Source organism: Bacteroidota bacterium, from assembly GCA_036522515.1.
In the GTDB taxonomy this organism is placed as follows: domain Bacteria; phylum Bacteroidota; class Ignavibacteria; order UBA10030; family SZUA-254; genus VBOC01.
Genome location: DATDFQ010000001.1, coordinates 1 through 82,829 on the forward strand (window position 1 = coordinate 1; position 82,829 = coordinate 82,829).

At 56.0% G+C, this 82,829-nt stretch carries 64 protein-coding genes and 2 tRNA genes; 45 read left to right on the forward strand and 21 right to left on the reverse strand.

All coding sequences use genetic code 11. The features are described from left to right. From VI215_00005 to VI215_00015, 3 genes are all read left to right on the forward strand, one after another. Positions 1-657 (forward strand): hypothetical protein (locus tag VI215_00005; protein HEY6190687.1); only part of this gene is annotated, 657 nt, incomplete at its 5' end. 24 nt (positions 658-681) lie between these two features. Beyond that, positions 682-1,491 (forward strand): ATPase domain-containing protein, encoded by an 810-nt coding sequence (locus VI215_00010; protein HEY6190688.1) that lies wholly within the window; start codon positions 682-684, stop codon positions 1,489-1,491. After that, positions 1,488-2,510, forward strand: a complete 1,023-nt coding sequence (locus tag VI215_00015) for an ATP-binding protein (protein HEY6190689.1) — start codon at positions 1,488-1,490, stop codon at positions 2,508-2,510. Before VI215_00010 ends, VI215_00015 begins: the two co-directional genes overlap by 4 nt. A gap of 31 nt (positions 2,511-2,541) precedes the next feature. Here the strand turns inward: VI215_00015 and VI215_00020 are convergent, their stop codons facing one another. The 11 genes from VI215_00020 to VI215_00070 form a co-directional block, all read right to left on the reverse strand. Further along, positions 2,542-3,012 (reverse strand): methylglyoxal synthase, encoded by a 471-nt coding sequence (locus VI215_00020; GenBank protein ID HEY6190690.1) that lies wholly within the window; start codon positions 3,010-3,012, stop codon positions 2,542-2,544. 185 nt (positions 3,013-3,197) lie between these two features. Beyond that, positions 3,198-4,340 carry a HEAT repeat domain-containing protein gene (locus tag VI215_00025; GenBank protein HEY6190691.1) on the reverse strand — a complete coding sequence of 381 codons (1,143 nt, stop codon included), beginning with the start codon at positions 4,338-4,340 and terminating at the stop codon, positions 3,198-3,200. Positions 4,341-4,343: 3 nt separating this feature from the next. Continuing rightward, a complete protein-coding gene (locus VI215_00030; GenBank protein ID HEY6190692.1) occupies positions 4,344-5,933 on the reverse strand; it encodes a HEAT repeat domain-containing protein in 1,590 nt (529 codons plus the stop codon). Positions 5,934-5,949: 16 nt separating this feature from the next. After that, a complete protein-coding gene (locus VI215_00035; protein ID HEY6190693.1) occupies positions 5,950-6,780 on the reverse strand; it encodes a zf-HC2 domain-containing protein in 831 nt (276 codons plus the stop codon). 2 nt (positions 6,781-6,782) lie between these two features. Continuing rightward, positions 6,783-7,367: a sigma-70 family RNA polymerase sigma factor gene (locus VI215_00040; GenBank protein ID HEY6190694.1), complete on the reverse strand. Its 585-nt coding sequence runs from the start codon at positions 7,365-7,367 to the stop codon at positions 6,783-6,785. A 376-nt stretch (positions 7,368-7,743) separates the two neighbouring features. Further along, positions 7,744-10,389: a DUF5916 domain-containing protein gene (locus VI215_00045; GenBank protein ID HEY6190695.1), complete on the reverse strand. Its 2,646-nt coding sequence runs from the start codon at positions 10,387-10,389 to the stop codon at positions 7,744-7,746. Positions 10,390-10,538: 149 nt separating this feature from the next. Then, positions 10,539-11,771 (reverse strand): ammonium transporter, encoded by a 1,233-nt coding sequence (locus tag VI215_00050; GenBank protein ID HEY6190696.1) that lies wholly within the window; start codon positions 11,769-11,771, stop codon positions 10,539-10,541. Between the two features lie 67 nt (positions 11,772-11,838). Next, on the reverse strand, positions 11,839-14,976 hold the full coding sequence (locus tag VI215_00055) for an SdrD B-like domain-containing protein (GenBank protein HEY6190697.1): 3,138 nt from the start codon (positions 14,974-14,976) through the stop codon (positions 11,839-11,841). Between the two features lie 36 nt (positions 14,977-15,012). Further along, the gene (locus VI215_00060; protein ID HEY6190698.1) at positions 15,013-16,050 is read right to left on the reverse strand and encodes a hypothetical protein; all 1,038 of its coding nucleotides are present in this window, start codon (positions 16,048-16,050) and stop codon (positions 15,013-15,015) included. 29 nt (positions 16,051-16,079) lie between these two features. Beyond that, positions 16,080-17,771 carry a hypothetical protein gene (locus tag VI215_00065; GenBank protein HEY6190699.1) on the reverse strand — a complete coding sequence of 564 codons (1,692 nt, stop codon included), beginning with the start codon at positions 17,769-17,771 and terminating at the stop codon, positions 16,080-16,082. Positions 17,772-17,847: 76 nt separating this feature from the next. Beyond that, positions 17,848-23,442 (reverse strand): T9SS type A sorting domain-containing protein, encoded by a 5,595-nt coding sequence (locus VI215_00070; protein HEY6190700.1) that lies wholly within the window; start codon positions 23,440-23,442, stop codon positions 17,848-17,850. A gap of 896 nt (positions 23,443-24,338) precedes the next feature. Between VI215_00070 and VI215_00075 the strand changes: the two genes are divergently transcribed. After that, entirely contained in the window at positions 24,339-24,815 is a 477-nt protein-coding gene (locus VI215_00075) for a hypothetical protein (GenBank protein HEY6190701.1), read from the forward strand. A 342-nt stretch (positions 24,816-25,157) separates the two neighbouring features. On the opposite strand, the gene VI215_00080 is transcribed toward VI215_00075, so the two are convergent. From VI215_00080 to VI215_00090, 3 genes are read right to left on the reverse strand one after another with little or no spacing between them, the layout of a single operon-like run. Then, on the reverse strand, positions 25,158-25,592 hold the full coding sequence (locus VI215_00080) for an arsenate reductase ArsC (GenBank protein ID HEY6190702.1): 435 nt from the start codon (positions 25,590-25,592) through the stop codon (positions 25,158-25,160). Further along, positions 25,593-26,360, reverse strand: coding sequence for an arsenite methyltransferase (arsM, locus tag VI215_00085; GenBank protein HEY6190703.1), 768 nt, complete (start codon positions 26,358-26,360; stop codon positions 25,593-25,595). A gap of 26 nt (positions 26,361-26,386) precedes the next feature. Continuing rightward, complete coding sequence (locus VI215_00090) at positions 26,387-26,731, reverse strand: metalloregulator ArsR/SmtB family transcription factor (protein ID HEY6190704.1); 345 nt, start codon at positions 26,729-26,731, stop codon at positions 26,387-26,389. 181 nt (positions 26,732-26,912) lie between these two features. Between VI215_00090 and VI215_00095 the strand changes: the two genes are divergently transcribed. From VI215_00095 to VI215_00130, 8 genes are all read left to right on the forward strand, one after another. Further along, positions 26,913-27,674, forward strand: coding sequence for a carboxypeptidase regulatory-like domain-containing protein (locus tag VI215_00095; GenBank protein ID HEY6190705.1), 762 nt, complete (start codon positions 26,913-26,915; stop codon positions 27,672-27,674). 202 nt (positions 27,675-27,876) lie between these two features. Continuing rightward, positions 27,877-28,188 carry a DUF883 domain-containing protein gene (locus VI215_00100; protein HEY6190706.1) on the forward strand — a complete coding sequence of 104 codons (312 nt, stop codon included), beginning with the start codon at positions 27,877-27,879 and terminating at the stop codon, positions 28,186-28,188. Between the two features lie 52 nt (positions 28,189-28,240). Then, entirely contained in the window at positions 28,241-28,789 is a 549-nt protein-coding gene (locus tag VI215_00105; GenBank protein HEY6190707.1) for an outer membrane beta-barrel protein, read from the forward strand. A gap of 59 nt (positions 28,790-28,848) precedes the next feature. Beyond that, positions 28,849-30,243, forward strand: a complete 1,395-nt coding sequence (locus tag VI215_00110) for a DUF6600 domain-containing protein (protein HEY6190708.1) — start codon at positions 28,849-28,851, stop codon at positions 30,241-30,243. Between the two features lie 259 nt (positions 30,244-30,502). Beyond that, positions 30,503-32,410 (forward strand): ATP-binding cassette domain-containing protein, encoded by a 1,908-nt coding sequence (locus tag VI215_00115; GenBank protein HEY6190709.1) that lies wholly within the window; start codon positions 30,503-30,505, stop codon positions 32,408-32,410. A 752-nt stretch (positions 32,411-33,162) separates the two neighbouring features. Beyond that, the gene (locus VI215_00120; GenBank protein HEY6190710.1) at positions 33,163-33,540 is read left to right on the forward strand and encodes a hypothetical protein; all 378 of its coding nucleotides are present in this window, start codon (positions 33,163-33,165) and stop codon (positions 33,538-33,540) included. 214 nt (positions 33,541-33,754) lie between these two features. Further along, positions 33,755-35,968, forward strand: a complete 2,214-nt coding sequence (locus VI215_00125; protein HEY6190711.1) for a protein kinase — start codon at positions 33,755-33,757, stop codon at positions 35,966-35,968. A gap of 135 nt (positions 35,969-36,103) precedes the next feature. Further along, positions 36,104-37,807 (forward strand): T9SS type A sorting domain-containing protein, encoded by a 1,704-nt coding sequence (locus VI215_00130; GenBank protein ID HEY6190712.1) that lies wholly within the window; start codon positions 36,104-36,106, stop codon positions 37,805-37,807. Between the two features lie 58 nt (positions 37,808-37,865). On the opposite strand, the gene VI215_00135 is transcribed toward VI215_00130, so the two are convergent. The 5 genes from VI215_00135 to VI215_00155 form a co-directional block, all read right to left on the reverse strand. Continuing rightward, positions 37,866-38,507 carry a 2OG-Fe(II) oxygenase family protein gene (locus VI215_00135; GenBank protein ID HEY6190713.1) on the reverse strand — a complete coding sequence of 214 codons (642 nt, stop codon included), beginning with the start codon at positions 38,505-38,507 and terminating at the stop codon, positions 37,866-37,868. A 61-nt stretch (positions 38,508-38,568) separates the two neighbouring features. After that, positions 38,569-38,640, reverse strand: a tRNA-Glu gene (locus VI215_00140). 229 nt (positions 38,641-38,869) lie between these two features. Beyond that, positions 38,870-41,911, reverse strand: coding sequence for an efflux RND transporter permease subunit (locus VI215_00145; protein ID HEY6190714.1), 3,042 nt, complete (start codon positions 41,909-41,911; stop codon positions 38,870-38,872). After that, entirely contained in the window at positions 41,908-42,909 is a 1,002-nt protein-coding gene (locus tag VI215_00150; protein ID HEY6190715.1) for an efflux RND transporter periplasmic adaptor subunit, read from the reverse strand. Before VI215_00150 ends, VI215_00145 begins: the two co-directional genes overlap by 4 nt. A 45-nt stretch (positions 42,910-42,954) precedes the next feature. Next, positions 42,955-44,199 (reverse strand): TolC family protein, encoded by a 1,245-nt coding sequence (locus VI215_00155; protein HEY6190716.1) that lies wholly within the window; start codon positions 44,197-44,199, stop codon positions 42,955-42,957. A gap of 373 nt (positions 44,200-44,572) precedes the next feature. Between VI215_00155 and VI215_00160 the strand changes: the two genes are divergently transcribed. From VI215_00160 to VI215_00310, 31 genes are all read left to right on the forward strand, one after another. Further along, a complete protein-coding gene (locus VI215_00160) occupies positions 44,573-45,538 on the forward strand; it encodes a YncE family protein (protein HEY6190717.1) in 966 nt (321 codons plus the stop codon). 48 nt (positions 45,539-45,586) lie between these two features. Then, positions 45,587-47,716, forward strand: a complete 2,130-nt coding sequence (locus VI215_00165) for a protein kinase (GenBank protein HEY6190718.1) — start codon at positions 45,587-45,589, stop codon at positions 47,714-47,716. A 17-nt stretch (positions 47,717-47,733) separates the two neighbouring features. Then, positions 47,734-48,222, forward strand: coding sequence for a PepSY domain-containing protein (locus VI215_00170; GenBank protein HEY6190719.1), 489 nt, complete (start codon positions 47,734-47,736; stop codon positions 48,220-48,222). A 35-nt stretch (positions 48,223-48,257) separates the two neighbouring features. Next, entirely contained in the window at positions 48,258-48,569 is a 312-nt protein-coding gene (locus VI215_00175) for a hypothetical protein (protein HEY6190720.1), read from the forward strand. A gap of 204 nt (positions 48,570-48,773) precedes the next feature. Next, positions 48,774-49,481: an SOS response-associated peptidase gene (locus VI215_00180; GenBank protein ID HEY6190721.1), complete on the forward strand. Its 708-nt coding sequence runs from the start codon at positions 48,774-48,776 to the stop codon at positions 49,479-49,481. 181 nt (positions 49,482-49,662) lie between these two features. Then, positions 49,663-50,748, forward strand: coding sequence for a DUF4032 domain-containing protein (locus tag VI215_00185; protein HEY6190722.1), 1,086 nt, complete (start codon positions 49,663-49,665; stop codon positions 50,746-50,748). A 580-nt stretch (positions 50,749-51,328) separates the two neighbouring features. Then, positions 51,329-56,047 carry a cohesin domain-containing protein gene (locus VI215_00190; protein ID HEY6190723.1) on the forward strand — a complete coding sequence of 1,573 codons (4,719 nt, stop codon included), beginning with the start codon at positions 51,329-51,331 and terminating at the stop codon, positions 56,045-56,047. Between the two features lie 43 nt (positions 56,048-56,090). After that, a complete protein-coding gene (locus VI215_00195) occupies positions 56,091-57,533 on the forward strand; it encodes a TonB family protein (protein HEY6190724.1) in 1,443 nt (480 codons plus the stop codon). Positions 57,534-57,589: 56 nt separating this feature from the next. Continuing rightward, a complete protein-coding gene (locus tag VI215_00200) occupies positions 57,590-58,330 on the forward strand; it encodes a hypothetical protein (protein ID HEY6190725.1) in 741 nt (246 codons plus the stop codon). Positions 58,331-58,352: 22 nt separating this feature from the next. Beyond that, positions 58,353-58,967: a YdeI/OmpD-associated family protein gene (locus VI215_00205; protein ID HEY6190726.1), complete on the forward strand. Its 615-nt coding sequence runs from the start codon at positions 58,353-58,355 to the stop codon at positions 58,965-58,967. 69 nt (positions 58,968-59,036) lie between these two features. After that, entirely contained in the window at positions 59,037-59,618 is a 582-nt protein-coding gene (locus VI215_00210; protein HEY6190727.1) for a metalloregulator ArsR/SmtB family transcription factor, read from the forward strand. A 133-nt stretch (positions 59,619-59,751) separates the two neighbouring features. Next, positions 59,752-60,633 carry an SPFH domain-containing protein gene (locus VI215_00215; GenBank protein ID HEY6190728.1) on the forward strand — a complete coding sequence of 294 codons (882 nt, stop codon included), beginning with the start codon at positions 59,752-59,754 and terminating at the stop codon, positions 60,631-60,633. Positions 60,634-60,920: 287 nt separating this feature from the next. After that, on the forward strand, positions 60,921-63,035 hold the full coding sequence (locus VI215_00220) for a prolyl oligopeptidase family serine peptidase (protein HEY6190729.1): 2,115 nt from the start codon (positions 60,921-60,923) through the stop codon (positions 63,033-63,035). Between the two features lie 101 nt (positions 63,036-63,136). Further along, positions 63,137-63,412 (forward strand): DUF4242 domain-containing protein, encoded by a 276-nt coding sequence (locus VI215_00225; protein HEY6190730.1) that lies wholly within the window; start codon positions 63,137-63,139, stop codon positions 63,410-63,412. A gap of 21 nt (positions 63,413-63,433) precedes the next feature. Beyond that, positions 63,434-65,749: a T9SS type A sorting domain-containing protein gene (locus tag VI215_00230; protein HEY6190731.1), complete on the forward strand. Its 2,316-nt coding sequence runs from the start codon at positions 63,434-63,436 to the stop codon at positions 65,747-65,749. A 75-nt stretch (positions 65,750-65,824) separates the two neighbouring features. After that, a complete protein-coding gene (locus VI215_00235; protein ID HEY6190732.1) occupies positions 65,825-66,226 on the forward strand; it encodes a hypothetical protein in 402 nt (133 codons plus the stop codon). Between the two features lie 34 nt (positions 66,227-66,260). Further along, a complete protein-coding gene (locus tag VI215_00240) occupies positions 66,261-66,626 on the forward strand; it encodes a hypothetical protein (GenBank protein HEY6190733.1) in 366 nt (121 codons plus the stop codon). 39 nt (positions 66,627-66,665) lie between these two features. Further along, positions 66,666-67,154: a 3'-5' exonuclease gene (locus tag VI215_00245; protein HEY6190734.1), complete on the forward strand. Its 489-nt coding sequence runs from the start codon at positions 66,666-66,668 to the stop codon at positions 67,152-67,154. A gap of 42 nt (positions 67,155-67,196) precedes the next feature. Beyond that, a complete protein-coding gene (locus VI215_00250) occupies positions 67,197-67,823 on the forward strand; it encodes a porin family protein (protein ID HEY6190735.1) in 627 nt (208 codons plus the stop codon). Between the two features lie 31 nt (positions 67,824-67,854). Then, positions 67,855-68,850 (forward strand): matrixin family metalloprotease, encoded by a 996-nt coding sequence (locus VI215_00255; protein ID HEY6190736.1) that lies wholly within the window; start codon positions 67,855-67,857, stop codon positions 68,848-68,850. A 42-nt stretch (positions 68,851-68,892) separates the two neighbouring features. Further along, positions 68,893-69,330 (forward strand): methyltransferase, encoded by a 438-nt coding sequence (locus VI215_00260; protein ID HEY6190737.1) that lies wholly within the window; start codon positions 68,893-68,895, stop codon positions 69,328-69,330. Between the two features lie 24 nt (positions 69,331-69,354). Continuing rightward, positions 69,355-69,603: a (4Fe-4S)-binding protein gene (locus tag VI215_00265; protein ID HEY6190738.1), complete on the forward strand. Its 249-nt coding sequence runs from the start codon at positions 69,355-69,357 to the stop codon at positions 69,601-69,603. 251 nt (positions 69,604-69,854) lie between these two features. Beyond that, positions 69,855-71,750, forward strand: a complete 1,896-nt coding sequence (locus VI215_00270) for an alpha/beta fold hydrolase (protein ID HEY6190739.1) — start codon at positions 69,855-69,857, stop codon at positions 71,748-71,750. A gap of 503 nt (positions 71,751-72,253) precedes the next feature. After that, positions 72,254-72,739, forward strand: coding sequence for an isoprenylcysteine carboxylmethyltransferase family protein (locus tag VI215_00275; GenBank protein ID HEY6190740.1), 486 nt, complete (start codon positions 72,254-72,256; stop codon positions 72,737-72,739). 32 nt (positions 72,740-72,771) lie between these two features. Beyond that, positions 72,772-73,743: an ornithine cyclodeaminase family protein gene (locus VI215_00280; GenBank protein HEY6190741.1), complete on the forward strand. Its 972-nt coding sequence runs from the start codon at positions 72,772-72,774 to the stop codon at positions 73,741-73,743. 74 nt (positions 73,744-73,817) lie between these two features. Then, positions 73,818-74,714: a pyridoxal-phosphate dependent enzyme gene (locus VI215_00285; protein HEY6190742.1), complete on the forward strand. Its 897-nt coding sequence runs from the start codon at positions 73,818-73,820 to the stop codon at positions 74,712-74,714. Between the two features lie 540 nt (positions 74,715-75,254). Beyond that, positions 75,255-75,608 (forward strand): hypothetical protein, encoded by a 354-nt coding sequence (locus tag VI215_00290; protein ID HEY6190743.1) that lies wholly within the window; start codon positions 75,255-75,257, stop codon positions 75,606-75,608. A 291-nt stretch (positions 75,609-75,899) separates the two neighbouring features. Further along, the gene (locus VI215_00295) at positions 75,900-77,555 is read left to right on the forward strand and encodes a metallophosphoesterase (GenBank protein HEY6190744.1); all 1,656 of its coding nucleotides are present in this window, start codon (positions 75,900-75,902) and stop codon (positions 77,553-77,555) included. Positions 77,556-77,568: 13 nt separating this feature from the next. Next, positions 77,569-77,802: a hypothetical protein gene (locus tag VI215_00300; protein ID HEY6190745.1), complete on the forward strand. Its 234-nt coding sequence runs from the start codon at positions 77,569-77,571 to the stop codon at positions 77,800-77,802. Between the two features lie 222 nt (positions 77,803-78,024). Continuing rightward, entirely contained in the window at positions 78,025-78,672 is a 648-nt protein-coding gene (locus VI215_00305) for a hypothetical protein (protein ID HEY6190746.1), read from the forward strand. Positions 78,673-79,130: 458 nt separating this feature from the next. After that, complete coding sequence (locus VI215_00310; GenBank protein HEY6190747.1) at positions 79,131-79,637, forward strand: hypothetical protein; 507 nt, start codon at positions 79,131-79,133, stop codon at positions 79,635-79,637. 154 nt (positions 79,638-79,791) lie between these two features. On the opposite strand, the gene VI215_00315 is transcribed toward VI215_00310, so the two are convergent. Continuing rightward, complete coding sequence (locus VI215_00315; protein ID HEY6190748.1) at positions 79,792-80,892, reverse strand: LamG domain-containing protein; 1,101 nt, start codon at positions 80,890-80,892, stop codon at positions 79,792-79,794. Between the two features lie 344 nt (positions 80,893-81,236). Between VI215_00315 and VI215_00320 the strand changes: the two genes are divergently transcribed. After that, positions 81,237-81,863, forward strand: a complete 627-nt coding sequence (locus VI215_00320) for a hypothetical protein (GenBank protein HEY6190749.1) — start codon at positions 81,237-81,239, stop codon at positions 81,861-81,863. Between the two features lie 90 nt (positions 81,864-81,953). Further along, on the forward strand, positions 81,954-82,568 hold the full coding sequence (locus VI215_00325) for a TMEM175 family protein (protein HEY6190750.1): 615 nt from the start codon (positions 81,954-81,956) through the stop codon (positions 82,566-82,568). Between the two features lie 86 nt (positions 82,569-82,654). Here the strand turns inward: VI215_00325 and VI215_00330 are convergent. Beyond that, positions 82,655-82,727: transfer RNA gene (locus VI215_00330), tRNA-Gln, on the reverse strand. Positions 82,728-82,829 lie beyond the last annotated feature (102 nt).

The window sequence follows — 82,829 nt, forward strand, 5'->3', positions numbered from 1 at the left end:
GGAGTTCTGGTCACCAAGGGAGTTCTCACCATCAAGACGATTCTGGCGAATGGGTCCGGCGAGCCTGATTCGGGATCCGGCATCCATTCCAGGCCCGAGAGCTATTCCAGGGTCGTCTCACTGATCGATCCGAAGGATTCCGTTCTGCTGTTGAAAAGACCGGGAGACACGCTCCGGGAAAAGGAAATAATAGGCCGAATCGACCGCGCAAGGTTTTTCAATGAACAAAAGGACCTTCTCGAACAAAAATTGAGCGCGGCCCGGGAACGCTCGCATGACCTCTCCGTCGACTTTCAACGCCGGATAAGCGACGCAGAGCAAGCGGTAAAAGTAGATTCTGCGGAATACGGCCAGAGCGAAGAGCTTCTCCGAAACGGCTTCATCTCGCAAGAGCTGTTCAGGGTGTCGCAGTTGAAATGGCTCAGAAACAAGAGGGTCGCCTCCGAGCTGGTTTCATCGAAGGATGCCGAGGCCGCAAAGTCCCGTCTTGAGATGGCGACTCTGTCTCTGGCCATCAAAGAAACCGGGGCAAAAGCGACGGCGGCCGAGCGGGAATCAGAGATACGCTCCCCGGTGCACGGCCTCCTGGCCGATATCCGCCGCCTCCCGCGCGACCGGAAAACGGAGGTCGTGTTTATCATCAAGCGCCTTCCTTGAGAGCGCTCACCGGATCCGCATTCGATGCCGTACCGCTGTTCCGGTTGCCAGCACGCCTTTCCCCTCTTTCACCTCTCCTGCCCCGACTGCGGAGCATGGAACTCGTTCCAAAACCAATCATCAAGAGTCTCGCCGGAGGATCCTCACCCTGTCGCGCTCGCAGACATGGCGTCGGCTCCATCCCCGCGCATCACGTCGAACATCGGACCGCTTGACTTACTTCTCGGGGGCGGTTTCGTTCCCGGCAGTTCAATTCTTCTGATCGGAACACCCGGCGCGGGAAAATCGACGCTTGTATTGCAGTTGCTCAGAAAGTCGAAAGTAAAGTCGCTGTACGTGAGCGGGGAGGAGTCTGTTCAGCAGCTAAAGCTCCGGGCAGACCGGTTAAAGATCAATTCACCGGGAATCTTCCTCCTCTTCGAAACGAACGTCTCGAAGATCATCCCGCACGTAGAAACATGCCGTCCCGCAATTCTCGTTATTGATTCGATACAGACTCTCTACAGCGATGCTTCGGAGTCCATTCCGGGAGGCCCGGCGCAGATCCGGAAGTGCTCATACCTGCTCCGACGTTCGGCGCAAGAGAAGGGGTTCATCCTCATATTGGTCGGGCAGGTCACGAAAGGCGGGAGAGCCGCAGGACCCAAACTTCTCGAGCATGCCGTTGACGTGGTCCTCTATCTTGAGGAGCCGGAAGGGAATGGGGCGGAACGCGAGCTCTATTTATCAAAGAACCGCTTCGGCTCGACCATCCCCCGATGCAGGCTCAGGATGGGGGAACGCGGGTTGGAATTCCTCGGGAGACGTCCGCCCGGTCGCGATGAAGGGCGATGACCCCGGTTGGTCCCGTCGAAGATCTACGGCACGACACGATATTCATCGGCAGGCACGACGAACTGTTCGAGCTTGTCAGAAATCTCCAGCGGGGGAGGCATACATTGCTGCTGGGAGAGAAGGGAATCGGCAAAAGCCGGCTGATAATGGAGGCGAAGTGGATTCTGAGCGGACGGGTGAGGCGAATCGAATTTTCGCCTTACCTCCTCGCTCGCAGCCGGGGAAAGCTCGCGCTTCACATCGATCCCGGACAATACAAAGAGCTCTTCATCGAACATTCGAGCCCGCTCGGCGAGTGCCTGAAGGAACTGGCGGAGAAACTCTATTATAGAGGAGACCTGCGGATCGAGACGGGCGAAGAGCGCTCCGATTGGGGTGTGGTCAAGAAACGACTGTCGGCTATTGGATCGGTCAGGCTCCAGGCGGCGGTGTTCGAGGCGATTTCCCGGTCACCGAAGCCGTACCTGATCTTCTTCGATACGCTCGATAGAATCTCACCGGGGCAACAGGCATTTCTGGAAGCGCTTCTGAATATCGCGGTGGTTTGCGCCGCCTCAGTCGAAATGAAGGAGCACTACGTCTTCAAAAAAATCTGGGCGGCGTTCTCAAAAATCAGGCTTGAACCACTTCCGGAGCCCGTCTGCATTCAACTCATTGATTATTATTGCGAGCACTATCCGCTGCGGGTTGTCGACCGCGAGTTGTACCGAAGGGAAATACTCAAGGCGTCGAACGGGAATCCGTTTCATATCAAGAACATGCTCTGGCACGGCTCGCGCGAGAAGTACGTGGACAACGAGGAAATCCGGAAGCTCCGGCAGGTGGACGAGGGGCATTACTTCAACATGGGGCCGGTCTATATCTTCGGAGTGGCGATGTTCACGCTCTTCAAGATTTTCTCGATCGGTCCCGAGAGCCGAGAATTCTACATTTACTTCTCCGCCTTGGGCTTTATCGCATACCTTGTGTTTAGAGTCTTCCGGGCATTCTTCCTGTTCCGTCCGCAGAAGTACCAGTGACCTCCAGTGTTCCGGCCCGCCGGAACACGTGCTACAAGTTTATGCCTCTGCGGATATAGTGAGAGAAATCCGTAAGGGTGGGGGCGTAGTCGGCTACAAAGAGGGGAGACGATATCAGAAAATCCGCCGTCGAACGGTTACACGCGGTCGGAACATTGTAGAGGACCGCGATTCTGAGCAATGCCTTCACGTCCACATCATGGGGCTGGGGTTCCATCGGATCCCACAAGAAAATGATCACATCAATCTCTCCTTCGGTGATCAACGCTCCGAGCTGCTGATCACCCCCCAACGGTCCTGACTTGAGCTTGCGGATATTGATTTTCCTACCCGGGCTCCCCTCCATGTCCTTTTTCAGGACCTCTTCGACCAGTTTTCCCGTGGTGCCTGTACAAATCAGCCTGTGCTCCAGTAACGCCGATCGATTCCACTCGATCCACTCGATGAGGTCTTTCTTCCGGTTGTCGTGCGCGACGAGAGCGATGCGTTTTGTGCTTTCCATGGGAGTATCATGAAGAAATGATGGTTCTTACAGCTACTCAAAGATAAGAAAAGGAATGAAACTTTACCGTCAATTTGCGCTGACCATTGTACTTAATTTAGGGGGGAGGAGAGTTGCAGGTTTGATGTTGATGTGAGGCGGGGTTAAAGCAGCCCCGGAATCCAGAAGGATCCGGGGCTGCAGTCTTAGTGCCGGACGATATCGATCAGGGCTTCGACAGCCCGCTTATCCTCCGACTGACCGAGCCAGAAGATCGCTTCTTTCCGGATTTTCGGATTCGGGTGGGTGGTGGCGATCTTGATCACATCCTCGACTGCCCCGCCGTTGGAGCACTGGGTGAGAGCGAAGAGCGCATTCTTTTGAAGTTCAGTATCCTTGCTTGAGTAGACGATGTCCTTCAGAGTGGATATTGCCTTCTCCGACGCCCGCTGACCCAGCCAGAAGGCCGCCTTCTTCCCGACTTCCCGTTCTGGACTCTCCTTGGCGAGTTTAATCAGGCCTTCCAGTCCGCGGTTTCCCTCCATCTGGCTGATCCCGAAGACCGCCTGCTCCTTGACCTTTTCGGATGCATCAGTTTCAGCCGCGTGCATGAGAGCTCCGAGCGCCTCATCGGTATTCAATTGTCCGAGCCAGAAGGCGCTTTCCTCCCTCACGCTGCCTGTCTCCTTGCTTGTAAGAAGATCCCGCAGGAACGTAAAGACCGCCGGCGACGGTTCGTGAAGCCCGATCGCCCTCACGAGCTCCTTTTTTACCTCGGTCCACTGGGAGGCCGAGAATCTTGCCTTCAGGAATTCGATACTCTCCCCGTCCGCGGCGCCGCCAAGCCAGAGAAGAGGTGCGTCTTCGAAGTCGACGCGGAGCGAGAGGCTGCTGATCTTAATTTTGTCCGGCTCGATGGATGGCTTTCCCGAAAAGCGGAGCAGGATGCCCACTTCCTTTGCGACCTTTCTGCCTGACCCCCGGCCGTCATCGTCGTTAGTCACCACGTCATTGTCGTTGTCGTCACCGGTTATTCCGTCGGCGCGGATGTCGAGCTGTCTTGCGCCTGTGACGAGCTCGCTAAGCGAGGGCCTGTTCCGTCGCGGGTCGGAATAGAACGATCCGATATAGGAGTGCTCGGACATCTGCCGCTGGATGGAGTAGCCGACCCAATATCCGCTTTCGAATCCCCGCTTTTTCGCCTCGGCCTGGGCCCAGGCAAACTTACCCGGGAGCGGTGCCGCGGTATCGGGATCCCGCACGACCTTTTGAGCGGATGTGCCCGTGATCCCGATTGCGATCAAAAGTCCAAAAACGAAGTGCCGGGAGAAAAGTGTACCCTGTTTCATCGGTCACTCCTTTCCCTTGGGCTTCATCTCGAGGATTTCAAGAAGTGCGGCCCGGGCCTTTTCGCTCCCGATCTGACCGAGCGCGTTCACCGCCGCGCTCCGGATATGTTTGTTCCCTCCGCTCTTTGCGACGCCCGCGAGGATGGGCACGGCGTCGTCGCTCCCCGTATTGCCGAGTGCGTTCACCGCCGCGCCCTGCAGTTCAGGATCGTTCTCATCGGCAGCGACACTGCCGAGCACTTTTATCGCGCCCGGCCCCTCCGCGTTGTTGCCGATCTGGTAGAGCGCCTGCTTCCGGACTTCGGGGAGCTTTGAACTTTTCACGATCTGCAGCATAAGCTCGGCGTCGTGGCCGTCGCTCAGATTTCCGAGGGCATACACCGCCGTCTTGCCGGTTTTCTCATCCGTACTGTTGACCGCGGTCTGCATGAGAAATTTCTTCGCTTCTTCTCCGCCCATGTTTCCGAGACTGTAGAGTGCCGCCTCGGTCACCTTCGGATTCGCGCTTTTTCCCGCGATCTCTTCGAGGGCGGTGAGGGCGCCGGCGCCTCCGATATTCCCGAGCGCGTACGCCGCATCCTTACCAAGGTCATGGTCGGGATCTGTGAGGCAGGCGTCTTTCAGGGCTGCGACTGCAACCGAGTTTCCCTGGTTCCCCAGCGCGTACATTGCGGCTTTCCGAACTTCCATCTGGGTCGCTTCCTTGATGACTCTCCGGAGCCCGTTCGAGGCCGCCGTGGTCGAAATATTGCCCAGCGCGTTTGCCGCCGCCTTCGCGAGGGCGGGATCACGGTCTGTCCGTGCAATTTCTTCCAGGAATGACGCGGCAGAATCCCCTTCGACGTTTCCGATCGTATAGAGGGCCGCGGTTCGCAATTCGGGATCGGCGTCCGAGTGGACGACTTTCTCGAGCGCCGAAACCGAGCCCGGGCCCCCGCTGTTCCCGATGGCGTAAACCGCATCCTTCCTGACCTTGATGCTGGGATCTTTCAACGCGATCTCGCTCAGCTTCTGCCTGCTCTCCGCCGTTTCGAAATTGCCGAGAATGTAGACGATCTTGCTCCGGATGTTCTCGCTCGGCATCCCGGCATACAGAGAAACGATTGTGGAATACGCTTCTTTGCTCCCCATGTTTCCCAGTGCGTAGAGGGCCGCCAGCTTCACGTCCTCATCGCCCGAATCGTCCATCCCCTTGACGATCTTCTCGTACTCCGGTTTCCCTTCGCGCGAGAGCTGGTATGCGAGGTTGACCATGTTCGATTTCGCGTCCTTCACCCATTTGCTCTTGGGGTAGGAGGAGATAAAGTCGCGATAACAGCCGAAGACCGCTTCCCTGGATTCTCCCAGCTTGTCGCGCGTGTAGCAGTGCCAGTAGCGGGCCGCGTCGATCAGGTTGCTCTTCGGATACTTCTTGACGAAGTCGGAGAGGGCGCTCTGCGCATCCCCCCATTTCTCATCGAGGATGCGGCTGTAGGCGGCTTCGTAGGCTTTCGAAGAGCCGTCCTGCGCCCGTGCCATCCCGGAGAGTCCGAGTGCGATGAGCACCGCCAGAATGATTGTGGTCTTGATTGAATTGCTGATCCGTTTTTGCATTATGAATCCTCCGGTGTTACAGTGTGGTTTTCTTGGGTTGTTCGCCGGGCGACCTGCGCGCCATCGAGCGCATTTCTTCGAGATTAATCTTAAGCAATATGGATTTCTGATCGATGCCTTTTTGCACCATCTCGATGGCCGGGACCCCCGGTTTCACCTCGATGTTCGCAAGCTGCACGAGAATCACTTCGAGATCCATGATGAGCTGCCGGACCTGTTGCTGGCTCGGTTTGTTCAACGAGACGGTCAGCACGTCCGCCTGTTCGATCAATTCCCGGGAGACTTCCTGGTTGTGCTTCAGGTCGATCGTGGCGCGGTGCTCCGCGTCGAGATTCGCGAGGCCGATGAGGAGATTCTTCGACCGCTGAAGGTAGGCGACGGCCTGGGAGGTGGCGCTGTCTTCGCTTTCGGGCAGGGGCGCGAGGGCGGGCGGGCTGCTCCGCTGTACGATTTCCGGCTGGTGAGTCCCGAAGTATGTTTTTCCCAGGTAGAACCCCACTGCGAGAAGAATTGTCGCGGCGATTCCGTATGCCCAGGCCGGCATGGCCGCCGGCCGGGTTGCAGCCTTCCTCCCCGGAAGGGGAGCCCGGTCGCCTGTAGCACGTGCGCCGGTTTCCCGGGTGCCGAGTTGCGCGTTGATCCGGTTCCAGAGCCCGGCTTCGAACGCTTCGCGGGGCTCGGGGATCCTGCGCCCGTCCATGATCGCGAGTGTTTCCTTGAGCGCCTGATATTCCCTGGAACAGGAGGCGCAGGTGGCGATATGTCCGGTGAGTTCCTTCTGGAGTTCCGGAGAAAGCTCGCCGTAGAGCCCCTCCGTGAATAATTCTCTTGCGTGATCACATGTCATGGTCAATCTCCTTCCAATCCCAATTCAGGCCTGTAGAAAGCGAGCTCGCGCCGGAGGCGTTGCAGCGCGCGGAAGAGGTGCGACTTGACGGTCCCTTCCGCGATCTGCATCGTGTCGGCGATCTCCCTCAAGGGGAGGTCGTGGTAGTGCCGGAGCACGAACACGGACCGTTCCTGGGGCGAGAGCCGGCCGAGCGCGCGTTCGATGTGCTCGTGAATCATGCCTGACTCCGTTTCTCTGTCCGGCATGATGGCAGTGGCGCTGCGGCCCGGTTCCTGTTGCAGATCGTCATCGATATCTTCCCTGTATTCAAGGCGCTTTCCTGAGCGTGCATCCCGGTGGTCGAGACAAATGTTCACCGTGATACGGTAGATCCATGTGCTCCATTTGGCCTCCCGACGGAAGCCCGGAAGCGCCCGGTATGCCCGGACAAAGACTTCCTGCGACAGGTCTTCCGCATCGTGGCGGTTGCCGGTCAGATCGTATGCAAGCCGGTACACTGTGCGATTCGAGCGCTCCACGAGTTGCCGGAACGCGTCCCCGTCTCCCTGCTGTGCACGATCGATGAGCAACTGTTCATCGGTCAATGGAGCTCCTTCTTTACTGTATAAGACGGAAAGTACGAGGAAAAGGTTTACGGAACAACAAAACAAGCTGATTTGGGCTATCACGGTTTCGCGATATTTCTCTCCACCTCGTCATGCTGACATGCTCCTGGTCAGCATCTTTCAACTCTTTTATAAAGATCCCGACCTAAAACATGCCGGGATAACGAGAGAGGGTGAAACTGCGACACTACCGGGCGGTTTGGTAGGTGTAGACTTCAGGCTGCGCCCAAAAAAAACGCGACCTAAAGGTCGCGCCTACCGTTATCTCTGCCGGTTTCTCCTGGTAGCCGCAGCCTTCAGGCTGCGCTGAATGGCACGCGACCTGAAGGTCGCGCCTACCGGGAGATCTGAAATACTACATATTCCACCAGTACGAAAGCTTGACGAGGAAAATGTTGTCGGGCGTCGCATCGAAGAGGTGCCCGATCGATCTGTTAAACTGGAATTCGCCGTCATCGTCCATTCCGCTCCGGCTCTGCGTCCAGACAAAATAGACCGTCGAGCCGGGGAGGTACTCCCACCGCAGGATCGCGCTTCCGCGCAGCGACTTCAGGTTGAAATCGGGGTTTGAAAACGTGAAGGGGGAGGAGCCGGCCGGTGTCACGGAATACTCGTTCGTTGCATCGTCCAGTCCAATCGTCGATCCATTCTCACCGTAATAGTTGAAATCGTATGTTTTCGGCTGCGCCAGTTCCTTGAAACGGTTGAATTGCGCCGCGGAAATAAGGGGCTGAACATACACCTGGAGGCTCATCTGGGGAGTAAAGGTCCAGTTCAGCCGCATCCCCGCCGAGAGGGTGTTCTGATTCATTTCTCCAAACACATACCGTCTCCCGAACGTGGACCGGGCGGCCGGGTCGACGAAGGTCCCCACATACTGGGCGCCTTCGAAGTCGTGCTCGAACGACGGGCTGAACGAGAAGGAAATATTCGTCGAGGGCCTCCACTGGACACTGGGCGAAAAAGCCCAATCCCTGGTATGGACCGCCTGGTACGTGAACCAATCGAAGCTGAAAACCAAACTCTTGCGTTGATCAGTGGAGGGATAGAGATCAAACTGGTACCCCGGCGGTGTCAGCATCGCCGGTCCGCCGCGAGTCCTGCGGGTGCTGATCGTCTGCGGGTTATAGGCGGTGTTCCAATTGAGCGAGTAAAAGTTAGGAAACTCAATGTACCCGAAGTGGAACAGGCCTCTCCAGGTGGAATTCATATCGAAGTCGTAATTTTGAAAGAGCGAGCCGCCGAGTTCTATAAACCGGTAGAATGACCGGGGCTCCGTCCAGCGGTAGCTCATCACGAGATGACCATTGATGACATCCGAGCGCGACATGAAACCGAGATCGTTCGGTTCGTACTTCGGGTTGATGACACCGAGAGAGGCGTTGAGATAGAAGTTGCCTTTTTGCTTGTTCAGCCTGAAGCGGGCTGAGTAGCCGGTCATGGAGGTCGCATTACTGTCGACCGCTACATCATCCGCGTCGGGGCGCTGGAAGTAATGCTGGGAATTCCGTTGCAGGGAGAGCATGCGCGCCCTGTTGCCGTCGACCCGCGACACCGAAGCCCATGCGCCAAGGACCCAGGTTTTGTCCTGATCGATCGTCCACCACCCGTCGAGACCGCCGACGAATCCGTCTTTGTTGATCTGATCCCTGAGCCGGTCGTCCTGAAACTGCCGCGACGCAAGCGAGGAGAAAAAGCCGAGCGCTTCGCGCCCCTTCTCGAATTCTTTCTGCGCCCGCACGACGCCGTAGTAGGTGAGGGGTTCCACTTCCGCCCGTGACCGGACGCTGCCGGTTTGAATGTCCGCGAACTCGCGGGATGTGACTGCCTGGATCGCGCCGATATTCCAGCTCTCGAGTACTTTTCCGGTGATCTTCGCCGCGCCCAGGATGTCGGTTCCGGAAGGAACGTCCGCGAAATCGGCGTTCGGCGTGCTCCCCTGGGGGGCTCTGCCGATGCGCCGGCTGTAGAGGAACGTGACGCCGGGCCAGTTGAATCCCCAGTTGTTGTTCGTCCCTCCGGAGCCGAAATTGAAGATGGTCGATCCCTCGATGAAGAACGGGCGCTTTTCCTGGAAGAACGTTTCCACATCGCTCAGGTTGACCACCGCCGGATCGACCTCGACCTGTCCGAAATCGGGATAAACGGTTCCGTCGAGCGTCAGGTTCGGGCCAAGGCCCATCTTGAGGTCTCCCCCAAACTTCGGAGTGTACCGGGAACCGCTGTTGAACGGATCGTTCGGGAGGTGGCTCGAGTATTCGGCTCGCGTCGTAAGGTAGGGAAGAAACTCCGCCTGCCGCGCGGCGTTGATATTCTCGATCCCGACGAGATCGGGAAACCGGGAGACGAAGCCGCTGCCGTTCTTCGGCGTGAAGACCACATAGGCGCGCTCGTTGCGGCGCGCGACGTCCCTCCGGAAGTTGATCCCCCATGTGTACTGGTCTTTCTGCTGAAACCGGAGCTGCGAAAAAGGAATCCGCATCTCCGCGGTCCAACCATGGTCGTCGCGATGCACTTTTCCCTCCCACACCCCGTTCCACGAGTCGTCGTTCCATTCGTCGTTGTAGAGGGTGCCGTCGTAGAGGGTGCCGGCCGCGTCGAGGGCGAAATAGAATCCGCTGATCTGGTCATGATAGGGATCGAGATAGCAGAAGAACATGTCGGAATCCCAGTTTCCGTCGCGGCGGCTGAGCCGCACGACCATCGAATCAGGGGCGGTATCGACGCAACGCGCTCCGATGTAGAGGGCTGCGTCGTCGTATGCCACATGGACGGTCGTGGTTTGTGAAGCGGGAGCTCCTTCCACGGGATCGAGCTGCCGGAAGGTTGAAATACCGTCGTCCTTGCTCCAGACCGGCTCGCTCAGCATCCCGTCGATGACGACCGGTTCGGTAATATGTATGGCATGAACGGTGAGTTTGGGGGTTGCGGCCGAATCGGGCACCTCTGCCCGGATGAGGCCCGGGAGGGCGAACAGAAGCGCGCAGAGCAACAATTTCATAGGGAACTCCTTGACGACCTGATGGAGCCGGTAAGTTCGGTTGGCTTCGCAGCGCCGTTCGCCCGGGGGTGAGCCGGCAGCCGTTTACTTGTATACTGTCTTAGACGGGAATGGTTACAGAAAGGTTGACAGGCGGGAGGGGGGAAAGTTCAGCCTTCTATCTCTTCCTCCAGATATGCCGTTTCAGAATGCAACGATGCATCGAGACCCGCCTCTTCGTCCGCTTCTTTGACCTTGACAGGCGTAATCCGGTCGATGATCCAGAGCATGCCGTAGGTGAATCCGAATGCCCAGACGGAAGAAAAGAGAGCTGCAATGAGCTGTTTGAAGAAGAACGTGCTATTGCCGGAAAAGAGGCCGTCGGTTCCGGCGGATGGGTTGAATGCGAGCGATGCGAATGCGCCCAGAAGTATGATTCCGAGAAATCCCCCGACGCCGTGGACACCCCAGACGTCGAGTGCGTCATCGAGGGCAAGCTTATTCTTGAGCGCGACGGCAAAATAACAGACCACCCCCGCAACGATCCCGATGATGACCGCAGTTGTGGGCGAAACGTATCCGGCAGCCGGCGTGATGGTTGCCAGACCAGCCACGGCCCCTGTGAGGAGCCCGAGAAACTTCGGTTTCTTGGAGATCAGCCAGTCGACCGCCATCCAGGTGACAGCCGCAAACGATGCGGCGATGTCTGTGTTCAGGAATGCGCTGGCGGTGACGGAGTCGACGCGGAACTCGCTTCCCGCGTTGAACCCGTACCAGCCGAACCAGAGGAGACCCGTCCCGAGGGCGACAAGAGGAATGCTGTGCGGCCCGCGATCCTGGACCCTTCGCTTCCCGACGTAGAGGACGGATGCAAGAGCTGCCATCCCGGCGATGTTATGAACCACGATGCCGCCGGCAAAATCGAGGACGCCCCATTTCTGGAGGAAGCCGCCGCCCCAGACCATGTGTACGAACGGAAAATAAACGAAGACAAGCCAACCCGTGAGAAACCACATATACGCCTTGAACGTCACCCTGTTGGTGAACGCTCCGGTGATGAGCGCGGGAGTGATGATCGCAAACATCATCTGGTAGGCGACAAACACGATCAGGGGAATGCTGTCATTGATAGGGGACGGGGTGGAAAGGTCCACTCCCCTGAGGAATGCCATGTCGAGGTTCCCGATCACCCCGCCCACATCCCCGCTGAAACAGAGCGAGTAACCGAAGGCGTACCAGAGGACGGTGGTCCAGCCCATCGAGACAAAACTCTGGATCATGATCGCGAGGACGTTTTTCCGTCCGACGAGGCCGCCGTAGAAAAACGCAAGGCCGGGGGTCATCAACATCACGAGGCTGCAGCAGAGGAGCATGAAGCCCGTGTTACCCGTATCGATGTGCATGGCTCTTCCTTCTCGCTGGTGGAGTTGGAGTGTATTGAATTTCAGCGAGACTTACAAGCCGGTCACATCACTTCAAAAGCATCATCTTTCCGGTCTGGCTCAGCGAACTGGGAGCAACGGACCCGTCTTCGTCATTCAGAGGGGTGACGTCCAGACGGTAGAAATAGACGCCGGAGGGCAGGTTGTGGGCGTCGAACTCGACATCTTGTTCTCCCTCGTCGAGGTTCGCATGGTCGATGAGTGTTGCGATTTGTTGCCCGAGGACGTTGAAGACGCGCAGGGTCACCACGCCGCTTCCCGGCAGGTCGAAACTGATCGTCGTCGTCGGATTGAACGGGTTGGGATAATTCTGGTGCAGCGAGAACGCCGGAGGCAAATCGACCTGGTGGAATCCGGGTGGATTCATCGCGGTCGGAATCGAGCCGGGAAGGGCCCGGAGGAAAGCCACCTCCTGCAGCGGTCTCACCGCGGCGTAGACCAGCGTTCTGGCAAAGGAAAGCGAATCGACCGCCCCCTCGAACGAAGAGTTTACTCTTGCGATGACGGTGTCCATGCCGACGAATGATTGAGTCAAAATACCCCGCCAGAACGTCAGCATCGAGTCGGCCCGGGAGGCGAGTTGCCGCACCGTAAGGCCGCTCAACGGGCTGACGCCGTCATCGAAGATCAATTCCCCGAAGCCGTGTGCGGTGATGCCAAGCACGCTCGCCGCGATGTTGATCTTCAGCGCAGCGACATCCGCGAAGAGCCGGTTATTCTGCTTTGTGGGAGGGAGTGTTTTCAACTCTTTCACCAACGGTTTGTGAACCAGGTCGTTGTATCCGTGTGTGTTATCGGAGTGAATTCCGGTCCTTCCGTAGAACGACTTCTTGAGGTCCTTCGCAAGACGTAACCGGACCCAGCCGTAGTGGCGGGGATTGTCAGGCCGGGGGATGCCCACCACCAGCCCCCCTGTGTCGGGCGTGCCGAATCCGTTGTCCAAAAACACTTCGTCGTACATGTTGGCGGGGTTCGGCTTCGGATACCGCGGCTCATTCATCGTGAAGATCGCTTTGGGAAGCGTCGGCACGGTGGAATTCGGGTTCTTCCAGACATAGCTCGCGCTCTGCCGCTTGACCTTCTTCCCCCAACCGCAAAATGTTATCGAATCGCCCACGTTGATATCATGGTCGAACGTGATGTCGATCTGTTTTCCCGAGAATCCGCTGGTTGTGATCATCCGGGGTGCAGGGGAGATGACAATCGGGTAACCCGGGTCGTCGATGTAGAGGGGCACACGAAAATAGACCCGAAGGAACGAAGCCGGAGTGCCGGTCTGGTTGGTGATAATGGCGCAAAACTGAACCTTGTCGGGTCTTCTTCTGATCGGTCCGATCTTTCCTCTGGCATACTGTGCCTGCGCCATCGCCGCATATCCGAATGTCCTGAAGCCTATGGTATCGGATGAGGAGCTGTTTCCGAAGCGCAACCCCGTTATATCAGCGCCGCTCGTGATGACCTCCGCATAGGACCCGTTGACGGGCGGGATCTGATATCCCAGGGGGATATGCTCGGAGAGCGTATAGTCGCCGGCGAGCATGTTGGTGATCGACCAGGCTCCGCCGGTGAGCGTGAAGGTATGATAACTGCGGGCGGGTGAGACCGCATCGATCTGGAGTCCGACCATACCCGGTTCACCCGGTTCCTGCGTTCCGTTATGGTTGAGGTCGTAGTAGGAAATTCCGGAGATGGATCCCAGGCGGAAGTTACCGAAGTCGCGGTTGACCAGGTTCGTTCCTCCGGCGGTGATATTCGCGGCGTAGCCGGCGGGCGACGCAGGAAGAGTTTGAATCCATCCCGATGCGGATGATTCGACGACCGCATACGCGCCGGTCGGGAGACTATCGAAAGCGTAATGGCCGTTCAGATCGGTACGCATGCTGTCGACCTGGCTGCCGTTCTTGAGAAGACGCATCCGCCATCCGGCGATCCCCTGCTCCCCCGCGTTCTTCACCGAGTCTCCGTTGAAATCGTCGAACTTCACTCCGGAGATGGAACTTGCCTGAAAATTGCCAAAATCCTTTCCGGTCACGAATGTTCCCGACAGGATGTTGATCGAGTACATCGCCGGCGACACGGGAAACGTCTGAACCCACCCCGGCTGCACCGTCTCTCCTATGACCCACGTCCCTGTCTCGGAGGGAAGGAATGTGAGCGTGTAATTTCCGGAAGCGTTCGTCAGAGTCGATTTTGTGCCGCCGCCCCCCACCTTTGCCGCCGTGATCTCCCAGCCCGGGATACCGGACTCGGACCCGTCTTTTGTTCCGTTCCCGTTCAGATCGTTGAATTTCATGCCGAGGATGGCGGGCCCGCTGTAATTTCCAAAATTGACGTTCGGAACCTGCTGGCCCGCTGCAAGATGAACCGGATTGGGCGGCGTCAATGTGGGCGACCACCCGCTCTGGACGGTTTCTCCGATGGTATAGTCGCCGGGCGTGAGATTGTCGAATTCGTAATATCCCACCGGCCAGGGAGTGGTTCCGGTTACGGCCGAAAAAGGCCCGTTGGGGCCGGCAAGATTAATTGTCCAGCCGCTCAAAGGCGGTTCCGCCGGCTGATCCCAACTCCCATTCCCGTTCAGGTCGTTAAATTTGTAACCTGAAATCTGTCCGAATTCTCCCCCGCCGTTGATGTGGGACGCCCCGGTGAGATCTGTGATGTCGCGATAGTTGTCGGACGGATTGATTTCGCTGACGCCCGTCCGGATCAGGGCGGGCAAATTCACCCATGTAAGCCCGGCCGAAAGGACGGGCACATTCACGCCGGTGATCCGGTAGGTTGAGATCCTGGTCCCCGGTCCCGGGGTGGCAATGTCGGCGGCGCCGGCGAACGATCCGTTTCCTCCGAGTGAGATCATCAGCTTGCCGCCCGAAATCACCTGATCGAAGAAGAATCCCGAACCGATCTGTTCCGTCGAAACCACGCGGGAAAACGCAGGCGAGGTGAACGCCCCGGAATTGAATGAGAGGATAAACTGGCTGTTCCCGATTCGGAAGGGAGTCGCGCCCGTGCGCCTCACATAGAGATCGAATTGATAGGTGGTGCCGTTCAGCACCGGATTTCGCACGGTCAGCTCGTACTGCGGAACCGGTTGTCCGAAGAGAAACGCGGTCCCCGTGGCCGATAAAAGGAAGATCGTGCAGAAGAACCGAAGGATGAATTTCATAGACTTGCTCTTTTTCAATTGTTGGATGAGCGGGGGTTACGGCCGCTGCCGTACCTTCAAACGGTTGCCGAGAACGATTGTGTCGTCATTGGAGTTGGTGACGTTGTCGCCGTTAGTGTCGGTCGGCAGGTGTCCGGTCAGGGTCCTGTTGTTCCAGGTCAGGTTGCGGTCGAGAAAGTCGACGACCCCGTCCTGGTTGACGTCGCCGCCCCAGGAGACGAACGAGCTTCCGACCTGCCTGAGTGCGTTGACCCCGAACGCCGTTCCGGCGCCGGTTGAAAAATCGTAGCTCGAGATGCTCGTCGTCCCTTTGACCAGAGCCATCGGGGACGCGCTCCACACTTCGAGATGGTTGCGATGCCGGATTACGAGGTAATAACTCCCCGATGCGGCGTTCCGGAACACCGGCAACCCTGATCCCGACCCTGAGAGGGCCGCTGCCGACGAATCGAGAAGCCCGAAGGGTGAGATGGACGAAGCCAGGTATGCAGTCACCGTATCCTGGACCTGTGATGTGCCGTTCCAAAACCCTTCCATGAGGTAGCGGAGGTCTATCTTCACGGCCCCGATAATCTGAAAATCCCGTTTGGTGCTGTAGACGAAGGAGTAACGGCCGGCGTGTTTCATATCCGTCAGCGAACCGGCCGCGATGTCGAACAGGAAGAGCTGTGCCCGGGGTTCGATGGAAGCGGCGTAGGCCGAGTCCCATGTAAGCGTCACCGGTCCGGCGGAGGAGGCCTCGACGCTCATATTCCAAACGGGATCGGCGGGCCCCTGGAAATCCACCGCATACTCGGTCCCGAGAACTGCCGGGTAATTGCCCCCCGAATGAGGAAAGTACACCTCGAGATAGATTCCCGAGGGGGATCTCGGAGGCCGGGGGACGTCGTAGGCGTTGTCATAGCCCGGTGTGGCGTCGCTCCGAATCCCGAGGATGGCGAGCGAATCGGTGATCGTGCCGTTCGCGCCCTTGATCAGGAAATTCCAATTGTCATAGTTTATCTGGGCTACTGCGTGCGACAGGAAACAGACCGCAAGACAGAACAGCCCCGGGATGAGTGATCGTACTCTCATGAATGGTATTCGAGGTTTATGGAGAATCATTATCGTAGATACATCAACTTGTTCGTTGCGGTGAAGGTCCTGCCGGTGGCCTGCCCGGTGGTTTCGAGGCGGTAGAAGTAGACTCCGCTGGAGAGCTTGAGAACCGTGCCGTCGATCGTCACCTCGTGGGCTCCTGCTTCCCTCAAGCCCTGGTCGAGCAAGCCGATTTCCCTTCCGAGGGCATCGGCGAGGAGGAGCCGGACCTCGGATTTCTCCGCAAGGGAATAGCTGATCGTGGAGGACGGATTGAACGGGTTGGGGTAATTCTGCAGAAGGCACGTTCCGGCCGGTTGCAATTCCAATGGCGAGGTGCGTACGACGAGTTCACGGTGGGCCGGGTCCCGGAGTGTCACGGTCAGCGTGGCTCCTCCGTGGGAAGCCCCGAGCTCACGTCCTGAGAGGCAATCCGTGACTGACAAACAAATATCCGGATCGCCGGGGCCAATCTCGACCCGAACAGGATAGCTTGGAGACTGTATGCGAATGGTGAACGATGCCGGTTCGCCGGCGGGGTATTCTTCGCGGAAGCGCTGTGAGGTAAACCGCGCATCAAAGGCCCCTTCGTCCGGCACTGGCGGCAGTTCGTATTTCGAACTTTCGCCCGGCGGACGTCCGGCGGGAGAGAGCATCATCTGCTGACGTCCATTATCCGGGTTCGTGATGGTTATCAGCGTGACTGGTTCAGGCTGGAATCGCGACGTTTGTTTCCCGATGTTCTGTGTGCCGGGCCCCAGATGGATTGTCCCGTTCCCCGAGACCTTTACCCAATATCCTCCGCCGGATTTCAGCGAATCGACGGGCTGATACCCCCCGTCGTACGAGAAGAACCGTGAAGTGATGGACCCTCCCCCGGGGGCGGGGATGGTCGCGTCGACCGTTCCGATCATGTTCCATCCGTCGGAGACCGGAATATCGAGCGAGGCGATCCCCAGGCCGGGAACAGAGACGGTCTCCTGGTGGTGAAATCTGATCCAGTAGCCGCTTCCTTTGTGCAGTTCGGTCTGTATCGAATAGGCTCCGTTATATCCGAACGCCCGCGAGGCCGCGGTGGGGAAGAGGAATTGGACCGAAGAATCCGCCGCGATCCGCGAAAGGGAAAGGAGATTCCAGCCTCCCTTCAGGTTGTAGACCGTCGCACCCTGCTCGGCCTCGACGACGAACAACCTCGGAGCCGAGTATTGGAACGAATAGCTGTTATGGTTTCGCATATTAGTGATGACGCCCGTCGCCGAATCCTTCATCAATAGGACGTACGCCGGCGGAAGTTTGTTGATCCGGGATGTGTCCCAGGAAAGCGTGAGCGTGCCCGGAGTGATATTTGTTTCGACATCGAACACCCATCTCGCTCCCAGGGGACTCGTATAGTCGAACGCATATCTCGAACCCCAGATCGGCGGCCAGTTGCCGCCGGAGTGGGGGAAAAAGACTTCGAGGTACGTTCCGATCTCCGGAGGATGCGGTACGTCGTAGAGCGAATCATACGACGGCGTGGCGTCGGATTTCACGCCGAGCGTCGCGAGAGAATCGCTGAAAACGCCAATAGCGGCCCTGATGACCGCCGACCAGGCTGTCGTTGTGACAGAATCGAGAATACCATCGCCACGGGCGGCACCGGGAGGGTGTTCGCGCGAGGGAGCCGGGCCTGTCGAGCCAATCAGAAGTAGAACAAGAAAAATTTTAGTCCGCCACATTGCCATCTCTCCACCATCGATCTCCAAATCGAAATTCCCCCCGGCACAAGAGGCAGGGGGGATTTCGTCACAAACGTTACTTGATCAACATCATCTTCTTGCTGCCGGTGAAGAGTACGCCATTGGCCGAGGTGGCCGTGATCCGGTAGAAATACATTCCGCTTGCAAGCCGGGACGCGTCGAACACCACCTCATGATATCCGGCGGAAAGAGTCTGGTTCACCAATTCTGCCACCTTCTCTCCAAGAAAGTCGTACACTGCGACCTGCACCCTTGCATCGCCCGGCAGCGCATAACTGATCTTGGTGGTGGGGTTGAACGGGTTCGGGAAGTTCTGTGTCAGGTCGAACTTCTGTGGAACGGCCTGTCGTGAACTGTTCACCGAGAATTCGTGCGTTGTCCCCTGTTGCGCGTACGTGTACGAACCGACCTTCTTCATGTCGATTCCTGCATGGCCTGCCCCGTCGAACAGTTCGATCCGCACGTCCGCTGCAAGTCCGGAGATGGAATTGCGATCCCACGTCAGGGTAACTGTCCCTTCGGCGGAGCTCCTCACCACAAACGTCCAGGCCGCTTTGCCCGGAGTGCGGTAATCGCGCGCGTAGGAATCGAATCCTGCCGGATATCCCTCTCCGCGGGCCGGGAAGCTCACCTCGACGAAGTCCTTCGAAGGCGCCCTCGGCGGCCGGGGGGCATCGTACACCGGGTTGAACGCATCACCTGCATCCTCGCGGACTCCGAAGGAGGCGATCCTGTCGCCGAAACGATCGCCGTTGACGGTCATCGAGGCGGCGAGATCGACGCTCCAGTGGACAGGGGTCGCCGCTTCGGCAATCACGTCTACTTTCGGCGTCGGCACGCCGACGGCCGGTGTGTACTGGATTGTTTTCCCGCTCAGAAGCATGGGAATCCAGTAGCCGTTCCATACCGCCATCGCCGAATTCTCCACGAAATAGCTCGTCCCGCTGTAGCCGTAGAGGACGTTCGAGAGCCATCCCGCCGTTGCCGCCTGCGCCATTGTTTTCACCAGGAATCCGTCGGTGAACTTCAAGCTGTCCTTCGGTTCCGCGACGGGGAAGGGATTGCCCACAATGTTGAATCCCGCCGCAAGTCCGAGACTGGCGGAACTCACCGGAGTCCCGACCGCGTCGATCACCTGCGCGCTGTTGGATCCGAGCCAGTATCCCTGTCCCATGTTCAGCGTCGAGGGGATTGAATAACCCGAGAGCGGGCTGTACTGGAACGTGAAGAAGGGCGTCGCGCCGTAGTCGTCTCCGAATACCGCGGCCGGAGTCATCGTTCCCTGCTGCATGGCGGGGCTGACGAGGTTCCATCCTGCCAGCGCGCTGAAGGAGATGCTGTTGGTCGCGAGGATCGTAAACGAATGGTCGCTGACATCCGTCTGTTCATTCAGAACGGAGTCGCGCGCGATAACTTTGATGCTCGCCACGCTCGCCGCCGACGGAGGCGTCCACAGTTTTGAGAAGACATTCCCGTTCGTCGAATCGATCAGCGTGTACGGGGCCCCGCCGGTGAGTGAATAATAGATATAGTGCCGCAGAACCCCGGTTCCGTCCGATGACGTCCAGGTGATGTTATAGGGCGTCCCCACGACGAGGAATTCCCCGCCGTTCGGCGCCGTAACAGCCACATTCGGTTTTGTGCTGTCGCCGATCAGGAGGCGGAAATCGGTCGGTATGACTGATGCCGGTGTCGTGAACACATAGAACGGCGTCGATCTCAGGTTCACGTAGTTGGTGGTCGATAGATCATACAGCGTCGGCTTGAACCCGCTGGGAAGCGCAGGATCAACGGGCAGCTCCATCGTGATCACATGTGTTGTCAGATCCGAAAGTGCCTTCAGATTCCACGCTTTTGCCGCCGCGGCGAGACTTGCCTCATCCTTCTTGACATCGACCGAGTAGTTCGGCAGTGGATTTCCCGGATCGAGCGGGAAGTAAAGGTAGACATAGTTGGTCGGTGGAGGCGGAGGGGCCACCGTGTCACGCGAATCGACACCGTCAAGGGCAGCCGGATCCACGCCTGCGAAGACGGAATTCGAGGTCGGGCTTCCGTATGCTCCGGCCGAAATTCCTCCACCATGAGCGCCATGGTTGCTTTGACCGATCCAGGGGAAATAGTTCACGTTTTCGCTCGCGCCATTACCCAGATTGCCGGGCGGGATGGTGTTTTTCACCGTCGCGACCGATGGTGCAGGCGAGGTTGGGACTTCAATCGTCCCGGTGGGATCGCTCGGACCGAAGATGCTGCCCCAGTAGTTATTCGTCGCATTTACCGTGGTGCTAGGGGAGGTGTTGTCGTTCTGGACGCCGATCGCATTCCCCGAAATTTGGTTGCCGTGCGCGACAAGCTGGTCGGAGATCGTGCCTACAGGCACGAGGATCCCGGCATCCACCATGTTCGTAATCGTATTGTTCAGTACCTGGATGTTCTGGTTTATCCCGGTGCCGAAGAAGCTCGCGAGGCGAACCCCCCTGTACCCTGCGTCAAGGCTGTTGTTCTGGATGGTGACGCCGTTGTTGCCGAGTGCAAGGAAGATACAGGAGCTCTGGTGGAAGCCGGACGGACCCGAGCTGCTGGAGCTGTTCCCGCTGACGTTCACGGTCACATCATTGACCAGGACGAGGAAGCTGCCGTCGTTATGGCTCGTGTTGTTTGTGATCGTCAGGTTCGTGCACTTGTCGATGTTGACTGCGGCATAATCGCCTCCGTCTCCAAGGTCATGCCCCGAGAAGCTATTGTTCGTGATGGTGAGATTGTTGCTCGGTGCCGATGCCATCCAGATACCTGCATCCTTTGCAAAGAGGTCGCCCGGATCGTCAAAGAAGGCGTTCTTGTCAATGGTCATGTTGCTCGACACGTTTGCATCCGGCCCCTGGACGTGTGCGCCTTCGTAGAGGTTCTGGAATCTGTTGTTCGTGATGTGGACCCCGGAGGTGGGTGTCCCGGCAGCGGCGTTGATACCCCAGGTTTGGGCGCCTGCCGTCCCGGCCCCCTGGATCGTGAAGCCGTCAATCGTCACGTTATTCGCACTGATAGAGAAGGCCGAGTTGGAGGGACCGCCGGTCTGTGCAACGACGATCGATTCAGATCCCGTTCTCCCGCGTGCATCGACGCCGGCCCGAACACCGTTCAGGGTCACGGTTTTGTTGGCTGCGACCGCCTCATTGTACGTCCCTGCGGCGACGCTCACCGTACTGCCGGAAACGAGGTTGACACCCTCCTGGATGCGGCCGGTCGCTCCGGTTTGCGGGCTCGCCGCACTCACGTTGAGGTATGAAAAATCGCCCTGGAACCCGGAGGTGACCGGTTGGGTGTCGGTGCCCGCGTTGAGCCACGGGGTGTAATCGAGACTTCCGGACATGAGTCCGAGGATGGTGCTCTCCGTCGCGCTTCCCCACCAATTTGCCGAAGCATCCTGCTGAACGCCGGTCGAGTTGTATGCGGCGTACGTATTCCCGCCGAGACTATTGGAGTTGACCGTCGCACTCAGGGTCGCTCCCGCGTCCTTATAGAAGTAGACGCCGTATCCCCAGCCCGTCACCATGTTCTGCGTCGCAGTCACGTTCAGGGTCGTCGTGCCGAGCGCGTCAAGTTCCAAACCGGTGCTCCCGGTACCCTGGCCGGTTACCGAATTCTGAGAGATCGTCGTTGTGGTCGTCGTCGTAAGGCTCGAAGTAGCGCGAACCTGACCCTTTATCGGGGCGGGCTCCTGGTCGAACGGCTGCGGGTTCACTCGAGGTTTTCCCCCCGGGTCGGCAACGATGCCCCAGAAGGCGGAAGTTCCCACACCGGCAACCGTCGCCGCAACGGTATTTCCGGTGATCGACCCGCCGACATCGATGTAGTAGATCCCGACCGTCGATTCATTGATGATGTTGTTTGTCGCAGAGATTGTACCGGAAGGTTGGTACAGCAGCAGGCCGCATGCGACATCCGTGTTGGGTGTGTAGGCAACTGCGCTCACCGTGTTCCCGGTGATTGAGCCCGTTGCACCGAATCCGATCTGAATCCCATTCTGGGCGTTGAAGTTGATCGCCCCAGCTCCGGTGACGGTGTTCCCCGAAACGTTCGCCGTCAGATTGGTGCCGTTCAGAGCCATGCCGTTCTTCTGGAAACCGCTGATCGTGTTGTTGCTGACATTGAGCGTGCGGAGCGTGGCGGTGGTCACGTTGGCATATATGGAGACACCGTGCTGATCGCCGTTGATCGGAGTTTCGCGGATATCCTTGATATCGCAACCGTCGATGGTTCCACCCGCATTATAGTACGCCACGCCGATAAACCGGTAATTGCCGTTTCCACGCCCCGCTCCGTCCACTCTGAGGCTCTTTATCGAGACGCCGTTCGCGTCGTGGACATAGAGGATCGGATAGTTGTTGGCGCTCGTCGCGAAGAACTTGACGAGAGTCACGGGTGATTTGACGATTGTCGAGGTCGAGGAGGCGCCCCGAAGCGTCAATTGTGAAGTGAGTTCGAGTTGTTCCTCGTACGTCCCCGCAAGCACCTGCACGGTGTCGCCCGCAACCGCCTTGTTGATCGCATACCGTTGAATCGCGCTGTAGATTCCCTTGATATTGGTGAAGGGGGGAGAATCCCAGCTGCGTGCGTCGACTCCCGGAGCCCACGCGATTGCCGCCTTGTCGAACGTATTGTTCGCGGCGATCGCCCGCCAATCCGGATTTTGATACCCGAGCGCGGCGGCATACGTTCCCCAGGCGATCACGTGCCTGCGGTCCGCAGCGCTGAATGTGTTGCCGGTAATCGTGGCCGCTCCGACCGGGTACGCATCCCATGGATCGACCCCCGGTCCGACAAATGCGATGCCGTCCACATAGTTCGTAAAGGTATTGCCGGTAATCACGCGTCCGCTGACGGGCCCGCTCCAGCCGGCGCCGCTCGAGAAGCGTATCCCGTCGGCATCCGGTCCGCCCCCCTCGAGAAGGTTCCCTTCGAAGCGATAGGCGACAAGATGCGATGTGTTCGTCCCGGAATTGTAATGATTATCGTCGACGTAGAGAGCCGCCGTCGCGTCGAGTCCGTGCAGCTTGCAATACTTGATGATGCAATTATCTCCGACGACCTCGATGGTCTTGTTGTTGTCGACCGCCCATCCCGTGACGTCCAGGCCTGTGATCGTGACATTGTCGGCTGCGACAAAAATGGCGTCGGCGCCGAAAGTCGGAAGATTTCGCTTTGCCGAGACGAAGGCCGCGACGCTGGAGTAGCTGGTGATGGGCGCCCCGCCCGCAGTCACACCCTGAATCGTGACCGATTTGTTGACGAAAATATTAAAGTCGTTGCCTCCCGCGCCGCCCGTCACCGGATCGCGGCCGTTTGCCTCGTCTATATTGTATGTTCCCGGAAACACTTTGATCAGGTCGCCGTTGCTCGCGGCGTCGATCGCGGCCTGGATGGTCGGTTGGTCGCCCGGTACGTTAATCGTGACGGAGGTTGCGGATGCGGCGGATCGTGTAGCGGGACTTTTCACCGGAGCGCTTCCTGTTAAGACGCGATCACCGAGGATTCCTCTGTACGGAGCCACCTCATCGGTCCGGATCTTTGCTGTTTGTTGTTGCGTCCGGATTGTGCCGGTGCAGAACATCATGGCGCAGCCGAGCGTCATCACGCAAATCATGAACTTACTCATGGTGCAACCTCCTCGAAAGAGATGAGAAATTCCTGCAGTGGGGCAGGCCTGGTGAAAGTGAAATTTGCTGAAGATGTGGGACCTCCGAACGGAGTGTCGAACGAACACTCGCTACGAATTCCTGATCAGGCGAACGACCTGGCCGGTCTGATGTGCCGGGAAACTGTCTCTGTTGACTGGAAGAGAAGGGCGATGACCTACCGTGGCCCTGAAATCCTGCTTCTCCGGTATAAAATGAACAGCAGGATCAGGAAGAAGAAGAATCACTTCTTCAAGAACATTCGCGCCGTAGAAAGTAGGAATTGCAGGACTTGATTGTCCCGCAGCGTTTGAATGGAGTGCCGAGAAATGTGCTCCCCCCTAAGCTATCTAGTCCTAACGGCGGTCGTCGATACAATCTTCCGCCGTTCCACCCGTGCTGAATCTAGATCAAATGCAAACCAGACGCAAGTTAAATCGGTCTCACAAACATTAGATTCTTCTTATTTTTGGAATCACGTGTGTGTCATCCCGGGGCAACGTCTGAATTTCACCGAACCTGTCATCCTGAGGGAGCGTAGCGACAATTGTCATTCTGAGCTGAACGGAGTGAAGCGAAGAATCTCCTCTCCCGAAAGAATGAGATCCTTCGCGGAGTTTACACTGAGCGAAGCGAATGTGCTCAGGATGACAATTTAAGACACTACCCATCTCCGGAGGTCTTCTCAGGGTACGGTGGCGGGATTGCCCCGGCCCTTCAATGGGAGCATTCCAGAATTCCGGCGAGAAGGTAATCCGGGAAAAACGAGTAGGTCTAGCGGGTTTTTTCTTGACTTTTGTCCATCCAGTCATTACTTTGGGACATTCCCGCTTCGTCTTCTGAAGACCTCATAAACAATGAACAGGAGGACCTGTTTATGAAAACATCGGCATTTCTCGCTCTATTACTCTCGCTCCTCATCTCGCTCACGGAGGGATGTTCCCCCGACTCGCCCACGGAAGCCGCCGTGCCGTTTGATCCCGGCACATGGTCGGGCGATTTTACCTATAAGGCGAATTACGGTTCGGAGGGAAGCGTGACACAGACGGGCGTCGTCACGTTCAAGTTTTCGGCTTCGGAGTACTCGTATGAAGCGACCGTGACTTCACTGGTCAATAGGACCACGACACGATATTGGGCCCCCGGTACGCTACTCAGGGACAGGGGGAATTTTACAAAGTTCGATCAGAAAGCGAATATGGTCGACTTTTCAAGCCTCCGGACGACCGACGTTCCCCAGCGAAGCCTTTATTTCCACGGCACGTATTCCTATTCCGCTTTCGGAAACTCGTTGTCCTTCTCGAAGAGTGAGGACGGCGCTTCGTTAACTGTTACGATTTCGAAGCAGGAGTAGTCGAAACCGATCCCACCCTCCCGGGTGAGTGATCCTCCTTTTTCCCCCCTTTTACCTCAAATTACGCCGGTACATGTCCCCCACGGTCAAGGGGGGTTCATTACTACCCTCGGAGGTAGGTATAGACCTACCCCCCTCGTAGTAATCAACCCCATTGACGGAGAACAAGAGATAGCGTAGATTGCTCCACGAGTTTCTGAGAGGGCGAAGAGAGCATAGGCGCACCAACAGCGAGGCGAAGACATCCCCCTCGTTCGCTTTTGATACGGACTTTTGATTTCGGATGGGGATCAAAAGTCGAGGGCCCGTATCGAGTGGGCGGGGGGGATTGTTTTTACGGCGTCATCGGCGTGAGGGACCAGCGGCGATTGAGTTCCTGTAGAACTGTTGGAAGGCATCCTTGATTTCATCCCGGACACGCCGGAATTCCGCAAGAATGTGCTCCCCGGTCCCTCCCGATGCCATAGGATCGTCAAACCCGAGGTGAAGCCGGTGCGCCACATGGCCGGTGAAAAGAGGGCAGGTTTCCCTCGCGTGGTCGCAAACCGTGATGACATAGTCGAACGGCTCGTCCAGGAACACCTCGACGCTCTTCGGGCGGGCGCGACTGATGTCGATCCCCTCCTCGTTCATCACTCTGACGGCAAGCGGGTGGACCTGCCGGGCCGGAGCAGTGCCCGCCGACTCGACTTCGAGGGCGGGGTCGAACGATTTGAGAAATCCCTCCGCCATCTGGCTGCGGATGGAGTTTCCGGTGCAGAGGATCAGGATCTTCACCTACTTCGTCCCCGAGACCGTGATGGAAAACATCCCGGCGCCGCTTGAGAGCGTGTAGTCGTATTTCTTCTCCGAAGCCACTTCCACGTCCCGGAAACCGGTCCGCCGGATAATTTCAAGATACTCCCTGCGCCCGAGCGCTCCGCTGATGCATCCGGCCCATAAGGCCGCATCGTGCCTCTCGGCATCGGAGATCGCTCCGTCGATGACAATGTCGGAGATGGTAAACCTCCCGCCGCTTTTCATCACGCGATGAATTTCTTTGAACGCGGCCGCTTTGTCTGGCACGAGATTAATGACGCAATTACTGATGACTCTGTCCACGCTCTCGTTTTCGACCGGGAGCGACTCGATCTCTCCTAGCCTGAACTCGACATTCGTCGCATTCACTTTCGCCTTGTTCTCGTTCGCGCGGCGGATCATCGCCTCGGTCATGTCGACCCCGATCACCTTGCCCGTCGATCCCACATAGCTCGAGGCGACGAAGCAGTCGATCCCGGCGCCCGAGCCGAGGTCCAGCACCGTCATTCCCTGCTTGAAGGATGCAAACGCGGTCGGAGTCCCGCAGCCGAGACCCAGGTCCGCCCCTTCGGGTATCGCCGCCCGTGCCGCATCGCCATACTTCAGAGCCATGTTCACAAGCCCCTCCGGTTCGCAGCCGCCGCTTCCGCAGCAGGAGGTTGCCGCGTCTCCCTGCGCCTGTTCCCCGCGGGCGATCTCCGCGTACTTCTGCTTGACCGCATCCTTGATTTCTGTGCTTGTATTCATCGAAGTTCCCTTCCTGAGAGTTATTGTTAACAGCAGATTCCCATCTGTTCTTTGACTTTGTCGAGCGTTCGCCGGTCGCGCCCGAGAATTTCTTCATCGATGAACCACCGCGAGAGGGAGGAGAGCAATTCCCTGTTCGGGGAGGTGAGCGATCTCGTGTTCACGCGGTAGTAGTTCCACTTGCCCCGTTTCTCATCCTGCAAAAGCCCTGCGTCCCTCAGCGTGATCAGATGGTGGGAGAGCTTCGATTGGGCCATCTGATAGACGGACATCAATTCGCAAACGCACGCTTCCCGGTCCATCAGCAACAGCAGCAATCGGACCCGAATTTCCTCGGAGACGGCTTTGATCGATGTAAGGGTGTCGTTCATATTGACGCATCAAAATATATTGATATAATACGAAATATCTCCGTCAATGGCAACTGTCAGCCAAATATGCTTATTTTGACAGTGCGCCGGAGAACTTCCATTGCATCCGGTACCGCCACCGGCGGAGTGAGACCGAATCGGCGAATCGGATTGTTACACTATTATAGAGAAGGGGAGAATCATGCGCTTGAAACCCGGAATACCCACGTTCATCGCGGCATCTTTCTGGCTTTTCTCCGGTTGCGGGGGAGAAAAGCCCGCGCCGCCGAGACCGGCGGCCGCACCGCAGGAACAGGTTCAGACGCCCGCATCCGTCTCCTGCAAGATACTCCTCGAGGGTACTCCCCCGAAGATGGAGAGCGTCAAAATGAATGCCGACAGAAAGTGCATCACGATGCACAAGGAGCCTGTCTATTTCCAGAATGTGCTGACAAACGGGAAAGGGATGCTCCGAAACGCCTTTGTGTATGTGAAAGAGGGGCTGGGTTCTCAAACCTACCCGGTGCCGAAGGAGCCCGTCACGATCGACCAGGAGGGATGCATGTATCATCCGCACGTCATGGGAATCCGGGTGGGTCAGCCTTTGCAGGTTGTAAATCTGGACCCGGTCCTGCATAATATCCACGCGCTTCCGAAGGTCAACGCTGGATTCAATTTCGCGCAACCGCGCGAAGGAATGAAAAAGGAGGAGGTTTTTTCCCAACCGGAGATCATGGTGAGAGTGAAATGCGATGTCCATTCGTGGATGAGCGCATATGTTGGGGTCCTTGACCACCCTTTTTTCGCCGTTTCCGACTCAAACGGAGCGTGTACGCTGAAAAACCTCCCCCCGGGGCAATATACCCTGGCGGCGTGGCATGAAACGTTCGGAACGCTGGAACAGAAAATAGTTGTTGCCGCCGGTGAATCGAAGAATGTAACATTTCAGTTTGCGGCAAAGTAAAAACCCTCCATGGAAAGGTTAAAAGTTTTTAAACATCCTGCTCCGGGAGCAAAAAACGGTCGGGATCGCCGGCCTTTTTTCATTATAAATGAATGAATTTTTATTAACTGGACATTTTCTGATACCTTCTTTACCTTGCCGCAAGATGATGAATACGAAGGGGTGAGGCGAACCGATACAGCAACAAAGCCGGAAGGGAACTATGATGAGATCGCAGGAACACACCCACACGCCTGTCCTTGAAGAGGCCTCGGACCATGTCGGTCAGCATTTCCGCGAAACTGCGGATCATTTGCGTGAGACCGTGGCTCGAGCCCGTCAGGAGCTGCAGGAAGGCCTCGAGAACATCGAGAAAAAGTTCACCGAGGCGCGCGATACCGTCGTCCATAAGACGAAACAGGTTGCGCGCACAACTGACAGGTATGTCAACAAGAACCCCTGGAAAGCCGTAGGGATATCCGCCGGTGTGGCGTTTCTGGCAGGTATCATAATCGCCCGGCGGCGACCCCACTAATTCTAAGATTTAGTTGGATGTTGTATATGTCCAATCTTGGAAAGGGCGTGGTATGTCAAAACACATTTTTCTGATCCTCGGATTGGCAACGTTGATCGTTGTCAGCGCAAACGCACAGAGTGTAAGCCTCGGTCCCCAAATCGGATATCAAAGGAGCCGGGACGCGGATGACGGCAAAATGATGGTGGGAGCGGCGCTTCGAATGAGATTGAGCCCCGGACTGGGGCTCGAGGGATCGCTCGGGTACCGCGACCAAAGCTATTCCAATGGGGCGGTAACGGTCAGGGAATGGCCTGTCATGGTAACCGGTTTGGTTTATGTGTTTCCCGTCGTCTACGGCGCGATGGGCGCAGGCTGGTATAACACCTCGTTCGATTATGATGAGGGGAGATTTCCCCCGAGGGCGGTCGTCGACGAGACGAAGCAGAGCGTAGGATGGCACTTTGGCGGCGGGTTGGAACTGCCGACAGGGGCCGGATCGAAGTTGACTGCCGACCTGCGGTATGTCTTCCTGGACTACAATTTCACCGCCGTTCCCGGCAGTTCCGGCGTGAACAGCAACTTTTATATTTTCTCCGTCGGTTATCTGTTTGACCTCTGATGACCCGGTCGCGTGAAAGGCATTTGATGCAGGCTCGGATGAATATGATGGGGGATGCCATGAAAACTATCCCGAAAATACTCCTCGTGCTGGCGCTCGTGAGCACCAGCGCATGCGTCGTCACACAGCGGGCGGCGCCCGAGAGAATCTACCCGCAGGAAACGACGGTCAGCTTCCAGCTTTTTTATGATCAGATGTCGCCCTACGGCTCGTGGGTCGAATACAGGAACTATGGCTACGTCTGGATCCCGGACGCCGACAGGGATTTCAGCCCCTATTGTTCCAACGGCCATTGGGTCTACACTGATTACGGGTGGACATGGGCCTCCGATTATCCCTGGGGTTGGGCGGCGTTTCATTACGGCCGGTGGGGATATGACGACGACTTCGGGTGGTTCTGGATCCCGGGTAACGAATGGGGGCCGGCATGGGTGACGTGGAGGCGCGCGCCGGGGTATTACGGATGGGCGCCGATGGGGCCGGGCATTTCGGTCGATATCTCCTTCGGACGGGAATATCGTGTCCCCGCCGATCACTGGACGTTTGTCGGGGAGAGGGATTTTTGCCGGTCCGATCTCGACCGCCATTACATCGATCGATCGACGAATATCACGATCATTAATAACACGACGGTTATCAACACTACGAACGTCGACCGGAGCAGGCGGACGACCTATGTGTCGGGTCCCGATAGGACAGAGGTTGAGCGGGTAACAAGCCAGGCGGTGAGACCCATCGCGGTCAGGGAAAACGACAGGCCGGGTCAGTCGGTCAGCGGCGACCAGATGAGGATTTACCGGCCCCAGGTCCAGCAGGGGGATACTCATGACCGGAGAGTCGCACCGTCCAAACTGAGGGATCTGCGAGATATCAGGCGGAACCCTGACCGCGACCGGGGGAACCGGCGGCGGGAGGAAAATCAGCCCGCGGATAACACCGGGAGGGGTGATGTATCACAACCGCAGACCGGTACCCCGCCTGCGCCCAGGGAAGGCGGAGACCCGCGTAGAGAGGTGGCACCGCCTCAGAAGGATCGGAGCGATGAGCGTGCACCGGAACGGCAGAATCTAACGCCGCCCGATCCGCCCAAGGACGAACATCAACCTCCGCAGGTGAATCCGCCCGAGAAAAAGAAAATCGATCAGCAGGAACCCGAGATCCAGAAAGAGAGACCGACCGACAGCAAGGGAAGGGAACAACCATGGATCGGGTCTCCCCCTGAAAAGAGAAATAACGCAGATCGTCCTTCCGGACGCGGGAACCCCCCGGATGTCAAGCCGCAGCCGGGCCAACCCCCGACACCGCCGAACGCCAGAGGCGGGAGGGGAAGGATGTCACAGCCCGGGAAGAACTACCAGCCCAAAAAGAACGTGAAGAAACCTCCGGAGGATCAGAAGAAACCGGACGAACCCCGGAAGGATGAAAAAAAGGAGAAGGAGCCACCCCCGTACTAGGGGTGGCCCTTCGCGGTAGTGACTGAGTTTCGTTGCCATCTCGGTACGCGACCTGAAGGTCGCGCCTACCGGCACCTCGGGTTTGGTAGCCGCAGCCTTTAGGCTGCGTCTTTTTGGTTCGGCAGTTTAGCTTCACCCACCACGGCCCTCCGCCCCAAGGATTCGCATCTCCCTCTTTTTTAGTACATTCCAACACGCCCACCCCCTGGGCTTCTAGCTCCAGGGTCCTCTACCACACTGGAATCCGCCAGTTCGGCCTGTGTCAAAAGCCATCAGCCCGGTCATCGTAACCGGACACGAACTCTCCGCCCGTTTCGGGGAGCAGGTTGTGTTGCAGGGCGCGTCGTTGACGATCCACGAGGGAAACCGAATCGGATTGATCGGAAACAACGGCTCCGGCAAATCGACGCTCCTGAAAATCCTGGCCGGCATCATGGAACCGGATTCCGGGACGGTGTCCCGGCGCAGGGACATTGTCATCGGATATCTCGCCCAGGACTTCCAGCTCGATCCCGCGTTATCGGTCTACGAGAATATCGTGGAGGGGGCGCACGACGTCATCGCGATACTCCGTGAATACGAATCGCTTCCGTTCACCTCCGCCCGCCGGCATATACTCGAGGGGCAGATCCATCACCGGGAAGGTTGGAATCTTGAAAACAGGATCGAGGCGGCGATGCACTCGCTGAACGTTCCGGAAAAGGGCCGCGACATCGCCACCCTTTCCGGCGGTGAGAAGCGGAGGGTTGCGTTGTGCAAGGCGATCATCTCACGGCCCGACCTCCTTCTTCTCGACGAGCCGACCAACCACCTCGACACGCAATCGATCGAGTGGATGGAGGATTTCCTTTCGAACTATCCGGGGGCATGCCTCTTTGTCACCCATGACAGGTATTTCCTCGATTCGATCGCGACGCGGATCGTCGAACTCGCGCAGGGCCGGTGCCATTCGCACGCGGGCAATTACACGGACTTCCTGTTGAACAAGGCGGAACGAGAAGCGCAATTGGAGACGGAGGAACGGAAAAGGAACAGGTTCCTCCTGCGCGAGCTCGAATGGGTCCGCAAGGGACCACGGGCGAGAAGAACAAAATCGAAAAGCAGGCTCAGCAAGTATTTTGAAGAAGTCGATAAGAAGGGGTACGCGCCGGAAGCTGATGTCGAACTGGTGATACCTCCGGCGGCTGTGCTCGGATCAAAAATCCTGAACCTGAAGAATGTCGGGATGACGCTGGGAGGGAGGCAACTGTTCAAGGGAGTAGACTTCAAGTTCGACGGAAAGAGGAAACTCGGGATCATCGGCCGTAACGGTCTCGGCAAGACGACCCTCCTGAAGATCATCCTGTCGGAACTCCGCCCCACGGAAGGGCGTGTCGAGGCGGGCGATCGAACCCTGTTCAACTATGTGGACCAGTCGCGGGTCGCGCTGAACGATGAACATACCGTCCTCGAGGAGATTGCCGAGGGTAATGAGTGGATCATGTTCGGAGAGGAGCGCCTGACCGTGTGGAAGTATCTCCGTCGGTTCCTCTTTGTCGACGACCGGATGCAGACGAAGGTGGGAAAGCTGTCGGGCGGGGAACGGAGCCGGCTGTTGCTCGCGAAGATCCTGAAAAACGGCGGGAATTTCCTCATCCTGGACGAGCCGACGAACGACCTGGATCTCTCGACCCTGAGGATCCTGGAGGAAGCGCTCTCCGCGTTCGACGGATGCGTGATAGCTGTCAGCCATGACAGGTATTTCCTCAATCGCGTGTGCAACGGAATCCTTGCGTTCGAAGGGGATGGCAACGTCCATTTCAGCGAGGGCGACTACGACTACTACATCGAAAAGCGGAACGCCCGGCTCGCCGAGGCAGCGGCGCGCGCCCGCCCTCCGGGACAGCGCGACCCGGATCCGATGTCGCGCCCCGATGCTCAGGTTCCCAAATCGAAGAAGAAACTGAAGTGGAAGGAGGAGAGAGAACTCGAAACCATCGAGCCCGAAATCCTCCTGGCGGAGGCGGATGTCAGACGGATAGAATCGATCTTTTCAAGCCCCAACTTCTACGAAACGCATGGGGGAGAAACGGAGAGGTTGACGGCAGAGCTTGCCGCCGCGAAGCTGAAAGTCGAGCGCCTCTATGCCCGGTGGCATGAACTCGACCTGTTGCGCCAGGGGAGTTAGGGAAAGCCGGTCCCTCCCCACGATGTTCCTTCAAGCCGGCGGCCGGTAAATAATACCCCGGTAAAGGTAAAAAGTTCTCGCCGGGGGAATCAGTCCCGGTAACGACAGGGGATAACCTCCGAATATTCCTCAATTAGAACGCCTTTTCGCTCTTAGAAGCTTACTTCCCCAACGGTATAGGAGTTGCTGCCTTTTACCCGATCGGGGACGTATGACTATCAGTGTTGATCAAATAAATCAGATTCGGGGCCCACGGAGCGGGATCAAGACCTTTCTGCTCATGGTGGTGATGTTCTGTTACCTGGGCTCCTCGTACGCCATGGCGCAGGGTCGACAACCCCGGCCCATGATGTCTATCGAACGTTTCAGTTTCTGTAAATGCTATATTCCCGGAATAGCCGACCCCCCGTCGCACCGGGCCCCAAAACGTCATCTGCCCCTGACGCAAAGATTTCAGGATTGGTTCGTCCTCTCTCTGGTGGGACACAACCATCCTGATCTGGCCGAGCGGTCGGATCCCCATTCCAGCCCGATAGGGCTCCACGTTCAACTCTCGGCCACAGCTCTCGACGCAGGCCGGGCACCCCCGTCTATTTCCTGACTTTCTCCGTTGGCTCGGTGAAGAGCGTTTGACGAATCGGCAATCCGATCGTCTTTGCTCGGCACATTGTTCCAACGCGATTCGAAAACTTAAAACACGTTCGCAGCAAGTAACTTTTTCCATTCACTAAAGCAGAAAGGGAGTTCTTGGTATGGGACAACAGCAGCTTCTACTCATTATCCTCGGTGTGATCATCGTCGGCATCGCGATTGCCGTGGGTATCTCGCAGTTCGGTGCACACAGCACGCAGGCCAACAAGGACGGCGTCACCTCCAGTCTGGTGAACGTTTCGGCCAACGCGTATCAGTACAAGATCCGCCCCACGACGATGGGCGGCGGCGGGGGCACATATACCGGCTACACGATTCCGTCGAAGATGTCAAAGGACGATAACGGAACCTTCGCAACCGGAACGGTGAACGCCCAGACGATACAGATCGTGGGCACCTCCACTATCAACACCGCGTGGATTGCCACCTGCACGGCAGACGACTCTGGAAAAACCACGATCGTGTATGCCGGCTGGTAAGTAACTTGAACCTCTTCGGGGACTGAATCGAAAGATCAACGGGCCCCGGGGCTTTTGCATCGTACTTCGCCGGGATTGAGGAGAAGAAGGGAAGCTCCTCGATTCCGGCGAAGCTATTTTTACACTTGACTATCGCATTTATGTTTAGAATATTAACCCCAAACGGGGGAGGCAATGCCGGAACTTCTCATACCCGGGGGTGTCTGACGATCCTGTGACCGGTCGAACAATCTCACATTATACGCTCCTCGAGCAGGTCGGCAAGGGAGGCATGGGAGAGGTCTATAAGGCCAGGGATGAACGGCTCGACCGCATCGTGGCCATCAAGTTCCTGACCGAAGAGCTTTCCGTCGACGGCGACGAACGGCAACGCTTCTCGCTGGAGGCCCGCGCCGCTTCTGCGCTGAACCATTCCAACATCTGTACGATCCATGAGATCGACGAGGCGGATGGAAGAATGTTCATCGTGATGGAATTCATCGAGGGACAAAGCCTTCGCCGGAGAATCGAGGCAGGGGTTCTGCCGATCGCCGAGGCGGTGGGGATCGCGTTACAGGTTACGGAAGGACTGCGCGCCGCCCACGGAAAAGGGATCGTCCACCGGGACATCAAGCCTGAGAACATCCTCATCACCGCCGGCGGGATCGCGAAGATTGCCGACTTTGGACTCGCCCGGACGCAGGATCACCCCGTGGCTCCGGAGACAGAGAATGTCCCCGGCACCATCGCGTACATGGCCCCGGAACAACTCCTCGGAAATCCTTCGGGACCTTTGGCCGATATCTGGTCCCTGGGCGTTGTGCTCTACGAGATGGTCGCGGGCCGGCGGCCGTTTCAGGGCGACTATGAGCAGGCGATCATGTACTCGATTGTGAACGAAAGGCACCCTCCGGCGTCTGCGAGACGCCCGGATATTCCTTCCTCACTCGAGGAGATCATCGAGAGGTGTCTCAGGAAGGATCCTGCCGAGCGCTTCCAGGAGACGGGTGCTCTTCTTGACGCGTTGCGGCGGATAAAAGAAAGCCCTGCAAACCCGCCGCCAGCGGCCTCGAAGTCGATCGCCATACTTCCATTCTCCGATCTCAGCCCGGAACAGGATAACAAGTACTTCAGCGACGGATTGACGGAGGAAATCATCGCAAATCTTTCGAGGCTCCGGAATGTGAAGATCATTTCCCGCACTTCCGTGATGCAGTTCGAGCGCACGGGGAAAACGATGAAGCAGGTCGGCGCCGAGCTGGGCGTACAATATGTTCTCGAAGGGAGCGTGAGGAAAAGCGGTTCCGATCTCCGGATCACCGCACAGCTGGTAGACACCGGTCAGGATGCCTACCTTTGGTCCGAAAAATACAGCGGGACGATGGGACAGATCTTCGATTTCCAGGAGGATGTCGCCGTCCGGATCGTGAAAGCCCTCAGGATGCGGTTGACGCCGATCGAGCGAAAGAACCTGAAGCGCAGGTCGACTCAGAATACCGAGGCGTACCAGCTCTACCTCAGAGGACGATTCTTCTGGAACAAGCGGACCAAGGAGTCCATTTTTACGGCAATCCGGTATTTTGAGGAGGCGATTCAAATCGACGAGACGTACGCGCTGGCATGGGCCGGGATTGCCGACTCCTACAATCTCCTGAGCGAGTATGAGAGTATTCCGCGGCACGAGCTGTATCCGAAGGCGAGGGCTGCCGCGGACAGGGCGCTGGAGCTCGACAAGGGTCTGGCTGAAGCGCACACCTCTCTCGCGCTTTTGATCATGTTGAATGAGCTCGACTGGGCAAACTCCGAAAAGGAATATAAGACTGCAATCCGGCTCAACCCCAATTACCCGACATCGCATCACTGGTATGCCGAGTGGCTGATCTTTAATGGCCGGACCGGGGAAGCCCTGCGTGAAATCGCGAAGGCGGCGGAGTTGGATCCTCTCTCAGCGGCGATCCTGAAAGATCAGGGGTTAACACTCTACTATGCCCGTGATTACGACGCGGCGATCGAATACGCAAAAAAGTCCCTGGAGTTGGACCCGAATTTTAACACCGCGCACCGCCTTCTTTCACTCGCGTACCAGGGGAAGAAAATGTTCGCGGAAGCCATTTCGGAGAACCGGCTCTGGGGAGAACTCCCGGATAACAGGAATGAGGCGTGGATCGCACTTGCTCAGTTGTACGCTGCATCCGGAAACCGGGCCGAGGCGTTGAAACTGATCGAGGGTTTGAATGAGGAGAACCTTACGGTCGGAAACCTGTTCCGTGGAATCGGCCTCGTCTATGCTTCTCTGGGTGAGGCCGACCTCGCGTTCACCTGGCTGGAGAAAAGCTTCGAACACAAGGCAGAGTCGCTCGCCAGTCTTAAAGTCGATCCCAAAGTGGACGGGCTTCGCAACGACCCCAGGTTCGCTTCTCTGATGAGAAAGGTGGGTCTCGAACCCTGAGCCGAAAAAGCACCATCACTCTGTTGAATCCGTAAGGCTGTTTTGGACGGATCTCGGGTCAAGGGTAGGGTATCCCCCCATTGACACTCCACACGTTAGTTCCTACCTTGAGAAACACCCGAAGGGAATTCTTCCGTGAGTCGACCTGCCTCCATATGTATTCTGCTCCTCGCGTGCGTCGTCGCCGCATTCTCTCAGACGCAGCTCTGGGATCTTGCCCTTGGCGACAGAGATAATCCCAACGACGGGTATCGGCTCGACAACGCCGGAAACGCATTCATAGCGACGCCGCATCTTACGAGAAAAATATCTCCCGGGGGATCGGAACTCTGGCAAAGGAACTTCGGCGGGTCGCTGGTCGTCGACGCTCTGGGAAATGTCTGTGTTCAGGACGGTGCGCAGGTGCGAAAGTATAGCCCGGCCGGAGATTCACTCTGGACATACGATCTCGGCGCATGGGAGTGTGGGGAGGTATTTCAGTATTATCACCTTTCGCTTGATTTTGCCGGCAGGCTCTACATCTTCAACCAATGCACGAAGGAACTCACGAAGTTATCCTCCGATGGCGTACGGCAGTGGACGGTGGTTCTTCCATTGTTCCGGATGCTCACCGATCGATTCGGGCACGCAGGCAGAATCCAGTTTGACCGCAATGGAAATGGCTACATTCCGTTCGAAGATCGCTTCACCGCCGCCTCCGGAGGGCCGGACCTGGTCGGGATGATGAAGGTGCGACCCGACGGATCGATTTCCTGGAGGACGACTTGGCCGAGTGATATCCGGTCCAACCAGGAGAACTTCACGACCGTGCGGTTCAAAGAATACAGCTGGGGGGTTACAAATGCGGTGGTCGATTCAAGCGGGAATTCCTATTTGGCGGGCACAGAGTTCCTCGAGGTCGACCGAAATTCTTCGATGGGTGAGTATCAGTCGGTCATCGGCCGATGGCGAATCACGCGGTTGAACACATTCGGCGAAGAGAACACGCGCATCATCAAAGGCCCCGGCAAGGTTGTCACCAGGACGCGGGTGGGGCGGGAGATAAGCACCACGGCGTTCAACGAGACCGCGGTCCATAATATCGCGCTGCGCGGCGATCAACTCCTTGTCTACGGGGCCATCGACGAGCGAAAGAGATCACGCGGCAGCATCGTCGGACTGCTCGTCCCCACAGTGGCGCAATTTAACGGTACCAGCACACACCCTGTATGGAAAACCAAACTTCCTCCGAACAGGTTTGGGGCTCCGTGGGAACTGTTGCTCACCCATCCTTCAAAAGCGTTCTTCATTCCGTCGCAACTCAACACGATCCCGCCAGCCGCTCATCTGATCCGCATCGATACCGGCGGCGTGGCGCAAATCGCCTCGGAGGAATGGACCCCCGCCCAAACTCTGTTCGATTGGAGAACAGCATCCCTCGACGCCTCGGGCAATCTGTTCGTCCTGGGGCTCGGCGAAGGGGGACTGCATCTGGTAAAGTATTCAAATACGACATTCTCTCCGCTTGCCGGAATGGAAGGATATCCATCGCGGCTTCCGGAGCCGGGTCTTTCAGGCTTCACTCTTTCGGGCAACTATCCCAATCCCTTCAACCCCGCTACAACGATTGAGTTTGCGCTCGAGCGGGATGCGCTTATCACGGCCAGGGTTTATAATACGCTCGGCCAGGAAGTAGCGGTCCTCGCTAACAAAGAGGAGTTTACGGAAGGCATCAATGATCTTGAATTTGACGCATCGAACCTCCCTTCCGGAGTGTACTACTGCAGGATTGTTGTGGAGGGCCTGGATGGAATGGGGATGCTTTACTCGAACGTGAAGAAGATGATGTTGGTAAAGTAAGCGTCGGGAATCGTTCTGCTACTATAGCCGGCTCAGGCTCCGGGCAGGACGGTCCCTATCACGGGTTCGACGCGTTGAATGCGATTGAGATCCGTTCTCCTTCTCCCCCAAACGGTTCCACCCGGTGTTCCAGCCAGGCGGGAAACATGATGAGAAGACCCGTGGCGGGAGTAAATGGAACGCCGACACCCGTGCCTACCCACGGCAGATCGATCCCCGGAGTTTCATACATCGCCACCGCCGGCCCACGGGGGTCGCGAAAATAAATTTGCCCGCCTTTCATCTCCGGGGGAACGCTCACATAGTACGTTGCGGAGAGGAACGAGCCCGGGTGGCAATGGAGAACATTGGAGTCGCCCGCACGGTTCACGTTGATCCAACCCTCCAACCGGAAGGAATCCTTCTTCCTCTTATCCTGTTCCCGGAAGTGATTGAGAAATCCCTGCACATGTTGCTCCATGTATGCCCGGAAGTCATCCACAACAGGATCCTGCAGTTTGAAAAGGTCGTGCGCATAATGCCAGCCCCCGGCGTTCGTCCGTGTGGTGGCATTCCGGTCGTCGGCCATGAGTTTCCGGGTGAGGAGTATGAGAGATTCGTTGAGATGTTGCGGGCCCTCGTCGCAACGATAGATCCAGGTCGAGAAGAGCGGCACGACGCCGACTTTGATTCGCGGTTTTTCGGCGGGCGGTTTGATCATTGAATGGTTCTCAGCCATTGTTCCCTCCAGTTGTGGTTGACAGCCTATGTTGGAAAGAATGTAGCGCTAACGGGAATCGAACCCGTATTTGAGCCTTGAGAGGGCTCCGTCCTAACCGTTAGACGATAGCGCCGGGATTTGGAGCAGGAAAGCAGTATAAACTTACTGTTTTTTTCCCTCCCATGCAATTAAGCATCCTTCCCGGTACTGGCTGATTTTTCTCGCCTTCTCGTCCCGCGACCTGAAGGTCGCGGCTACCGATGCCTCGGGCTTGGTAGCCGCAGCCTTTAGGCTGCGGGTTTTCGGCTCGGCAGTAAAATCACCCACTACCTCCTTCCCCCGGGGAGACCGGCCTAACAGGACTACCGGTTGCTTCGCCGGAACGACAACATCATCGGAAGCGCGAAAAGGGTGAGGATCGTCGACATCGCAAAACCACCGATCACTGCGATGGCGAGGGGGCGCTGCATCTGAGCGCCGGCCCCGACTCCGAGCGCAAGGGGGAGGAGTGTCAGGATTGTCGCAAGGGCAGTCATGATGATCGGGCGAAGCCGCATTGTTCCAGCCGCAAGCAGTGCATCTACTTCCCCGGCTCCCCCATCGCGATATTTTCTCGCAAAGTGGACGTAGAAGATGCAGTTTTCGGCGACCGCCCCCACGATCAAAATCATGCCGACAAAGCTCGACACGTTGAAGGTGGAATTCGTAAGCCAGAGCGCGAAAAAGACGCCGGAGAGCGAGAGGAGCGTGAGCAAATAGATAACGCCGGTGATGAAAAACGATTCGAACTCGATCAGGAGTACGATCCACACCAATAGCGATGCCGCAATCAGGACCATCAGCAATCCGCGGAATGATTCCTGCTGAGTCTGATAGAGACCTCCATAACTGAGCGTCACCCCCTGCGGTATGGTGAGATGCTTCCTCAGGCGGCTCTGAATATCCCCGATGGTCCCGCCCAGGTCCCGCCCGGAAATCCTCGAAGTCACGGCAACCATCGGTTTCAGATTCTCCCTCTCGATCTCCGTCTGTCCGGGATCAGTCCTGATCGACGCCAGCGAACTCAGCTGAAATATTCCCCCGTTCGTAGAATGAACACGGAGTGATCCAATCTTCTCCGGATCTTCCCGGTACTCATTGGGTAGGCGGACCCTGACGCCGATCAGTTTTTCGCCATGCTGAAGTTCTGTTGCGACGCTTCCCCGGATGTCGTTCTCAAGCTGCTGGACCAGATCTTCGACGGTGAGCCCGGCTCTGCCGATCGCTCGCCCGTCGGGGACGACGATGAGCGCGGGACCGCTGACGGTGATCCCGTCGAACACATCGACCACTCCGGGTACGTCGGTAATAATCGTGGCAATCTCCTTTGCGGTCTTTTCGATGAGCAGCTTGTCCGCTCCGAACACCTTGATTTCGATGGGCGAAGGGACGTTCGTCAGGTCGCCGACCAGGTCCTGAATTGCCTCGCCGAATTCAATTCTGAGGGCAGGTTGGGATGCCTCGATCTTGGAGCGAAGTTCATCCATGATCTCATCTGCTGACCGGTCTCGCTTCTCCTTAAGCTTGATCATTAAATCGCCGGTATTCGGCTCCGTAATAAAAAAACCTAGCTCTGTCCCGGTGCGACGAGAATAGGATTCAACTTCAGGCGTCTGCATGATCAGCTTCTCGACCTCCAGCATGATGCGATGTGTCTCGTCGAGTGAGCTTCCGGGTGGAGACCAGTAATCAAGGACGAAAGCGCCCTCATCCATTTCCGGCATGAAGCTGCTGCCGAGCGTTGTATAGAGATACCCGCCCCCGGCCAGGAGAACGATCATCAACGGAACGATCAGAATCCGGCGCCGAATTAAGGAACCCAGCATGCGTTGGTAGAGCGGGTGTGAATGTGCTTTCAAATTGCCCCTCGCAACATCCCCCGGAGTGCCTCCAGACATCTTGAACCTGGATGCGAGGAGCGGTGCCACCAGCAACGACACGACGAACGAGACGACCAGCGCGAAGATCATCGTGAGAGAGAGGGGCTTGAAAAACGAGCCGGCCACGCCCGAAAGGAATGCGAAAGGGATATGAATAACGATCGTGCTGGCGCTCGAACCGACGATCGCCGGAAACATTTCGGAGACCGACGACTGGGCCGCGCTGAGGAAGCTCTCCCGCTTCTCTTCGAAATGCCGGAAGATGTTCTCGACAATGACGATCGTATCGTCGATGATAAGGCCGATTGCTGCCGCGATCCCTCCGAGCGTCATGATATTGAACGATTCGTTCAGCGTATGAAGCAGGAGGGCGGTGATGGAAACCGTAATGGGGATGATGATCGCGGCGATAAAAATCACCCGCCAGTTTTTCAGGAAGACCAGCAGAATGAGGATTGCAAGCACCACACCCATCCCGATACTGTCCCGGACGGTCGCGAACGACTCCTGGATGATGTCGGACTGGTCGTAGAAGTTGCTGATCGTGACGTCGGAGGGTATTTGAGAGCGGAGGTCGGCGAGCATGCTCTTCACATCGTTTGAGATCTGCACCGTATTTCCGTCGGGCTGCTTGACGATGTTGATCAGGACAGCTTCCTTCCCGTCGCTCGTCACGCGGATGTATTCGTCCTTTTCCGATGGTGCGACCGAGGCGAGCTCGCCCAAGAGGATCGGCGTGCTCCCGCGCGTGCCGACCACAATATCTCGCACCGCCTCAATCGAAACTTGACGGTTATCCACCAGAGTGAGGTAAAGGCGGTGACTCGCATCCACGAGCCCGACCGACTCAAGCAGATTCGTCTTGCGGAGCGCCTCCGAGACTTGAGTGATATCGAGATTGTATGCCAGGAGTTTCGCCGGGTCTGCGGTGACGAGGAACTCACGGGTTCTCCCGCCCACGATACGGGTCTGCGAAACTCCGTAGATGCGGCTCAACGCAGGGCGAATCGTGTACAGTGCGATATCCCGCAATTCCACAAGGCTCCGTTTGCCGGATGTGAGAGCATAGCCGACGATTGGCAAAAAGGTCGCGTTCATTCTCTCGACAAGGATCGCGGCGCTAGCGGGCAGCTGGCTTCGCACTGAGGAGATTCTGGCCTGAAGTAACTGCTGCGAAAGGAGGATATCCGTGCCCCAGTTGAAATTGACGAAGATCTCCGAGGAGCCCCTCGTTGTCTTGGAGCGGACACTACTCACACCCGCAACTGAGTTCGCAGCCTCTTCGAGCGGCTTAGTCAACGTGACCATGATGCGTTCAGCCGGCTGATCTCCGTCGTCGACGATGATGGCAATTCTGGGGAAGGTGATGTCCGGAAAAATGGAGATCGGGAGGTTTAGCGCGGCGAGGACACCCGCGGCTGCAACTGCCGCGACAATGAAAAGAATCGCCCGCGGATGCCGGTGAGAAAAGCCGGTAATATTCAACGGCGGATCCGCACTCTCGTTGAGTCGGGCAGGCCGTACTGCCCCTCGATGATGACGAGGCTTCCGGCGGAAAGATGAGAAGACGAGACTTCAACGGTCGAATCCGTCGCGAGTCCCGTTTTTACTTCAATGGTATGGGCAAGCGAATCGGTGCCGACGATCATCAGGCTTGTCGTGTTATTCTCGTCGTTTTTCAGGAGCGCGGGTTTCGGGACGAGAAGAATATTCTTGTGTTCGCCGACGGAGATCGCCGCCTGCCCGAAGAGCGATCCCTCGAGATCGGGATTCGAAGCCGCAAAGGTGACCTGAACCGGTATCGATTGATCCCCCGGATTCACTTCCGGCTGGATCCTGTGAACGACCCCGGAATAGATCTTTCCCGGACGCGTTGTGAATGACATCGTCACTTGCTGGCCGAGCCGAACTCTGCTCGCAGAGGAGGGTGTCACCTGCGCGAGAAAAAGGAGGGACGCGGGATCGACGATGGTCGCGATGAGTTCGCCCTCCGCGACGACCTCCTGCTCGTTCTTGGCTTTGTCGCTGAAGATACCACCGGTGGGCGCGGTAATGTCGATCGTGTTCACGGTCTTCATCGCGAGGTCGAGCGACTTCTGTGCCTCCTCGCGCTGGGATTCCGTCGTTGCGGTCCGGAGCAACTGTTGAGCGCCGCTGATCGAAGCCTGCGATTCCTTGGTTCGGACTTGAGCGACGATCTCCCCCCGCTTCACCTCGTCGCCGTTATACAGCGTGCAACGGGTGATCAGCCCCGCGATGGGAGATCGGATCTGCGCCTCTACCCGGTACTGCGTGGCTCCGGAAACGGTGATGGTTTCGTCGATCCGTCCGCTCTTGACCACTGCAGTCCTGACATCGACCAGAGCTTCGGGAGTAGAATCGGTTTCCTCCCGTTTTGCGCAATCGGGGAGTAGTCCAATCAACAAAACAAAACTGAGCGCGACAAGCACCCGGATTCCACGAAGGATAGGTTCTTTTTTCATTGGGGGTCTTACCGCGGGAATGTTGTCATTATCTCTCGAAGAACGTTATTTTCCGCTCAGCCTGTAGAGTTCCGCAAGAGAAGCCCGGTACGTGAACAGGGTGGAGCTATAATTCAGTTTTGCCTCCACCCAGAGCCGGTGGGCGTCGAGCACCTCGAGATTGAGCCCCGATCCGCCCGCGAAACGCGACTTCGCGGAGAGGTAATTTTTCTCGGCCTCTTCGATGTTGGCCCGATAACGTGTAAGGTTCAGCCGGGCGAGGTTCAGATCGGACGTTGCATTGCGCCATTCGACCTCGAGCGTGCGTTGCTGAAGGAGAAGCTGCGCGTCAAGCTGTTCGAGGGCCAGTTCCCTTTGCTCGATCCGGTTATCAATGCCGCCCCATGAGAAAATCGGCACTTCGAGCGAGAGGAATACAGAATAGCCGAAGTCGTGATGCAGTTCGTTCAGATGAATCCCGAGGGCGCCCACGTCGCCGGCCAGTGTGAGCGTTGGAAGCCGTTCTCCCTTCGCGATCGTGATGCCATAGTCCGCCGACTTGCGCTCACGGTCAAGAAGTTGCAGTTCCGGATTTTCCTCCGCCACCAGGACCGGAGTCCCCGAGGTGTCGCCGTCGAGCGGAAGAACCTCGATCTCCCGGTCGGGGGCACGGCCGAGGAGGTTCGAGAGCAGCCGTTTCGATTTTTGCACAGCCTGGACGGCGCCGTCGGATGCGATCATCGAATTGTTCAAATCGACCTGGGTTTTTAACCGGTCGCTCTCCGTCGCGTTGCCGCCGAGCCGAAGCTGGTTCACGAATGTGAGATAGTCCTGGAGCCGTGCGACCGTTTCGCCGCGGATCAGAGCTTCTTCTTCGGCGCGGAGAGTCTCATAGTATTGAATCCTGACGTTGAACGCCAGCTCGGCGCTGCTTTTGTGAAGGCCCGCCTGGGATTTTGTGATTTCATTCGTCGATTGATCGATCTGAGCGCTGCGCACGCCTCCGTCGAAGAGGGGAAGGCCTGTTGCCAGTTGAACGCCGTACTCTCCGCCGTTGGTGACGGCCTCGTTGTATCCTGTCTCGGGAGTATAGAGGTAATGCGAACGGAATGCGAGCGCAGGGTATCGGGCGGATGTTACTTCACGAAGCCGGGATTCATCCTGCCTGATGCCGATCTCGGCGATTTTGATCGCCGGGTTGTTCTTCTGGGCGATTTCCAACGCGTCCTTGAGTGAAATCGAGTCTGTCTGGGTGAACACCCGTGGGGAATGTGCAGCGATGAGGGAGAGACAAAGAATCAGCTGCTTCATCGAAAGAAGTCTGTTGAAAGAGACTCTTGAATTGTCATCCTGAGGGAGCATAGCGACCGAAGGATCTCAGTCCATGATAAAGGAGATCCCTCGCGGAGTTTATCCCGCGCAGGCGGGACTCAGGATGACAATGGATTTGAAATCGCCGTTGTAGTATATGAAAAATCGCCTAGAAAAACCATTTATAAGCGGTTCCGCTTAATTGACATTCGGCGTGATTAGGTTTATATTATTCACGAAGAATCAGCCACGCCCGGCGTATTCACGCCACACTAACACCAGCGAACAGGGAATCAACGTGAAAAAAAACTCTCTCATAATCATTCTCTTTCTCCTTATCCTGCCCGTGTTTGGAATTTCTCAGGAAGCGTCCTTGGGTGCCGGCTACAAGCTCCTGGAAAAACTGAAGCTCGGAGGAGAAGGGGGCTGGGATTATCTCACCTACGATACCGCCGCTCATCGCCTCTATATCTCGCGCAGTACGCATGTCCAGGTAGTCGATGCCGATAAGAAAGAGGTCGTCGGGGATATTCCGAATACGACCGGAGTGCACGGAATTGCGCTCGTGCCGGCCTTGAACCGGGGATTCACAAGCAATGGGAGGGACTCCTCTGTTACCGTCTTCGATCTCACAACCCTGAAAACGATCAAGACGATCAAGATCGATGCCCGAAATCCGGATGCGATCATGTATGATCCCGTCTCCGGCCGGGTGTTTACGTTCAACGGAGGGAGCCATAACGCGACCGCGATCGATGCCCAATCGGACTCCGTGGTGGGGACGATTCCCCTCGGTGACAAACCGGAGTTCGCAGTCTCGGATGGGAAGGGTATGGTGTATGTCAATCTCGAAGACAGCAGTATGATCGTCGCCATCGACGCGCGCACGTTGAAAGTCGCAAACAGGTGGTCCATCGCGCCGGGCGAGCACCCGAGCGGTCTCGCGATAGACCGGGAGCATCGGCGGCTCTTCAGCGGATGCGACAACAAGATGATGGTCGTCTTTGATCCCGATAACGGAAAGGTTGTCACGACCGTACCGATCGGCGAGGGTGTCGATGCGACCGCATTTGATCCCGCGACTGGTCTGGCGTTCTCCTCGAACGGAGAGGGAACACTGACTGTGGTTCACGAAGATGCGCCGGATAAGTTTACCGTCATCGAAAACGATTCGACTCAACGCGGCGCCCGCACGATGGCGCTCGATCCGGCGTCGCACCGGGTGTACCTGTCAACCGCGGAGTTCGGACCTCCTCCGGCTCCCACCGCCGACAGGCCCCATCCGCGCCCGAGCGTGGTTCCGGGGTCATTTACGATCGTCATCATGGGAAGGAAATAGCTTGTCGAACAGGATTGGGCAGGGACTGATCACCAATAAGGTACGCGGATGATCGGCGAGTCGATTTCTCACTATACTATTCTGGAAAAGTTGGGCGAGGGGGGGATGGGTGTGGTTTACAAGGCCCAGGATCTCAAACTCGACCGCTTCGTGGCCATCAAGTTTCTGCCGGCCCATCTCTCGGCTTCGCCGGAGAACAAATCGAGGTTTATGCAGGAGGCAAAGGCCGCCGCGGCGCTCAACCATCCGAACATTCTGGGCGTCTACGAGATCGACGAACAAAACGGCGCACTCTTCTTCGCCATGGAATATGTCGAAGGCAAGACACTGAAGTCCCATATCTCGGACCAGAGGTCCGGCACCGGGATTCCCACCAAACAAGCTCTCAACTGGATGATGCAAATCGGTGAGGGGCTCAAGGCCGCTCACGATAGAAATATTGTCCATCGCGATATCAAGCCCGAGAACATCATGATCACTCCCGAAGGGAAAGTGAAGATCATGGATTTCGGGATCGCGAAACTCAAGAGCAGCTCCGGGTTGACGAAGACAGGGACATCTCTCGGGACGCTCTCCTATATGTCGCCCGAACAGGCGCACGGGGTTGCCACGGATTCCCGGTGCGACATCTGGTCGCTCGGTGTGGTTTTCTATGAGATGTTGACCGGGGAGAAGCCGTTCCGCGCGGAACATGACGCCGGCCTCTTGTACCTGATCGTAAACGAGCAGCCTCCTCCACCGAGTTCGTTGGACAAAAAGATACACCGGCAGATCGACGCCGTCGTGATGAGGATGCTGGAAAAGGACCGCACCCATCGATACTCGGATATGCGTGAATTCCTCCGGTCGCTCGAAGAAGTCAAAACGGCAATTGAAAACACGGCGGCAACGTCGATCTCGAAAGCCATCGCTGTCCTTCCTTTCGGCAATATCAGTCCGGATAAAGAGGGCGACTATTTCAGCGACGGGCTTACCGAGGAGTTGATCGCCAATCTGGCAAGGCTAAAAGATATCCGTGTCGTTCCCAGGGCCACATCCATGCAGTACAAAGGGACAACCAAGGACTTGAAATCAATCGGGCGTGAACTTGGAACCCGCTACGTCTTATCGGGAAGCGTAAGAAAATTTCAGGACAATCTGCGGATCACGGTGGAACTTATCGACATCGAGGCAGACGCCCAGCTCTGGGCAGAGACGTACAAAGGAATACTTGCGGATGTCTTCGACATCCAGGAGCAGGTGTCGAAGCAGATCGTCGATGCTCTGATGGTCAAGCTTTCCCCGACCGAGAAAGTCGTCCTTACGAAACGGGCCACCCTCAACCCGCAGGCGTTCGACTGTAACTTGAGGGCACGCGATTCGCTGTATCGTTATACCAGACACGGAGTTCAGATCGCGATCCAGCTTTTCCAGAAGGCGATCGAACACGATCCGCGTTATGCCGATGCCTACGCCGGGTTGGGAGAAGCCTATGCCACCCTCTATCAGCAATTCGAACGCAAGGATACCTGGCTTGAAAAGGCGCTGGAGGCAGGCTTGAAGGCGCTCATGTACGATCCCACACTGTCTGAAGCGTATGCCGCGCTCGGCCTCGCCTATCTTCACAAGAAATCCCACGAGGAGGCCGCCACGGCGAGCAAGAAAGCAATCGAGCTTGATCCGAACAATTTTCTCGGCTACTGGATCCTTGGGCGCATCTATCACACGACCGACCGGGACAGAGAAGCGGTGGACCTGTTCTTAAAGGTCATCACCCTTAATCCCGATTTTTATTCCGGATACGGTGATCTACGGATGGCCTATGAATCGCTGGGTGAGAAGGCGAAGGGTCTTGAGTTGCATAAGTCTGAAATTCAGGTCTACCCCCGATATCTCGCGAAGCATCCTGACGATGCGCGGGCGCACATGTTTTATGCCCTCTCGCTGATAAAGGATGGAAAAATGGAGGATGCAAGGGCCGAGGGAGCCAGGGCGATCGAATTGAGCCCGGATGATTCGCTCATGCTCTATAATGCGTCTTGTTTCTACGCGTCACTGGGTGATAAGGTGCTGGCAGTCGAAACACTCAGAAAAGCCATCGCCGCCGGTTATGAATTCTACGAATGGATCAAACGTGATTCCGATCTTGAGCCCATCCGCAACGAGCCGGGCTATCTCGAGATCATGAGGGGCAAATAAAAGGAAGGGACACGAACTTGAAACTCGCAATCACGATCCTCGCAGTATGTCTCGTCGTTTCAACCGGCTTCGCTTCGAAGAAGGCGCATCCCCGGATCAGCAAGGGGCAGGCGGCGAAAATTGTCCAAAAGGAGTTCAAGGGAGCGCTCATCGAGAGCTCTGAGCTGGAGAATGAGGAAGGAAAGCTCATCTGGTCATTCGATCTCAAAATCGGCGGAGCGACTAAAGAAGTGTGGATTGACGCAAAGAACGGAAAAGTGATCAAGACAGAAGATGAGTCGCTGGCCGCGGTGGAGGAAGAACGCGCCACCGACGAGGCGGAGAAAGCCGCGCTGAAGAAAGTACCCGGGAGCGTCGTCAAAAGCACCCTGAAAGAGAAGAAAGGCAAAATGATCTGCTCGGTCGAAATCCTCACCAAGGCCGGAAAGACCGTTGAAGTGGATGTAGACCGGAAAACGAACAAGATTGTACAGATTGAAACCGAGGAAGCGGCAAAAAAAGAGTAGATTGTATCCGCACTCTATATAGAGAGAGGATTGTAATGGCTGAAGTGGAAAAAAGAGACCGCAACGCCTCGTTTCTGGGGCTCTCGTTCACTATTATCGGCCTCATCTTTCTTCTCCGGAACCTTGAGGTCATTCACCTCGGGCACAGATGGTGGGCTCTCTTTTTTCTGATCCCTATCGCGTACCTGTTGTCGGATCTGATGCAGGGCAGGCAAAGCCGGCGCAACGTGGTCGGCCTCGTGACGATCGTATCGATGATGGTGATCTTTCTCATCGGCGTGAGCTGGTCGCTGGTGTGGCCTATTTTTATCATCATCGGAGGATTGTCGTTCCTCCTTGCGCGGTAGCCGCAGCCTTCAGGCTGCGTGATTCCGTGTCGGTGGCCGAACCCTTTAGAGGAATCGGTAGCCGCAGCCTTTAGGCTGCGGGTTTGCTCTTGGGTTCCATGACCTCCGTATCCACCCAGACCGTGGAGGCGATGCTCTCTTCGACTCGGTAGCCGCAGCCTTTAGGCTGCGGGTTTTGTTTCTCTTGCCTCCATCGAACGATGTATGTGCGGGCGCTATACCATAACGGCGGACAAGGTCGAATTCATCCTGAAGCGGTTTCAGGCCGAGCTGGCTCCGGGCTTCGGCGACTACAGTCCGAGATACAACGCCGCTCCGGCCCAACTTGTGCCGGGCATCGTGTCGAAGGAGGATGGGAAGCGCTATCTGACGCATCTCTACTGGGGCTTGACTCCGCCGTGGGCTGAAAAGGAGGGGAGCAAGTACTCGACCCAGATCAACATCCGCAACGACACGATTGAAAAAAACAAGTTCTTCCGTTCCCTTCTCCTCTCCCAACGCTGCATCTTTGTCGCCGACGGTTTCTACGAATGGCAGGCCCCCAAAGGGTATGAGAAAAAGCCCCTGCCGAAGGGAGTCAGAAAAACCCCCTACCGAATTGTGTTCAAAAATGGCGATCTGTTTCCTCTCGCCGGGCTCTGGCGGACAATGAAAGACGGCAACCGGTCCGTCCTCACCGGAGCAATCATCACCACCGACCCGAACAAGTTGATGAAACCGATCCACAACAGGATGCCGGTGATTCTGAACGACGCCGGGTTGAAGCACTGGCTCGACCCGGAATACAAGGACTTCGATCAGCTTAAACTCTATATGAGTCCGTTCCCCGACACGAAGATGAAAGCCTATCCTGTCTCCACTGCCGTCAATAACGCAAAGTTCGACTCCGCGGCCGTCATCGAGCCGGCCTGAGGAGGTTCAACTGTCCGTTCCGCAGATTGAGGAGGCTGGTACTACTGAGGCAGGGGAGCCGGAGAACGGCCGAACGAACCTCGCCATCACCTTCGACAAGGAGTATGTCTCTCTCCTCCAAAAGCTACCCTGGTATAAGCCTCTCGCGGAGTGGACAGAGCGGGACGCCCGTTCGCTGAAGGTGAAGAGTGGCCTCTCACGCCACCTTGTCCGGTTCATCAAGGTCCGGGGGAAGGCCTTCGCCATCAAGGAGACATCCGCCGAAACTGCCGTGCGGGAGTACAATACCTACGTACAGCTCCGGCAGATGAGCGTTCCCACGCTTCAGGCCGTGGGGAAGGTCGTGCGTGAAGACCGGAGGATGCTTACCGAGACAAAGGCCGCGATGCAGGCCGAATCCGATTCTACCGGCTACGTCGTCACCCGGTTACTTGAGTATGCCATCCCGGATTACTATCTTTTCAGGCGGGCATTCACCACCGTGTCGCGGAGGCGTATCTGGGACGCGATTGTGAGGCTGTTCGTCCAGCTCCATTGCAAGGGGGTGTACTGGGGCGACGCTTCGTTGTCGAACATGATGATACTCTTCGTGAACGAACGATTCCCCGAGATCGGTATCCGGACGGTCCTCAAGGCGGTCCTCGCCGATGCGGAGACGGTCGAGATCTATCCCCAGGTCTCGGAACGGCTGCGCCTGTCGGACGTTGAGTACTTCCTTGAGACGATGGCGTGGACGGAGGCGGATGCGATCGCGAGCGGTCTTACCCGGGAGCGGCTGATGACCGAAACCGACCGAAAGTATATCATGAACCGGTATCTCGATCTCTTTGAGATCGAGCGGGAGGAGCAGTCGTTCGCATTGATCACGAAGATCGACGTCGATGCGATGCTGGGGCCGTTCGGCGCGAAGGGTCAGTCGAAGGCGCTGCTCCAGCACATCTACGAGCATAAATGGTATTTGAGCGAGCGCAGCGGCAAGGAGGTGGCGATCGGGGATGCAGCGCGTGACTGGTATGTCGACGTGTTCAAACCTGTGATCCATCTCTTTGAAGAATTTTCGATTCTCGATGATTTTCCGGACCGCACCGCCGCATCACTCTATCTCGATATCATGCTCCATAAATATTATCTGAGTGAGAAATTCGGAAAGGATGTCGGATTGGTCGCGGCGTTCGAAAGCTATTCGCGCCAGTTCAAGGGAAAACACGCCACCATGGAGAAAATGATTGGCCTTGCCCATTCAATGAAAAGACTGCTTGAGAGGTAAAGTCGGGGGGGGAGCAGAGGTGCTGTCCTAATTTCACCCCGCTCGTCATCCCGGCATGCTTTAGGCCGGGATCTTCATTGGGTGACCTTTGTAACGATGCCGAACAGAATCATTTCGGAATGACGGGAAATTGGGTATTCTGCGATCCGGGCAAACTAGGACAGCACCGGAGGAGATCTTGACTATCCAAACATTTATTTCTAAATTGGTCTTGGAGAATCGAGTTAATCTTGTGGGCTGGGAGTAAATTTCTACGCCGCCCCAATCCTGCCCGGGGCAATCATACCGCTTTCCGTTCTTCCAGTGTCACCAAAACAAGCCGCTACGTGGCTCTCAAAATGAGCGCCCGCGAGTGTCTTTAGGGGGAGCAATGAAAGCAGACCTTCTTTTCCCGCATATCTTGATACCGCCAAAACGAATCTTAGAATCAGGGCTCATCGCGCTCGCATTGTCTTTCGGCTATTGTGCCGGTGTCGCACAATCTCCGCGTGTCTGGATTCAGACAACAGTTGAGGATTTCTCGGCGGGGAGGGTCGAGAACGATACCGTAACCAATTCCTCCGGCGGTGAGGTAAGACTGATGCCGTTCTTAGTTAAGACCATCCCCGATACGAGAGATTACTCATTCCTTCCTGATCGGGTGTACAACAGTCGCGGTGAGTATCTTCAGTACTGGATCCACAATGTCTGGCAAGATACCGGGAGCGGTCTTCTCATCCAGCGCTATGACTCGGAAGGGAATGCCGTCGGCCCTGTCCTCCGAGCCAACGATGGCGAGGGCCCCGCAGCCGGGTCGGTTGGTTACATGTCGAACGGATACTTCTATGCCGCATGGTGGGCCGGGAATTTCAACACGTACGGACAACTATTTGATAGCAACGGGGTGAAGGTCGGTACCAACCAGATCGTTTCGGTCGGAGGGATCGATCCCGTCATTCTCACGGAGCCGGGCGATTCGGCGTTCCGGGTGTTCGTGCGGAAGCCGGACTATTCAGGCGGGGCGGTGGCTGACTCAACCATAATATTCTATTCGAAAGTGGACCTCCACGGGATGCTCATCGATACCGGGCGAAGGATCCACCCACACAATCTGAAAGCCTTTGAACGTCCCTTGCTGGCTTCTGCGTCATCTGACAGCGAGTTTATTCTGGTTTTCGCGGCGACGGAAGCCTTTTGGGGCGGAGCCGACGATCTCTATCTCCAGCGTTTATCGATCGCAGGAGATCAAACCGGAGAAATCCAGGAACTCGGTGACGTCTCCACGCTCGATTTCGCCCTGGCGCAGATTGCACGGGACGAAGCCGGACGGCAGGTGATCATCTGGAGCGATAACCGGCCTCAAGCCGTTCAACCCCCGGGGTCCTGGAATCTTTACGGCCAGCTCTTGGATCGGGAGGCGCGGAAAATGGGAAGGAACTTTTCCATCAATTCCATCAAGCCGGGCGAGACCGGTACCAGGTATGCGTGCATGCATTATCACAATGGTGTGTTCAGTGTCTGGTGGGGTGCCGACAGCCTCCCGGTGGGCCCGGTCATTCCCTACCGCAATGAATGGGGATTTAATTATGATCTGACCGGGGTGTATACCTCGAGCGTACATGATGCCGGACCGCTGATCGCTACCTACGATTCCCTGAGTTTCATGGCAACAACTCCATCGGGAACTTCTCTCAAATTTCAGCTGAGGTCAGGAACTACGCCGGCAGAATTCGATACGGCGGTCTGGAGGGGGCCCGACGGAACGGCAGGCAGCTATTACACGGTCAGCGGAGAAGCGATCAGCACGACTCACCATGGGCAACGGTACCTGCAATGGAGGGCTCATTTTTCCACTACGCTATTCGGTGAATCTCCGACGCTCTTTGGGTTGGCGCTGGCTTACAGTCTTTCGAGCTCTCCTCCTCCGGAACCGCCTGCGCTTGTCGACGCATCGCCGGGACATGGGATCGTCACCTTGCAGTGGCAGCACTCTCCTTCCCCCGCAATCTACCGCTACAAAATCTATCGCGGGATGTCGCCCGGTTCATTTGATTCGATTTGGACCAAAACTCTGTCCGACACAAGCCTGAGCTATCAGGATTCGGAGGTTGTGAATCGATCGACCTATTATTATGCGGTCACCGCTGAGGACAGCAATTATCAGGAAAGTGATTATTCCGCGGGAGTGAGCGCAGTACCCTATGGCATCACGATATACGTTTCTGCAAGCGCGCTTGCTCAGGGATCCGGGACCATTGAACAACCGTATCCAGAAATCAGCCGGGGGATGAATCGTGCGCTGCGGTTCGATACGGTATCTGTCTTGCCGGGTATCTACCATGAGACGGTCCGGATTCGACCAGACGTGTTTCTCGCGGGCAGCGGACCGGCTCGGACCTCCATCGAAGGGGGAAGTGATTCCGGCGTGGTCATCTGCAGACGAGGGTCAGGGGTCTCGGGCTTTACGATCAACATGATTTCAACGACTTCTACCGACTGCGCGATATGGTGTTCAAACTCGGGACCCCTGATCGAGGGGAACGTCATCATCAAGACGTTTTCGACCACCATTCCCGAAAACGCAATCATCGCGACCGGAGGGACTACGCGAATTTTACGGAATTACATTGTCGGGTTCGACGGGGGAGTGATTGTTTCTGAATTTCTCTCATCTCTGGAAATGGCAAACAATATCATCGTGGCGAAATTGCTGGGGAGCGCCCTCTACAATGATGCCGGGGGTTCAATCATTAATAATACTCTCGTAATCGAGGGTTACGGGGTAGCCGTATCGCTGTATTCCTATCCACCTGCAACTATCAAGAACAACATCATCATTGGTCCCTCGACTGCCGGCGGACAGGGATTTAGTCTGAATGACGACCCTGCATATCGGAGGGTCTCCGTCAGCTATAATAACGTCTCTAATTTTCACGACAACTACTATAGTTGGATGCTGGATTCAAATAACATATCCGCCGATCCGGGGTTTGTGAACAGGGGAGGAGCTGATTTCCGGTTGCAATCCGGCTCGGTTTGCGGGCACGCTGGCGATCCCGATGCTCTCTACAATAATCGAGATGGATCACGCAATGACATGGGAGCATTCGGGGGTCCGAATCCGATCGACCCGGCCATCATTCCCGGATTCGCCGTCTCCTTCGCATCCGAGAGCGTATCCGGCTTTCCCGGCGATACGGTGTTGGTAGAGGTTACGATCGATAATGCAAGCCGTCTCGCGAGCGCTCAGTTCTCCCTCTCCTATGATTCTTCGATTGTGAGGCTGCTTTCTATAGAGAAGACTATTCTCACGAATTCAATGCAGATCTCTATGGACACATCCCGCACCGGGTGGCTTGGAGTTTTGATGACCGGCGATAGGAATATCGGGGGAGGGAGCGGTGCACTCGTTGATCTTCACTTTCGAATCTCTCCATCGGTGCCGGAAGGTGTGCCGGCGTCACCGGTAACTGTCGAGAGCGTGAACTTGAGGGACAGTTTGAGTCAGCCACTGCTTTTGCGGGAGGTCAAATCCGGGGTCATTGCGGTGAGTCCGGGAGGGAGGGGAGGTCGATATGTTTTTGTAGATTGGCGCAATAGTTCTCCGATTGAGGATGGCTCGCGCAGAAATCCATGGAAGACCGCGCAGCGTGGTCTAGACCATGCGCTTCCGGGTGACACTGTACTCCTTGCCGCCGGAACCTATGAAGAACCGGTCCAGCTACGCGACAGCCTCGAGCTCCGGGGCAACGGAGCCGGGGTGACGAGCCTGAAACTGGATTCAATCGACCTGGTATTGTCTAAGAGTCCGGTCGCATGCTCAAACGTGAAAGGAGTTTGCATCTCACATCTGACGATTGTCTCGCCCGATCCCGACGTTTTGGGCACTGTCGATTGTCGAGCATCAACCGTGGAGATCCATGACTGCCGTATTATCGGATCTCCCGATAATTCGGAGGCCCTTATCGCCGTGCGGAACGGTTCAGCGATGGAGGTGCACGATACATACCTCTCCGGCTCCACGGGGATCGCAGTCTCAAATTCCTCGCTCGATGTCACACGCACTGTGATCAAGAGCGTAGGCGGCGCAGGCGGTATTTTCCTCACGAACTCAACGGCCCGGATCACGAATGACAGATTCTACATTACAGATGCATATGGTATAAATGTCGTCTCTGGGCGCGGGATCACAATCCGAAATAACCTCATCCGCGGCGCGACCACGGTCACGGGCGGTATACTTGTGTGGGCGGGGGACAGTCTGTCCATAACAAATAACACGCTCGATACAAGGTTTACCGGCATGGACATCCGCTCCGCCTCCGGCAATGTCATGAATAACATCATTACGGGGGACGGGCGCTTCGGTGTGAGTATCGGTGCGTCCGGACTGAATTCGTTTAACGACGTCTGGGGGAACACCGTCAATTTTTCTGCCACAACTCCCGGAATGGGGGACCTTTCGCTCGATCCCAAATACGTCGACCTCAACATGGAGGATTATCGTCTGCAACAAACCTCCCCATGCAGAGATGCGGGTACCCCGGACAGCCTGTTTAACGACGGCGATGGCTCGCGGAGCGACATGGGGTTATATGGCGGCGGGTTTCTTGATACCCTGTTTTTCAATCTTCATGGTGCCTGGTTGAGTATGCGTGGATCCACCGTAGCTCAGGGGGATACATTCATCCTCCCAATTACCGGAGCGACGATCCGTGGAACCGCATCGGCCGAGGTCGAAGTTTCATTTGACTCGACACATCTCGAACTGATTTCTGCTTCAACCGCTTCGGGAACTTCGATGTTTGCGCTCTCGCGGATCGAAGATCATGCCGGAAACTTGATTCTGAAGCTGGACAACGAGCATGGTTTTTCAGGCGACTCCGCCGACATCATCCGGCTCAAATTTGTGCCACGAAAGAGTGTCTCCGCAACAGCGGTGCAATTCCGGCGGGCGAAGCTTTACAATGAATCTACCGCCGAAATTCCAGTTACGAGATTGAGTAATGCGCAAGTGATCATTACGTCTGTCGCGGAGAAAAAGCCGGTTATTCCGGTCTCTTTTGAACTCGGGCAGAACTATCCCAATCCGTTCAATCCGGTGACAACCATCTCCTACACTGTCGCGAAGGCGGGGATGGTCTCTCTTGATGTTTACAACATCCTTGGTCAGCAGGTGGCAATCCTGGTTTCTGAGTACCAACGTCCGCATACTTATTCTGCTCAGTGGGATGCGAGCAAGTTTTCAAGCGGTGTCTACTTTTATCGATTGAGAGCTTCCGGGTTTCTTGATACGAAAAAGATGATATTGATTCGATGAAAACGATTCTTGAGTGATGAAGCCCCCGGCAAGAGCTACCTCGATGACCGCCGCGTTCCTCTTCCAGGCGATTCTATTTCTTTTCCCGATGACTGTTTGCCCGCAGGATCGGGGTGTTGCCGATAGCGCGAGGGGGCTGATCGCCGGCAGCCGCTATGACGATGCGATTCAATTACTCCGGCATGCGATCGACGATCAGAAAGATTCCGTACGGTTTCACCGGCTCCTCGGTGAAGCCTATCACCGGAAGCGCGACTATTCCAACGCGATCGATGCGTATCGCCGCGCCGCCGCTCTGCAAGATTGCGATACGTGCCACCAGGATTATGATACACTCGGCGTTCTCTCCCTTGAAATGAAAGACCACAAATCGGCGACGGAGTATGCGGAGAAAGCCTCCCGTCACCACAGCGGGGCTTCGCCGAGGGTCCTGGCGGCCGCGCGCATTTTGAAAGGGGATGAGTATAGGGCTGATTATGAGTGCGACAAGGCCCTCGATGAGTACAAAGAGTCGCTCAAACTAATTGAGGATACTCTTGCATACCGGGGAATACTTTCTTGCCTATCATTCAGAGGTGAGATGAAGGAGCTTCTTGAACTTGCAGCGAAGCTCATGGAAAAGCAACCGCAGTTCTATACACCACGAAAGTACCTCTGCGAGGCATATTACGATGCGGGTCTTACGCTGGAGTTAAAACAGGATCTAACAGGGGCAATCGGTTGGTTCGAGAAGGCGATTTCGATCGATCCTCTCCGGGTTGCGGATCTCGCGATCGAGATAGGAAAATGTTATGAGCATCAGGGCGACACTAGCCAAGCCGTCCAGTATTACAGCAATGCACTCTTCGATACGCTCGCTTCATCCGAGGCAGCCCTTGCGCTTGCAAAGATCTGTATCCGGAGGGACAGGTTTACTGAGGCTCTCACAACTCTTCAGACCTCTCTGAAGGGGTTTCCGGTGAATAGTGAGTGCTGGGTCTTGCTGGGAGATCTGTACTTGAAATTAGGAAAGAAAGCAGAGGCGATCGAATGCGATAAGATAGCCGCAAAGCTCGGCGACTCCCCGGCCCAGGGTCGCTTACGAAACAACTATATTCCATACGACTCGATTAATTTTAGGACCCTGCCATGGCTGGCCGCTGATCCCTTTGCAAAAAAGTGGTGGGCGGATTGGCTTCTCGCCGATCGGCTATCATCTCCCGATTTAGTGCCGGTCGAGAAATTGCCGGTGCCCCTCAAGATCGTACAGCCTGATTATCCGAACGGTGCCCGTATTGCCGGAAGCGAAGGTACCGTTTTTCTGAAATGCCTGGTCGACAAGCGAGGGCGAGTCCGGAAAATCACAGTGATCAAGTCAGAGAACGACATCTTTATCGCGCCGGCTGTCGCTGCGGCACTTCAGTGGCAGTTCACTCCGGCGACGATGCATGGCATACCCGTCGCGGTCTGGACGATGGTTCCCTTTCGTTTCAAAATAAATCGTTGATTCCATCCGCTCACCCGGTCAGGCGCATTTCATCACAACAGGGAAGGAACAAACCTATGAAAGGCTCCAGGAGGCGATTCATCATCGCTGTCTCGGCGTGCCTGCTACTCGCAGGCCGGCCGTCATTGGCCCAGAGTACCGAAGGCGCGGAGGCGGGCAAACATAATTCTCTTACGGAGGGTGCCTGGGCTCTGCAATTCGCTGTCGCGGGCAATTTTACGTTGACGAATTTCCAGGGTGCGGTGATCTCTCTCAAGCGCCAGCTTACCCCCGGTCATGCGATTCGACTGGGGATTGGGGGAGCGCTGAGTATCGGGGATAATACGAACCTGAATACCTCCACTCAGTTTGATACTATCACTTCGACGAATTCGAGCTCCTCGCAATTGAACTCATCAAGCATTCAGCTGAACCTCCAGTATCTCTGGTATCCGGACCCGGGCGCGGAGGTAAATCTTTTTTTCGGGGCCGGACCACTCGTCACCTACTCGCACAGTTCCAGCGATGGCGATATCGTCTATGCAGCTACCGGTTCCCCCTCCAACAGTTCAGTCTCAAGCTCTGAATCAAATTCGACGGCCCTTGGGCTTTCCGGACTTCTCGGCGCCGAATGGTTTGCATTCAGAAGCTTCTCACTCCATGCGGAATACGGGGCATCTGTGCGTTATTCATGGTTCGACAGCACGACCGATGATCGTATCATAGGTCAACCGTTTCACAGTACCACCGACCGGAAGAGTAAGGGTTGGAGCTCGCCCACGTCTGCGGTGAGATTCGGCGTGAGCGTCTATTTCTAACAACTAATCTCTTTACACAGCCATGGGAAAAAAAGACAAGCGCGTTGACGCATATATCGAACGTTCCGCCGACTATGCCCGGCCGATTCTCACCCATCTCCGGAGTGTGATTCACAAGGCCTGCCCGGATGTGGAGGAGACCATCAAGTGGGGATTTCCGAGTTTTGAGTACCGCGGGATTCTCTGCGGCATAGGAGCCTTTAAGGAGCACTGCATCCTGGGATTCTGGAAGGCCGCTCTCATGAAGGATTCGACGAGACTCCGTTCGAAGGACGGCAAGGATGCCATGGGGAATTTCGGGCGGATTCAGAAGCTCTCCGATCTGCCTTCCCAAAAAATCCTGATGGAGTACGTCAGGGAGGCCGCGGAATTAAACGAGAAGGGGATCAAGCTCCCCCCGAGAGCGAGGTCCGCGGGGAAGCGGAGGCTCGTCGTGCCGGCTTATTTCAAGAAGGCACTCGCGAAAAACAAGAAGGCGTCCAAGGCCTTCGAAGAGTTCACCTATTCCCACAAGAAGGAATATCTCGAGTGGATTACGGAAGCGAAGACCGAGGAGACGAGGAACAGGCGGATCGAAACGGCGCTCGAATGGATGGCTCAAGGCAAATCGAGAAACTGGAAGTACATGCGAAAGTAAGTCCCGCAAAAGCCGTTTGCATCTTAATCGATTTATTTCTATATTCATAGAAATAAATCGGAGACCATGATGACTGAATTAATGACATCCGCCGAGCTGTTGCCCCTGTTCAAGGCCCTGGCGGATAAGAACCGCCTCAAGATTATCGGATTCCTCGCTCAGCGGCCCCACGCCGTCGAGGAACTTTCAAAATCCCTCAAGATCGGCGCGTCCACGGTGTCGCACCATCTTTCCGTGCTCGGGAAAGCCGGGCTCGTTGCGGGAAAGGTACAGGGTTACTATAGCATCTATTCCCTCCAGGTGAGCCCGCTCGAGGCCACGGCGAAACGTCTGCTCCAGCGCGAAGATCTGAAGGAGTTCGCCGGTAATACAGAGGCCGACTCGTTCGACCAGAAGGTGCTCGCGACGTTTTGCACGCCCGAAGGCCGGATCAAGGCGTTCCCCGTCCAGGAGAAGAAGTTTCTTGTCCTGCTCAGGCACGTCCTGAAGGAATTTCAGACCGGGATTCGCTACAGCGAGAAGCAGGTGAACGGGATCCTGTCGAGATTCAACAAGGATACCGCGCGACTGCGGCGCGCGCTGGTGGACTACCGTTATATGGACCGGGAGGGCGGCGGCGGGAAATACTGGCGAACCGAACAGCCGGAGTAGGCGGTTGACAACCTGGCCGCCGCTCCATCCGTTCCGGCCGTCCCGGCGTATGAAGCCGGCGCTTTTCATCGGTAACATCCTGCGCAATTCCCGCAGGCATTACGCTCATTCTATTCTCTAAAGGGAGTCGAACATGGAAAACGGCACAACCATTGGCCTCGGAACAATACTCACGATCGTCGTGATCGTGGTGTTTCTCCTCGGTATACGCATCGTCCGTCCCACGAACAGGGGACTGGTGGAACGGCTCGGCAAGTATCGCAAATTCGCGGGACCCGGCTTTCACTGGATTATCCCGGTGATCGACCACATGTACCGGGTCAACACGACCGAGCAGATGATCAACGCCGAACCCCAGGAGATCATCACCAACGATAACCTGAACGCTGTCGTCGACGCTCAGATCTATTTCAAGGTGAAAGCCGACGAAGAGGACGTGAAGAATTCGCAATACAACGTGAATAATGTCACGTTCCAGATCGTCAATCTCGCGCGCACGACGCTGAGAAACATCATCGGAACGATGACGCTAAAATCCGCCAACAGCGAGCGGGGCCGGATCAACGACGAACTCCACAAGATCCTGATCCAGGAAACCACGACGTGGGGGATCGACATCGTCCGGGCCGAATTGAAGGAGATCGATCCGCCGAAGGACGTGCAGGAAACCATGAACAAGATCGTGAAGGCGGAAAATGAAAAAATCGCCGCAATCGATTTCGCCACGGCCGCTGAAACGAACGCCGACGGAACCAAGCGGGGAGAAATCAAAAAGGCGGAAGGCATCCGGCAGGCGAGAATTCTTCAGGCCGAAGGCGAGGCGGAGGCGATCCGGCTTGTCAACGAGGCGGCGAACAAGTACTTCATCGGGAATGCGCAGCTGCTGAAGAGACTGGAGACGACGCAGGCGTCGCTTGAGAGAAATACAAAAGTCGTCGTTCCCGCGAACACCGATCTTGTGAACGTCATCGGCGATCTCGCCGGAGTATTGCCTCTGAAGAGGGATGCGGGCTAAGACCGCATGAGGTGCCATCGCATGTCTCCCCCTCGTCATCCCGGCATGATTCTGGCCGGGATCTTCATTCTTGTGCTGTCATCGAGATGCTGACCTAAAGCATGTCAGCATGACGAGGTGGAGAGTAGCCCCGCCATACTGAGACACCAGCGGAGCGGCGGGGAGATTGACACTCGCGCCAAAAAATCGTATAATCGTAAAATCGCCGCCGGTTTGAAGCCTCCTATTCCCGGACGCACCGGCGAGAATCCCGAATTTCCCCATCCAATCATAGGAATTATCCTCCGATGAAGAGAGCTTCGCTGATCTTTGGTCTGTTACTCGCCGTCTCCGGTCTCCACGCTCAACCTCTCTTATACCCGAAAACTCCGAAAGTTGAACACTCCGACAACTATTTCGGGACGGTCGTCCCCGATCCATACCGGTGGATGGAGAACGACACCGCCGCGAGCGTCGCCGACTGGGTGCAGGCAGAAAACAAAGTGACTTTCGGGTATCTCGAAAAAATCCCGTTCCGGGACCAGGTGAAGGCCCGGATGACGAAGATTTGGAACTACGCGAAGTACAGCACCCCGTTCCGGGAAGGGGACAACTATTACTTTTTCAAGAATTCCGGGCTGCAGAATCAGAGCGTCCTCTATTACCAGCGCGGCCTCGACGGCAAGCCGGCGATTTTTCTCGATCCGAACACCCTGTCCTCCGATGGAACAGTCGCCCTGAGCGATTTCGCCTTCTCGAAAGACGGCAAGTACATGGCGTACAGCATCTCCCGCAGCGGATCGGACTGGCGCGAGATCTACCTCCTCTATGTCCCGACGAGGACGCAACTGAAAGACCATCTCCGGTGGGCGAAATTCACCGGACTTTCGTGGTACCACGGGGGATTCTACTATAGCAGATACGATGCGCCGGCCGATACGACGAAGGCGTTGACAGCGAAGAACGAATTCCAGAAGGTCTACTACCACGCGATCGGTGACGACCAGAGCGCCGACAAGCTTGTCTATCAGGACACCGCCCATGCAATGCGGACATTCGGCCTCACGGTGACGCAGGACGAGCGATTCGGCGTCCTGACGATCGGGCAGGGGGGCTCGAAGGGAAACGCCGCGTTCCTCCGCGAGATGGAATCGCAGGATCCTTCGTTCCGGCCGGTCATCGAAACGTTCGACGACGATTTCAATCCGATCGGCAATGTCGACGGCAAGGTTTACTTCCGCACGAACAGGAATTCTCCCAACGGCAGAGTGGTTCTCGTCGACCCCGCCAATCCGGCCGAGCCGAACTGGAAAGTGGTCCTTCCGGAACAGCCCGACGTGCTCATGAACTCCTCCCTCGTGGGGGGAAAGCTCCTCGCGACGTACATGAAAGACGTCAGCCACCGGGTGTATGTCTACGACACGGAAGGGAAGCTCGAGAATGAAATCGGGATGCCCACGCTCGGGACCGTCGGCGGGTTCGCGGGGAAAAAGGAAGATCAGATTGTGTTTTACTCGGTAACGTCATTCACATTTCCTTCCACAATCTACCAGTACGATTTCCGGACGAAGGAGTCGAAGCTCTACCGCAAGCCGGAGATCGATTTCACCTCGGAGAAGTACGAGACGAAGCAGGTGTTCTACAAGAGCAAGGACGGGACGCGCATACCGATGTTTATCGTCCATAAGAAGGGTCTCGTGCTGGACGGGACGAACCCCACGCTCCTCTACGGGTACGGCGGGTTCGACATCAGCCTCGCACCCGGCTTCAACACGGCCCGTCTGGTCTGGCTGGAGCAGGGGGGAGTCTATGCCCAGGCGAACCTGCGCGGAGGGGGGGAGTATGGCGAGAAGTGGCATGAGGGGGGGATGGGGCTCCATAAGCAAAACGTGTTTGACGACTTTATCGCGGCAGCCGAGTACCTGATTGCCGAACGGTACACCTCGCCCGCGAAGCTGGCGATCCAGGGAGGGTCCAACGGAGGATTGCTCATCGGCGCGGTCACGAACCAGCGCCCCGATCTGTTCCGCGTCGCCCTCCCGGCGGTAGGCGTGATGGATATGCTCCGGTTCCACAAGTTCACGATCGGCTGGGCGTGGGTTCCGGACTACGGCTCGAGCGACGATTCTGTGAATTTCCATAACCTCTACTCGTTTTCACCGGTTCAGAATATCCGCGAGGGAGTGGAATATCCTTCCACGCTCGTGACGACGGCAGACCATGACGACCGTGTCGTGCCCGCACATTCCTTCAAGTATATTTCCACCCTCCAGGAAAAGTACCACGGCAACAACCCGGTGCTCATACGGATTGAGACGAAGGCGGGCCATGGCGGAGGCAAGCCGACTTCGAAGATCATCGAGGAAACGGCGGACATCTATTCGTTCACATTCTATAATATGGGCGTGACACCGGCGTACTGAGCGTTGCCCGCTTACTCCGGGTGGCTGATGTCGATCCGGTATCAATAATCCTGAAATCCAAGCACACATAATCCAACATCCATCCAGAAAGGAGCTATCCTATGCCGAAATATGTGATCGAGCGCGAAATCCCCGGAGCAGGCAAAATGTCTGCACAGGATCTCCAGGGAATTGCGAAAAAGTCCTGCGGTGTGTTAGGCCAAATGGGCCCGAGAATTCAGTGGCTCCATAGCTATGTTGTCGACGATAAAATCTATTGCGTGTATATCGCCCCGAATGAGAAGATGGTGCGGGATCACGCCACCGCGGGTGGATTTCCCGCGAACAGGGTCTCCGAAGTCATGGCCATCATCGATCCGGTCACCGGCGGAGCCTGAGCGATCGGAAGCATTTTCTACGTGCTGAACGCCCCGGCCGCTCCGGGAAGAGAGAAATACGAAGGGATGAAAATGGGTGCCGACCGGCGTCCGGTGACATCGCGCTGTTTAAGGGGGAGAGCACAGGTTCTGTTGCTCTCCCTCGCTCTTTTTGGCATCGCCGGGCCCGTTCGGGCGCAGCATTCCGTTGCGCGCCAGTGGAACGAAGTGCTGATTGCCGCGATCAGGCAGGACCTCGCCAGGCCGACGGTTCACGCCCGCAATCTCTTTCACACCTCGATCGCGATGTACGACGCCTGGGCGGTCTACGATACGCTCGCTCAGACCTATTTTCTTGGAAAAACCGTCGGGGGATTCACCTGTCCCTTTGCGGGCATCGCCCCTCCCGTCGATCTGCATGCCGCGAGGGAACAGGCCATCAGCTACGCGACCTATCGTTTTCTTACGCACCGGTTCAGCAAGTCCCCCGGGGCCGTGCAGTCATTGCACCGTTTTGATTCCTTGATGATCAGACTCGGGTATGACACATCGTTCGCCTCCACAGACTACTCGAACGGTTCTCCTGCCGCGTTGGGCAACTACCTCGGGCAACAACTGATCGCCTACGGGCTGCAGGATGGCGCCAACGAAGCAAACGGCTACGCCAACACACACTATACGCCGGTCAACCCGCCTCTCGCTCCGATCCTTCCCGGCGACTCGAGCCTCATCGACCCAAACCGCTGGCAGCCACTCACCCTCAAGGTGATCATTGATCAGGCCGGAAACGTCATCCCCGGAGATACCACCAAGTTTCTCAGTCCGGAATGGGGGCAGGTGACTCCGTTCGCCCTCAAGGCCTCGGACAAGATAACGTATAACCGGGGCGGTTTTGATTATCAGGTCTATCACGATCCGGGGCCGCCCGCCTATATCGACACGCTGGATCCTGAAGGCGTCCTGACCCAGGCTTATAAATGGGCGTTCTCGCTGGTGGCGGTCTGGTCGGGTCAACTCGACGCGACAGACACCACCATGTGGGACATCTCGCCTGCCTCCATCGGGAACGTGCAGGATCTTCCGCAGACACTGACCGATCTCAAGAACTTCTACAAGCTGCAAGAAGGCGGCGATATCGGAACCGGCCGCACCCTGAATCCGCGCACCGGCCAGCCGTACCAGCCGCAATATGTCCCGCGCGGAGATTATACTCGCGTCCTTGCCGAGTTCTGGGCGGATGGCCCCACCTCGGAAACCCCGCCCGGGCATTGGTTCACGATTTTGAACTATGTCGACGATCATCCGTTGTTCCAGAAGCGCTTCCGGGGACAGGGGCCCGTTCTGGAAGACCTCGAGTGGGATGTGAAGTCGTATTTCGCGCTCGGCGGTGCGGTGCACGACGCCGCGATCGTCGCTTGGGGGATCAAGGGCTGGTATGATTATGTGCGGCCCATCTCGGCGATCCGCTGGATGGCGGATCACGGGCAGTGCAGCGATACGTCGCTACCAAGTTACTCACCGGCGGGAATTCCGCTCGTTCCAGGATACATCGAACTTGTCCAACACGGAGACTCTCTGGCGGGGGTGAATGACGTGAACGTGGGCAAAATCAAACTACATGCCTGGAGGGGACCCGATTCCACCAAGAACCCCAGGACAGATGTGATCGGGGTCGGCTGGATACTCGCGAAACGCTGGTGGCCGTATCAAAGGCCGACATTTGTGACCCCGCCGTTTGCAGGGTATGTCTCGGGACACTCCACCTACTCCCGGGCCGCGTCGGAGTTGATGACTCTCCTTACAGGCGATGAGTACTTTCCCGGCGGCATGGCAGAATTTCTGGCGCCGAGGAATGAATTTTTGGTCTTCGAAGACGGGCCGAGTGTCGATGTGATGCTCCAGTGGGCGACCTATCGCGACGCATCCGATCAGTGCAGTCTCTCCAGGATCTGGGGCGGTATTCACCCGCCGATCGACGATATGCCCGGCCGGATTCTCGGTAAGACTGTCGGGATCGACGCTTTTCAGCATGCGGAGCTTTACTTTAACGGTCAGATCACTGGCGTCAAGGAGGCTCCCTCGAATTCCGGCAAGCATCCGGTCCCCTGGACGCTTCTCTATCCGAATCCGGTGAGCGCGGGGAAGTCCGTGACCGTTCAGTTCAATCTCCCGGCGACGGATGTCGTACTGAACCTGTACAACATCCTCGGGCAGACGGTGCAGACCAGGACCCTCCCGTCCGTCGGAGTCCGTCAGGCGATTACGCTGAATACGAGCGCGCTCGCTTCGGGGACGTATATGTTGCGTGTGACGGGAAAGAACCGGATCTCGACCGACAGGATCTACATCGTCCGGTAACCAATCAGACCACCGGGATAGAAGGGACTTGACGTGGGACAATTAGAGTTGGGAAAGCAGTTTCAGCTACCACTTTTGTTCTTCGTGCTCCTTGGCTGCAGCGGAGCGGTAGAAACGGTCGATATCTCACACAGAACGAGAGTCTACCAGGCCGACTACCAGAAAGTACTCAAGGCCGTGGTCGATTATTGTAAGGAGAGCGGGTTCCCCGTCTCAACGGCGGACAAAGAATCAGGCCGGGTCGACACCGGCTACAGAATCAATGAAGGACTCGGGATGCCGATCGTCGTTCAATCGAGGGCGAAGCTGAGTTTTTCGCTCGAGAAGCTTTCAGATTCCGAAACAAAGGTGGTCGGAAGCGTCTCGATCGAGAAGGAAATCCATGGCGAATGGAGTCACGTCGACATCGGCGAAACCCCGGCAAGGGATGTTTACTACGAGATACTGACCGGGATTCAAACGAAACTCTCACAGTAGTCACAATACAGTCCTTATGAAACTATCGTCTCTGTTGATCTTGCTCTGCTCGGCAGTCGCGCTCAACTGCGGAAGCCAGCAGAGTCTTAGCGTCCGGACGCTTCCCTCGGGAAAGATGGTGAAAGTCATCGGCATCGGCCCGGTTACCTTCGGGGACGGGACGACGAGCATCATGTTGCAATACCTGACCGACTTCGGGATCGCCGACAGCTTGAGGGTCCGAATGGAAGTGGAGGAAATCTGGCAGGAATTCAGGAAGGATGCAGAAAAAGCTCAAACAAGTGTTGCAATCATCAGCGCGTGCGAAGACCCGAGCGGGTCCGCGATCGAGAGGGGAAAAGCATTCAACTTCGTTTTTCAGAAAGGTTCGGACGGAGAGTGGAAGATGGTGAACAAGTAGGTGGGTCTCCGGCCGAGCGTGTTGAGGTGTCATTAGAATATGAGATTTGTCGCGATCGATTTTGAGACTGCCGATTTTGGACCCGATAGCGCCTGCGCCGTAGGGCTTGTCACGGTCGAAGAGGGGGTGATCGTCGAAAAAAAATCGTTTCTCATCAAACCCCCGCGGGAGAATTTCTATTTTTCCTATCTCCACGGGATCACCTGGGAGGATGTGAAAGAGGAGCCGACCTTCGGAGAACTGTGGCCGCAGTTCAAGAAGGTGATCCGCGGGGCGGAATTTCTCGTCGCCCATAACGCGTCGTTCGACAAGGGGGTGCTCCATGCGTGCTGTGCGACGTACGGCGTCACCCCGCCCGCGCTTCCGTTTCAGTGCACGATGTGGCTCGCCCGCCGCCTCTGGAGCCTTTACCCGACGAACCTACCCGCTGTTTGCCGGCATTTCGATATTCCGCTCAACCATCATGACGCGGCTTCCGACACCGAGGCGTGCGCCCGCATCATGATTCACGCTCTACGGTCGATGTGAACCGGAATTTCTGACAACCAAAACTTGAGGAGGATACAATCGATGAAGAAGATAGTCCGATGGCTTTCATTTTCTGTGCTCCTGGTGGTTCTGTTGCTCTGCCTTCAAACGAGAGCATTCCCTCAGGTCCGGGTGGGCGGAGAGGCGGGAATCAACATCGCGACGCTTTCGGTTTCTCTGAATGATTTCTACTGGGACGATTCGAGGGTTTCCTCCTACGTAGGGCCGGCCTTCGGCGGAATAGTGCAGGCCGATCTGACAAGTCTCCTGTTCCTCAGGATCGAACCGATGTATGTTCAAAAGGGGACGAAGCTGCGTATCGACTACAGCGTCTTTGCCGGTCCGCCTTTGAGTACCACGCAACCCCTCAAGCTCGAGTTTCTTGAATTGCCGGTTACTCTCGGCATTCAGTTCGGTGAGGGTGCTCTCAGGCCGCATTTGTTTGCAGGTCCCAATATCGGGTACATGCTGACACGCGGATATAGCCGGATCGATTTCGCGCTCGATGCAGGCCTCGGCGGAGAATACGCGCTCTCCTCCGCATGTTCGATTCTCCTGGATGTCCGTTACTCTGCGGGACTCAATAATCTCAATTCCGAGGATCCGGGGGCTCCGGAACTCCGCTCCCGGGGCATTCAACCGATGGTCGGCCTGCTCTTCCGGCCCTGAGCAGAGTTTCCAGAGCGAAGGACTCTTACCGTTGAGCCATAGACAGGAGTTAAAGGGAGCTCTCATAGCCCTCGTCACAATTCTTGGTCTGACTCTCCTCTTCGTACTTCTTCTCCCGGACCCTTCGGGAGATTATTCCCGTCTCGGCACTCCCCGATCAAGCGGCGATGCGGAGCCCGGCTATCCGATGAAATTCAGCGTCGGATCCCTCGATCCCCGATTTGGAATCACCAGGGCGAGGTTCCTCAAACTGATAGGAGAAGCGGGGTCGGTGTGGGAGAGGCCGGTGGGTCTCGAGCTCTTCCGGTATGACTCGTCCGCTCCGTTTAGAATAGAAATGGTTTTTGACGCGAGACAACAGCGAAGGATCGAGGAGAGAATGATGAGGGGGAAGATCAGCCTGACGGGAAAGTCCTTCGACAACCTGAGGGATGAATATGATTCGAAGGTTGTGGTGGTGAAAGAGCTGGAAAGCAAGTATTCCGGGGACCTGTCGGCTTGCGAGCAGAAGGTTGAGGCGCACAATCGCAAGGTCGCGCGCTGGAACGAATCCGGAGGGGCGCCGAAGGAGGTCTATTCGGAGCTCAATGCGGAGGAGGTCGAGCTCAACAAGTTTCACGCAAACCTGGAACGGGAGCGTATCGCGCTGAACGTTGCGATATCGGAAGCGACCGCTCTGTCGGACGCCATCAATAAGCTGGTCACCCAATATAACCTCCAAATCGAGAACTACAACGGGCGGTTTGTATCCGTGCGGGAGTTCGAGAAGGGCCAGTTCAACGGGAGCGAAATCAATATCTATGAATATGAAGAAGAGGTGGACCTGAGGGCTGCCCTGGCTCACGAACTCGGCCACGCTCTCGGGTTCGGACATGTCGAAGACTCGACGTCGATCATGTTCTATAAATTGGAGAAGCAGGATCTGGCCCACCTCAGCCTCAAGGCGGGGGATATGCGTCTCCTGGAAGACAAATTTCCCGGCGCGCATTTGTCCCTCCCGAGGGCTGCGAGTCAAACCGGCAAGTAGCAGTTTGAAAGTCCTTCTCCTTTTCGTTACTTTGAGAGTATTATGAATGCCAAGACGATGTCGCTGGTCGCCGTGGCGATCGCTGTCGCCGGTGTGGTTTTCCTGGCTTTCAAGGACTATCTGATTTCTTCCAACCCTCTCGGACTTTCAATTCAAGGCCTCGCGTTTGGCCTGATGCTCTGGGCGCGCGTTACGTTTGGCAGGCGTAGCTTCCATGCCGGAGCCAATCCGACGGAAGGAGAGATGGTCACGCGAGGTCCCTACCGTTACCTGCGGCATCCTATCTATGCGGCCGCTACGTACTTCATCCTGGCAGGCGTCTTCTCTCACCGGTCGGCAGACGCGATCGCCGTTGCGGTCCTCGTTGTCCTTTGCCTGGTTGTGAGAATTCTCCTCGAAGAACAGTTCCTCAAAGCCGCGTATCCTGACTATGTGGAGTATTCCGGAAGGACCAAGAGAATAATCCCCTTTGTGTTCTGATGGAATTTATGAAAAGGATATCCTATGCGAGAGATAACCAAGAAATACTCGAACGGGGAGGTGACGATAGTCTGGAAGCCGCACCTGTGCTGGCATTCCGGTAAATGTGTCTTTGGGTTGCCGGCTGTATTTGACGTAAACCGAAGGCCCTGGATCGATCCGATGGGTGCGACGACGGAAGAGATTATCAATCAGGTCGAACAATGTCCCTCGAAGGCATTGTCGTACCTGGTCGATATGAAGCAGAAAGAGGTCGAACAACCCTCAAAATAAATGGGAGAAAGCAGGATTCTGCTCCCCGGGCTGAAACGGGTAAATCGACCCGGCATTGATCCACGTCAAGGCTCATCCGGAAAATTTTTCCTAACATAGACTGTGTGCGAATAGAAGACCCCGGTTCTTGACATCCAAGTCCTCGTGGTAATCGGGGTTCCGCACTTCAACGATTTATTTCTCTCCAATTGTCCCGGTTCAAAATGTGTTTATCCTTTAAATGCAGGAGTACCAACAGACGAGTCCGTGGAATGAGACCCGGCGTTGTTGGATTATTGATTCTCCTGATTTCAGTATCTTGCCTTTCCCAGACCCAGCATGTGGTAGCGGTCCCTGCTTCTGATGGAATTCTGCTTGATGCAACGTATTATGTGCCCTCGACATCTCCACCGCGTTCCGGATATCCTGCGATTATTTTCATTCATGGTTTTGCCATGAGCAAGGCCGAGACGGACGCCTCTGCCCAAATCTACGCCCGGATGGGGTACCTGACCTTTACCTATTCCGTGCGCGGGCACGGAAACTCCCAGGGGTTTTCGACGATCATGTCGTGGAAGGAACGCGACGATTTAAAAACGGTCGTTACGTATGTCGGCAACTTGCCGGGTGTGAACGCTTCGGCAATCGGGCTTACGGGCGGATCACAGGGCGGGCTCCATGGGTTGTGGGCGGCGGCGGATGACCTCCCGGTAGCGGCGATCACCGCCGACGTGATCGGTCCGCATTGGGCCTCCGACATGCTTGCCAATGGCTGCTATCGCACCACGCTTGCCTATCTCCTTTCCGCGAACACGGTGCGTTTCGACCCGATCCGCGATTCGCTCCTCAATCACTTCATCGCGGATGACTACGACGGTTTTTACACAAGGTTTGTTCCTCCCCGCGACATCGACGCCCGGGCTTTCGAGCTTGCAAGAACGCCCCTGATGATGTTCGGCAAATGGCAGGATCACTACTTCAGGGCGAACGAGGGGATCAACGCGTACGATGTGTACCGCGCGAGGAAGAATGCCGAAAAACTCTACATCGGTACCGGGGGACATTATTCTGACGATGTGCCGTCGGAATGGAACTATCAGTTCGGTTGGATCACCAGCTGGTTTGATCAATTTCTCATGGGCAACAACAACGGAATCCTGCGTCAACCCGATATCACGTATGCATACAGCGCGTTGCCGATGGATACGAACGGATATTTTACGTGGACACGGCGAACGTTGCCCGGCTGGCCTCCTGCAGGAATCACCCCCTTCAAATTCTATTTGTCGGCAAACGGTTCCCTGTCGCCCAACCCGCTTCCGGTTTCCAATGCGAGTCAGGTGCTCCTGAACGACTTCCGCGACCCGGACTATTCGATCTACTGGGCATACTGGGATGATTTTCAGGGCGAATGGTTCGATTCCTCATTTCACCGGCAGGCCCTCGTGTTCCAATCGGCCCCGTTGTCGGGGAATGTCGACTGGCTCGGCGTGCCGACGATGCATCTCTATGTCTCATCCGATGCGGACAAGTTTCCGGTCAACGCTCAGGTGTATGAAGTCGACCCCGCGGGCAACAAGTGTTTTGTCAACAGGATCAACTATGAGGGGAGAGGCAATCAGCCGGGCACCCTTCACGCCATCGACGCGGACGGAAATGCGCATGCGCACCGTTTCAAGGCAGGGAATTCAATCCGGATTGAACTGACGAATATTGATCAAACGAACAGAAAGCTGCTTGGATACTATCCCTTCGTCGTCCCGGTCTTCCAGCGAAGCCATACAACGATCTATATGGATGCGGCTCATCCCAGTTACATCGAGTTGCCCATTCTTGCAGGGATTCCGCTGGGAGTACCAACTGCCGGTGGGAATCCGACCCCGGAGGAATTCAGCCTCGCTCAGAACTATCCAAATCCGTTCAATCCCACGACGACGATCTACTATTCGCTGGCGCATCGGGCGAAAGTGGTCGTCGATATTTATGACGTCCTCGGAAGACAGGTCGAGAGGCTGGTTGATCAAGTCCAGGATCCGGGTGAGAAGTCTGTCCGTTGGGACGCCTCCGGCTTCTCGGGCGGAATCTACCTCTACCGGCTGGAGGCAACAAGCGGCTCGGATCCGTCCAACACATTTACAAGTGTGAAGAAAATGGTGCTGATCAAGTAAACAGAATCCAATAGGTTCGCCCCGCCGAAGCAACACTTCTTTGATTAACCTACCTCAAAACTGTACCTCCGATTTACCTCGGAATTGAATCATAGGGGGGCGATAGAGTTCCTCGAGCGTCTCTTCCACTCTTTGGCACAATCCGGTACTGGCTGATTTTCGTTCACTTATCGTCCCGCGACCTGAAGGTCGCGGCTACCGATTCCTCGGGCTTGGTAGCCGCAGCCTTTAGGCTGCGGTCTTTTGGTTCGGCAGTCGAATTTCGGCCTCCCCCGACCACTCGGTGCTGTCTCAATTTGGCCGAACGTCTCTCCACTTCGTCATGCTGACATGCTCCTGCTCAGCATCTTTCAACTCTTTTATGAAGATTCCGACCTAAAACATGTCGGGATGACGAGAGAAGATGAAACTGCGGCACTACCTACAATCTCTGACTGTGGTATGTTAACAGAGAAACCTTTATCTTCTGGGGATTATATCATTCATCCGATTGCGTGCTTGAAATGAAGATGCTTTTCACCGGCCTGCGGGCCGTTGTGTACGGAACCGGATTTGTGGCGCTCTGGGCGTGGATCAGCCTTGGATTTCGCGCATACGACCGGTACATTCCGATTGTGCTGCCCGGGTGGGCGGAGCCGCTCGGAATTGTGCAGCTCTCCCTGGGAGGAATTCTCGGGCTCCTGTGTGTGGGCACGCTTGTGTTGCGCGGAGAAGGGACACCGGCTCCGTTCGATCCTCCCCGCGAATTTGTCGCATCGGGTCCCTATCGGATTGTGCGGAACCCCATGTACATCGGCGGATGGGTGGCGCTCATGGGATTCGGATTTTACCAGCATTCGATTTCAATTCTCCTTTTTTCGCTTGTCTGGCTCTTTCTCATTCACATGCTAGTCTGCTATATCGAGGAGCCCGGATTGGAGCGCCGGTTCGGAGAGAGCTATCGGGAGTACAAACGATCTGTCAACCGTTGGATCCCCCGCGCGCACTGAGTCGCCCGCCGAGACAGAAACTCCCCCCGACCATGAAACCGCTCTACATAAGCGCAGAAGAAGTGGTGCGATACCTTCCGATGGAAAGGTGCATTGCGTTAATGGAAGAGGCATTCACCTCTCTGGTCTCGGGAAAAGCGTTGCAACCCCTTCGCTCGATCATGTGGCTCCCTGAAAAAACGGGCGGATTGGGAATGATGCCCGCCCATTCATCAGACAAGAACATGATCGGAATAAAAGTGATCAGCGTGTTTCCGGACAATAAGAAGTATGGTTACAGCTCCCACCAAGGAGTGGTACTCCTTTTCGAGAGTACCCACGGACAACTGCTCGCCATCATCGATGCGGATGCAATTACAGCGATACGGACCGCGGCAGTCAGCGGATTGGCGACAAAATTGCTGGCAAGAGATGTCTCTTCCACTCTTGCCCTCCTCGGTTCGGGAACGCAGGCAGCGCAACATGTCGAGGCGATGTTTTGCGCGGGAAAAATCAGTGCAATCAAAATCTGGAGCCGCGATTACTCGAACGCTGAAGCGCTTGCGCGCGCGACCTCAAAAAAACATAACGTCTCCGCAATCGCGGTAAAGGATTCAAGAGAGGCTGTGATCGATGCCGATCTTATCTGCACAACGACTGCCTCGGCGACTCCCGTCGTGCTGGGGGAATGGATAAAGAAGGGGGCCCACATCAATGCCGTCGGAGCGTGCATCCCTTCGGCAAGGGAGTTCGATACCTCGGCGGTTCTCAACTCAAAACTGTATACGGACAGGTACGAATCGCTCTTCAGAGAAGCGGGTGATTTCGTAATTCCCAGGAAAGAGGGAGCCCTTACTGACGATCATGTGAAGGGAGAATTGGGAGAGGTTCTGGTGGGTTCGAAGAAAGGGAGGGAGACCGAAAGCGAGATCACGTTTTTTAAGTCGCTCGGCATAGCGATCGAGGATATTTATGCGGCCGAGCATGTTTATCGAGCCGCTACTCAGGGAAAGGCATCGGAATGACGCCGATTGCCCCACTACCGGTTCCCATTCCGCTCGATGATATCAAAGCTGCCAGGGAGCGGATTCGCGGCAGAGTGAACCGCACCCCTCTGATACGATTCTATCATGAGGACTTTCCCGGCGAACTATACCTCAAGCTCGAGAATCTTCAACCGATCGGGTCTTTTAAGCTGCGAGGCGCCAGCAACGCCATGGCCCTCGCGCCCAGGGCTACGCTCGCCGAAGGTGTCTATACCCCGAGCGCTGGAAACATGGCACAGGGTGTGGGGTGGAACGCCAGGGCGATGAACATCCCCTGCACAGTGATTGTGCCCGATCACGCCCCGCAGGCCAAGCTGGACGCGATCACCAGATTAGGGGCGAAGTACATCAAGATACCCTTCGAGAAGTGGTGGCAGGTCCTGGTCACGCGGGAGTTCGAAGGAATGAAAGGCTTCTTTGTCCACCCGGTGAGCGATCTGGCGGTCATTGCGGGGAACGGAACGGTGGGTTTGGAGATCGTCGAAGACCTTCCGGATGTCGATGGGGTGGTTGTGCCGTATGGCGGGGGTGGATTGATCTCCGGAATAGCTTCGGCGATACGCGCCTTGCGTCCGGGAACAAAAATCTACGCTTCCGAAACATCCACTGCGGCTCCCCTCTTCAAGTCTCTCGAGGCGGGAAGTCCGCAAAAGGTGGAATATGTCCCGAGCTTTATCGACGGCATCGGAAGTGCGGGATTACTTGAAGAAATGTGGCCCCTTGTCAGCTCGCTGGTAACCGGATCGATCGTAGTGAGTCCCTCGGACATTGGACGGGCGATCAAGTTGCTCATTCAACGGAGCCGCGTGATCGCGGAGGGAGCAGGAGGCTCTTCGCTTGCGGCCGCTCTGACTGGAAAAGCAGGGCATGGAAAGATTGTGTGTGTCATTTCCGGCGGGAACATTGATCTCGATAAGGTGGCGAAGATAATGAGGGATGAGGTGCCTTAAGTTTGTACGATGTTCTGGCGATCTTCTACTCGGTGTTGTTTTATTTTGTCATCCTGAGCGAAGCGAAGGATCTCGTAGATCGGAATGACGAGATCCTTCGGTCGCTACGCTCCCTCAGGATGACATGTTCGGGCGATTGAGACACTACCCAATTTTCTTGCTTCTGACGGAAATTGTGTTTAACTTCGTGCGCGAAACCGCTGCCTGTAAATGCGGGAGGTTCTGCCAAATTACCCCCATAATCAGTTGACTCATCTAGTCTAAACAACCGCTTTAAGCGCTCAGGCTTTGTTTCTTGGGATGTATCACGAGGGCGTGCTCCCCGGGAAAACAAGACTGATCGATCTTATGTACTTATCCAGAAAGGGAACTACATTGAAAGGCGTCGCCCTTCTCGTATCCTTCCTGCTGATCGCTCTTGCAGGATGTGCTGAAAACGAAACATCCGTCTCCGTTCGTGACCGGGAGAATAGCCCTTCATCGGGTTTGACAAATGATACACCGATTTCTCAGGCGACCCAGTCGTATCCGATTACGGAAATGTTCAATCCCTGTAACGGGGAAAATATTTCGACCTCGGGGACGATTACAATTTCGACGCAAACGGTTCATCGGCCCGACGGTCTCTATTCCATGTCGTATCATCTGACCACGAACAGAATCAATGGAGTCGGTCAAACGACGGGGACAAGATATCAGATCAAGGAGAACAGTAACTATTACGGCACTTGGGATGGGACATCTTCCTCTGCATCCCAGGTGATCACATTCAGCGTCCACGCGTTCTCCAGCGATGTATCTGATTTTATGTTTAAGCTGTCTTGCATGGCATCGGTAGATGATGCGGGAACTTCCACTCTCACCCATTACACCCAGTCGTACATCTGCAGGTAATTCGTCCCTGCAATGCCGCAGCCTCAGGCTGCGCCGATCATTCGGGTTTGGTAGCCGCAGCCTTTAGGCTGCGTTCGTTGCCTCGTGTTTGGTAGCCGCCGCCTTCATGGTAGTGGCTCTTCTTCCTATGAACTCGTCATGCTGACATGCTCCTGGTCAGGATCTTTCAACTCTTTTAGAAAGATCCCGACCTAAGAAAATGCCGGGATGACGACATGAGATGAAACTGCGACACCACCCTCCTCCGAGTTGACACTCCCTCCGCTTTTCGCTACGTTTCCTGAGCAGATGATGCGCCAGATATCAATCATTCTCGCCCTCTCGGGGCTCGCGTTGATTTCGTTGCCGGGCCGTGCCTTGGCTCAGGCCTCTCCGACGGCCCGGTTTGCCGTCATAGGGGATTACGGATTCGCCGGGCAACCCGAAGCAGATGTCGCAACCCTGGTGAGCGGCTGGAATCCGGAGTTTATTGTCACCACTGGCGACAATAACTACGAGGACGGCCTCGCTTCGACGATCGACCAGAACATCGGGCAATATTATCATCAGTACATATTTCCCTATACCGGAGCGTATGGAACCGGAGACACTGTAAACCGTTTCTTTCCTTCCCTCGGGAACCATGATTGGAAATCACCGGGGGCGCAACCCTACCTCAATTACTTCGCTCTCCCCGGTAATGAGCGATACTATGACTTCGTGGCGGGCAATGTTCAGTTCTTCTGCATCGACAGCGATACTCTCGAACCGGATGGAACTTCGAGCTCCTCAATACAAGCGCAATGGTTGCAGAACAGGCTTTCAATTTCCTCCGCTCGCTGGAGGATTGTCATCTTCCATCACCCGCCCTACACATCGGGAACTACGCACGGATCGACGACGCGCATGCGCTGGCCGTTCCAGGAATGGGGTGCGACAACCGTTCTCTGCGGGCATGAGCACATCTATGAGAGGATTGAGATCAACAAACTCCTCTATATCGTCAACGGCTTGGGAGGGAAAAGCCTCTACCCGCTCGGCGCCCCGATTGCCGGCAGCCAGTATCGGTACAATTCCAATTACGGGGCCCAGCTTGTGACGGCGTACGAGGACAGTATCGTGTTTGCCTTCTACAATCGCGCGGGTACTCTGATTGACCACTATACGATCAAAACCGTCAGGTCAGTCGACATCCGCCAGAATTGGAATATGGTTTCCGTTCCCCTTACCGCGAGCGATTTCAAGAAAACAGCCCTTTTCCCGACTGCAGTCTCTCCGGCGTTTTTCTATCAAGATGCCTACCTGCACAGAGACACCCTGGCGAATGGAGAAGCATACTGGCTCAAGTTTGACGGGGATCAAACTGTTCCAATCAGCGGGACACCCCGTACCCTCGACACCATCGATGTTAGAGAAGGTTGGAATATGATCGGATCGATCAGTTCGTCCGTGGAGGTGTCTGGTGTCTCTTCAGCCCCCGGCGGGCTCATCACCTCGAGGTTTTTCGGCTATGATGGCAGCTATGCTCCGACTGACAGCATCCGGCCCGGGAAGGGCTACTGGGTGAAGGTAAATCAAGACGGAAAGCTGATACTCGAGTCATCGCCGGCCGCGGTGGGCGGCGCGGAACGAATCAAAATAGTGCCAACGGAAGAGCTTCCGCCCCTTCCGCCTGATCGCGATCAAGAGTCAACTCCAATTCCGCGATTCTATTCGCTGGCACAAAACTATCCTAATCCCTTCAATCCGTCAACGTCGATCTCATTTTCAATCCCGAAACGGACTCACGTCCGGCTCCAGATCTTCAATCCGATCGGGCAGCTCATTTCCACACTAATCGAGGAAGACAAACCGCCCGGCAATTACACGGCGACTTGGGATGCGAGCTCCAATGCAAGCGGGTTATACATCTATCGCATATCAGCGGGAGGTTATGTCGCGACGAAAAAAGCTGTTCTGATAAGATGAAACAGATTGGAAAATGGAAGAGAAGTACAAATACGCCATACTCGCCCTTGTCGCTTCCTTGTTGGGGAATGTGGTCGGCTGGATCGATTCGCGGCCGACCTGGGGATACTCCGTTCTCCTCGTAGTGCTCATTCCAATTCCGGTTCTTTCACAGACGTTACACATTCAGGATGCAGGTGCATTCATTAGGGAAACACTCACTCATTTCGTCGCCACGGAGGCCCCCTTATTAGTCGCGAGGGTCTAGCCCATAATTAATCCCTTTGGACTAGTAGGTTCCTGCCCCCGAATGTGTTACATTACAATTACACGATTCTGATCCTCAGCACGCGGCACCCTCCCACCGGGGTTCCTCCACCAGGTTCAAATGGTATATCCCATTATACATCTTATGCTCGCCGTTCTCTTCCTTCCAGCTCCTTCGGAGATCCCTGCTACACACGATATGGGAGACCGGGAGTTCAACCGAATGAATTACCTCCAGGCAGTCGCCCTCTATAATTCCGTCTTGCCGAAATCCCCAGACTCCGTCGTCGTGCTCTGGCGGATCGCCAGGGCATGGACTTGCCTGGCCGACACGTCGATCCCGGAAAATAAACTGGCACTGTATAAACAGGCGCTCGTGTTCGCGCACCGGGCTGTGCGCGCAGACTCAACGAACTCAGAGGCTCACGCGTGGTTAGCTGCCTCCTACGGGAATATTGCCATGTTCGAAGGGAGCAAGACAAAGGTGCGGCTCTGCCACGTTATTAAGAGAGAAATAGACCTGGCCATCAAACTCGATTCTTCCGACGATGTGGCGTACTCGATCCTCGGTTCATTTTATAAAGCGCTCGGGGATGTCAGTTGGGTGGAAAAGCAACTGGCGAATGTTTTCCTGGACGGTCTTCCGGACGGCGGGTATGGAGAAGCGGATGTCGCTTTCAGGACGGCGATCAAATTGGCTCCGGGCGTCATACGAAATCACTACGAGCTTGGCAAAGTGTATATGTGCCAGGATCGTCGCGGTGAAGCATTGACTGAATTCCGAAAGGTCCTTTCACTTCCGGTTTCCGTCAGCGTGGATCGTGAAATGCAGAAATCTGCGGGTCGATTCGCGAACGGATTGGAAAACTGATCGTTGCGGGCTGTGAATGGGGCCTTGGATTGAAAATCCGAAAAATCTCATCGCGAGCCATGCCGCCTCCGTCATCCTGCCTCCCCGGCAAGTTTCGAAAGTGAGGGAAGGTATTGTTTGAGGATCATGCGTGGCATCTTTGAAGACCCGGTCACTCCATCAGGAACTCAGATCAATCAGTCAAAGTAGGCGGAATTCGATGAGTGTTTGCTCCCGGCATATCTCCCGTTGCCCCGCTGGTGCATCCCGAGCCCCAATTGACATTAGCCATCTTTCTCTCTACTATGGGTAAACTTACTTCTTAATTCGGGAGAATCGCACACGGGGGCTGTGCTACCATCAAGACCCATCCATGAATCCGTATGTGGCGGATGCATGGGTGGGTTTTGACATTTCAGATCATCTATGGACTGGCGTCCCGGTTGGCCCGGTTCACAGACAAGGGAGAGGGATCTAACGTGATTTCAAAAACATGCATCATTGTTCTGGCGCTCACTCTGGGCGGCTGCTCCTCATCCACGCTTGTGGTTCCCACCGATCAGCGAGGCGGCATCTCGATTGAGAGTTTCAACCAGACGATTCAATTCGAGGATGTGAAAGTCTTGTTCAACGACGGCTCGGAAGTGAGGGGCAGGGGGGTTCATATCGAACATGATTCTGTTTCGTGGCAATCGACAGAATCTGACAGTCTCTTTCATGTCCCTGTCGCAAACATACACACGATCTCGACAAACTCCAATAAGTTAAAGGGGGGTTTGCTCGGGTTTACGGCCGGGGCGGCGGGAGGTGCGCTTGCAGGCTCCCGCATCGCGGATGGGTTCGACGCCAGCAGCGACAGTAAAGGGCTTACTATGGCGTTGGGCACCGCCGGGGGAGCGGTTGCAGGCGGGTTAATCGGAACCATCGTGGGCTTAAGCATCACTAAACCGCATGTCTACGAGTTCAGAGGCGGCTCATCCCGTTGAAGGAGAATGACTCCCGCTAGAATTTCCCCCTTTTGAATCTCTCGCCAAAAAAAAATCCAAAGGTGGCGGGGTGAAAATGAAAACGGGCAGTTTCCTCTGCCCGTTTTCGTCAGGACGCCTCGGACTTGAACATCGGCCTACCCATGTGCAAGACTTACTTGTGGGAGGTGTAAAGGAAGTGAATTTGGTCCGCTGTGAGCGCCCTCCTGTAGATGCGTAAGTTGTCCATCGCCCCCTGGAACACTCCATAGTCCGCCGATATTTCTTGAGTGTATCCGATAAGCAGAGGGCTTGACGAGATATTAAACGTCGAGTATGAATCTCCAACTTCCTGTTTCAGACTCCCGTTGATATAGAGTTGCATATGATGGTTCTGGCGATCGATCACCGCCCCGACGAATAGCCACTGCCCGATCTGATGACATGGAGATTCCTCAATCAACTCATTCTGACCACCGCTATCTCCGGCGGAATAGATCTGGAGATAGGGACAGGCGAAGTTATCTTTCCAGGTGATGAGATACTCTCTGTTTGAGAAACCCTCCGTTTGAGGCGCCCCCTTGGATATGAGCAGCGGATAGTTGTTCGTGACGCTGTCGATCCTCATCCACATTGTAATGGTCAACTGGTTCGTGGGATTCAGACTCGGGCTGTTGTCCACGGTGATGTAATTATCCACACCATTGAAGAGGTAAGCGCTATTGGGGTTTCCCCACGCGTCTGGCACGTATACTTGATTGATTGCAGAACCATTGTTGACATCGTTCGGATTGAGGCTTGAGTCCACTGTATTTCCCTCGAACGGGAAATAAAGGACCAATCCTGTAGTAATGTCGGGGTTGCTGACGTTCCCCCAGCTCACATGTATTTCCAGATTTCCGGTCGCCGGTTCAAGGACAAGGTCCGCGTGGGCGGTTTCTCCTGAGAGAACTGTTACGTCCGTTTCCCCTGAAAAGCGGACGACGTCGGCTTCGTCCATCGCCGTCACCTTCAAGTGCCAGGTCCCGATGGCGATGTCCTGGAATGTTCCGGTTGCGGCCTGTCCACTGTCGGCAATCGTCAGCTCAAGGAAAACGCTTTCAAATCCTTCCCGGGAAAGAGCGGCTACAACGTGGGTGATGGATGCGGGTACACGCTCGAAGCGAATCACGATCTTTCCAGCCGGCTGAGGCGTATCGATGACACGCACGCTATTCTGGCAGCTGAACGTGGCGAATGCGAACGCAAGGATTGCGAGGTGATGTGCGAGTCTCATGATGGATCCTCCTCTCGAATGGAAATTGCCTTGACTCGAATACAACCCTCCTATGGAGTCAAGAATGCTAAAGGCGTGATGGCGACGCGGAAGTCCTCCAAACCGGTGAGCTCCCGGACCCGAATCGAATCTACTAATAATGCATTCAAAGTTCAACTTTCATTCGGCACCGGAGATTGTTCCCCCGAGTGACCCTAAACCGATGAATCCAGGCCCAATTTGATGTGTGTAGAAGTGCATTTGGCCCGACCTCCCTAGAAAGCGAGCTCTATCGCCTTAATCAGTCCGACCAGATTATGACTCCAGTTTTCCTTATTGGGAAGATTTCATAGTATATTGGGACGATGCTCGCAAACAATCATAATACATCGCGTTGTGAGGGAATAAGGGTCGTCCATTTTACGCCCGGGAATGAAGTCCCAAAGGAAGATTTGAAGCCGGGAGATTTCATCCTAACGCATGGAAACACATTTTACAGTTATCTCATTCGATTCGGTCAAGGCATCAGGTTCTATGGAGTGGATAGAAAGTATACCTGGTGGAGCCATGCCGCGATGATCACTTCCGTAGATGGTGAATTAGTTGAAGCGCTTGGGCCCGGGGTGGAGCAAACAAATATATCAAGGTATAAGGAGACCGATTATCATCTCATTCAGCTTGGAAGTCTCGCGGATGAACACGATCGGCAACAGGTCGTCGAATTTGCAAAGTGGTGTTTGGGGGAGCAATACGGGTGGGTGACAATCTTGAGTATAGCAATCGGGTTGATCATGGGAGGCAAGTTCAAGTTCGGATTTGACGGACAGCAGATTTGTTCCGGTCTCGTAGCCCGGGCCCTTGAAAGAACTGATGCGATTTTTGACCGTTCACCTTCGCACATCATGCCCGCGGATCTTGCAAAGTATTTTTCTGTGGAACCCCCGCCGAAGGGATCAAGTAAAGGAACGATTCCAAAGTATAGAAGACCCTGAGATTGAACCCCCGTGGGCGGTTCAAATTTCGTATAAAGCTTTTAGGGCTGGCCAGGTTACCTTTTCAACAAGTCAAACAACCGACATAACATGACAGAAACAAATCCCAACTCACGATTAGAAGCGTTTTGCGATGGAGTGTTTGCAATAGCGCTGACGCTCTTGATTCTGGACATAAAAATTCCGCCGTCGGAAACCATAAATAATAATGCCGAATTCTGGCTCGCCCTCAAGCATCTTGCCCCGTCGGTATTTGCTTTTGTCTTAAGCTTTGTGATAATCCTGATCACATGGGTAAATCACCACAACGGTTTGAAAATGTTGAACAAATCGTCGCCCGCGTTTATCTATGCGAATGGTTTGCTCTTGCTTACAGTTGTGATTATTCCATTTCCCACCGCCTTGCTGGGCCAATATATATTCACCGACCACGCTGCTCCCGCCGTGATTCTCTATACCGCTGTCCTGGCGCTTCAAGCCATTGCCTGGATCCTAATGACCGGTGTCACCATCAGGAATCACCTGGCGAAGAATGAAAGCGCCGCTTTGATGACGCGTAAACAGAATATGTATGGGTATTATGGCTTCTCGCTTTATATCGTGTTGGGGATTCTCGCTGTTTGGTTTCCACTTACGGTTGCAATCGTTACCACCTTCATCTGGATCTTTTGGTTAGTACTTGGGATTAGTCTCAAGCACGAGTGAATTGAACCGGGGGGTTATTCAGGTTGCAGCATTGAGACGCGGCAGGCCATAAAAGAAAACGGGCAGTGAAAACTGCCCGTTTTATGCTGCCCGGCTAGGACTCGAACCTAGACTTCCTTGATCCAGAGTCAAGTGTGTTGCCAATTACACCACCGGGCAATGTCAAAAACACCAATTTTACCAAGGGGTTCTCTGGAAGGGGGCTGATTTAGCCGCGAGGGTGCAACCATTTTGCAACCACTGGGGTCAATTGGTATAGAA

Coding starts and splice junctions, on each gene's coding strand:
- VI215_00010 (HEY6190688.1), top strand. CDS start 682: ATGCCGTACCGCTGTTCCGGTTGCCAGCACGCCTTTCCCCTCTTTCAC.
- VI215_00015 (HEY6190689.1), top strand. CDS start 1,488: ATGACCCCGGTTGGTCCCGTCGAAGATCTACGGCACGACACGATATTC.
- VI215_00020 (HEY6190690.1), bottom strand. CDS start 3,012: ATGGAAAGCACAAAACGCATCGCTCTCGTCGCGCACGACAACCGGAAG.
- VI215_00025 (HEY6190691.1), bottom strand. CDS start 4,340: ATGAAACAGGGTACACTTTTCTCCCGGCACTTCGTTTTTGGACTTTTG.
- VI215_00030 (HEY6190692.1), bottom strand. CDS start 5,933: ATGCAAAAACGGATCAGCAATTCAATCAAGACCACAATCATTCTGGCG.
- VI215_00035 (HEY6190693.1), bottom strand. CDS start 6,780: ATGACATGTGATCACGCAAGAGAATTATTCACGGAGGGGCTCTACGGC.
- VI215_00045 (HEY6190695.1), bottom strand. CDS start 10,389: ATGAAATTGTTGCTCTGCGCGCTTCTGTTCGCCCTCCCGGGCCTCATC.
- VI215_00050 (HEY6190696.1), bottom strand. CDS start 11,771: ATGCACATCGATACGGGTAACACGGGCTTCATGCTCCTCTGCTGCAGC.
- VI215_00055 (HEY6190697.1), bottom strand. CDS start 14,976: ATGAAATTCATCCTTCGGTTCTTCTGCACGATCTTCCTTTTATCGGCC.
- VI215_00060 (HEY6190698.1), bottom strand. CDS start 16,050: ATGAGAGTACGATCACTCATCCCGGGGCTGTTCTGTCTTGCGGTCTGT.
- VI215_00065 (HEY6190699.1), bottom strand. CDS start 17,771: ATGTGGCGGACTAAAATTTTTCTTGTTCTACTTCTGATTGGCTCGACA.
- VI215_00070 (HEY6190700.1), bottom strand. CDS start 23,442: ATGAGTAAGTTCATGATTTGCGTGATGACGCTCGGCTGCGCCATGATG.
- VI215_00075 (HEY6190701.1), top strand. CDS start 24,339: ATGAAAACATCGGCATTTCTCGCTCTATTACTCTCGCTCCTCATCTCG.
- arsM (HEY6190703.1), bottom strand. CDS start 26,360: ATGAATACAAGCACAGAAATCAAGGATGCGGTCAAGCAGAAGTACGCG.
- VI215_00090 (HEY6190704.1), bottom strand. CDS start 26,731: ATGAACGACACCCTTACATCGATCAAAGCCGTCTCCGAGGAAATTCGG.
- VI215_00095 (HEY6190705.1), top strand. CDS start 26,913: ATGCGCTTGAAACCCGGAATACCCACGTTCATCGCGGCATCTTTCTGG.
- VI215_00100 (HEY6190706.1), top strand. CDS start 27,877: ATGATGAGATCGCAGGAACACACCCACACGCCTGTCCTTGAAGAGGCC.
- VI215_00105 (HEY6190707.1), top strand. CDS start 28,241: ATGTCAAAACACATTTTTCTGATCCTCGGATTGGCAACGTTGATCGTT.
- VI215_00110 (HEY6190708.1), top strand. CDS start 28,849: ATGAAAACTATCCCGAAAATACTCCTCGTGCTGGCGCTCGTGAGCACC.
- VI215_00120 (HEY6190710.1), top strand. CDS start 33,163: ATGGGACAACAGCAGCTTCTACTCATTATCCTCGGTGTGATCATCGTC.
- VI215_00135 (HEY6190713.1), bottom strand. CDS start 38,507: ATGATCAAACCGCCCGCCGAAAAACCGCGAATCAAAGTCGGCGTCGTG.
- VI215_00150 (HEY6190715.1), bottom strand. CDS start 42,909: ATGAAAAAAGAACCTATCCTTCGTGGAATCCGGGTGCTTGTCGCGCTC.
- VI215_00155 (HEY6190716.1), bottom strand. CDS start 44,199: ATGAAGCAGCTGATTCTTTGTCTCTCCCTCATCGCTGCACATTCCCCA.
- VI215_00165 (HEY6190718.1), top strand. CDS start 45,587: ATGATCGGCGAGTCGATTTCTCACTATACTATTCTGGAAAAGTTGGGC.
- VI215_00175 (HEY6190720.1), top strand. CDS start 48,258: ATGGCTGAAGTGGAAAAAAGAGACCGCAACGCCTCGTTTCTGGGGCTC.
- VI215_00180 (HEY6190721.1), top strand. CDS start 48,774: ATGTGCGGGCGCTATACCATAACGGCGGACAAGGTCGAATTCATCCTG.
- VI215_00190 (HEY6190723.1), top strand. CDS start 51,329: ATGCCGTTCTTAGTTAAGACCATCCCCGATACGAGAGATTACTCATTC.
- VI215_00195 (HEY6190724.1), top strand. CDS start 56,091: ATGACCGCCGCGTTCCTCTTCCAGGCGATTCTATTTCTTTTCCCGATG.
- VI215_00200 (HEY6190725.1), top strand. CDS start 57,590: ATGAAAGGCTCCAGGAGGCGATTCATCATCGCTGTCTCGGCGTGCCTG.
- VI215_00205 (HEY6190726.1), top strand. CDS start 58,353: ATGGGAAAAAAAGACAAGCGCGTTGACGCATATATCGAACGTTCCGCC.
- VI215_00210 (HEY6190727.1), top strand. CDS start 59,037: ATGACTGAATTAATGACATCCGCCGAGCTGTTGCCCCTGTTCAAGGCC.
- VI215_00215 (HEY6190728.1), top strand. CDS start 59,752: ATGGAAAACGGCACAACCATTGGCCTCGGAACAATACTCACGATCGTC.
- VI215_00220 (HEY6190729.1), top strand. CDS start 60,921: ATGAAGAGAGCTTCGCTGATCTTTGGTCTGTTACTCGCCGTCTCCGGT.
- VI215_00225 (HEY6190730.1), top strand. CDS start 63,137: ATGCCGAAATATGTGATCGAGCGCGAAATCCCCGGAGCAGGCAAAATG.
- VI215_00245 (HEY6190734.1), top strand. CDS start 66,666: ATGAGATTTGTCGCGATCGATTTTGAGACTGCCGATTTTGGACCCGAT.
- VI215_00250 (HEY6190735.1), top strand. CDS start 67,197: ATGAAGAAGATAGTCCGATGGCTTTCATTTTCTGTGCTCCTGGTGGTT.
- VI215_00260 (HEY6190737.1), top strand. CDS start 68,893: ATGAATGCCAAGACGATGTCGCTGGTCGCCGTGGCGATCGCTGTCGCC.
- VI215_00265 (HEY6190738.1), top strand. CDS start 69,355: ATGCGAGAGATAACCAAGAAATACTCGAACGGGGAGGTGACGATAGTC.
- VI215_00270 (HEY6190739.1), top strand. CDS start 69,855: ATGAGACCCGGCGTTGTTGGATTATTGATTCTCCTGATTTCAGTATCT.
- VI215_00275 (HEY6190740.1), top strand. CDS start 72,254: ATGAAGATGCTTTTCACCGGCCTGCGGGCCGTTGTGTACGGAACCGGA.
- VI215_00280 (HEY6190741.1), top strand. CDS start 72,772: ATGAAACCGCTCTACATAAGCGCAGAAGAAGTGGTGCGATACCTTCCG.
- VI215_00290 (HEY6190743.1), top strand. CDS start 75,255: ATGTTCAATCCCTGTAACGGGGAAAATATTTCGACCTCGGGGACGATT.
- VI215_00295 (HEY6190744.1), top strand. CDS start 75,900: ATGCGCCAGATATCAATCATTCTCGCCCTCTCGGGGCTCGCGTTGATT.
- VI215_00300 (HEY6190745.1), top strand. CDS start 77,569: ATGGAAGAGAAGTACAAATACGCCATACTCGCCCTTGTCGCTTCCTTG.
- VI215_00305 (HEY6190746.1), top strand. CDS start 78,025: ATGAATTACCTCCAGGCAGTCGCCCTCTATAATTCCGTCTTGCCGAAA.
- VI215_00315 (HEY6190748.1), bottom strand. CDS start 80,892: ATGAGACTCGCACATCACCTCGCAATCCTTGCGTTCGCATTCGCCACG.
- VI215_00320 (HEY6190749.1), top strand. CDS start 81,237: ATGCTCGCAAACAATCATAATACATCGCGTTGTGAGGGAATAAGGGTC.
- VI215_00325 (HEY6190750.1), top strand. CDS start 81,954: ATGACAGAAACAAATCCCAACTCACGATTAGAAGCGTTTTGCGATGGA.